This is a genomic window from Castellaniella defragrans 65Phen (assembly GCF_000612685.1).
GTDB lineage: Bacteria > Pseudomonadota > Gammaproteobacteria > Burkholderiales > Burkholderiaceae_B > Castellaniella > Castellaniella defragrans.
Map to the genome: position 1 here is coordinate 228,613 of NZ_HG916765.1, position 113,583 is coordinate 342,195.

Annotated in this window: 97 protein-coding genes and 3 pseudogenes (2 of these 100 cut by a window edge); 48 read left to right on the forward strand and 52 right to left on the reverse strand. The window is 69.4% G+C overall.

Features of this window, described 5'->3' with window-relative positions; translation table 11 throughout:
- The 7 genes and pseudogenes from BN940_RS01040 to gcl form a co-directional block, all read right to left on the reverse strand.
- Nucleotides 1-244, reverse strand: partial view of a malate synthase G gene (locus tag BN940_RS01040; RefSeq protein ID WP_043679196.1) — the 5' end (the start) only. 1,931 nt of this gene lie to the left of the window's left edge; 244 of the gene's 2,175 nt are visible here — the first part of the coding sequence; it begins with the start codon at nucleotides 242-244; the stop codon falls past the left edge of the window.
- Between the two features lie 175 nt (nucleotides 245-419).
- On the reverse strand, nucleotides 420-1,844 hold the full coding sequence (pyk, locus tag BN940_RS01045) for a pyruvate kinase (protein ID WP_043679198.1): 1,425 nt from the start codon (nucleotides 1,842-1,844) through the stop codon (nucleotides 420-422).
- Nucleotides 1,841-2,272 (reverse strand): GlcG/HbpS family heme-binding protein, encoded by a 432-nt coding sequence (locus tag BN940_RS01050; protein ID WP_043679199.1) that lies wholly within the window; start codon nucleotides 2,270-2,272, stop codon nucleotides 1,841-1,843. Before BN940_RS01050 ends, pyk begins: the two co-directional genes overlap by 4 nt.
- A gap of 28 nt (nucleotides 2,273-2,300) precedes the next feature.
- Nucleotides 2,301-3,562: pseudogene (locus BN940_RS01055) on the reverse strand (glycerate kinase type-2 family protein).
- A 192-nt stretch (nucleotides 3,563-3,754) separates the two neighbouring features.
- The gene (gene glxR / locus BN940_RS01060; protein WP_043679201.1) at nucleotides 3,755-4,639 is read right to left on the reverse strand and encodes a 2-hydroxy-3-oxopropionate reductase; all 885 of its coding nucleotides are present in this window, start codon (nucleotides 4,637-4,639) and stop codon (nucleotides 3,755-3,757) included.
- A 90-nt stretch (nucleotides 4,640-4,729) separates the two neighbouring features.
- The gene (hyi, locus tag BN940_RS01065; RefSeq protein ID WP_043679204.1) at nucleotides 4,730-5,506 is read right to left on the reverse strand and encodes a hydroxypyruvate isomerase; all 777 of its coding nucleotides are present in this window, start codon (nucleotides 5,504-5,506) and stop codon (nucleotides 4,730-4,732) included.
- A gap of 62 nt (nucleotides 5,507-5,568) precedes the next feature.
- The gene (gcl, locus tag BN940_RS01070; RefSeq protein ID WP_043679207.1) at nucleotides 5,569-7,350 is read right to left on the reverse strand and encodes a glyoxylate carboligase; all 1,782 of its coding nucleotides are present in this window, start codon (nucleotides 7,348-7,350) and stop codon (nucleotides 5,569-5,571) included.
- A 234-nt stretch (nucleotides 7,351-7,584) separates the two neighbouring features.
- On the opposite strand from gcl, the gene BN940_RS01075 reads away from it, so the two are divergent.
- Genes BN940_RS01075 through BN940_RS01085 form a run of 3 tightly spaced genes read left to right on the forward strand, consistent with a single transcriptional unit; the run spans nucleotide 7,585 to nucleotide 10,393 of the window.
- Nucleotides 7,585-8,502, forward strand: coding sequence for a LysR family transcriptional regulator (locus BN940_RS01075; RefSeq protein WP_043679209.1), 918 nt, complete (start codon nucleotides 7,585-7,587; stop codon nucleotides 8,500-8,502).
- On the forward strand, nucleotides 8,499-9,419 hold the full coding sequence (locus BN940_RS01080; RefSeq protein ID WP_198408283.1) for a DMT family transporter: 921 nt from the start codon (nucleotides 8,499-8,501) through the stop codon (nucleotides 9,417-9,419). The genes BN940_RS01075 and BN940_RS01080 overlap by 4 nt, the downstream gene beginning before the upstream one ends.
- Before the next feature lie 11 nt (nucleotides 9,420-9,430).
- Entirely contained in the window at nucleotides 9,431-10,393 is a 963-nt protein-coding gene (locus BN940_RS01085) for a LysR substrate-binding domain-containing protein (RefSeq protein WP_052355504.1), read from the forward strand.
- Between the two features lie 15 nt (nucleotides 10,394-10,408).
- Here BN940_RS01085 and BN940_RS01090 read toward each other — a convergent pair whose 3' ends face one another.
- The gene (locus BN940_RS01090) at nucleotides 10,409-10,870 is read right to left on the reverse strand and encodes an Lrp/AsnC family transcriptional regulator (RefSeq protein WP_043679212.1); all 462 of its coding nucleotides are present in this window, start codon (nucleotides 10,868-10,870) and stop codon (nucleotides 10,409-10,411) included.
- 141 nt (nucleotides 10,871-11,011) lie between these two features.
- Here BN940_RS01090 and kynU point away from each other — a divergent pair.
- The 16 genes and pseudogenes from kynU to BN940_RS01170 all read left to right on the forward strand — a co-directional run bounded on the left by kynU (nucleotide 11,012) and on the right by BN940_RS01170 (nucleotide 27,511).
- Nucleotides 11,012-12,261 (forward strand): annotated as a pseudogene (gene kynU / locus BN940_RS01095) (kynureninase).
- Nucleotides 12,262-12,360: 99 nt separating this feature from the next.
- Complete coding sequence (locus BN940_RS01100) at nucleotides 12,361-13,770, forward strand: amino acid permease (RefSeq protein ID WP_043679215.1); 1,410 nt, start codon at nucleotides 12,361-12,363, stop codon at nucleotides 13,768-13,770.
- A gap of 139 nt (nucleotides 13,771-13,909) precedes the next feature.
- On the forward strand, nucleotides 13,910-14,953 hold the full coding sequence (locus BN940_RS01105; RefSeq protein WP_043679218.1) for a porin: 1,044 nt from the start codon (nucleotides 13,910-13,912) through the stop codon (nucleotides 14,951-14,953).
- Nucleotides 14,954-14,989: 36 nt separating this feature from the next.
- Nucleotides 14,990-16,768, forward strand: coding sequence for an LVIVD repeat-containing protein (locus BN940_RS01110; protein WP_052355505.1), 1,779 nt, complete (start codon nucleotides 14,990-14,992; stop codon nucleotides 16,766-16,768).
- 232 nt (nucleotides 16,769-17,000) lie between these two features.
- Entirely contained in the window at nucleotides 17,001-18,458 is a 1,458-nt protein-coding gene (locus BN940_RS01115) for a 2-hydroxymuconic semialdehyde dehydrogenase (protein WP_242404238.1), read from the forward strand.
- Nucleotides 18,459-18,513: 55 nt separating this feature from the next.
- Nucleotides 18,514-18,942 carry a RidA family protein gene (locus BN940_RS01120; protein ID WP_043679222.1) on the forward strand — a complete coding sequence of 143 codons (429 nt, stop codon included), beginning with the start codon at nucleotides 18,514-18,516 and terminating at the stop codon, nucleotides 18,940-18,942.
- Between the two features lie 63 nt (nucleotides 18,943-19,005).
- Nucleotides 19,006-19,581, forward strand: coding sequence for a 3-hydroxyanthranilate 3,4-dioxygenase (gene nbaC / locus BN940_RS01125; protein WP_043679225.1), 576 nt, complete (start codon nucleotides 19,006-19,008; stop codon nucleotides 19,579-19,581).
- A 36-nt stretch (nucleotides 19,582-19,617) separates the two neighbouring features.
- On the forward strand, nucleotides 19,618-20,610 hold the full coding sequence (locus BN940_RS01130) for an amidohydrolase family protein (protein ID WP_043679228.1): 993 nt from the start codon (nucleotides 19,618-19,620) through the stop codon (nucleotides 20,608-20,610).
- 63 nt (nucleotides 20,611-20,673) lie between these two features.
- Nucleotides 20,674-21,459, forward strand: coding sequence for a 2-oxopent-4-enoate hydratase (gene dmpE, locus BN940_RS01135; RefSeq protein ID WP_043679230.1), 786 nt, complete (start codon nucleotides 20,674-20,676; stop codon nucleotides 21,457-21,459).
- 127 nt (nucleotides 21,460-21,586) lie between these two features.
- Entirely contained in the window at nucleotides 21,587-22,390 is an 804-nt protein-coding gene (gene dmpH, locus BN940_RS01140; protein WP_043685413.1) for a 2-oxo-3-hexenedioate decarboxylase, read from the forward strand.
- 49 nt (nucleotides 22,391-22,439) lie between these two features.
- Nucleotides 22,440-23,609 (forward strand): ABC transporter substrate-binding protein, encoded by a 1,170-nt coding sequence (locus BN940_RS01145; RefSeq protein WP_043679233.1) that lies wholly within the window; start codon nucleotides 22,440-22,442, stop codon nucleotides 23,607-23,609.
- A 126-nt stretch (nucleotides 23,610-23,735) separates the two neighbouring features.
- Complete coding sequence (locus BN940_RS01150; RefSeq protein ID WP_043679235.1) at nucleotides 23,736-24,656, forward strand: branched-chain amino acid ABC transporter permease; 921 nt, start codon at nucleotides 23,736-23,738, stop codon at nucleotides 24,654-24,656.
- A gap of 7 nt (nucleotides 24,657-24,663) precedes the next feature.
- Entirely contained in the window at nucleotides 24,664-25,656 is a 993-nt protein-coding gene (locus BN940_RS01155; RefSeq protein WP_242404239.1) for a branched-chain amino acid ABC transporter permease, read from the forward strand.
- A gap of 1 nt (nucleotide 25,657) precedes the next feature.
- Complete coding sequence (locus tag BN940_RS01160; protein WP_043679237.1) at nucleotides 25,658-26,419, forward strand: ABC transporter ATP-binding protein; 762 nt, start codon at nucleotides 25,658-25,660, stop codon at nucleotides 26,417-26,419.
- Between the two features lie 61 nt (nucleotides 26,420-26,480).
- Complete coding sequence (locus BN940_RS01165; protein ID WP_043679240.1) at nucleotides 26,481-27,191, forward strand: ABC transporter ATP-binding protein; 711 nt, start codon at nucleotides 26,481-26,483, stop codon at nucleotides 27,189-27,191.
- 23 nt (nucleotides 27,192-27,214) lie between these two features.
- Entirely contained in the window at nucleotides 27,215-27,511 is a 297-nt protein-coding gene (locus BN940_RS01170; protein ID WP_043679243.1) for a hypothetical protein, read from the forward strand.
- Between the two features lie 103 nt (nucleotides 27,512-27,614).
- On the opposite strand, the gene BN940_RS01175 is transcribed toward BN940_RS01170, so the two are convergent.
- Nucleotides 27,615-28,127 carry an ureidoglycolate lyase gene (locus tag BN940_RS01175; protein ID WP_043679245.1) on the reverse strand — a complete coding sequence of 171 codons (513 nt, stop codon included), beginning with the start codon at nucleotides 28,125-28,127 and terminating at the stop codon, nucleotides 27,615-27,617.
- A 27-nt stretch (nucleotides 28,128-28,154) separates the two neighbouring features.
- The gene (gene uraD, locus BN940_RS01180) at nucleotides 28,155-28,661 is read right to left on the reverse strand and encodes a 2-oxo-4-hydroxy-4-carboxy-5-ureidoimidazoline decarboxylase (protein WP_242404240.1); all 507 of its coding nucleotides are present in this window, start codon (nucleotides 28,659-28,661) and stop codon (nucleotides 28,155-28,157) included.
- Nucleotides 28,662-28,814: 153 nt separating this feature from the next.
- On the opposite strand from uraD, the gene BN940_RS01185 reads away from it, so the two are divergent.
- Nucleotides 28,815-29,753, forward strand: a complete 939-nt coding sequence (locus tag BN940_RS01185; RefSeq protein WP_043685419.1) for a LysR substrate-binding domain-containing protein — start codon at nucleotides 28,815-28,817, stop codon at nucleotides 29,751-29,753.
- A gap of 80 nt (nucleotides 29,754-29,833) precedes the next feature.
- Here the strand turns inward: BN940_RS01185 and BN940_RS01190 are convergent, their stop codons facing one another.
- On the reverse strand, nucleotides 29,834-31,216 hold the full coding sequence (locus tag BN940_RS01190) for an NCS2 family permease (protein WP_043679251.1): 1,383 nt from the start codon (nucleotides 31,214-31,216) through the stop codon (nucleotides 29,834-29,836).
- 246 nt (nucleotides 31,217-31,462) lie between these two features.
- Nucleotides 31,463-32,380, reverse strand: coding sequence for a LysR family transcriptional regulator (locus BN940_RS01195; RefSeq protein WP_409360332.1), 918 nt, complete (start codon nucleotides 32,378-32,380; stop codon nucleotides 31,463-31,465).
- A gap of 159 nt (nucleotides 32,381-32,539) precedes the next feature.
- Between BN940_RS01195 and xdhA the strand changes: the two genes are divergently transcribed.
- The 6 genes from xdhA (at nucleotide 32,540) to BN940_RS01225 (ending at nucleotide 41,126) form a co-directional block, all read left to right on the forward strand.
- The gene (gene xdhA, locus BN940_RS01200; RefSeq protein ID WP_043679257.1) at nucleotides 32,540-34,024 is read left to right on the forward strand and encodes a xanthine dehydrogenase small subunit; all 1,485 of its coding nucleotides are present in this window, start codon (nucleotides 32,540-32,542) and stop codon (nucleotides 34,022-34,024) included.
- A gap of 22 nt (nucleotides 34,025-34,046) precedes the next feature.
- On the forward strand, nucleotides 34,047-36,410 hold the full coding sequence (xdhB, locus tag BN940_RS01205) for a xanthine dehydrogenase molybdopterin binding subunit (RefSeq protein ID WP_409360333.1): 2,364 nt from the start codon (nucleotides 34,047-34,049) through the stop codon (nucleotides 36,408-36,410).
- A 32-nt stretch (nucleotides 36,411-36,442) separates the two neighbouring features.
- On the forward strand, nucleotides 36,443-37,489 hold the full coding sequence (gene xdhC / locus BN940_RS01210) for a xanthine dehydrogenase accessory protein XdhC (RefSeq protein ID WP_043679262.1): 1,047 nt from the start codon (nucleotides 36,443-36,445) through the stop codon (nucleotides 37,487-37,489).
- A gap of 100 nt (nucleotides 37,490-37,589) precedes the next feature.
- On the forward strand, nucleotides 37,590-38,927 hold the full coding sequence (gene guaD / locus BN940_RS01215) for a guanine deaminase (RefSeq protein WP_052355507.1): 1,338 nt from the start codon (nucleotides 37,590-37,592) through the stop codon (nucleotides 38,925-38,927).
- 142 nt (nucleotides 38,928-39,069) lie between these two features.
- On the forward strand, nucleotides 39,070-40,566 hold the full coding sequence (locus BN940_RS01220; RefSeq protein ID WP_052355508.1) for an AMP nucleosidase: 1,497 nt from the start codon (nucleotides 39,070-39,072) through the stop codon (nucleotides 40,564-40,566).
- An 11-nt stretch (nucleotides 40,567-40,577) separates the two neighbouring features.
- The gene (locus BN940_RS01225; RefSeq protein WP_043679265.1) at nucleotides 40,578-41,126 is read left to right on the forward strand and encodes a YaeQ family protein; all 549 of its coding nucleotides are present in this window, start codon (nucleotides 40,578-40,580) and stop codon (nucleotides 41,124-41,126) included.
- 39 nt (nucleotides 41,127-41,165) lie between these two features.
- On the opposite strand, the gene BN940_RS01230 is transcribed toward BN940_RS01225, so the two are convergent.
- The 12 genes from BN940_RS01230 to BN940_RS01285 form a co-directional block, all read right to left on the reverse strand.
- Entirely contained in the window at nucleotides 41,166-42,029 is an 864-nt protein-coding gene (locus BN940_RS01230; RefSeq protein ID WP_043679268.1) for an aldo/keto reductase, read from the reverse strand.
- Nucleotides 42,030-42,125: 96 nt separating this feature from the next.
- Nucleotides 42,126-42,491, reverse strand: a complete 366-nt coding sequence (locus BN940_RS01235) for a cupin domain-containing protein (protein WP_043679271.1) — start codon at nucleotides 42,489-42,491, stop codon at nucleotides 42,126-42,128.
- Nucleotides 42,492-42,527: 36 nt separating this feature from the next.
- Nucleotides 42,528-43,787, reverse strand: a complete 1,260-nt coding sequence (locus BN940_RS01240) for an NAD(P)/FAD-dependent oxidoreductase (RefSeq protein ID WP_084330438.1) — start codon at nucleotides 43,785-43,787, stop codon at nucleotides 42,528-42,530.
- 84 nt (nucleotides 43,788-43,871) lie between these two features.
- Complete coding sequence (locus tag BN940_RS01245) at nucleotides 43,872-44,345, reverse strand: helix-turn-helix domain-containing protein (RefSeq protein ID WP_052355509.1); 474 nt, start codon at nucleotides 44,343-44,345, stop codon at nucleotides 43,872-43,874.
- Between the two features lie 53 nt (nucleotides 44,346-44,398).
- Nucleotides 44,399-44,983 (reverse strand): DUF3156 family protein, encoded by a 585-nt coding sequence (locus tag BN940_RS01250; protein WP_043679274.1) that lies wholly within the window; start codon nucleotides 44,981-44,983, stop codon nucleotides 44,399-44,401.
- Nucleotides 44,958-46,457, reverse strand: a complete 1,500-nt coding sequence (locus BN940_RS01255) for an APC family permease (protein ID WP_043679276.1) — start codon at nucleotides 46,455-46,457, stop codon at nucleotides 44,958-44,960. Before BN940_RS01255 ends, BN940_RS01250 begins: the two co-directional genes overlap by 26 nt.
- A 252-nt stretch (nucleotides 46,458-46,709) precedes the next feature.
- On the reverse strand, nucleotides 46,710-47,459 hold the full coding sequence (locus tag BN940_RS01260) for a TSUP family transporter (RefSeq protein ID WP_043679279.1): 750 nt from the start codon (nucleotides 47,457-47,459) through the stop codon (nucleotides 46,710-46,712).
- 21 nt (nucleotides 47,460-47,480) lie between these two features.
- The gene (locus BN940_RS01265; RefSeq protein WP_043679280.1) at nucleotides 47,481-48,278 is read right to left on the reverse strand and encodes an alpha/beta fold hydrolase; all 798 of its coding nucleotides are present in this window, start codon (nucleotides 48,276-48,278) and stop codon (nucleotides 47,481-47,483) included.
- A 99-nt stretch (nucleotides 48,279-48,377) separates the two neighbouring features.
- Nucleotides 48,378-49,403: a DctP family TRAP transporter solute-binding subunit gene (locus BN940_RS01270; protein ID WP_043679283.1), complete on the reverse strand. Its 1,026-nt coding sequence runs from the start codon at nucleotides 49,401-49,403 to the stop codon at nucleotides 48,378-48,380.
- Nucleotides 49,404-49,500: 97 nt separating this feature from the next.
- On the reverse strand, nucleotides 49,501-50,799 hold the full coding sequence (locus BN940_RS01275) for a TRAP transporter large permease (protein WP_043679285.1): 1,299 nt from the start codon (nucleotides 50,797-50,799) through the stop codon (nucleotides 49,501-49,503).
- Nucleotides 50,796-51,320 carry a TRAP transporter small permease gene (locus BN940_RS01280; protein WP_052355510.1) on the reverse strand — a complete coding sequence of 175 codons (525 nt, stop codon included), beginning with the start codon at nucleotides 51,318-51,320 and terminating at the stop codon, nucleotides 50,796-50,798. Before BN940_RS01280 ends, BN940_RS01275 begins: the two co-directional genes overlap by 4 nt.
- A 169-nt stretch (nucleotides 51,321-51,489) precedes the next feature.
- Nucleotides 51,490-51,960, reverse strand: coding sequence for an SET domain-containing protein (locus tag BN940_RS01285; protein ID WP_043679288.1), 471 nt, complete (start codon nucleotides 51,958-51,960; stop codon nucleotides 51,490-51,492).
- A gap of 217 nt (nucleotides 51,961-52,177) precedes the next feature.
- Between BN940_RS01285 and ilvB the strand changes: the two genes are divergently transcribed.
- Nucleotides 52,178-53,947, forward strand: coding sequence for a biosynthetic-type acetolactate synthase large subunit (gene ilvB, locus BN940_RS01290; RefSeq protein WP_052355511.1), 1,770 nt, complete (start codon nucleotides 52,178-52,180; stop codon nucleotides 53,945-53,947).
- 62 nt (nucleotides 53,948-54,009) lie between these two features.
- Here ilvB and BN940_RS01295 read toward each other — a convergent pair whose 3' ends face one another.
- The 3 genes from BN940_RS01295 to BN940_RS01305 all read right to left on the reverse strand — a co-directional run bounded on the left by BN940_RS01295 (nucleotide 54,010) and on the right by BN940_RS01305 (nucleotide 57,431).
- On the reverse strand, nucleotides 54,010-54,768 hold the full coding sequence (locus tag BN940_RS01295) for a glucose 1-dehydrogenase (RefSeq protein WP_043679291.1): 759 nt from the start codon (nucleotides 54,766-54,768) through the stop codon (nucleotides 54,010-54,012).
- 25 nt (nucleotides 54,769-54,793) lie between these two features.
- Complete coding sequence (locus BN940_RS01300) at nucleotides 54,794-56,257, reverse strand: aldehyde dehydrogenase family protein (RefSeq protein ID WP_043679294.1); 1,464 nt, start codon at nucleotides 56,255-56,257, stop codon at nucleotides 54,794-54,796.
- Between the two features lie 91 nt (nucleotides 56,258-56,348).
- Entirely contained in the window at nucleotides 56,349-57,431 is a 1,083-nt protein-coding gene (locus BN940_RS01305) for a tartrate dehydrogenase (RefSeq protein WP_043679297.1), read from the reverse strand.
- A 440-nt stretch (nucleotides 57,432-57,871) separates the two neighbouring features.
- Here BN940_RS01305 and BN940_RS01310 point away from each other — a divergent pair, with 440 nt between their 5' ends.
- The 3 genes from BN940_RS01310 to BN940_RS01320 are packed head-to-tail and all read left to right on the forward strand — an operon-like array spanning nucleotide 57,872 to nucleotide 60,583.
- On the forward strand, nucleotides 57,872-58,798 hold the full coding sequence (locus BN940_RS01310) for a TRAP transporter substrate-binding protein (RefSeq protein ID WP_052355512.1): 927 nt from the start codon (nucleotides 57,872-57,874) through the stop codon (nucleotides 58,796-58,798).
- Between the two features lie 3 nt (nucleotides 58,799-58,801).
- Nucleotides 58,802-59,290: a TRAP transporter small permease gene (locus tag BN940_RS01315; RefSeq protein ID WP_043679303.1), complete on the forward strand. Its 489-nt coding sequence runs from the start codon at nucleotides 58,802-58,804 to the stop codon at nucleotides 59,288-59,290.
- A gap of 15 nt (nucleotides 59,291-59,305) precedes the next feature.
- A complete protein-coding gene (locus tag BN940_RS01320) occupies nucleotides 59,306-60,583 on the forward strand; it encodes a TRAP transporter large permease (protein ID WP_043679306.1) in 1,278 nt (425 codons plus the stop codon).
- Nucleotides 60,584-60,642: 59 nt separating this feature from the next.
- Here BN940_RS01320 and BN940_RS01325 read toward each other — a convergent pair whose 3' ends face one another.
- Genes BN940_RS01325 through BN940_RS01340 form a run of 4 tightly spaced genes read right to left on the reverse strand, consistent with a single transcriptional unit; the run spans nucleotide 60,643 to nucleotide 64,065 of the window.
- On the reverse strand, nucleotides 60,643-61,671 hold the full coding sequence (locus BN940_RS01325) for a TRAP transporter substrate-binding protein (protein WP_043679309.1): 1,029 nt from the start codon (nucleotides 61,669-61,671) through the stop codon (nucleotides 60,643-60,645).
- 52 nt (nucleotides 61,672-61,723) lie between these two features.
- Nucleotides 61,724-63,004: a TRAP transporter large permease gene (locus BN940_RS01330; protein WP_043679312.1), complete on the reverse strand. Its 1,281-nt coding sequence runs from the start codon at nucleotides 63,002-63,004 to the stop codon at nucleotides 61,724-61,726.
- A 10-nt stretch (nucleotides 63,005-63,014) separates the two neighbouring features.
- Nucleotides 63,015-63,509 (reverse strand): TRAP transporter small permease, encoded by a 495-nt coding sequence (locus tag BN940_RS01335; protein WP_043679315.1) that lies wholly within the window; start codon nucleotides 63,507-63,509, stop codon nucleotides 63,015-63,017.
- Nucleotides 63,496-64,065, reverse strand: a complete 570-nt coding sequence (locus BN940_RS01340) for a gluconokinase (protein WP_242404242.1) — start codon at nucleotides 64,063-64,065, stop codon at nucleotides 63,496-63,498. Before BN940_RS01340 ends, BN940_RS01335 begins: the two co-directional genes overlap by 14 nt.
- Nucleotides 64,066-64,198: 133 nt before the next feature.
- Between BN940_RS01340 and gntR the strand changes: the two genes are divergently transcribed.
- The gene (gene gntR, locus BN940_RS01345) at nucleotides 64,199-65,263 is read left to right on the forward strand and encodes an HTH-type transcriptional regulator GntR (protein WP_043679318.1); all 1,065 of its coding nucleotides are present in this window, start codon (nucleotides 64,199-64,201) and stop codon (nucleotides 65,261-65,263) included.
- 62 nt (nucleotides 65,264-65,325) lie between these two features.
- Here the strand turns inward: gntR and BN940_RS01350 are convergent, their stop codons facing one another.
- On the reverse strand, nucleotides 65,326-68,046 hold the full coding sequence (locus BN940_RS01350; protein ID WP_043679321.1) for a DNA topoisomerase III: 2,721 nt from the start codon (nucleotides 68,044-68,046) through the stop codon (nucleotides 65,326-65,328).
- Nucleotides 68,047-68,474: 428 nt separating this feature from the next.
- Between BN940_RS01350 and BN940_RS01355 the strand changes: the two genes are divergently transcribed.
- From BN940_RS01355 to kce, 6 genes are read left to right on the forward strand one after another with little or no spacing between them, the layout of a single operon-like run.
- On the forward strand, nucleotides 68,475-69,719 hold the full coding sequence (locus BN940_RS01355) for a branched-chain amino acid ABC transporter substrate-binding protein (RefSeq protein WP_043679324.1): 1,245 nt from the start codon (nucleotides 68,475-68,477) through the stop codon (nucleotides 69,717-69,719).
- 25 nt (nucleotides 69,720-69,744) lie between these two features.
- A complete protein-coding gene (locus BN940_RS01360) occupies nucleotides 69,745-70,686 on the forward strand; it encodes a branched-chain amino acid ABC transporter permease (RefSeq protein ID WP_043679326.1) in 942 nt (313 codons plus the stop codon).
- Between the two features lie 4 nt (nucleotides 70,687-70,690).
- Nucleotides 70,691-71,986, forward strand: coding sequence for a branched-chain amino acid ABC transporter permease (locus BN940_RS01365; protein WP_052355513.1), 1,296 nt, complete (start codon nucleotides 70,691-70,693; stop codon nucleotides 71,984-71,986).
- Entirely contained in the window at nucleotides 71,983-72,738 is a 756-nt protein-coding gene (locus tag BN940_RS01370) for an ABC transporter ATP-binding protein (protein ID WP_043679329.1), read from the forward strand. The genes BN940_RS01365 and BN940_RS01370 overlap by 4 nt, the downstream gene beginning before the upstream one ends.
- Before the next feature lie 2 nt (nucleotides 72,739-72,740).
- On the forward strand, nucleotides 72,741-73,460 hold the full coding sequence (locus BN940_RS01375; protein WP_043685443.1) for an ABC transporter ATP-binding protein: 720 nt from the start codon (nucleotides 72,741-72,743) through the stop codon (nucleotides 73,458-73,460).
- 45 nt (nucleotides 73,461-73,505) lie between these two features.
- Entirely contained in the window at nucleotides 73,506-74,447 is a 942-nt protein-coding gene (gene kce, locus BN940_RS01380) for a 3,5-dioxohexanoate:acetyl-CoA acetone transferase (protein ID WP_043679332.1), read from the forward strand.
- Between the two features lie 132 nt (nucleotides 74,448-74,579).
- On the opposite strand, the gene BN940_RS01385 is transcribed toward kce, so the two are convergent.
- Nucleotides 74,580-75,371 (reverse strand): SDR family oxidoreductase, encoded by a 792-nt coding sequence (locus tag BN940_RS01385; RefSeq protein WP_043679335.1) that lies wholly within the window; start codon nucleotides 75,369-75,371, stop codon nucleotides 74,580-74,582.
- Nucleotide 75,372: 1 nt separating this feature from the next.
- On the reverse strand, nucleotides 75,373-76,113 hold the full coding sequence (fabG, locus tag BN940_RS01390; protein WP_043679338.1) for a 3-oxoacyl-ACP reductase FabG: 741 nt from the start codon (nucleotides 76,111-76,113) through the stop codon (nucleotides 75,373-75,375).
- Nucleotides 76,114-76,295: 182 nt separating this feature from the next.
- On the opposite strand from fabG, the gene BN940_RS01395 reads away from it, so the two are divergent.
- Nucleotides 76,296-77,336, forward strand: coding sequence for an AraC family transcriptional regulator (locus tag BN940_RS01395; RefSeq protein ID WP_043679341.1), 1,041 nt, complete (start codon nucleotides 76,296-76,298; stop codon nucleotides 77,334-77,336).
- Nucleotides 77,337-77,361: 25 nt separating this feature from the next.
- On the opposite strand, the gene BN940_RS01400 is transcribed toward BN940_RS01395, so the two are convergent.
- The 3 genes from BN940_RS01400 to BN940_RS01410 all read right to left on the reverse strand — a co-directional run bounded on the left by BN940_RS01400 (nucleotide 77,362) and on the right by BN940_RS01410 (nucleotide 79,971).
- Nucleotides 77,362-78,291: a 3-hydroxyacyl-CoA dehydrogenase family protein gene (locus BN940_RS01400; protein ID WP_148305014.1), complete on the reverse strand. Its 930-nt coding sequence runs from the start codon at nucleotides 78,289-78,291 to the stop codon at nucleotides 77,362-77,364.
- A gap of 130 nt (nucleotides 78,292-78,421) precedes the next feature.
- Nucleotides 78,422-79,423, reverse strand: a complete 1,002-nt coding sequence (gene gluQRS, locus BN940_RS01405; protein ID WP_084330440.1) for a tRNA glutamyl-Q(34) synthetase GluQRS — start codon at nucleotides 79,421-79,423, stop codon at nucleotides 78,422-78,424.
- 80 nt (nucleotides 79,424-79,503) lie between these two features.
- The gene (locus tag BN940_RS01410) at nucleotides 79,504-79,971 is read right to left on the reverse strand and encodes a Smg family protein (RefSeq protein WP_043679343.1); all 468 of its coding nucleotides are present in this window, start codon (nucleotides 79,969-79,971) and stop codon (nucleotides 79,504-79,506) included.
- Between the two features lie 298 nt (nucleotides 79,972-80,269).
- Here BN940_RS01410 and BN940_RS19585 point away from each other — a divergent pair, with 298 nt between their 5' ends.
- The 6 genes and pseudogenes from BN940_RS19585 to BN940_RS01435 all read left to right on the forward strand — a co-directional run bounded on the left by BN940_RS19585 (nucleotide 80,270) and on the right by BN940_RS01435 (nucleotide 86,929).
- The gene (locus BN940_RS19585; protein WP_242404243.1) at nucleotides 80,270-80,407 is read left to right on the forward strand and encodes a hypothetical protein; all 138 of its coding nucleotides are present in this window, start codon (nucleotides 80,270-80,272) and stop codon (nucleotides 80,405-80,407) included.
- A gap of 12 nt (nucleotides 80,408-80,419) precedes the next feature.
- Nucleotides 80,420-81,541: pseudogene (locus BN940_RS01415) on the forward strand (ABC transporter substrate-binding protein); the annotation flags it as partial.
- A gap of 117 nt (nucleotides 81,542-81,658) precedes the next feature.
- A complete protein-coding gene (locus BN940_RS01420) occupies nucleotides 81,659-82,636 on the forward strand; it encodes a carbohydrate ABC transporter permease (RefSeq protein WP_043679346.1) in 978 nt (325 codons plus the stop codon).
- Between the two features lie 3 nt (nucleotides 82,637-82,639).
- Entirely contained in the window at nucleotides 82,640-83,689 is a 1,050-nt protein-coding gene (locus BN940_RS01425) for a carbohydrate ABC transporter permease (RefSeq protein WP_043679349.1), read from the forward strand.
- A gap of 30 nt (nucleotides 83,690-83,719) precedes the next feature.
- Entirely contained in the window at nucleotides 83,720-84,766 is a 1,047-nt protein-coding gene (locus BN940_RS01430) for an ABC transporter ATP-binding protein (protein WP_043679352.1), read from the forward strand.
- Nucleotides 84,767-84,772: 6 nt separating this feature from the next.
- Nucleotides 84,773-86,929, forward strand: a complete 2,157-nt coding sequence (locus BN940_RS01435; protein ID WP_084330441.1) for a glycoside hydrolase family 31 protein — start codon at nucleotides 84,773-84,775, stop codon at nucleotides 86,927-86,929.
- Between the two features lie 41 nt (nucleotides 86,930-86,970).
- On the opposite strand, the gene BN940_RS01440 is transcribed toward BN940_RS01435, so the two are convergent.
- The 6 genes from BN940_RS01440 to BN940_RS01465 all read right to left on the reverse strand — a co-directional run bounded on the left by BN940_RS01440 (nucleotide 86,971) and on the right by BN940_RS01465 (nucleotide 95,461).
- On the reverse strand, nucleotides 86,971-88,989 hold the full coding sequence (locus BN940_RS01440) for an acetyl/propionyl/methylcrotonyl-CoA carboxylase subunit alpha (RefSeq protein ID WP_043679355.1): 2,019 nt from the start codon (nucleotides 88,987-88,989) through the stop codon (nucleotides 86,971-86,973).
- A 10-nt stretch (nucleotides 88,990-88,999) separates the two neighbouring features.
- The gene (locus tag BN940_RS01445; RefSeq protein ID WP_043679358.1) at nucleotides 89,000-90,601 is read right to left on the reverse strand and encodes a carboxyl transferase domain-containing protein; all 1,602 of its coding nucleotides are present in this window, start codon (nucleotides 90,599-90,601) and stop codon (nucleotides 89,000-89,002) included.
- Nucleotides 90,602-90,787: 186 nt separating this feature from the next.
- Nucleotides 90,788-91,969, reverse strand: coding sequence for an acetyl-CoA C-acyltransferase (locus BN940_RS01450; RefSeq protein ID WP_043679362.1), 1,182 nt, complete (start codon nucleotides 91,967-91,969; stop codon nucleotides 90,788-90,790).
- A gap of 22 nt (nucleotides 91,970-91,991) precedes the next feature.
- Entirely contained in the window at nucleotides 91,992-93,854 is a 1,863-nt protein-coding gene (gene aceK, locus BN940_RS01455) for a bifunctional isocitrate dehydrogenase kinase/phosphatase (RefSeq protein ID WP_043679364.1), read from the reverse strand.
- Between the two features lie 24 nt (nucleotides 93,855-93,878).
- Entirely contained in the window at nucleotides 93,879-95,057 is a 1,179-nt protein-coding gene (locus BN940_RS01460; protein WP_043679367.1) for an isovaleryl-CoA dehydrogenase, read from the reverse strand.
- Nucleotides 95,054-95,461: a MerR family transcriptional regulator gene (locus tag BN940_RS01465; protein WP_043679369.1), complete on the reverse strand. Its 408-nt coding sequence runs from the start codon at nucleotides 95,459-95,461 to the stop codon at nucleotides 95,054-95,056. Before BN940_RS01465 ends, BN940_RS01460 begins: the two co-directional genes overlap by 4 nt.
- Nucleotides 95,462-95,635: 174 nt before the next feature.
- Between BN940_RS01465 and BN940_RS01470 the strand changes: the two genes are divergently transcribed.
- Complete coding sequence (locus BN940_RS01470; RefSeq protein ID WP_043679372.1) at nucleotides 95,636-96,712, forward strand: MBL fold metallo-hydrolase; 1,077 nt, start codon at nucleotides 95,636-95,638, stop codon at nucleotides 96,710-96,712.
- Between the two features lie 4 nt (nucleotides 96,713-96,716).
- On the forward strand, nucleotides 96,717-97,934 hold the full coding sequence (locus BN940_RS01475) for a trans-sulfuration enzyme family protein (RefSeq protein ID WP_043679375.1): 1,218 nt from the start codon (nucleotides 96,717-96,719) through the stop codon (nucleotides 97,932-97,934).
- Between the two features lie 39 nt (nucleotides 97,935-97,973).
- Here the strand turns inward: BN940_RS01475 and BN940_RS01480 are convergent, their stop codons facing one another.
- From BN940_RS01480 to BN940_RS01505, 6 genes are all read right to left on the reverse strand, one after another.
- Nucleotides 97,974-99,569, reverse strand: coding sequence for an Eco57I restriction-modification methylase domain-containing protein (locus BN940_RS01480; protein ID WP_043679377.1), 1,596 nt, complete (start codon nucleotides 99,567-99,569; stop codon nucleotides 97,974-97,976).
- 2 nt (nucleotides 99,570-99,571) lie between these two features.
- Nucleotides 99,572-100,534 carry a XamI family restriction endonuclease gene (locus BN940_RS01485; RefSeq protein WP_043679379.1) on the reverse strand — a complete coding sequence of 321 codons (963 nt, stop codon included), beginning with the start codon at nucleotides 100,532-100,534 and terminating at the stop codon, nucleotides 99,572-99,574.
- 135 nt (nucleotides 100,535-100,669) lie between these two features.
- A complete protein-coding gene (locus tag BN940_RS01490) occupies nucleotides 100,670-101,296 on the reverse strand; it encodes a thiol:disulfide interchange protein DsbA/DsbL (RefSeq protein WP_043679381.1) in 627 nt (208 codons plus the stop codon).
- Between the two features lie 22 nt (nucleotides 101,297-101,318).
- Nucleotides 101,319-102,020: an SPOR domain-containing protein gene (locus BN940_RS01495; RefSeq protein ID WP_043679383.1), complete on the reverse strand. Its 702-nt coding sequence runs from the start codon at nucleotides 102,018-102,020 to the stop codon at nucleotides 101,319-101,321.
- A 4-nt stretch (nucleotides 102,021-102,024) separates the two neighbouring features.
- Nucleotides 102,025-103,707 (reverse strand): arginine--tRNA ligase, encoded by a 1,683-nt coding sequence (argS, locus tag BN940_RS01500; RefSeq protein ID WP_043679385.1) that lies wholly within the window; start codon nucleotides 103,705-103,707, stop codon nucleotides 102,025-102,027.
- Between the two features lie 57 nt (nucleotides 103,708-103,764).
- A complete protein-coding gene (locus BN940_RS01505) occupies nucleotides 103,765-107,826 on the reverse strand; it encodes a DUF6531 domain-containing protein (RefSeq protein ID WP_043679388.1) in 4,062 nt (1,353 codons plus the stop codon).
- A gap of 92 nt (nucleotides 107,827-107,918) precedes the next feature.
- Here BN940_RS01505 and BN940_RS01510 point away from each other — a divergent pair, with 92 nt between their 5' ends.
- Nucleotides 107,919-108,263 (forward strand): DUF1840 domain-containing protein, encoded by a 345-nt coding sequence (locus BN940_RS01510; protein ID WP_043679391.1) that lies wholly within the window; start codon nucleotides 107,919-107,921, stop codon nucleotides 108,261-108,263.
- A gap of 30 nt (nucleotides 108,264-108,293) precedes the next feature.
- Nucleotides 108,294-108,611: a hypothetical protein gene (locus BN940_RS01515; protein ID WP_043679394.1), complete on the forward strand. Its 318-nt coding sequence runs from the start codon at nucleotides 108,294-108,296 to the stop codon at nucleotides 108,609-108,611.
- Between the two features lie 235 nt (nucleotides 108,612-108,846).
- Here BN940_RS01515 and leuA read toward each other — a convergent pair whose 3' ends face one another.
- The 3 genes from leuA to BN940_RS01530 all read right to left on the reverse strand — a co-directional run.
- On the reverse strand, nucleotides 108,847-110,550 hold the full coding sequence (gene leuA / locus BN940_RS01520; protein ID WP_043679397.1) for a 2-isopropylmalate synthase: 1,704 nt from the start codon (nucleotides 110,548-110,550) through the stop codon (nucleotides 108,847-108,849).
- Between the two features lie 464 nt (nucleotides 110,551-111,014).
- A complete protein-coding gene (locus BN940_RS01525) occupies nucleotides 111,015-113,189 on the reverse strand; it encodes a TonB-dependent receptor plug domain-containing protein (RefSeq protein ID WP_043679400.1) in 2,175 nt (724 codons plus the stop codon).
- 354 nt (nucleotides 113,190-113,543) lie between these two features.
- On the reverse strand, nucleotides 113,544-113,583 hold the 3' end of the coding sequence (locus BN940_RS01530; RefSeq protein ID WP_043679403.1) for a hypothetical protein. The gene runs 503 nt beyond the window's last position; the window shows 40 of its 543 coding nt (coding positions 504-543); its start codon lies beyond the right edge, outside the window; its stop codon occupies nucleotides 113,544-113,546.

Here is a 113,583-nt window from a genome sequence, read left to right on the forward strand (position 1 = left end):
GGTAGGCGGCCGGGTCGGCGATGGGGCCGGGATGCCGGGCGTACCAGTCGTCCAGCGCGGCCTGGAGGCGGTCGCGTTCGGCCAGCAGGGCGCGGTTCCGCGGGGCGAGGTCATGGATGATCGCCGACAGGCCTTCCCAGAAGGCGGCCGGCTGTACACCCGTGCCCGGCAGGGCCTCCTGTTCGAGGAAGCGGTGCAGCGAGGCGGCGATCTGGAGTCCATGGCTGGAGATGCGATCGGTCATGATGGTCCTTGGATGAGCTGGAAGTCAATCTTGGATTATAGGCAGTCTTCTATAAGAGTTAAAGGGCGTCCGCAGGCCGGCGGCGGGCCGGCATGCGTACGCAAGTGCCTGTCGCGCAAAAGAAAACGCCCGCTTCCTGGGAAGCGGGCGGGCTATATGCCGGTCCGGATAGTGCTTATTTTTCCGGCACCTGGGCGATGTGCAGCAGGTTGGTGCTGCCGCTGCGCCCGAACGGCAGGCCGGCGATCACGATCAGCGTGTCGCCCGCCTCGGCCAGCCCGGCCTGGCGCGCGGCGGCGGTGGCCCGGTCGATCATTTCGGTCGATTCGCGCAGCTGCTCGGGGAAGTGGACCGGGCGCACGCCCCAGGCCAGGGCCAGGCGGCGGGCGGTTTCCGGCTGCGAGGTCAGGGCCAGGATCGGCGTGGAGGGGCGCTCGCGGCTGGCGCGCAGGGCGCTGAAGCCCGAGGCCGTGTAGGCCACCGTCGCGGCCGGCTCCAGCAGGCCCGCGACGCGGCGCAGGGCGCAGCAGATGGCGTCCGGGATGTTGGCTTCGGCCGGGCTGTGGCTGGCCTCCAGGCCGGCGCGCCAGGAAGGGTCGGACTCGACCTCGCGGATGATGTGCTCCATGATGGTGACCGCCTCGACCGGATACTGGCCGGAGGCCGATTCGGCCGACAGCATGACGGCGTCGGCGCCGCTGTAGACGGCGGTGGCGACGTCCGAGGCCTCGGCGCGGGTGGGCACGGGCGCGGTGATCATGGATTCCAGCATCTGGGTGGCCACCACGACGGGCTTGCCGGCGGCGCGCGCGCGGCGCACGATGCGCTGCTGCAGGATGGGCACGCGCTGCGGGGGCAGTTCCACGCCCAGGTCGCCGCGCGCCACCATGATGCCGTCGGCCTGCGCCACGATGGCGTCCAGGTGCTCGATGGCGGCGGGCTTTTCCAGCTTGGCCATGATCCAGGCGCGGTTGCCGATCAGGCCGCGCGCCTCGACGATGTCCTCCGGGCGCTGCACGAAGGACAGGGCGACCCAGTCCACGCCCAGCGACAGGCCGAATGCTAGGTCGGCGCGGTCCTTGGGCGTGAGCGGGGAGATGGGCAGGATGACGCCGGGCACGTTGACGCCCTTGCGGTCCGACAGCGGGCCGCCCACCATGACGGTGGTCTCGGCGAAGTCCGGACCATGGCGGTCCACGCGCAGTCGCAGCTTGCCGTCGTCCAGCAGCAGGTCGGTGCCGTCCTCCAGGGCGGCGAAGATTTCCGGGTGCGGCAGGTTGGCGCGCGCGGCGTCGCCCTCGGCGGGGTCCAGGTCCAGGCGGAAGGACTGGCCCGCTGCCAGGACGGCCTTGCCTCCGGCGATCCGACCCACGCGCAGCTTGGGTCCCTGCAGGTCCATCAGGATGCCGATGGGATGGCCCAGTTCCTGCTCGACCTGGCGGATGAGGCGGTGGCGTTCGGCGTGGTCCTCGTGCGATCCATGGCTGAAGTTCAGGCGGAACACGTTGGCGCCGGCCTGGGCCAGGGCGCGGATCTGCTCAAAGGTGGAGCTGGCCGGCCCCAGGGTGGCCAGGATGCGGGCGCGACGGTCGGCCTTCATGCCTGGGCTCCCGCGTAGAGGTGGTCGGCGCCGTCCAGGGCGGCGACGCCGGCGCGGGCCACCTGGGCGTCCTGCCCGGCCTGCACGCCGGACACGCCGACCGCGCCGATGACGCTGCCGTCGAAATAGATGGGTTCGCCGCCTTCCAGGGGCACGACCGGCATGGACAGGGCGGCGATGCGGCCCTGGTTGACCATGTCCTCGTAGACCTTGCTGGGCTTGCCGCTGAGGACGCAGGCGCGGGCCTTTTCCGGCGCGATCTGGGCGCTCATGAGGGGTGCGCCGTCCATGCGCTGCAGCCACAGGGCGTGGCCGCCGGCGTCGCACAGGGCGATGCTGACGTTCCAGCCGCTGCGGCGGGCCTCGGCTTCGGCGGCGGCCGCCATGCGGCGCGCGTCTTCCAGTGTCAGGACTCGGAGGGTCTTCATGTGTGTCTCCAGGGATGCGCGGCCCGGTTCAGAGGACCAGGATGGCGCGGAAATCGTTGACGTTGGTGAGCGTGGGACCGGTGATCAGGGAATCGCCCAGGCGCTCGAAAAAGCCGTGGCCGTCGTTGTCGTCCAGATGCGCGCGCGGCGGCATGCCGGCCGCCCAGGCGCGCGCCAGGGTGTCGGGGCCGATCAGGGCGCCGGCGATCTCCTCCTGGCCGTCCACGCCGTCGGTGTCGCCGGCCAGGGCGTGGACGCCTTCGGCGCCATCCAGGGTGATGGCCAGGGACAGCAGGCATTCGACGTTGCGCCCGCCGCGGCCCTGGCCGCGCACGGTGACGGTGGTCTCGCCGCCGGACAGCAGCACGCAGGGGGCGGGCGCCGGCTGGCCGTGCGCGCGCACCTGCAGGGCGATGCCGCCCAGCACCTTGCCGACGTCGCGGGCCTCGCCCTCGATGCGGTCGCCCAGCAGCAGCGGCGCGACACCGGCCTCGCGGGCCACGGCGGCGGCGGCTTCCAGGGCCATCTGGGGCGTGGCGATCAGGTGGGTCTCGACGCGCGCCAGGCGGGCGTCGCCGGGCTTGAGGGTCTCGCCCGCGCCCGATTCCAGCAGCCGGCGGGCGCCTTCGGGCAGCTCGATGCCGTAGCGGCGCACGATGTCCAGCGCGTCGGCGCAGGTGCTCGGGTCGGCCACGGTCGGGCCGGAGGCGATGTCGCAGGGCTGGTCGCCGGGGACGTCGGAGATCAGCAGGTTGACCACGCGCGCGGGCGCGCAGGCCGCCGCGAGCCGGCCGCCCTTGATGCCCGACAGGTGGCGGCGCACGCAGTTCATCTCGGAGATGGTGGCGCCGGATTTCAGCAGGGCGCGGTTGATGGCCTGCTTGTCGGCCAGGGTCACGCCGGCGCCCGGCACGGGCAGCAGCGAGGAGCCGCCGCCCGAGATCAGGCAGACCACCAGGTCGTCGGCCGTCAGGCCGGCCACCCGCTCGAACAGGCGCCGGGCGGCGGCCTCGCCGGCCTCGTCGGGCACCGGATGGGCGGCCTCGACGATCTCGATGCGCTCGCAGGGCACGGCGTAGCCGTAACGGGTGACGACGAGCCCCTCGACGGGGCCGGGCCAGTGCCGCTCGAAGGCCTGCGCCATGGCGGCCGAGGCCTTGCCGGCGCCGATGACGATCGTGCGCCCCCGGGCCGCTGCGGCAGGAAGGCGGGGATGCAGTGTTCGGGCTGGGCGGCGCGCACGGCCGCCTGGAACATGCGGGTGAGAAGCTCGCGGGGCGAGAGGTTCATGAGGCGTCCATCCCGAAGATGAGGATGAGTCCGGACACGGCGCAGTCCCTGCGGACCGCTTCGTGCCCGATGAATCCGGGCCGCTTGCAGGCGGCGAGGCGGATTGGCGAATCGCCCGGCGGACGGGCCCCTGCGCGAGGAGCGGGTCCGCCGGACGGGAGGCGCGGCTTCCGCTTTGGCGGCGGCTTCGGCTTACTGGCCGATTTCGTGGTTCGCCAGGATTTCCAGCGCGCGCACCATGCCGGAATGGTCCCAGCCGGCGCCGCCGTGGGCCACGCAGGCGTTGAACAGTTCCTGGGCCACGGCCGTGCTGGGCAGGGACATCCCCAGCTGGCGCGCGGTGGTCAGGGCCAGGTTCAGGTCCTTCTGGTGCAGGTTGATGCGGAAGCCCGGATCGAAGGTGCGCTTGACCATGCGCTCGCCGTGCACTTCCAGGATGCGCGAGCTGGCGAAGCCGCCCATCAGCGCCTGGCGCACCTTGGCCGGGTCGGCGCCGGCCTTGGAGGCCAGCACCAGGGCCTCGCCCACGGCCTCGATGGTCAGGGCGACGATGATCTGGTTGGCGACCTTGGTGGTCTGGCCGTCGCCGTTGCCGCCGACCAGGGTGATGTTCTTGCCCATCAGCTCGAAGATCGGCTTGCACTGGTCGAAGGCGGCCTGGCTGCCGCCGATCATGATGGTGAGGCTGGCAGCCTTGGCGCCGACTTCGCCGCCGGACACCGGCGCGTCCAGGTATTCGCAGCCCAGCGCGTTGATCTTCTTGGCGAATTCCTTGGTGGCGACGGGCGAGATCGAACTCATGTCGATGACGATCTTGCCCTTGCTCAGGCCGGCGGCCACGCCGTTCTCGCCGAACAGCACGGCTTCGACGTCGGGCGTGTCGGGCACCATGATGATGACGATGTCGGAGGCCTTGGCGACCTCGGTCGCGTTGGGCAGGGCCTTGGCGCCCGCGTCCAGCAGGCTTTGCGCGGTCTTGCCGTGGGTGAAGGTGGCCAGGGTGTGGCCGCCCTGGATGAGGTTGGCGGCCATGGGGGTGCCCATGATGCCCAGACCGATGAAACCGATGTTGGCCATGTGAGTTCTCCTTGTCGATGCGTGTCGTTTCGATGGGGTGCCGGAAGGGATGCCGGGGAACGGTGCTGGAAAAGGGTTCCGGGAGGGCGGTCAGGCCAGCGCCTGGATCCAGCCCAGGCCGTCCTCGGTGCGGCCGGCCGGCTTGTATTCGCAGCCGATCCAGCCGTCGTAGCCGACGGCGTCAATGTGGCGCAGCAGCCAGCGGTAGTTGATCTCGCCGGTGCCGGGCTCGTTGCGCCCGGGGTTGTCGGCGAGCTGGATGTGGCCGATGGACCCGAGGTGCCTGCTGATGGTGTTGCCCAGTTCGCCTTCCATGCGCTGCGCGTGGTAGATGTCGTACTGCACGCGCAGGTTGTCGGAGCCGACCTCGGCGATGATGGCCAGCGCCTGGTCGGTGCGCGACAGGAAGAAGCCCGGGATGTCGAAGGTGTTGATGGGCTCGATCACCAGGCGGATGCCGGCCTGCTTCAGTTCGGCGGCGGCGTGGCGCAGGTTCTCGACGAAGGTGCGGTGCGCCGCGGCGGCGTCCACGCCTTCGGGCACCTTGCCGGCCAGGCAGTTGAGCTGCGGGCAGCCCAGGGCCTGCGCGTATTCGATGGCGCGGACGACGCCCTGCCTGAATTCCTCGACGCGGCCGGGGTGGCAGGCGATGCCGCGCTCGCCCGCGTCCCAGTCGCCGGCGGGCAGGTTGTGCAGCACCTGGACCAGGCCGTTGGCCTGCAGGCGCCGGGCCAGTTCTTCCTTCGGCCAGGCGTAGGGAAACAGGTATTCGACGCCCTTGAAACCGGCCTTGGCGGCCGCTTCAAAGCGGTCGAGGAAGTCGATTTCCGTGAACAGCATCGACAGGTTGGCGGCGAATTTCGGCATGTATGGCTCCTTGAAATGCGTGCGGGCAGCCCTTCCGCCGGGGAGGGCTGCGGCGTCCTGCTTCAGTCCAGCAGGGTGATGGCGGTCGGGGCGTCCTCGCCGCGCTCGGCCAGTTCCTCGAATTCGTTGATCGCGTCGATGTCGTTGCCCATGGAGATGTTGGTGACGCGCTCCAGGATGAATTCGACCACGACGGGCACGCGGAATTCCTCGATCCAGGCGCGGGCCTGGGCGATGGCGGGCTGGATTTCCTCGACCTTCTTCACGCGGATGGCCTTGCAGCCCAGGCCTTCGGCGACCTTGACGTGGTCCACGCCGTAGCCGTCGGTTTCCGGCGCGTTGATGTTGTCGAAGGACAGCTGCACGCAGTAGTCCATGTCGAAGCCGCGCTGCGACTGGCGGATCAGCCCCAGGTAGGCATTATTGACCACAATGTGGATGTAGGGCAGCTTGAACTGCGCGCCCACGGCCAGTTCCTCGATCATGAACTGGAAGTCGTAGTCGCCGGACAGGGCCACGACCTCGTCGCCGGTATCGGCGGCCACCACGCCCAGCGTGGCGGGCACGGTCCAGCCCAGGGGGCCGGCCTGGCCGGCGTTGATCCAGCGGCGCGGGCCGTAGACGTGCAGCAGCTGGGCGGCGGCGATCTGCGACAGGCCGATGGTGGTGACGTAGCGCACGTTCCGGCCGAAGGCCTTGTTCATTTCCTCGTACACGCGCTGCGGCTTGAGCGGCGACTGGTCGAAGTGGGTCTTGCGCTGCATGGACTTCTCGCCCTTGCGCGCGCGGCACTCCGCGGCCCAGGCGCCGCGGTCGCGCAGCTGGCCGGCGGCCTTCAGGCGGCGGGCCTCCTCGATCATCAGGCGCAGGGCCGCGCCGGCGTCCGAGGCGATGCCGTAGTCGGGGCCGAAGACCTTGCCGATCTGGGTGGGATCGACGTCGATGTGCACGAAGGTGCGTCCCTGGGTGTAGACCGGCGTGGAGCCCGTGTGGCGGTTGGCCCAGCGGTTGCCGATGCCCATGACGAAGTCCGAGGCCAGCAGGCTGGCGTTGCCGTAGCGGTGCGCGGTCTGCAGGCCGGCCATGCCGGCCATCAGCGGGTGGTCGTCGGGGATCACGCCCCAGCCCATCAGGGTGGGGATGACGGGCACGCCGGTCAGCTCGGCGAATTCCTGCAGCAGGCCCTCGGCCTGGGCGCTGAAGATGCCGCCGCCGGCCACCAGCAGCGGGCGCTCGGCGGCGTTGAGCAGGGCCACGGCGCGGGCGGCCTGGGCCGGCGTGGCGGCGGGCTTGTAGACCGGCAGCGGCTCGTAGGTGTCGATGTCGAATTCGATTTCCGCCATCTGCACGTCGAAGGGCAGGTCCACCAGCACCGGGCCGGGGCGTCCGGAGCGCATCACGTGGAAGGCCTGCTGCAGGATGCGCGGCACCAGTTCCGGCTCGCGCGCCATCACGGCCCACTTGGTGACCGGCTTGGCGATGGTCTCGATGTCCACGGCCTGGAAACTTTCCTTGTGCAGCTGCGCGCGCGGCGCCTGGCCGGTGATGCAGAGGATGGGGATGGAGTCGCCGGAGGCCGAGTACAGGCCGGTGATCATGTCCGTGCCGGCGGGGCCGGAAGTGCCCAGGCAGACGCCGATGTTGCCGGGCTGCGCGCGGGTGTAGCCTTCGGCCATGTGCGAGGCGCCTTCCACGTGGCGGGCCAGCACGTGCTTGAAGCCGCCGTTCTTGCGCAGGGCGGAGTACAGCGGATTGATGGCGGCGCCGGGTACGCCGAACAGCGTGGTGACGCCTTCCTTCTGCAGGACCGCCGCGGCGGCGTCGACTGCTCTCATTCTGGCCATGATTTCTCCTGGATCGGTCGGATGGGTATTCGTTGACGGGACCAGATTAAAGAAATCGCCGGGGCGCAGGAATCCCAGTACGCCTCGCTTCTGTCGATACTATTTGTATGTGATGTTGCGGGCCTGGGGTAGAATCCCATGAACCCGGGACACGCCGGTTCCGTCCGGATTCTTCGTTGTCCGTCCTTGCCTTGCGGGGTTTTCCAGTCCGCGGGGAATCATCGGGAGGCCTTCATGAGCCGCTATACCGAGATACGCAGTTTTGTATTGATTGCCGAGCAGGGCAGCTTCGCCGCCGCGGCCCTGGTGGAAGGCGTGACCCCGGTCATCATGGGGCGGCGCCTGACGGCGCTGGAAAAGCGCCTGGGGGTGCAGCTGATGCACCGCTCCACGCGCGGCCTGGTGCTGACGGACCTGGGCGAGCGTTACCTGGAGCACTGCCAGCAGCTGATCCAGGATTTCGACGCCGCCGACGCCAGCATCATGTCGCGGGGCCGGTCGCTCGCCGGCCACCTGGTGGTGTCGGCGCCGGCCTCGTTCGGGCGCCTGCACGTGGCCCCGCACGCGCTGGCATTCCGCGCGCGCTACCCGGACCTGGCGCTGTCCTTCAACTTCACCGACAGCGTGGTGGACCTGGTGCGCGAGGGCTACGACATGGCCATCCGCATCGGCGAGGTCACCGACCCGAACTACGTGGCGGTGCGCCTGTATCCGAACCGCCGCGTGGTCTGCGGCACGCCCGCCTATTTCGAGTCGCACGGCGTGCCGCGCGTGCCCGAGGACCTGGCGCGGCACAACTGCCTCGCCTTCAACCTGCAGGGCGGGCAGCATCGCGGCTGGACCTTCGTGCGCGACGGCAAGCCCTTCGCCGTGCGGGTGCGCGGCGACCTGGCCTGCAACGACGGCGAGCTGCTGTACCACTGGGTGCGCCAGGGGCTGGGCATCGGCTGGCGCTCCACCTGGGAGATCCAGCGCGAACTCAAGCGCGGCGAGCTGGTGACGGTGCTCGACGAATTCGCCCTGCCCGCCTACGACATCCAGGCGGTCTATCCGCAGCAGCGCTACCTGCCGGCCAAGGTGCGCTATTTCATCGACGACCTGAGAAACCATTATCATGAACCCGGTTACTGGGAAGGACAGAGATCATCTTGACTGCGAATGCTGAACACGCGCCGGCGCGCGATCCCAAGGCCCGCCGCAACGAACGGCTCGCGCTGACGGCGCTGGCCGGCATGGCGCTGGTCTGGGGCTACAACTGGGTCGTCATGAAGCAGGTGCTGGCGTATGTCGGCCCCTTCGATTTTTCCGCGCTGCGCACCCTGTTCGGCGCCGTCGCGCTGCTGCTGGTGCTGGCGGCCCTGCGGCGGCCCATGCGCATCCGGGCCTGGCCGCGCGTGCTGCTGCTGGGCGTGCTGCAGACCGGCGTGTTTTCCGCCCTGATCCAGGTCGCGCTGCTGCAGGGCGGGGCGGGCAAGACCTCGATCCTGGTGTACACGATGCCGTTCTGGGTCATCCCGCTGGCCTGGGTGGCGTTCGGCGAGCGCATCCGCGGGCTGCAGTGGCTGGCCCTGGCGCTGGCGGCCGCGGGCCTGCTGCTGATCCTGGAGCCCTGGAGCCATCACGCCGGCATCGTCAGCGAGATGCTGGCCGTCGCCTCGGGCCTGTGCTGGGCGCTGGCGACGCTGGTGGCCAAATGGATCAAGCGCGACCACCCGATGGATGCTTTGCCGCTGACGGCGTGGCAGATGCTGTTCGGCGCCCTGGCGCTGTGCGTCGTCGCCTGGCTGGTGCCGGAGCGGCCGATCGCGCCGGCGCCCTATTTCTACGCGGCGCTGGCCTACAACGCGCTGCTGGCCACGGCCCTGGCCTGGTTCCTGTGGCTGTTCGCGCTGCAGCACCTGTCCGCCGGAATGGCGGGCCTGTCGTCGCTGGGCGTGCCGGTGGTCGGCGTGCTGTCCGGCTGGCTGGAACTGGGCGAGGTCCCTGGCGGGCTGGAGCTGTCGGGGATGATCCTGATCGGCGTGGCGCTGGCGGTGATCAGCCTGCGCCCGATGGGCGGGCGCGGATAGGCGCCGCGGCGATGCTGTCGGACCAGAGCCTGGCGCGCGTGCGCGACCTGAAATTCAAGCAGCTGCTGGTGTTCGAGCGGGTGGCCACCCTGGGGTCCATGCACAAGGCGGCCGAGGCCGTGCACATGACCCAGCCCAACGTCGTCAAGATCGTCAGGCAGCTGGAGGAATTGCTGCAGGTCACGCTGTTCGAGCGCCACAGCAAGGGCGTGCGGCTGACCGTGTTCGCCGAGCACCTGCTGGCGCGCATCCGGCCCATGCTGGGCGATGCGCGCGCCCTGAGCGAGGAGCTGGAGGCGCTGCGCAGCGGCGAGGGCGGCCAGGTGGCCGTCGGCACCCTGATCTCCGCCTCGGCCTGGCTGCTGCCCGAGAGCGCGGCCCTGATGAAGCGCCGCCATCCCAAGGCGGGCCTGCTGATCCAGGAAGCCACCAACGACATCCTCTTTCCCATGCTGCGCGTCGGCGAGCTGGACGTGATCGTCGGCCGCCTGCCGGAGAATCCGGGCGAGGGGGTGGAGATGCACGCGATCTACGACGACGAACTGATGATCGTGGCGCGCGCCAGCCATCCCCTGTCGCGGCAGCCGGCGTGCGCCCCCGAGGACCTGCTGGACTATCCGTGGATCGTGCCGTCGAATTCCTCGCCGGTGCGCAAGCAGGTGGACCGGTTCTTCCGCGGCCGCGACCTGCCGATCCCCCACAACCAGATCGTCTCGCTGTCGATGCTGACCAACCTCGGCATCCTGGCGCGGTCCGATGCGCTGGCCATGCTGCCCAGCGTGGCGGCCCGGCCGCTGATCCAGGTGGGGGTGCTGTTCGAGGTCCCGATCCACGTGCGCGTGCCGTTCGGCACCATCGGCTACAGCCTGCGGGCCGACCGCGAGCCGGTGCCGGCGGCGGCCCTGTTCATCGGCATCCTCAAGGAAGTCGGCGCGCGGGCGCAGGCCACGGGCGGGGTCCCGCCGGCGGGCTGAGGCCCCGGCGGGGGCTCAGAGCGGCACGCGCGCGCCCAGCGACTTCAGTTCGTCGAGCACGATCTGCGAGTAGATCTTGGTGACGCCCTTGAGCTTGTTCAGCCGGTTGACCACGAAGCGGGAGAACTCCTCGAAGTTGCGGGTGCGCACGTGCAGCACGTAGTTGGTCTCGCCGGTCACGATGTAGGCGCTGACCACTTCGGGCATCAGGCCGATCTCGCGCGTGAAATAGTTGTGCTGGGCCTCGCTGAGCTGGCCGATGTTCAGGTTGACCAGCGCCTGGATGTCGAAGCCCAGCTTCTTGGCGTTCAGGGTGGCGTGGTAGCCGTCGATGTAGCCGTTTTCTTCGAGCAGCTTGACGCGCCGGTGGCAGGCCGACGGCGAGAGGGCGACCATGTCGGCCAGTTCGAGATTGCTCAGGCGGCCGTCCCGCTGCAGGATGCCCAGAATCTTGATGTCCACCGGGTCCATTCTCATGATTGGTATACCTTTCGATCAATGACTCTAATAATCGAATGATATTCCGATATTTACACTCTGGATTGGAATATTAGAATAATTTCCCGCTGCCTCCTTGATAGACTGTTTTTCAGTGAAAACGCCGCACAGGAGGCATCGATGATCACACTGGAACAGTGCCTGGCCCGCGACCGGGCCGATGAGCTGGCCAGTCTCAGGCAGCAGTTCGATTTACCCGAGGGCACCCTCTATCTGGACGGCAATTCGCTGGGCGCCCTGCCGAAAGACGCCCCGGCGCGCGCCCAGGACGTCATCCGCCGGGAGTGGGGCGCCGACCTGATCAACAGCTGGAACAGGAACGACTGGTGGGCGCTGCCCACGCGCCTGGGCGACCGGCTCGCGCCGCTGATCGGCGCCGGGCCGGCGAGGCCATCGTCACAGACACCACCTCGCTGAACCTGTTCAAGGTCGTGGCCAACGCCGTGGACATCCAGCGGCGCGCCCATCCGGAGCGGAAGATCATCCTGGCCGAGCGGGATGCGTTTCCCACCGACCTGTACGTGATCCAGGGCCTGATCGGGCTCCTGGACCGCGGCTACACGCTGCGGCTGATCGACCGGCCCGAGGACCTGAACGCGGCCGTGACCGGGCAGACCGCCGTGGTGGTGCTGTCGCACGTCAACTACCGCACCGGCTACCTGTACGACATGCGGGCGGTCGATGAGCTGGTGCACGCGCGCGGCGCCCTGGCGGTCTGGGACCTGTGCCATTCGATCGGCGCCGTGCCCATCGACCTGAAGGGCGCGGACGCGGATTTCGCCATCGGCTGCACCTACAAGTACCTGAACGGCGGCCCCGGCGCGCCGGCCATGCTGTGGGCGCATCCCCGGCACCGGGCCGATTTCCGCCAGCCCCTGTCGGGCTGGTGGGGGCATGCGCGGCCGTTCGACATGGCGGTCGATTACGTGCCCGATCCGGGCATTCGCAGCTTCCTGTGCGGCACGCAGCCCATCGTGTCCATGAGCCTGGTGGCGTGCGGCGTGGACATCTTCCTGCAGACCGGCATGGAGAAGATCCGCCGCAAGTCCCTGGCGCTGACCGACCTGTTCATCGAGCTGGTGGAGCAGGAGTGCGCCGGCCAGGGCCTGGCGCTGGAGACGCCGCTGGATCACGCTCACCGCGGCAGCCACGTCAGCTTCCGCCATCCGCAGGGCTACGCCGTGGTGCAGGCGCTCATCGCGCGGGGCGTGATCGGCGACTACCGCGAGCCCGAGGTCATGCGCTTCGGGATCACCCCGCTGTACCTGCGCTTCGTCGATGTCTGGGAGGCCGTCCAGCACCTGAAGGCCGTGCTGGCGCGGCGCGAATGGGAGCGGGACGAGTTCCGCGAGCGCGGGCTGGTGACGTGACGGCGGCGCCCCCGGCCCGGCCGGGGCGCCGCGGCGGCGGCCCGCGCCGCACGCCATGAAGCACACATAAAAAAACAGAATGAAAATCAGGAGACGGAGATGGACGGATTCGACAAGATCCAGTCCCGCGAGGCGGGGCTGCACAAGAAATTGACCGCGCGGCAGATGAGCATGATCGCCATCGGCGGCGCGATCGGCACGGGACTGTTCCTGGGCAGCAAGTTCGCCATCGGCTTCGCCGGCCCGGGCGTGGTCGTGAGCTACGTCATCGGCGGCTTCATCGCGCTGCTGCTGATGGGCTGCCTGGCGGAAATGACGGTGGCGCATCCCACCTCGGGCTCGTTCGGCGCCTATGCCGAGCATTACGTCAGCCCGCTGGCCGGCTTCCTGGTGCGCTACTGCTACTGGTCCAGCATCGTGCTGGCCGTCGGCACGGAAGTCACCGCGGTGGCCGAATACATGAAGTTCTGGCTCCCGGACGTCGCCGCCTGGATCTGGATCGCCGGCTTCTCGGCGGCGCTGATCGGCGTCAACGCCTACAGCGTCAAGGCCTTCGGCTCGGTGGAATACTGGTTCTCCGCCACCAAGGTCTTCGCCATCGTGGCCTTCATCGTCCTGGCGATCGGCATGCTCGCCGGCGGGCGGGAGGCGGTGCCGGTGGCGCAGCACCTGACGGGCCAGGGCGGCTTCATGCCCAACGGCTGGGGCGGTGTCTGGACCGGCGTGATCATCTCGATCTTCAGCTATTTCAGCATCGAGATGATCGCCGTGGCGGCGGGCGAGGCCGAGCATCCCGAGCAGGCCGTGCGCCAGGCCTTCAAGGCGACCGTGGCGCGGCTGGTGATCTTCTACCTGCTGTCGCTGTCCCTGATCGTGATGCTGGTGCCCTGGAAGACCCTGGTGGCCGACGGCACGACCAGTCCCTTCGTCACGGTGATGCAGTCCGTGGGCATTCCCTACGCCGATAGCATCCTGAACTTCATCGTGATCGTCGCGGCCCTGTCGGCCATGAACAGCATGCTGTACATCTCGACCCGGATGCTGTTCAGCCTGTCGCGGGCCGGCGACGCGCCGGCGGCGCTGGGCCGGATCCGCGCCAACGGGGTGCCGCTCAATGCGCTGGCGGTGTCCGCCAGCGGCATCGCGGTGGCGGCCTGGGTGTACGTGTCCGACCCAGGCACGGCCTTCCCCATCATGATCGCGCTGTCCATGTTCGGCGTGCTGTTCACCTGGGGCATGATCTTCTTCACGCACCTGTTCTTCCGCCGCCGCATGGCCGGCCGGGGCGCATTCCTGCGCTTTCGCATGCCCGGCTACCCGGCCGGCACCCTGCTGGGCCTGACCGGCATCTCGGCCATCCTGCTGACCACCTGGTTCATCGACATCTTCCACGCCACGCTGGTGTTCGGCGTGCCTTTCCTGGCGCTGCTGGTGCTGGCGTACGGCTTGAGAAAGGCGCGCGGCAAGCCCGCCCCGGACCGCGAGGCCCGTTCCGGCGGCATCGGCTGATGCCCGAGCCGAACCGCTGATTCCCGGGGGCGCGCCCCCCGCCACCCGATCCACCGAAGCATGCCGCGGCGCCGGCAGGGGGCGCTGCGTGCCGCCCGCGCGCATGACGACAGAAGAATCAAATCACAGGAGACGCTTCATGATGAAGAAGACAGGGCTCGCGGCGGCATTGCTGCTCGCGGCGGGCGCGGTCCACGCCGAGTCCGGCCTCACGCTGTCGGGCATCCTCGACCTGAGCCTGCAGCATCTCAGGAACTCGGGCGACGACGAGTCCCGCACGGACCTGGCCAGCGGCGTGATGAGCAGCTCGCGCCTGGAGTTCAACGGCAGCGAGGACCTCGGGGGCGGCAACACGGCCTATTTCACGTTCCAGCCCCAGTTCGACGCCAGCACCGGCGAGCGCAAGGAGCAGATGCGGCTGTCCTACGTGGGCCTCAAGGGAGGCTGGGGCGACGTCACCCTGGGCCGCCAGGACACTCCGTCGTCCTTCGTGACGGGCTATGCCGATCCGAATTACGGCTCGGAATACAGCGTCATGAACAACATGCAGTTCTTCTATGCGCCCTACCGGGTGGACAACGCGATCCAGTACAACTCGCCGAGCTTCGGCGGATTGTCCGGCCGCGTGATGTACGCGTTCGGCGAAGGGGGCGGCACCCAGGCCGGGCATTTCATGGGCGTCGCGCTGGAATACTACAGCCACCCGCTGTACATCGGCCTGGCCAGCGAGCGGGCCCGCAACCGGGACATCGACAGCCCGTCGGACCTCAGAAGCACCCGGGACGACTACCTGTCGGTGGTCTACAGCTTCGACAATGGGGTGGAGCCGACCTTCATGTTCCACACCTACGACGGCTACTACACCTATCCGCCCTATGTCGGCTTCTCGGCCAGCGGCTGGGACGTGCAGTTCGGCGTGCGCTGGGACATCGACGGTCGCAATCGCGTGCATGCCAGCTTCGTGCACCGCCACGACGACGACAACGCGGCCGTCGGCACGGCCAACGGCGTGACGCTGGGCTATCTGCACGGCCTGTCCAAGCGGACCGACCTGTACATCAATTTCGCCTACATCGACAACGACGAGCGCGCCCGCGTTCCCTATCCCGTGAGCTGGAACGACACGCCCGACCCGGGCCAGAGTCCGATGGGCTTGGCCGTGGGCATGCGCCACAAATTCTGAACGATTCCCCCATCGACTCGAAGGAGACAAGACACCATGCATATCCGCACTCTGCCTGGAAAGGCTTTCAGGACGACGGCGCTGGCCGCCGTGATTTTCGCTGCGTCCGGCGCCACCGCGCTGGCGCAGGGCGACGCCGCCCGGCCCGCCGGCGAGGCCGTGCCGGGCACCCCTTCCGTCCAGGATCCCTGGCTCGCCCGGTGGCTGTCGGTGACGCCGGACCGCCGGCCGGCACCCCAGGTGCCGGGGAAGGATTACGGGATGGATCCGAACACGGGGGCGTTCGTCTTTCCCAAGGCGACGCCCGAGGCGCACGACGGCCAGCGCTTCCCGGGCGAACTGGACCACTGGGACCGGACGCTGCTCGCAAAGAATGTCGACGTGATCGCCTTCTATCCCGGCGTGGGCTCGCCCTTCCATGCCTGGAACAACGTGCTGGATTTCGAGGGCCGGCGCTACCTGTACATCCATGACCGCGATTACCTGCGCATCATGGACGTGACCGATCCGGCGCACGGCAAGGTGGTCTATTCAAAAGGGGCCGTCTGGGGGCCCAAGGGGCCGAGCGAGGACTGGGACGCGGCCGGCGTGAAGGACTACTGGGGGGGCATGACCATCGCCTGGAACAAGAAGCTGGGCAAGCCCATCCTGGTGGCTTCCTACGAGATCGGCCGCTACGGGCTGATGGAAGACAAGCTGAAAGAGCCGGAAAAAGTCGCCCGGCAGCGCAGCTACAACTCTCTGAAGGGCTTCAAGGTCTACGCGATGAACGGGCCGACGCCCGATGACTGGGAACTGCTGGCGACCCGCACCACCGACGTGGAGCGGCCCGACGCATCGGTCGGCCGGCAGCGGGGGTCCGGTTCGCTGGACGCGCCGGAATATTTCGGCGGCAAGTACATGATCCTGGCAGCGGCGCCCGACGACAGCTATGCGCTGACCGAGTATTCAAACTACCTGTATTCCCCTGGCTACCAGGTCTGGGACATGTCCGATCCCGCCCATCCGGAATTCGTGTCGCAGATCACGGTCCCGGGGCAGAAGGTGGACGACCCGGCCAGCGTGTTTGAATACCTGAAGAATCCGCGCGCGGGCAACCGGACGTCGTGGATGGGCGCGCGCATGCCGCTGTTCCTGCCCAAGCCCCTCGAACAGGGCGGCAAGATCGGGTTCGGCGCCATGGGGGGCCTGGGGCTGTGGTCGTTCGACCTGAGCGATCCCGCACATCCGAAGATCCTCGGCAATTTCAATACGCCGCCGTCCTTCTCGGGCACGGAGTTCGACAACGCGGACGTCAGCCAGTACGAGCGCACGGGATACGTGCTGACCAGCGGCTACCCGCTGAATACGGACTGCAACGAGCCCTACAAGGATATCTGGGTGGTCGATGCCCGGGATCCGGCCCGCATGAAGGTGGCGGCGACCCTGCCGCGTCCCGTTCCGCCGGAAAACGCGCCCTACACCAGCTTCTGCCAGCGGGGTGGATCGTTCGGGCCCAAGCGCTCCAATTCCATCGGGCAGCCGGGCGCGTGGCGGCAGAAGATCGTGCCCTATTCCTTCTACAACGCCGGGGTCCAGCTGTTCGACGTGAGCGATCCCGCCCACCCCAGGATCGCGGGATATTTCGTGCCGCCGCTGGCGGACGAGACCGAGCTGCCGAGCTACACCCTGAGCCAGGGGGTGTTCGCCCTGTACACCGAATACGACCGCAACATCATGTGGGCGTTCACGGACAACGGCGCCTATGCCCTGTCCTCGCCCCTGCTGGGCGAGCCGGTGATGGGCATGCCCGCCCGGCCCTGGCCCGCGCGCTGACACGGCCTGAAACCAACGGCCGGACGAGCGCCTTCGGGCGGCGTCCGGCCGTTTTCCTTGCAAGGCTCCGGAGTACCTGCCTGAGTTATTCCATTATGGAATCGCATCAAGCGCTTTATTGATTAGAAAATAATCCCGACGCCCCTTACAGTGTCTCCATACGAGAACACCGGGCCCCCACGCCAGCCCTTCACGCTCCATCACCACACGAACCACACCAGAGACAAGCATCGTGGCCGAACTCATCACGCACTACATCGGCGGCCGTTTCGTCGAAAGCGCCCGGCGGTTTCCCAACATCAGTCCGGTGGACGGCGCCGTCGTCGGCGAAGTCTGCGAGGCCGGCGCCGGGGAGGTGGACCTCGCGGTGCAGGCCGCCCGGGCGGCGCTGCAAGGCGAGTGGGGGCGGTGCGGGCCGGTCGAACGCTCCGACTGGCTGCGCAGGCTGGCCGACGGCATCGAGCGGCGTTTCGACGCATTCGTCGAGGCCGAGGTGCGCGACACGGGCCGCACCGTGCGCCAGGCGCGCACCCTGGACGTGCCGCGCGCCATCGCCAATTTCCGCTTCTTCGCCGACCTGGTCCGCCAGGCCCACACGGAATGCTTCGAGACCGTGACGGCCGACGGCGGCCGGGCGCTGAACTACGTCGTGCGCAAGCCCCTGGGCGTGGTGGTGGCGATCTCGCCCTGGAACCTGCCCGTCCTGCTGTTCAGCTGGAAGGTCGCGCCGGCCCTGGCGCTGGGCAACGCGGTGGTGGCCAAGCCCTCCGAGGAAACGCCGTCCTCCGCCTTCCTGCTGGCGCAGGTGGCGCACGACATCGGCTTTCCCGCGGGCGCCTTCAACGTGCTGCAGGGCTTCGGCGGCCAATCCGCCGGCCAGGCCATGATCAGCCATCCGGACATCGACGCCGTGACCTTCACCGGGGCCTCGGCCACCGGGGCGCACATCATGAAGACCGTGGCCGACGCGGTGAAGGACGTGTCCTTCGAGCTGGGCGGCAAGAACGCCGCCATCGTGTTCGAGGACGCGGACTTCGACGCCGCCGTGGACGGGGTCGTGAAGTCCTCCTTCACCAACTCCGGCCAGGTCTGCCTGTGCAGCGAGCGGGTGCTGGTGCAGCGGCCGATCTTCGACCGCTTCGTGGCGGCGCTCAAGGCGCGCACCGAGGCGCTGGTGCTGGGGCGTCCGGACGATCCGGCCGCCGACATCGGCCCCATGATCTCGCGGAAGCACCAGGCCAAGGTCCTGTCCTATTTCCAACTGGCGCGCGAGGAAGGCGCCACCGTGGTGACCGGAGGCGAGACGCCGGTGTTCGGCGATGCGCGCGACCAGGGGTTCTGGGTCCGGCCGACCGTCTGGACCGGCCTGCCCGACGACGCCCGCTGCCTGCGCGAGGAGATCTTCGGGCCGGTCTGCCACGTGGCGCCCTTCGACACGGAGGACGAGGCCGTCGCCCGCGCCAACGATTCCGACTACGGCCTGGCCACCGCGATCTGGACGCGCGACCTGTCGCGCGCGCACCGGGTGTCGCCGCGCATGCGCAGCGGCCTGGTCTGGGTCAACACCTGGTACCTGCGCGACCTGCGCACCCCCTTCGGCGGCGTGCGCCGCTCCGGCATCGGCCGCGAGGGCGGGCGCCATTCCCTGGATTTCTATTCCGAGATCACCAACATCTGCGTCAAGATCTGAGCCGTTCCGCACGCCGGACGGGACTCGCACGAAGGACCACAGGAGACCGCATCCCATGAACCCAGCATCCGCCAAGGTCGTCACCGGCAAGGCCACGCCGCGGGGGAAGTTCCCGCACGTCAGGCGCGCGGGCGACTTCCTGTTCGTCTCGGGGACCAGCTCGCGTCGCGCCGACAACACCCTGGCCGGCGTCGAGACCATCGATGCCATGGGGGCCGTGCGCATGGACATCCGGGCGCAGACCCGCGCCGTGATCGAGAACATCCGCGACATCCTGGCCAGCGTCGGCGCCGGCCTGGAGGACGTGGTGGAGATCAGCGCCTACCTGGTCGATATGGGGGACTTCGCCGGCTACAACGAGGTCTACGGGGAATATTTCGGCTTCGATGGCCCGGCGCGCACCACGGTCGCCGTCCATCAGCTGCCGCACCCGCACCTGCGCATCGAGATCAAGGCCATCGCCTACAGGCCGCCGGCCGCCTGACACCGGGCCGGACACGACGACCGGCGCCCCCGACAGGCGCCGGCGCACCACGAGGAGACAGACATGGATGCGAAGTACGGCTTGCCCAAGAACCTGATGCAATGGGTGGACGACCACCGCGACCGGCTCAAGCCGCCGGTGTGCAACGCGGCGATCTTTCCCGACGGCAACTACATCATCAACATGGTCGGCGGCGGCAACCAGCGCACCGATTTCCACGACAACCCGACCGAGGAAATCTTCTACCAGCTGCGCGGCGAGGCGTTCCTGATCGTCTGGGACCGCGGCCGCTTCGAGCGCATCGACCTGAAGGAAGGCGACATCTTCCTGCAGCCGCCGCACCTGATCCATTCGCCGCAGCGCCCCGACCCCAACGGCCTGTGCCTGCTGATCGAGCTGCCCCGTCCCCAGGGCAGGCACGACAGCCTGCAGTGGTATTGCGCCCATTGCGGCACCGAGGTCTGGAAGGCCTCCAAGCAGCTGGAAAGCCTGGTGGACGACCTGCCCAAGGTCTACGCCCAGTTCTACGCGCTGAAGGACGAGGAGCGCGTCTGCCCCGGCTGCGGCACCCAGCACCCGGGCAAGGACTATCGCATCTGGCACGAGCAGCTGCGGGATTCCAGCGTCCGGGATTTCTGAACGGGACACGGAACGAGACACACGAAGGCCACCGACATGATAGACATCCACGCGCACATCTTTCCGGAAATCTCGCGCGAGCAGGCCCGCGCGCTGGACCCCGTGCAGGCGCCCTGGCTGAAGATCACCGGCCGGGACGCGGGCATGATCATGAAGGGCGACAGCGAATTCCGCCCCGTCGAGCCGGTGCTGTGGGATCCGGAGCTGCGCGTGGCGGACATGGACCGCCTGGGCCTGGACGTGCAGGTCGTCAGCGCCACGCCGATCATGTTCGGCTACGCGCTGGACCCCGGCAAGGTGGCCGACTGGGCCGCCCGCATGAACGACCTGACCCTGGAATACTGCGCCGGCCATCCCGACCGCCTGAAGGCGCTGGCCCAGGTGCCCCTGCAGGACACCGAGCGGGCCTGCCGCGAGGCGTCCCGCGCCCAGGCGGCCGGCCACGTGGGCGTGCAGATCGGCAACCACGTCGGCGACCGCGACCTGGACGACGCGCAGCTGGTGGAATTCCTGCACCACTGCGCCGTGAGCGGCATCCCGGTGCTGGTCCATCCCTGGGACATGATGGGCGGCGGGCGGCGCATGCGCCAATGGATGCTGCCCTGGCTGGTGGCCATGCCGGCGGAAACGTCGCTGGGGATCCTGTCCCTGATCCTGTCGGGCGCCTTCGAGCGGCTGCCGCGCAGCCTGAAGCTGTGCTTCGCGCATGGCGGCGGCGCTTTCGCCTTCACCCTGGGCCGGGTCGACAACGCCTGGAAGTACCGCGACATCGTGCGCCAGGACTGCCCGAATCCGCCGTCTTCCTACTGCGACCGGTTCTCGGTGGATTCCGCCGTGTTCGATCCGCGCGCCCTGCGCCTGCTGGTGGACGTGATGGGCAGCGAGCGGGTGATGCTCGGCTCCGATTATCCCTATCCGCTGGGCGAACAGCGCATCGGCGCGCTGGTGGGCGAGACCGCCCTGCTGGACGACGATGAAAAGCGCCGCATCCTGGCCGGGAACGCCCGGGCCTTCTTCAACCTTGCCTGAATCCAACCTTGCCTGGATTCGATCCTGACCGAATTCAATGCTGACCGAACGGAGCCGTACGAGATGGAAACCGCGCTGATCGAAGAACTGGGCGACGAGCTCTACACCGCCTGGGCCGAGCGCCGGATGGTCGAGCCGCTGAGCGCCCGCCACCCGGGCATGAGCGTCGAGCAGGCCTACCGCGTGCAGCAGCGCATGGTGGGCCGGCGCCTGGCGGCCGGCGCGCGCGTGGTGGGCAAGAAGATCGGCGTGACCAGCCAGGCGGTGATGGACATGCTGGGGGTCTACCAGCCGGACTTCGGCTACCTGCTCAGCGACATGGCGGTCGCCCCGGGCGAGGCGATCTCGATGGCGGGGCTGATCCAGCCCAAGGCCGAGGGCGAGATCGCCTTTTTGCTGAAGAGGGACCTGTGCGGGCCTGGGGTGACGGTGAGCGAGGTGCTGGCGGCCACCGAGGCGGTGATGGTGTGCTTCGAGATCGTCGATTCGCGCATCCGGGACTGGAAGATCCGGATCCAGGACACGGTGGCCGACAACGCCTCGTGCGGGGTGTTCGTGCTGGGCGACCGGCTGGTCAGCCCGCGCGGTCTGGACCTGCGCACCTGCGGCATGGTGTTCGAGAAGAACGGCGAGCTGCTGGGCACGGGGGCGGGGGCGGCGGCGCTGGGCCATCCGGCCAACGCGGTGGCGTGGCTGGCCAATGCGCTGGGGGCGCTGGGGGTGGGGCTGGAGGCGGGCGAGATCGTCCTGTCCGGTGCGCTGGCGGCGATGACGCCGGTCGTTGCGGGCGACAGCCTGCAGGTCTCGATCGGGGGCATCGGCGCCTGCGGCGTGCGCTTCGTCGCCTGAGACTGAAGAAAGAAGGGCGGACGCGGGCAAGACGGGACCGGTGCAAGGAGAAAGGACGATGACAGAGATGAACCGAGGCGGGACGGACATGGGCGAAACGAACACGGGCGGGACGAACCCGGACGGGATGGACCTGGACGCGCCGAGCCTGGATGCGGCGACCATCGAGGCGCTGGCCGAGCGCCTGGAGGACTGCGAGCTGCAGGCGCGCGACACGCCCAAGATCACGCTGGATCATCCGCGGATGAACTGGGCCGACGCCTACGCGGTGCAGGAGGCGATCCGGCGGCGCAAGGTGGGGCGCGGGGCGCGGATCGTGGGGCTGAAGGCGGGGCTGACCTCGTTTGCGAAGATGCGCCAGATGGGGGTGGACAGCCCGATCTTCGGGTTTCTGACCGATGGGTTCGTGGTGCCCGACGGGGGGCGGTGCCGGCATGCGGAGCTGATCCACCCGAAGGTGGAGCCCGAGCTGGTGTTCGTGACCAAGGCGGCGCTGGCCGGCCCGGGCTGCACGATTGCCGAGGTGCTGGCGGCGACGGACTTCGTGCTGGCGGGCATCGAGGTGATCGACAGCCGCTACCGCGACTTCAAGTTCGACTTGAAGAGCGTGGTGGCGGACAACTGCTCGTCGAGCCGGTTCGTGGTGGGCGGAATCATGCGCGATGCGCGCGAGCTGGACCTGCGCACGACGGGGGTGGTGCTGGAGAAGAACGGCGAGGTGGTGGCGCTGGGGGCGGGGGCGGCGGTGCTGGGGCACCCGGCCAACGCGGTGGCGATGCTGGCCGATCACCTGGGGCGGCGCGGGCAGGCGATCCCGGCGGGCACGCTGATCCTGACGGGCGGGCTGACCGAGGCGGTGGCCGTGCAGCCGGGCGACCACGTGGCCCTGCATGCGCAAGGCATGGGTTGCACCTCGCTGACTTTCGTGTAAGATCGGTAATACTTTAAAACTAAACTATTAATCCTGCAGGAGACAAACCATGGCATTTCGCACAACCTTGCTGACGACCGCCCTGACTCTGTCGCTGGGGCTGACCGCCGGATCGGCGCAGGCCGAGGTCAAGATCGGCTTCCTGGCCACCTTGTCCGGCTCCGGGGCGGCCCTGGGCCAGGACATGGTCGACGGCTTCAACCTGGCGCTGGAGCAGAACGGCGGCAAGCTGGGCGGCCAGGACATCGTTTTCCTGAAGGAAGACGACCAGCTCAAGCCCGACGTGGGCGTCCAGGCGGTCCAGAAATTCATCGAGAAGGACAAGGTGGACCTGGTGGCCGGGGTGACGTTCTCCAACGTCATGATGGCGATCGCCAAGCCCATGGCCGACGCCGACGTGACCTTCGTCGGCTCCAACGCGGGCCCCGCGCCCCTGGCCGGCGGCCAGTGCAATCCGGGCTTCTTCTTCGCGTCCTGGCAGAACGACGGGCAGGCCGAGGTCATGGGCCAGTTCGCCACCGACCAGAAGTACAAGGACGTCTACATGATCACGCCCAACTACCAGTCGGGCCGCGATCAGGTGAAGGGCTTCACGCGCTTCTACAAGGGCCGCATTTCCGGCGAGGTCTACACCCAGCTGGGCCAGCAGGATTATTCGGCGGAGCTGCTGGCGCTGCAGGCCGCCAATCCGTCGGCCGTGTGGGTCTTCCTGCCGGGCGGCATGGGCGTGAACTTCGTCAAGCAGTACAAGCAGTTCGGCCTGATGGGCAAGATCCCGCTGCTGACGGTGTCCACCGTGGACGGCAGCACCCTGCCGGCCCTGGGCGATGCGGCCCTGGGCGCCTATGCCGGCACGTTCTGGGGGCCCGACTTCAAGAACCCCGTCAGCGAGGCCTTCGTCGCCGCCTTCGAGCAGAAGTACAAGCGCATCCCCTCGCAGTACGCCGCCCAGTCCTACGACTCGGCGCTGCTGATCGACAGCGCCCTGAAGAAGACCGGCGGCAGCGTCGCCGACAAGAAGGCGCTGCGCGATGCATTGCGTGCGGCGGACTACGCGTCCCTGCGCGGGCCCTACAAGTTCAACGTCAACGGCTTCCCCATCGAGGACTTCTACGCCTTCGAGGTGGCCAAGGACGCGCAGGGCCGCGTGTCCCTGAAGACCATCGGCAAGCCCCTGTCGAACCATCCGGACGCCTATGTCGAGAAGTGCAAGTATTGACCCCGGGCCCGAGCCCGGGCGCGCGCCCCGCCATCGTTTGCGGCGGGGCCGGGCGCCCGCCCGCCGGGCCCTGACATCGAGCCCTGACCGACGGGCGGCACGCGCCGCCCGTCACGGAGGACGGACATGAGTCCGCAGCTGTTGTTCATGCAGGCCCTGAACGGCCTGCAGTACGGGATCCTGCTGTTCCTGCTGGCCGCCGGCCTGACGCTGGTCTTCGGCATCATGAGCTTCATCAACCTGGCGCATGGCGCGCTCTACATGATGGGGGCCTATTTCGCGGCCGCCGCCTTTCGCCATACGGACTCCTTTGCGCTGGCCATCCTGGCGGGCCTGGGGGGCGCCATGGCGCTGGGGGTGGCGCTGGACCGCTGCGGCTTCTCGCGCCTGTATCCCCGCGAACACCTGGACCAGGTGCTGGCCACCTTCGGGCTGATGCTGTTCTGCAACGAGGCGGTGCGCATGATCTGGGGCTCGGCGCCGATCTTCATGAGCCTGCCCGAGGCGCTCGGCAATACCGTCATGGTGCTGGGCACGCCCTATCCGCTGTACCGCCTGCTGATCATCCTGGCGGGCCTGCTGGTGGCCCTGGGCCTGTACCTGCTGATCGAGCGCACCCGCGTCGGCATGCTGATCCGCGCCGGCGCCAGCAATCGCGCCATGGTCGCGGCGCTGGGCGTGAACATCGGCTGGCTCAATACCTTCATCTTCGCCCTGGGGGCCGGCCTGGCGGGCCTGGGCGGCGCCCTGGTGGGGCCGATCCTGTCGGTGCAGCCCGGCATGGGCGACTCGATCCTCATCATGACGCTGGTGGTCATCGTGATCGGCGGCATCGGCTCGATCCGCGGCGCCTTCCTGGGCGCGCTGGTGGTCGGCCTGGTCGATACCCTGGGGCGCACGATCATGCCGGCGCTGCTGCGCCAGTCCCTCGAACAGGAACTGGCCAGCACGCTGGGGGCGGCGATCTCGTCGCTGGCGGTCTACGTGCTGATGGTGATCGTGCTGGCCGTCAAGCCCGAAGGCCTGTTTCCCGTGAAGAAACGCTGAGTCCCGCATGAAAATGGAATCCTCGATCTCGAACCCGAATGCGCCCGCGGCGCGCGCCCCCGCCGGCGGGTCCTGGCCGGCCGTGCTGACCGGCCTGATCTTCGTGCTGTTCCTGCTGGTGCCGGTGTACGCCAGCGTCGCGGACAGCGCCTACGCGCTGCTGCAGTTCAGCCGCATCCTGGTGTTCGCCCTGGCGGCCGTGGGCCTGAACCTGGCGCTGGGCTACGGCGGGCTGGTGAGCTTCGGCCACGCCATGTACATCGGCATCGGCGCCTATTGCGTCGCCATCGCCTCCCACTACGGCGCCGACAGCGGCGTCCTGCACCTGCTGCTGGTCGTGGCGGTGACGGCCCTGGTGGCCGCGCCCGTGGGCCTGATCGCCCTGCGCACGCACGGCATCGCCTTCATCATGATCACGCTGGCCCTGGCGCAGATGTTCTATTTCCTGGCGGTGGGGCTGAAGCAGTACGGCGGCGACGAAGGCCTGCCGATCCGCCAGCTCAGCCGTTTCGGGACGCTGACCGGCAGCCACCTGGGCCTGTACCTGGCCCTGCTGGCCTGCCTGGCCGCCAGCCTGCTGCTGCTGCGCCGCGTGATCCGCTCGCGCTTCGGCCTGATCCTGCGGGCCTCCAGCATGGACGCCCGGCGGGTGCGGGCGGTGGGCACCGCGCCGCTGGGCTACCGCCTGCTGGCCTACGTGCTGTCGGCCGAACTGTGCGCCCTGGCGGGCTTCTTCCTGGCCAACCTGACCGCCTTCGCCTCGCCCGCCTACATGGCGTGGACGGCCTCCGGCGAGCTCATCATCATGGTGCTGCTGGGCGGCGCCGGCACCCTGGTGGGGCCGGTGGTGGGCGCGGCCGGCTTCCTGCTGCTGGAGGAAGGCCTGAAGGGCCTGACCGACCACTGGATGATCGTCATGGGCCCGGTGATCGTGCTCATCGTGCTGTTCCTGCGCAACGGGCTCTGGGGCATGTTCGCCTCGCCCGGGGAGGGCCGCTGACATGCAGCCTCTGCTTTCGATACGCGGCCTGGTCAAGCGCTACGGCGGCCTGCTGGTCACCGACCACGTGGACCTGGACATCCTGCCCGGCGAGATCCACGCCGTCATCGGCCCCAACGGGGCCGGCAAGACCACGCTGATCAGCCAGATCATGGGCGAGATTCCCAGCGACGCCGGCACCATCAGCCTGGGCGGCCGGTCCATCGACGCGCTGGGCATGGCGCAGCGCGTGCGCGCCGGGATCGGGCGGTCCTACCAGATCACCTCGGTGATCCAGCGGTTCACCGTGCTGGAGAACGTGGTGCTGGCGGTCCAGGGCTGCCGCGGCCACGGCTTCCATTTCTGGACGCCGGCGGTGGAAACCCCCGGGCTGGCGGACCGCGCGGACGAGCTCATCGACCTGATGGGGCTGTCGGCCCGGCGCGAAACGCTCGCCATGTCGCTGTCCTACGGCCAGCAGCGCCAGCTGGAGATCGCCATGGCGCTGGCGGCGGAGCCCAAGGTGCTGCTGCTGGACGAGCCCATGGCCGGCATGGGGCACGGCGACACCGGCTCGGACATGATGGTGGACCTGCTGCGGCGCCTGAAGAGCCGCTACGGCATCCTGCTGATCGAGCACGACATGGACGCGGTGTTCTCCCTGGCCGACCGCATCAGCGTGCTGTTCTACGGCAAGGTCATCTGCTGCGGCGACGCGGACGCCATCCGCAACAGCCCCGAAGTCCGCGAGGCCTACCTGGGCGACGAGGAGGTGCCGGCATGAGCGGGCGCATGCGGAGCGTGTGCGGGAAGGAGGCCATATGCATGAGCATGAAGGGGGCCCTATGAGTACCTTGTTGAAAGTCGAGGGCCTGGTGTCCGGCTACGGGCGCAGCCAGGTGCTGTACGGCATGCGCCTGCAGATCGACGCGGGACAGTGCGTGACGCTGCTGGGCCGCAACGGCATGGGCAAGACCACCACCATCAAGAGCATCATGGGCATGCACCCGGTCTGGCAGGGGCAGGTGCAGTTCAACGGCGCGAAGATCCAGAACCTGCCCAGCCACCGGGTGGCGCAGCGCGGCGTCGGCCTGGTGCCGGAAGGCCGCCAGATCTTTCCCAACCTGTCGGTCGAGGAAAACCTGGTCGCCACGGCCGCGGACCGCCGCCGCAAGCGCAATCCCTGGACGCTCCGGCGCATCTACGAACTGTTTCCGCGCCTGCGCGAACGCGCCGGCAATTTCGGCAACCAGCTCTCGGGCGGGGAGCAGCAGATGCTGGCCATCGGCCGGGCGCTGATGACCAATCCGGAACTGCTCATCCTGGACGAGGCGACCGAAGGCCTGTCGCCCCTGGTGCGCCAGGAGATCTGGGCGGCGCTGGCGGTGCTGCGCCGCGAGGGCATGGCGATCCTGGTGATCGACAAGAACCTGGCGCCGCTGCTGCGGCTGGCGGACCGCCATTACATCGTGGAAAAGGGCCAGATCGTCTGGGAAGGCGATTCGGACGCGCTCGGGGCCGATCCGCAGGCCCGCCAGAAATACCTGGGCGCCTGAACAGCGGAAGGGGGAACGTCATCATGATCACTTTCGTGCGCCGGGTGCGCATGCGCAACGGCCACTTCGACGAAGCCCTGCGCCTGCTGCGCCAGCGGGTGGACTACCTGTGGGACCAGCATGGCCTGAAGCTGGAATTGAAGATCCGCTTCGGCGGCCCGGTGGGCGAGGTGGCCCTGGTGTCCCATCACCGGGACGCGGCCGAGCTGGAGCACCTGCGCCAGAAGCTGATGTTCGACGCCGGCTCGAACCAGCTGCTGCGCGCGCTGTCCGAGGTCACGCTGGCGGGCGAGACGCGCGACGAGATCTGGATGGATTGAACGCCCATCGAACGCCCGGCCGCACCGGGCGCACCGAACGTGGGCCGGGCGCTGGCCGCCGGGCGCCACGGCGCCGCCGCGGGCGGGACGCGGAACGCCCGGATCAGTCCAGCGCGGGAATCACGCCGGGCGCTTCCATCTGGACGACGTCGCAGTTCTCGCCCGGGCCGGCGCGGTCGATGATCAGGAAATCGGAGACGGCGTCCAGCCCCAGCAGCGGGTGGTGCCAGACGCCGCGCGCGTAGTTCACGCCCTGGTCGCCCCGGCACAGGAACACGCGCAGGTCGGCCACCGTGGGCCTGGACGCGGGATCGGCGACCACGACGAGGTACGGCCGCCCGGACAGCGGGATGAAGGCCTGGCTGGCCTTGGGGTGGCGCTCCATCATGGTGACGGTGAAGGGCAGCGCGCGCGGCAGGCCGCGGAAGATCGAGACGATGGCGCGGCCGTCCTCGCCCGGATCGATGCGGGCCAGGTCGTGGTAGCGCTCGGTGTTGCCTTCGTTGATGGTGAAGTGCCGGACCGAGTCGTCCGCCTGGATCACGTCGCCGAAGGGCGCGAAGGCTGCGCGCGTCAGGGGTTCGATGGTCAGGGACGTCAGCGTGGTGGCGGTCATGGGAGACTCCGTGAAAATCCCCGCGCCTCAGGCGGCGAAGCGGGCGTCGAGGCGGAAGCGCGCGATCTGGCCGATCTGGTCCAGGCAGGTCTGGAATTCGGCGTCCCGTTCATTGTGCAGCCGCTGCTCGATGGCGTCCATGATCTGGTGGCGGCTGCGGCCCTTGACGGCGATCACGAAGGGAAAGCCGAACCGCGCGCGGTAGGCGGCGTTCAGCTCGCGCAGGCGCCGCAGTTCCTCCGGGCTGCACTGGTCCAGGCCGGCGCCGCGCTGCTCGCTGGTCGAGTCGCTGGTCAGGGTGCCGGCGGCGGCTTCCTTGCCGGCGAGCTCCGGGTGAGCCGTGATGAGCGCGAGCTGTTCGGCCGGGTCGGCCTCGCGCACCACGCGCATCATGGCCTGATGCAGGGCCTGCACGTCGGCGAAGGGCCGCGCGGCCCAGGCGCGCTCCGGAATCCAGGGAGAGTGTTCAAAGATCGTACCGAGTTCCCGGGAAAATTCGGCCTGGGCCAGGGAGGATAGTTCGTTCAGGGTCATGACGGAAAAGGATGAATGCATCGTGATGGAAAGTCTAAGGGGTATCGTGCGTCAAATGAAGGGCGCGACACGGTATAAGTGGTATATGCTGTGCCGCATTCCCGGGGGGCGGGCGGAAGCCGGACGGCCCCCGACCGAATGGAGATCCCCACGATGTCGACACGACGCGGTAGCGAAACGCTGGATACGTACCTGCTGAAGGTGTTCAGCATCCTCATGGCCGAGCGCAGCGTGTCGCGCACGGCGCTCAAGCTCAACCAGTCCCAGCCCGCCATCAGCGTGGCGCTGAAGAACCTGCGCCAGATCCTGCAGGATCCGCTGCTGGTGCGCGAGAAGGGCGGCATGGTGCCGACCGACCGCGCGCTGGCGATCCTGGAACACGCCCGCACGGCGCTGAACTCCATCGATGCGATGCTGGAGGCCGGCGAGGCCTTCGAGCCCGAGAGCAGCCGCCAGGTCTTTCGCATCGGCTCGCCCGACTACCTGGCGCCGGCCTTCGCCGCGTCGGTGGTGGCGCGCTTCCGCCGCGAGGCGCCGCATGCGCGGCTGGTGCTGCATTCCCTGGGGCCGGACTTCGACTTCGAGCATTCGCTGGCCGAAGGCGAGCTGGACGTGGTGATCGGCAACTGGCCCGAGCCGCCGGACCGCATGCACCTGTCGGTACTGCTGGAAGACGAGATCGTGTGCATGGTGGCGGCCGACCATCCGCTGGCGCGGCGCGGCATGACGCTGGAGGACTACCGGCGCGTGCCGCACGTGGTGCCGACCCCGTATTCCATTTCCCAGCGCGGCATGATCGACACGGTGCTGACGTCCCTGCGCATCCAGCGCGAGGAATGCGTCGAGGCGCAGTCCTTCATGCTGGCGCCCTACCTGCTGCCGGGCACGGACCTGGTGTTCACCACCACGCGGCATTTCGCCCGCTACTACACGGAACTGCTGCCGCTGGCGGTGCTGGAATCGCCGATCGAGTTTCCGCCGATGCGGTTCTATCAGTTGTGGCATGCGCGCAATCATCATGCGCCCTCCCATCAATGGCTGCGTCACCTGCTGGGGGATTGCGGAAAAGGCGTGCTGGCGCGGGACGGCTGAGGCGTCCCGCGCGCCGGATCCGCCGGCCCGCCCGCGGCCGCGTGGCGCGGACCGGGGCGCAAGGCCGGCGCGGCGGCGGATCAGATGGCCCAGCCGCCCAGGTAGAACACCGCCAGGGCGACGGCGATGGCCAGGGTGCCGACGTTCAGCCGGCGCCATTCGCCGGCGAACAGGCGGCCGATCACCAGGGTGCAGAAGCCCAGCATGATGCCGGTGACGATGTTGCAGGTCAGCACGATGAACACGGCGCAGACCATGCCGGCCATGGTGTCCACGGTGTCGTCCAGGTGCAGCTTGCGCACGCCGCCCAGCATCAGCAGGCCCACGTACATCAGGGCCGGCGCGGTGGCGTAGGACGGCACCAGCGCCGCCAGCGGCGACAGGAAGATCAGCGCCAGGAAGCCCAGGCCGACGATGGTGGCCGTCAGGCCGGTCTTGCCGCCGGCCGCGGTGCCGGCCGCCGACTCGATGTAGGCCGCCGCCGGGGCGCCGCCCAGGCCGGCCGACACGATGGAGCTCACCGAGTCCGCCGTCAGGGCGCGGCCGCCGTTGATGATCTGGCCGTTCTCGTCCAGCTGGCCGGCCTGGCCGGCCACGGCGCGGATGGTGCCGGTGGCGTCGAACACGGCCGTCATGACCAGGGCGAGGACGCTGGGGATGACCAGCGCGTTGAGCGCGCCGCCGATGTCCATGGCGCCGATCAGCGAGTGCTCGCCGCCGAAGGCGGGCAGGGCGAACAGGCCCTTGAAGGTCACGGCCGGGTCCCAGATCAGGCCGAAGGCCGACAGCGCCAGGATGACCAGCAGGATGCCGCCGGGCACGCGCCGGCGCTCCAGGCCGAAGATCGCCGCCAGGCCCACGACCGACAGCAGGGCCGGCATGGCGCCGATCGCGCCCAGGGACACCGGCAGGCCGGGGCCGGGGTTCTTCACCACCAGCCCGACTTCGTTGGCGGCGATCAGCAGCAGGAACAGGCCGATGCCGATGCCGGTGCCGTGCGCGATGCCGGCCGGCAGGTTGCGCAGGATCCAGCTGCGCACGCCGGTGGCGGAGATGCCGGTGAAGATCACGCCCATCAGGAAAATCGCGCCCAGCGCCACGGCGGGCGACAGGCCCTGGCCCAGGACCAGGTCGAAGGCCGTGAAGGCCGTCAGCGAGATCGCGCAGCCCACGGCGATCGGCAGGTTGGCCCACAGGCCCATCAGCAGCGAACCGAAAGCGCTGGTGAGACAGACGGCGATGAAGACCGAGGACGTGTCGAAGCCCGCCTTGCCCAGCATCGCCGGGACGACGAACACGGAATAGACCATCGCCAGGAAGGTCGTCAGCCCGGCCAGGGTTTCCTGGCGCACGCTGGTGCCGCGGGCCGACAGCTGGAAGCGCCGTTCGAGCCAGGGCGTGGCGGATGCGGGGGTTGCGGGGGCGCCAAGCCCCGCCGACAAGGCGTGTTCCTGCTCGCTCATGGGCAGTGTCTCCTGGAATGTGGGCGCCTTCTGGTGGGGCGGGCGCTCGAGGGGTCCGGGCCTGTTTGAGCGGGAATCGGCGCGATGGCGGCGATCGCCGGGGGACAGGCTCCGGGCCATTCTAGGGACGTGGTTTCCGGCTGTGTGCGCGCCGTCCTGATGACGACTATCAAGCGCGGATGATGTCTTCTGGGGAGTCTCAGGGTTTGTCCGGATACCGCGCGGGCGGCTCCGGGCGGCATCCGTTCAGGGGGATTCCAGGCTGGCCTGCAGCATGGCGGCGACCTTGGCGATGCACTGGCGCAGCCAGACGACTTCCGGGGCGCTGTGACAACGGCGGTGCCACAGCAGGTAGAAGCGCATGGGCGGGAAGGGCAGGGGCGCGGGCAGGATGGTGATGGGCAGGTAGCGCACGTAGTGCTGCGCGAACTGCCGGCCGGTGGTGAAGATCAGGTCGGTGCGCAGCAGCATGCCGGCCACCTGGCCGAAATACGGGATGGTCATCTGGATGTTGCGCTTCAGGCCCTGCGAGGCCAGATGGCCGTCGATGAAGCTCTGGCGCGCCGTCACGTGGGGAAAGGGCGCCAGGTGCGGCAGTTCCAGGTAGTGCTTCAGGGTGAGCTCGCGGTGGGCAGCCGGGTTCTGGCTGCCGATCATACAGACCACCTCGTCGTCGAACAGCCGCGCCATGTGCATCTGCGGCGGCGGTTCGAGCCAGTTGCCGATCACCACGTCCAGGCCGCCGTCCTCCAGGCCGCCCGCGTAGTCGTAATCGGCGTTGATCGGGTGTACGATGAATTTGGCGTGCGGCGCCTCGCGGCGCAGGATCTCGGCGATGTTCGGCAGGAACATCGCGTCCAGGTAGTCCGGCGCCCCCAGGTGGAATTCCCGCGTCGTGCGGGCCGGATCGAAGGCCCCCGGCGGCTGGGTGATGCGCTCGATGGCGTTCAGGGCCTCGTTGGCGTGCGCCAGCAGCTCCAGGCCGCGGGCGGTGGGCACCATGCCGGTCTTGCCGCGCACCAGGATCGGGTCGCCGGTGATGTCGCGCAGCCGGCGCAGCGAATTGCTCAGGGCAGGCTGAGACAGCCCCAGCTTGATGGCGGCGCGCGAGACGCTCTGCTCGGTCAGCAGGATCTGCAGGATGCGCAGCAGATGCGTGTCCATGGGTTCGCGGGTTCGTTGCATCGGCCTATTATTCACGGGCGTGCCGCGCCCGTCCACCGGATGCCGGCATGATGTTCTTCATCATCTGGAGCGAATGGCTGGGACGGTCGCGCGGTGATATCGTGATTCCAATACCTGTTCAACGAAAAGAGGGATGCGATGGAGACCGATGTCATTCGCTTTCACTATCGTGGCCAGACCCACGAAGTTTCCGGTCAGCCCACGACCCGCACCGTGCTGCAGTACCTGCGTGAAGACCTGGGCTGCATGGGCACCAAGGAAGGCTGCGCCGAAGGCGACTGCGGCGCCTGTACCGTCATGGTGGCCGAGCCCGACGGCCGGGGCGGCGTGGCCATGCGGGCGGTGAACGCCTGCATCCAGTTCCTGCCCACGCTCGACGGCAAGGCGCTGTACACGGTCGAGGACCTGCGCCAGGCCGACGGCGCGCTGCACCCGGTGCAGCAGGCCATGGTCGATTGCCACGGATCGCAGTGCGGCTTCTGCACCCCGGGCTTCGTCATGTCCCTGTGGGGCATGTACCTGGCGCACGGCCCGCACGATCCGGCGCCCACGCGCACCGAGATCGACGACGCGCTGTCGGGCAACCTGTGCCGCTGCACGGGCTACCAGCCCATCGTGCGCGCGGCCGGCGAAATGTTCAACTACCCGGCCGTGCCCTTCGACCGGGCGGCCCTGGCCGGCATCCTGGCCACGCTGCGGCGCGACGGCGTCTTCACCTACACGCACGACGGCCACACCTTCCATGCGCCGCGCACCCTGGACCAGCTCGCGCAGCTGCGCCTGGACCACCCGGACGCCCGCATCCTGGCCGGCAGCACCGACGTGGGCCTGTGGGTGACCAAGCAGTTCCGCGACCTGCCGCACCTGATCTACATCGGCCAGGTGGCCGAACTGCGCGACATCCATCTGGCAGGCGACGACCTGCTCATCGGCGCGGGCGCGCTGCTGAACGACGCCTTCGACGCGCTGGTCGAGCACATCCCCGAAATGGCCGAACTGCGCCAGCGCTTCGCGTCCTTCCCGATCCGCAACGCCGGCACGCTGGGCGGCAACGTGGCCAACGGCTCGCCGATCGGCGATTCCATGCCGGGCCTGATCGCCCTGGGTGCCCGCATCATCCTGCGCCGCGGCGAGCGCGTGCGCGAGATGCCGCTGGAAGACTACTACCTGGGCTACCAGAAGAACGCCGCCGAGCCCGGCGAATTCGTCCAGGGCCTGCGCGTGCCCGTGCGGGTGGAAGGCCGCCAGTTCCGCCACTACAAGCTGTCCAAGCGCTTCGACCAGGACATCTCGGCGGTGTGCGCGGCCTTCGCCGTGATCCTGGACGGATCCGGCGTGGCGAAGTCCGTGCGCACCGGCTTCGGCGGGGTGGCGGCCACGCCCAGCCGCGCGCGCGCCGTGGAGGCCGTCCTGCAGGGCCAGCCCTGGGACGAGACCCACGTGCGCGCCGCGATGGACGCCGTGGCGGAGGATTTCAAGCCCCTGACCGACATGCGCGCCAGCAGCGAATACCGCCTGCTCGCCTCGCGCAACCTGCTGTACCGCTTCTACCTGGAAACCGCCCCTGGGGCGCCGCTGGCGACGCATCAGGTCAGTACGGCCGCGCTGGCCGACATCGCTTGAGGAGGCCGTCATGAACATGCGCATCAATGTGCCGGTCGAACTGGACCGGCTGGCCGTCGCCAACGACCGCATTCCCCGTCCCGTCCAGGGCGAACCCGCCGCGGGCGCGTCCAGCCCGCACGAATCCGCCACGCTGCACGTCACCGGCGAAGCCGTCTACACCGACGACATTCCCGAACTGCGCGGCACCGTCTACGCCGCCCTGGGCCTGTCGGCCAAGGCGCACGCCCACGTGCGCGGCATGGACCTGGAGGCCGTGCGCCGCGCCCCGGGCGTCGTCGCCGTGCTCACCGCGCGCGACATCCCGGGCGAGAACAACTGCGGTCCGGTGATCCACGACGATCCCCTGCTGGCCGACGGCCTGGTGCAGTACGTCGGCCAGCCGCTGTTCATGGTGGTGGCGCGCTCGGTGGACGCCGCGCGCCGCGCCGCGCGCCTGGGCCGGATCGACTACGAGGAACTGCCCCACCTGCTCACGCCGGTGCAGGCGAAGGAAGCCGGCTCCCGCACCCTGCCCGACATGCGCCTGGTCCAGGGCGACGTGCAGGCCGCGCTGGACGCCGCGCCGCGCCGCCTGAAGGGCACCTTCGACTGCGGCGGCCAGGAGCAGTTCTACCTGGAAGGCCAGATCGCCTACGCGATCCCGCGCGAGAAGGACGGCATGCTGGTCTGGTGCTCCACCCAGCACCCGACGGAAATGCAGGCCGTGGTGGGCCATGCGCTGGGCTGGCACGCCCACCAGGTCCAGATCGAATGCCGCCGCATGGGCGGCGGCTTCGGCGGCAAGGAATCCCAGTCGGCGGTCTTCGCCTGCCTGGCCTCGGTCGCCGCGCACCGGCTGCAGCGCCCCGTGAAGCTGCGCGCGGACCGCGACGACGACATGATGATCACCGGCAAGCGCCACGGCTTCCACTACGAGTACGAAGTGGGCTACGACGACGAGGGCCGGATCCTGGGCATGCGCCTGGACATGACGCTGCATTCCGGCTTTTCCGCCGACCTGTCCGAGGCCGTCGCCAGCCGGGCCGTGTGCCACTTCGACAACGCCTACTACATCCCGGCGGCCGACGTGCGCGCCATGTGCGGCAAGACGAACACACAGTCGAACACGGCCTTCCGCGGCTTCGGCGGCCCGCAGGGCGCGCTGCTGACCGAAGTCGTGATCGAGCGCATCGCCCGCGAGCTGGGCCGCGACCCGCTGGACGTGCGCCAGACCAATTTCTACGGCATCGAGACGCGCAACACCACGCCCTACGGCCAGGTGGTCGAGGGCAACCTGATCGAGCCGCTGGTGGCCGAGCTGGTCGCCAGTTCCGACTACCGGGCGCGCCGCCAGGCGGTCAACGACTTCAACGCCTCCAGCCCCATCCTGAAAAAGGGCCTGGCGCTGACGCCGGTGAAGTTCGGCATCTCCTTCAACGTGCCGGCCTTCAACCAGGCGGGCGCGCTGGTGCACATCTACCGCGACGGCTCCGTGCTGGTGAACCACGGCGGCACGGAAATGGGCCAGGGCCTGAACACCAAGGTCGCCCAGGTCGTGGCCAACACCCTGGGGCTGGACCTGGACTGCGTGCGCGTCACGGCCACCGACACCTACAAGGTCGCCAACACCTCCGCCACGGCGGCTTCCACGGGCACCGACCTGAACGGCAAGGCCGCCGAGGACGCCGCGCTGCAGCTGCGCGCGCGCCTGGCCGACTTCGCCGCCCGCAAGTACGGCGGCAAGCCCGAGGACGTGGTCTTCGCCTGGCGCCAGGTCAACGTCAACGGCCGCAACATCCCGTTCGGCCAGCTGGCCGACGAGGCCTACTGGGACCGCGTGCAGCTGTGGTCCGACGGCTTCTACGCCACCCCGGGCATCGTCTGGGACAAGGCCACCATGCACGGCCGGCCGTTCTTCTACTTCGCCTTCGGCGCGGCGGTGTCGGAAGTGGTGGTGGACACGCTGACCGGCGAATGGAAGCTGCTGCGCGCCGACATCCTGCACGACGTCGGCGCGTCCATCAATCCGGCGATCGACCTGGGCCAGGTCGAGGGCGGCTACATCCAGGGTACGGGCTGGCTGACCACCGAGGAACTCTGGTGGCGCGAGGACGGCCGCCTGATGACGCACGCGCCGTCCACCTACAAGATCCCCGCCATCAGCGACTGCCCGCGCGACTTCCGCGTGCGCCTGTTCCGCGCGCAGAACCTGAAGGACACCGTGCACCGCTCCAAGGCGGTGGGCGAGCCCCCGCTGCTGCACGGCATCAGCACCTTCAACGCCCTGTGCGACGCGGTGGCGGCGGTGGGCGACGGGCGCACCTCGCCCGACCTGCGCGCGCCGGCCACGCCGGAAGCCATCCTGAAGGCGGCCGAAGGCCTGCGCAGGCGCCGCGCGGGCTAGGCCCGCGCCGCACATCGAGGAGTCGGGAAGCCATGAACGCCTGGATCGATCAGGCCCTGTGGTGCCTGGACCGGCGGCAGGCGGCGGTGCTCGTCACGGTCGCCTGGGTCCAGGGCTCGGCCCCGCGCGAGGCCGGGGCCAAGATGCTCGTGTCCGCCGGCCACCAGTGGTTCACCATCGGCGGCGGGCACCTGGAATGGAAGGCGGCCGAATTCGCCCGCGCGCGCCTGCGCGCGGATGACGGCCCCGACCGCTGGATCGAGGCCCTGCCCCTGGGGCCGGCGCTGGGCCAGTGCTGCGGCGGCATGGTGCACCTGCTGTTCGAGCGCCTGCGGGAATCCGACCGCGCCTGGCTGGAAGCCCTGCGCGCCGGCCTGCAGACGCCGGCCGGCCGCATCCGCGAAGTCGGCCTGGGCGGGGCGGGCGTGGCGCCCTGGGTGCGCGTGTCCGCACCGGACGAGGCGGAATCCGCCGCCATCGCCGCGGACGCCGCCGGCCCGGACGCCGACCGGCTGCTGCGCCCCGACCCCGTGCGGGGCTGCCTGACGCTGCGCGAGGCCGTGCGCCCCGATCCGCTGCACGTGGTGATCTTCGGCGCGGGCCACGTCGGCCAGGCCCTGGTGCATGTCCTGGGCACCCTGCCCTGCCGGGTGACCTGGGTGGACGCGCGCGACGATCTGTTCCCCGGCGCGGTGCCCGCCAACGTGTCCATCGAGGCGACCGACACGCCCGAGGCCGTGATCGACGAGGCCCCGCCCGGCAGCTGCTTTCTCATCATGACCCATGACCACGCGCTCGACCAGCGCCTGTGCGAACAGCTGCTGCGGCGCGACGACGTGGCGTATTTCGGCCTGATCGGCTCGCAGACCAAGCGGCGCAAGTTCGAGCACCGCTTCCGCGCGCGCGGCATTCCGCCGGAACGGGTCGCGCGCATCGTCTGTCCGATCGGCGAGCCCGGCATCGAGGGCAAGCAGCCCGCCGTGATCGCCGTCGCGGTCGCCGCCCAGCTGCTGCGCCTGCGCTCGGAGCGCGAGCGGCGGGCCGGCGCGCCGGCCCGGGCCGAGGCCCCCGCCCACTGAACCCCCCGGATCCCCCGAACCCCCCCATTGAAGAACGCCGGGCCGCCGGCCCCGCCGCGCAGGCGGACTGCGGCCCGCAGACCACGACCGAGGAGACCTCATGACGTCCACGACCCCGTCCGCGCCCGTCCGATCGACCGCGTCCGGCCCGCAGGCCTACCGCGCCCAGCTGCTGTATTTCCGCGATACCCCCAAGGCCGAGGACGAAGCCTGCGAGTGGATCCGCGACGGCCTGCTGGTCGTGCGCGACGGCCGCATCGAGCAGTGCGGCGACTACGACCGGCTGATCGGCGAACTGCCCCCCGGCACGCCGGTCAACGACTGGCGCGGCCGCCTGATCACGCCGGGCTTCATCGACACCCACATCCACTACCCGCAGACCGACATGATCGCCTCGCCGGCGCCGGGCCTGCTGCCGTGGCTGGAAACCTATACCTTCCCGACCGAGCGGCGCTTCGAGAATCCGGAATACGCCCGCGACGTGGCGCGCTTCTTCCTCGACGAGCTGCTGCGCTGCGGCACCACCACCGCGCTGGTGTACTGCACCGTGCATCCGGGCTCGGCCCAGGCCTTCTTCGAGGAAAGCCACGCGCGCGACCTGCGCATGGTGGCGGGCAAGGTCCTGATGGACCGCAACTGTCCCGAATACCTGCGCGACACGGCCGAATCCGGCGCCCGCGACAGCGAGGACCTGATCCGCCGCTGGCACGGCACGGGGCGCCAGCTGTACGCCCTGACGCCGCGCTTCGCGCCCACCTCCACGCCCGAGCAGCTCGGCCTGTGCGGCGAGCTGGCCAAACGCTACCAGGACGTGTTCATCCAGTCGCACGTGTCGGAGAACCGCGACGAGGTGAAGTGGGTCATGGGCCTGTTCCCCGGCTACCGCAGCTACCTGGACATCTACGACCGCTACGGCCTGCTGCGGCCCCGCTCGGTCTACGGCCACTGCGTCTGGCTGGACGACGACGACCGCCGGCGCATGCGCGACGCGGGCGCCGTCGCCGCCCACTGTCCCACGTCCAACCAGTTCCTGGGCAGCGGCCTGTTCGATTTCGCGGCGGCCAAGGACTTCGGCATGCCGGTGGCCCTGGCCACCGACGTGGGCGGCGGCTCGTCCTTCTCCATGCTGCTGACCATGAACGAGGCGCACAAGATCGCGCGCCTGTCGGGCCACTACCTGACGGCGCGGCGCATGTTCTGGCAGGCCACGCAGGGCGCCGCCAAGCACCTGGGCCTGACCGGCCGGATCGGCACGCTGGAGCCGGGCGCCGAGGCCGACTTCATCGTCCTGGACCCCAAGGCCACGCCGCTGCTGGAGCGCCGCAGCGCCCTGGCCGAATCGCTGGAGGAACTGCTGTTCGCCCTGGCGATGCTGGGCGACGACCGCGCCATCGCCGCCACCTACGCGGCGGGGCGGGAGGTGCACCGGCGGGGGTAAGAGGCAGTTCCCTGTCTTCCGTTCACCTCGCGGCCTGCAGGCCGCCCGGACCCGCCCGGCGCGGAACCGCCCGTGGGCATGATCCGGTGGCCAGGCTCATCCCGGCGGCAAAAGTTCACGCAGACCTGCCATAATCGGGCGCATGGAAAAATTCATCGACACCGCGCGCCCGACCCGGCTGCCGCCGCTGATCCCGTTCTCCAGCTACGAGGACGCCGACGCGGCGGTGGACCGGCTGCTGGAAATCTACCGGCGCAACACCGCCTTCATCCGCGACGCCTTCCGCGAATACTGCGTCAACGGCCTGGAGACCGGCCAGCGGGTGCGCGCCTGCTATCCGGCGATCCGCATCCGGGTGCATTCCTACCAGGAAATCGACAGCCGCCTGTCCTACGGCCACCTGGTCGAGCCGGGCGTCTACATGACCACGGTGACGCAGCCCGGCCTGTTTCACGACTACCTGCGCGAACAGGTGCGCCTGCTGCTGCGCAACCACGGCGTGCCGGTGGAGATCGGCGAGTCCGACCTGCCCATCCCCCTGCACTTCGCCTTCCCGGAAGGCGAGTACGTCGAGGGCGAGTACTCCGAGGTCCCGGGCCACACCCTGCGCGACCACTTCGACGTGCCCGACCTGGCGGTGACCGACGACGCCATCGTCAACGGCACCTGGCGCGGCCGCGCTAACCAGGCCCGCCCCCTGGCGCCCTTCACCGCGCCGCGCATCGACTATTCCCTGCACCGGCTGCAGCACTACACGGCCACGGCGCCGGTGCATTTCCAGGACTTCGTGCTGTTCACCAACTACCAGTTCTACGTCGACGGCTTCGTCCAGTGGGCGCGCGAGACGCTGGCCCGCGGCACGGGCGGCTACACGGAACTGGTCGAGCCCGGCAACCGCATCGTCACGCGCGAAAACCTGGACGAGCCCCGCACCGGGCCGGTGCCGCTGCCGCAGATGCCGTCCTACCACCTGAAGCGCCCGGGGCACACCGGCATCACCCTGATCAACATCGGCGTGGGGCCGTCCAACGCCAAGACCATCACCGACCACGTCGCCGTGCTGCGGCCGTCGGCCTGGCTGATGCTGGGCCATTGCGCGGGGCTGCGCACCACCCAGCGGCTGGGGGACTACGTGCTGGCCCACGGCTACGTGCGCCAGGACCACGTGCTGGACGACGACCTGCCCCTGTGGGTGCCGGTGCCGCCGCTGGCCGAGGTCCAGGTCGCCCTGGAGCAGGCCGTGGCCGACGTGTCCGGCCTGTCGGGCTGGGAACTGAAGAAGATCATGCGCACCGGCACGGTGGCCACCATCGACAACCGCAACTGGGAACTGCGCGACCAGCAGGAGCCGGTGCAGCGCCTGTCGCAGTCGCGCGCCATCGCCCTGGACATGGAATCGGCCACCATCGCGGCCAACGGCTTCCGCTTCCGCGTGCCCTACGGCACGCTGCTGTGCGTGTCGGACAAGCCGCTGCACGGCGAACTCAAGCTGCCGGGCATGGCCACCGCCTTCTACCGCACCCAGGTCAGCCAGCACCTGCACATCGGCATCCGGGCGCTGGAACACCTGCGCGAGATGCCCGGCGAGCGCCTGCACTCGCGTAAATTGCGCAGTTTCATCGAAACGGCGTTCAAGTAATCGAAGTCACCATGGCCCTGCGCTCCACCGTCTACAAAGCCGAACTCCACGTCGCGGACAACGACCGCGCCTACTACGGCAGCCATGCCGTCACCGTTGCGCGGCACCCGTCCGAGACCGACGAGCGCCTGATGGTGCGGCTGCTGGCCTACGCCCTGTGGGTCGAGGCCGACGAGCGGCTGGTCTTCACGCGGGGGCTGAGCGACACCGACGAGCCCGATCTCTGGAACCTGGACCTGACCGGCGCGGTGCGCCAGTGGATCGAGGTCGGCCTGCCCGACGAGCGCCGCGTGCTGAAGGCCTGCGGCCGGGCGGACCGGGTGACCGTGCTGGCCTACGGGCGCGGCGCGGACGTCTGGTGGTCCGGGGTGCGCGGCAAGCTGGAGCGCGCCGCCAACCTGCAGGTCCATGTGCTGGACACGGAGGCCACGCGCGCCCTGGCGGCGCTGGCCGAACGCAGCATGAGCCTGAGCGTGAACGTCACCGACCGCACGGCCTGGGTGTCGTGCGAGCGTGGCGACGCGAGCCTGGACGTGCGCTGCCTGCGCGAGGCGGAATGAGCCTCCGGCGGGGCGGGCCCGTCCGGCCGGCGCGCCGGATCAGGCGGCCGCCCGGTCCAGCGCGTCGAATTCCTGGTCGCTCAGGCTGACCTGGGCGGCCGCCACGTTCTGGGCCAGGTGGTCGGGATTGGCGGTTCCGGGTATGGGCAGCATCACCGGCGAGCGCTTCAGCAGCCAGGCCAGGGCGATGGCGCTGGTCGTGACGCCGTGGTGCCGGGCGATGTCTTCCAGCTTGGAGCCGGGCCGTGCCAGCTTGCCCGCATTCAGCGGATACCAGGGAATGAAGCCGATGCGGTGTTCGGTGCAGTAGTCCAGCACGGCCTCGCTTTTGCGCTCGCCCAGGTTGTACTGGTTCTGCACGGTGGCGACGGGAAAATACTGCTGGGCTTCCTGGATGTCGGCCGGCTGGACTTCGCTCAGGCCCACGTGGCGGATCAGGCCTTCACGGCGCATGTCGGCGATCGCCTGCAGCTGGGCCTGGCGCGATGCGCCGGGGTCCAGGCGGTGCAGCTGCCACAGGTCGATGCGCTCCAGCCCCAGCCGGCGCAGGCTCATCAGCACGCACTGGCGCAGGTAGCCGGGATCGCCCAGCGGCACCCATTTGTCGGGGCCGTGGCGCAGCAGCCCGCCCTTGGTGGCGATCAGCAGCCCCGCATAGGGATGCAGGGCTTCGCGGATCAGGTCCTCGCTGACGAACGGCCCGTAGCTGTCGGCCGTGTCGATGAAGTTCACCCCGAATTCGGGCAGGCGCCGCAGCGTGGCCAGGGCGGCGGCCGGGTCCGCCGGCGGTCCCCAGATGCCGGGGCCGGTGATGCGCATGGCCCCGTAGCCGAGCCGGTGGACGGGGATGTCGCCGCCGATCAGGAACGTGCCGGAGGCGGCCGCATTGGGTGTGGTGGACATGGGAACCGTCCTGTCATGAGTCGGTGGAAGGAATCATGATAGGACCGCATGCGCGGCGGCGCCAGTCAGGCGACCGCGCTCAGGCGACCGCGCCAGTCAGGCGACCGCGTGATAGTGCTTGACGAAGCTGTCGCTGAGGATTTCCCACAGCACCGGCGTGCCCTTGGTGACGAACCAGGAATCGCCGACGCCGAAATGGGTGGACTGGCCGGTGGACTCGTCCGTCAGGCGCACCGCGCCGGTGACGACGGTGGCCTGCTCGTTGAACGGATAGACCATGCGGAAGCGGCTTCGGGTGGTGCCGAAGAAGGCGGCGCTGACCGGGGAGTCGGGCGCGCCGTCGGTCATCCGGCCGAAGGCCCGCGGATCGCCTTCGAGGATTTCGGAGCCCAGGTCGGCCACGGTCCCCCAGGGGTCCAGCTGGTCGAGGGTGATGCCTTTGGGGATGGGGGTCAAGCTCATGGGAGGTTCCTGTGTGGAAAAAAACGGTGGGTGAAATCAGCGGCGGCCGTTCCAGTAGCCGGAGATCTGGTGCCAGGTCTTGCCGGCGGTCAGCAGCACGGGGCGGAAATGGTCCTTGCCCACGACCCGGATCCGGCGCACCGAGCGGATCAGCTCGTAGCGGTCCGAGCCTTCGTGCATGCCTTCGGCCAGGACCTTGCAGATGATGTGGCTGGGGGTGACGCCGAAGCCCGAATAGCCCTGCACGAAAAACGCGTTGGGGCGGCCCGGCAGGGTGCCGATCTGGGGGAACAGGTTCGGGCTGCAGGCCATCGGCCCGCCCCAGGCGAGGTCGATCTTCACGTCCGCGAGGTAGGGGAAGATCTTCAGCATCAGCCTGCGGTTCCAGGCCTTGAGGTCGAGCGGGATGTGCTCGACGAAGGGGGTGGCCGCGCCGAACAGCAGGCGGTTTTCGTTGGTCACGCGGTAGTAGTCGATGATGGGGCGGATGTCGCTGTAGGCGCCCCGGATCGGGCTGATGCGCCGGATCAGCTCCTCGGACAGGGGCTCGGTCATCAGCTGGAAGGCGTAGGTGTTGATGGTGGTCCGGTGCAGCTCGGGTTCGAGCCGGTTCAGGAAGCTGTCGCAGGCCCAGAGCAGCTTGGCGGCCCGGACGGAGCCCTTGCCGGTGCGCACGGTGATGCGGTCGCCGTAGCGCACTTCCAGGGCGGGGCTGTATTCAAAGATCTGCGCGCCGTGGCTCGCCAGCGCCCGGGCCTCGCCCAGCAGCAGGTTCAGCGAGTGGACGTGGCCGCCGCCCATGTGCAGCAGGCCGCAGTGGTAGGCGTCGGTGCCGATGATCTGGCGGACGTCGGCGCCTTCGAGATAGCGGATCTCGTGGCGCGAGCCCAGCGACTTGAATTCCTTCTCCCAGGCCCGCAGGGTCTTCGCCTGGCGGGCGTTGAAGCCCATGTAGCCGTAGCCGTGCTGGAAGTCGGCATCGATGTCGTATTTCCGGATCCGGTCCTTGATGATGTCGGCGCCCATGTCGCTGATCTCGAAGATCCGGCGCAGACCGTCCTCGCCGACGTCCTTGCGGATCTTTTCCAGGTCGTGGCCGATGCCGGCCATGATCTGCCCGCCGTTGCGGCCGGTGCCGCCGAAGCCCAGGTAGCGGCCTTCGAGCACGACGATGTGGGTGACGCCCTTCTCGGCCAGCTCCAGGGCGGTGATGACAGCGGGCGGTGGAAACGGCGCGGGGCCGGCGTGGCGCAGGCGCGCGGGCGCCGGTCGAAGGTCGTCGGGCGGTGGGGATATTAGGCGCCGGAAGCGGGGTGGCCGTCTTGCCTGATCGTGCGGCGGGCTTGTCCGGGATTGACAGGCCCCGCCGCCGCGGGCCGGCTACGCCAGCGCGCGCTGGCGGTATTCGCGGGGCGCGAGCGCGTAGTGCTTCTTGAAGGGGCGGCTGAAGTGGGCGGAATCCACGAACCCCCATTTGAAGGCGATGGTGGTGATGGAGTGCGATTTCAGCGCGGGATTGGACAGGTCCTGGGCGCAGCGCTGCAGCCTCCTGTGCTGGATGTAGCGGCAGACGCTGTCGTTCTCGGCCTCGAACAGCCGGTACAGGCGGCGCACCGAGATCTTCATGCGGCGGGCCAGCGCATCGGGGTCGAGCGAAGCCTGGCCCAGGGACTCGTCGATCAGCTGCCGGGCGTATTCCAGCAGGCTGTCGCCCGGCAGGGCCTCCGGGTTCGCCTCGGGCGCATCGTCCGGCGCCAGGGCCGCGGGCAGCAGCTGCAGCAGGGCGTCGCGCAGGGCGTCGGCCTCGGCCTCCGCCGCGCTGGTCAGCGTGCGGCGGCAGAGCTGGTTGACCATCAGGTACAGAGATCGCTGGCGTCCGGGTATCCGGGCTAATCCGGATCGGCGGCTCAGTGCCGCGCCAGGATGGCCTGCAGGCGCGCCAGGGCGGCCAGCAGGGCGTCGCGCTGCGCCGGGGCGAAGGCGATGTAGCGCCGGAAGGCCGGCATGCGGTTGACGACCTCGCTGCCGGCCATGTGCTCCAGGGTGGCGGTCCAGCCGGCGGCCTGGCGTTCGATGCGCAGGCGCTTGAAGTCCAGCGGCATCAGCGCCGCGCGCAGCGCGGGGTCCTCGCGCAGTTCGGCCAGCAGCGCCTCGGGCGGCGGCGCGCCGCGCCGGGCCGCGTAGCGCAGGCCGGTGCGGCGCCAGGCGCCGGTGTGGCGGACGTCGAGCCGGGCGGGCGCGGGGTGGCGGGCGGGCGCCCGGACGATGAATTCCGTCAGCACGAGATGCATCAGCAACTCGGACTGCGTGCGCTCCCGCACCTCGAACACCAGCGCCGCGCCGGGCCGGCCGAAGCGGGCGCCGCGCGCGTCCAGCGGTTCGCAGCGCCAGTCGTGGAAGTCCCGCCGCACGTGCTCCAGCGTGACTCCCGGCCGATAGCCGGCGGGGCCGCGCCGGTCCAGGGCCTCAGACAGCCTTCGCAGCCAGGACATGGGACGGGGCCGGCTGCGCCGCCGCGTAGGCGCGGAATTCCTTTTCGAGGACTTCCTCGACCGGCACGGGGCGGAAGGGGTGGACGCGCTGGACGGCCAGGGTCCAGAACAGGGCGTAGGCCGCCGTGCCGCCCAGCATGAGGGCGAAGGGCACGTATACGTCCGCGGGATCCATGCCCGGGGGCGTGATGAACCACATGCCCAGCAGCATGCCGGCGCTGGAGACGATCTGCGGCAGGGGGAAGAAGGGCGCGCGGTAGGCGCGCGGCAGGTCGGGGCGGCGGATGCGCAGGATCACGACCGACAGCGTGACCAGCAGGTAGGCGGTGGCCCAGGCGCAGACCGCGGCGAGCACCAGGTTGAGCAAGTGGTCGGCGTTGCCGCCCAGCCAGAGCGCGTGCAGGCAGGGGATCGCCATGGCGACGGCGATGCAGACCACCGGTGTCTTGAAGCGCGGGTGCAGATAGGCGAACAGGCGCGGCAGGGTGCCGTCGACGGCCATGCCGTACATGATGCGCGGGACGCCCGCCATCAGGGTGTTGATGGTGGCGGCGCCGGCGAACAGGAAGCCGATGCCCAGCCAGATGGGGCCGATGTCGCCCATGACCTGGCGCGCGAACTGCGGGATCGCCATCGGCGTGTCGAGCAGGTGAAGCCCGAGGGCCGGGTCCAGCAGCACGTTCTCGACCTGGCGCCGCATGGCCGCGCCGTAGATGAACATGCAGGCGGCCACGCCGAACAGGCCCAGGGCCATGGCGCGCGGCAGCACCCGGGCCGAGCGTTTCAGGTCGGGCGCCAGGGGCGTGACGAATTCGGCGCCGACGAACATGAACATGGCCATGCCCACCAGCGACAGGATGGTGAGCGGGTCGGTGCCGATTTCCGAGGCGCCGAACCAGCCGTCGAGCCGGACGGCCGGCGCGGCGAACAGGCCCAGCACGCCGAACACCATCAGCGTGGTCCACATGCCGAAGGTGAGCACGACTTCGGCCTTGCCGAAGACGCTGACCCCGAAGGCGTTCAGCACGCCGAAGACCAGCACGAAGGCGACCCCCAGCAGCCAGGAGCCGCCGGCCGATTCGGCCAGGGTGTTGAGATGCTCGAAATTGACCAGGGCCATGACGCCCGACAGGATGGTCTCGGCCGTGCCGGCGAAGACGTGCACGATCAGGTAGGCCGAAATGGTGCCGGTGATGGCGAAGAACCGCCCCATGCCGCAGGAAATGTAGTCGTACACGGAGCCGGTGGTCGGCAGGATGGCGGCGGCTTCGGCGAAGGTGGTGGATTGCGCCAGCATCATCACCAGGGCGATCACGATGGCGATGGCGAAGGCGCTGCCGCCCAGGCCGAAGCCCATGGTGGCGGTCAGGATCACGGGGCTGGCCATGATCAGGCCCACGGTGCTGGCCAGGGCCGTGGGAAACCCGATGACGCCCTGGTTCAGGTGGGCGTCGAGTCTTGCGTTGATTGACATGTGCGGACCTCGGCTGTTCGATGGGGCTTCGTCGCGAGCCCCTGCGTCTGCGGCCGGCGGGAAATGGCCGGGCGCTCTCCTTTGCCCTGCGCGCCCGGGATCCGGACGCGGGGATGGTCCACTATCTGCGCATTCCGGTGCGGCGTCTTGACCGGGCCTGCCATGCCGGTTGCCATTCCGGCCCGCGGCCGGGGCGCGGGCTCATTCCAGCGGCACGTTCATTCCAGCGGCACGTTCATTCCAGCAGTGCGCTCATTCCAGCAGCATCTTCACCGACACGATCACCGCCATGATCACCATCAGCACGCGGATCAGCTGGTGGCCGCGCGTGACGGCCAGGCGCGCGCCGATGGTGCCGCCGATCCACTGGCCCGCCAGCATGGGCAGGCCGAAGGCCCAGACGATGTGGCCGCTGGCGGCGAAGAACAGCACCGAGGCGAGGTTGCTGCACAGGTTCAGCAGCTTGGCGTGCGCCGTGGCCTTGACCAGGTTGAAGCCCAGCAGCGTGACGCAGGAGATCGCCAGGAAGGTGCCCGTGCCCGGGCCGAAGAAGCCGTCGTAGAAGCCGATCAGCGGCGCCAGGGTGGCCGCGTACAGGGCGGGCGTGAGGCGCTGGGCGCGGTCCTCGGCGCCGACGCGCGGCGACAGCAGGAAGTACAGGGCGAAGCCGATCAGCAGGAACGGGATCACCTGGCGCAGCACGCCGCCGTCGATGCGGGTCAGGGCGATCCCGCCCGCCAGCGCTCCCAGGAAGGTGGCCAGCATCATTCGGCGGCTGCGTTTCAGGTCGATCTGGCGCATGCGCAGGAAGTGCAGCGTGGCGGCGGCCGAGCCGGCGATGCCGCCGATCTTGTTGGTGGCGATGGCCGCGCCGGGCGGCAGGCCCGCGGCCAGCAGCGCCGGGATGGTGATCAGCCCGCCGCCGCCGGCGATGGCATCGACGATGCCGGCCAGCAGCGCGACGAAGAACAGCAGGACGGCGACGTCGAAGGTGATTTCCATGGGGTGCCGCGGCGGGCGCGTTCAGCCTCGCGGCGCGTCGATGAAGGCGGCGAGCAGGTTCAGGAACGCCTCGGGCTGCTCGAACGGCGCCAGGTGGCCGCTGTCCAGTTCGGCGTAGCGGGCGCCGGGGATGGCGTCGGCCAGGGCGCGCGCGTGCTCCTTGGGCACCATGGCGTCGTGCGCGCAGCCGATGACCAGGGTGGGCGCGGCGATGCGGGGCAGCAGCGGGCGGATGTCCAGGCGCGTGTCGAGCATGATCTGGCGGGTGATGCCTTCCCAGCGGTTGGACACGACGACCGCGTCGGCCCATTGCGCCAGCTGGGCCGCGTCCATGCGCCCGAGGAAGGCGGGGCTGAAGCCGGTGAGCAGGATCAGCCGCGCGAAATCGTGGGGATCGTGGCGGATGAGATTGAGCCAGAGTTCCGACTGCATGCGCATGCGCGGATCCTGGCCGGTGGAGAAGCCGGCGAGCAGGGTCAGGGAGCGGACGCGCCCCGGCTGCGTGGCGGCGATCTGCGCCGCCACGCAGGCGCCCAGCGAGAAGCCGGCCAGGTCGAAGGATTCGGCGCCCGCCGCGTCGGCCGCCCCGAGCACCTGGGCCGCCAGCAGGTCCAGGCTCAGTTCGCCGGCCGGATCGGTGGTCTCGCCCGAGCCGGAATAGTCGGGCCGGATGACGGTGCGGCGGGCAGCCAGGGGCGCCACCAGGTGGCCCCAGTTGCTGTCCAGCGTGCCTCCCGTGCCGGCGACCAGCACCAGCGCCGGGCCCTGGCCATCGACGGCGTAGGAAACGTGTGTATCGAGCACTTCGACGACGGGCATGGAGGACTCCTGCGGAAATGAGGGATGGGGACAAGCGAAGGATGGGGACAAGCAAAGCCCGGCGGACGGCGGCCCGCCGGGCGTGGGGCCGTGCGGGGCTCAGCGCTTGGCGATGTCCGCCTGCGCCTGCTGCACCAGGTCGGGGCCGATCTGCTTGGCCCATTTGTCGAACACCGGCTGGGTGGCCTTGGCGAAGGCGCCGATCTGCTCGGGCGAGAGCACGGTGACCTTGACGCCGTGGCCTTCGATTTCCTTCAGCAGGGAATCGTCGGTGCTGGTCACGCCCTTGCGGGCGATGACGATTTCCTGGCGGCCCGCCTCGACGGCGGCCTCGCGCACGATCTTCTGGTCTTCGGGCGACCAGGAATCCCAGACGTCCTTGTTCACCACGAAGATCAGCGGGTCGGCCACGTAGTTCCACAGGCTCAGGTATTTCTGGCCGACGTCGTAGAGCTTGGCCCCGGCGTAGATGGACAGCGGGTTTTCCTGGCCGTCGACGGCGCCGCTGGCGAGCGCGGGCTGGGCGTCGGCCCAGCTCATCTGCGTCGGGTTGGCGCCCAGGGCGGTGTAGATGTCGATGTACAGCGGCGAGCCGACCACGCGCAGTTTCATGCCCTTGACGTCCTCGGGGGTCTTGACCTCGCGTGCCGAATTGGACAGCTGGCGGTAGCCGTTCTCGCCCCAGGCGAGCGGCACCACGCCCTTCTTGGACAGGATGCCGAACAGCTCCTCGCCGACCTTGCCCTGGGTGAGGGCGTCGATGGCGGGGTAGTCGGGCATGAGGAAGGGCAGGGAGAAGAGGTTCAGTTCCTTGACCTGCGGCGACCAGTTGATGGTCGAGCCGATGGCCATGTCGATCACGCCCTGGCGGATGGCGGTGAATTCGCGCGTCTGGTCGCCCTGGACCAGGGAGGTGCCCGGGTAGACCTTGATGTTGATGCGGCCGTTGGTGCGCTCGCGCACCAGGTCGGACCAGATCACCGCCCCCTGGCCCCAGGGGAAGTTGGTGCCCACCACGATGGACAGCTTGTATTCGGACTTGTAGTCGGCGGCCTGGGCCGGCAGGGCGGCGGCCAGGGCCGTGAAGGCCAGCGCGGCGGCGCCGATGAGTCGTTTGAAGCGCATGTCAGTCTCCTCTTTGAAAAATCTCGTGCACGAACCCGCCGGGCGGGTCGCCCGCGGGCCGGGCCTCGCCGCCCGCCCGCGGGCGCCGGCATGGACGTCAGTATCCCAGATAATGCGGCAGCCAGAGCGCGATCTGCGGGAAGATCACGACCAGCACCAGGGTGCAGAGCATGCCGCCCACCAGCCACAGCACCCAGGGCACCGTGCTTTCCATCGGGATCCGGGCGATCTTGCTGGACACCATCAGGTTGACGGCCACCGGCGGGGTGAACTGGCCCACCGCCACCATCAGCGTCAGCACCACGCCCAGCCACACCAGGTCCCAGCCGAAGGCCATGGCGACCGGCTGGATCAGCGGCACGAAGATGAGGAAGATCGAGATTCCGTCGAGGAACATGCCGGCCACGATCAGCAGCAGGATGAGCAGCGTCAGCACGCTGTATTCCCCCAGGCCGGAGTGCACGATGGCGTGGGTGATCGGGTCGATGATCGACAGGGTGGACAGCGACCAGGCGAAGATCCCCGCCAGCGTGACGATCAGCATGATGACGGCGGACAGCTCGCCGGCCTCGCGCAGGATGGGGAACAGGTCGCGCACGCGGATGGTGCGGTGCACCAGCATGCCGATGAGCAGGCCGTAGAACACGGCCACCACGGCGGCCTCGGTGGGCGTGAAATAGCCCATGCGCATGCCGCCCAGGATGATGACGGGGGCGGCCAGGCCCGGGATGGCCTCGAACAGGCTGCGCCAGAAGGGCGGGCGGGGCTCGGCGCGGGCGGCCGCGCCCATCTTGTGGCGCCGCGCCAGCCAGACGGCCGGGATGATCAGCCCGATGCCCGCCAGGATGCCGGGGAACATGCCGGCGGCGAACAGGGCGGGCACCGAGGCCTGCGGCACCAGGACCGAATAGACGATCATGGCGATCGAGGGCGGGATCAGGATGTCGGTGGCCGCGCCCGCCGCCACCACGCTGGCCGAGTAGGCGCGGGGATAGCCGGCGCGGTTCATGGCGCCGATCATGATGGCGCCCACGGCGGCGGCGCAGGCCGGGCCGGAGCCGGAGATCCCGCCCAGGAACATGGCGACGGTGATGGCGACCACGGCCAGCATGCCGGGACCGTTGCCGGTGATGGACTGGGCCAGGCGCACCAGCTTGGCGGCGACGCCCGAGCGGTCGAAGATCGAGCCCACCAGCACGAACATGGGGATGGCGAGCAGGGGGTATTTGGCCAGGCCGGCGTAGAAGCTCTGCGACACCGCCATCAGGCCGAACCAGTGGGTGTCGGGATTGGCCAGGGCGATGGCCAGGGTGCCGGCCGCCCCCAGGGCGATGCCCACGGGCACGCCGATCACCATCAGCACGACGAAGAGCGCGAACAGCAGGGTGGGGATCATGCGCGCTCCCAGGCGCGCCGCAGGATGCCGGCCAGGCGCAGGGTGATGACCGCCGACAGCACGGGCAGCCACATGGAATACCACCAGGTGGGCACGCCGATGGCCGGGGAGGTGTCGCCCCAGTTGTATTCGTCCAGCGCCATGCGGCCCAGCAGGACCGTCAGGCCGGCGAAGAACAGCAGCGAGACGGCGCCCGCGGCCAGGGCGTAGCGCCGCTGCCGCGCGGGGCCGCCGCCGTCGGCCAGCAGTTCGATGCGGATGTGCAGCACGCGGACGAAGGCCGAGGAACTGGCGCTCAGGGTGAGCACGATCAGCAGGAAGATGGAGATTTCCTCGGTCCAGGCGAAGGATTCGGCGGTCAGGTAGCGCACGATCACGTTGGCCAGGGTGATGCAGGCCAGGGCGCCCAGGGTCAGCACGGTCAGCCAGTCCTCGAATCGCAGCGGGACGCGCAGGGGGGGATCGGGGGGCGGGACGTAGGCGGGCAGGTCGGCGGAATCGGCGGCGTGGTCGTCGGGCATGGAACGGACGGAGCGGTGTCGGGCCGGATGGCAACACTGAATCCTACTGCGAAACGGCGCGCTTGCCAGTTGGTATGAGTACGGACGCCGAGCCGTCCCCGCGGGCTGCCCGGTGCCGGACGAATCCGGACCGCTTGCAGGCGGCGAGGTGGGGGGTACGGACGCCGGTTCAGGAACCGTCCGGCAGCGCCAGCATCGTGCCCCGGCATTCGGGCGCGCCGCAGCGGCAGCGGTAGTGGCGCTTGAGCGTGCGGGTGAGCGGCTCGTCGATCACCAGGCCGTAGTCGTAGAGCAGTTCCGCGCCGGCCGGGATGTCGCGCAGCGCGTAGATCGCCACGCGGGTGCCGGCCTCGTTCTCGCGCGCCTCGCAGTTGGGCGCGCAGCCGTGGTTGATCCAGCGCGCGTCGTTGCCGCGCTGGCCGCCGTCGATCACCCGGCCGCTGCTGAGCGAGAAATAGAAGGTGTGGTAGGGGTCGTCAGGATCGACCGGCCAGCGGGCGTCGGCCTGCTCCGCCGTCAGGCGGCGCCCCGCGTATTCCAGGATGCGGGTGCCGGCGGGGATGTCGCGCGCGGCGAAGACGCCGGTGCCGTGCAGGGGCGAGACGCGCACGGCGTGCCAGATCGGGCGGGGGGTGGCCATGGGATGCGGGGGGAAGGAAGCGGACGGGAAAGGGACGGGAAGGGGACCTGAAGGAAGCGGACGCGAAAGAAGCGGGAGCGAAAAGGGATACACTGGCCCACATTATCCTTGGGATGCTCCACGCAAGTCCACTCGCCCCGGCGGCGATCCCGCCGGGGGCCGACGCGCGCGAGGGGCCGGCGCGGCATCCCGACCTTTCCCGTCCAGGTGAACGCCCGTGAATGCCCCTACCGCCGCCCATGCCGCCGCAACCGTCCCCGTCCTCGACCGCACCGGCGCCGAGGTCCTGCTGGATACCCTGATCGCCCTGGGCGTGGACACGGTGTTCGGCTATCCGGGCGGCGCGGTGCTGCCGCTGTACGACGCCCTGTACGCCGAGCCGCGCATCCGCCACATCCTGGTGCGCCACGAGCAGGCGGCCATGCACGCCGCCGAGGGCTACGCGCGCTCCACGGGCCGCCCCGGCGTGGTCTTCGTGACGTCGGGCCCGGGCATGGCGAACACCACCACCGGGCTGCTGGACGCGCTCTGCGACTCGATCCCCGTGCTGTGCGTCAGCGGCCAGGTGGCGACCGGCGCCATCGGCACCGACGCCTTCCAGGAATGCGACGCGGTCGGGATCTCGCGCCCGGTCACCAAATGGAACGCCCAGGTGCGCCGTTCGGAAGACATCGCCGACCTGGCGGCCAAGGCCCTGCGCCTGACGCGCGCCGGCCGGCCCGGCCCGGTGCTGCTGGACTTCCCCAAGGACCTGCAGATCGCGCGCGTGCCGCCGGAGCATGCCGTCGCGGCGCTGGAGCCCGAGGCCGCCGCCGCGCCGCTCGCGCCCGTGACCGAGGCCGCGCTCAAGCGCGCCGCCGCGCTGATCGCCCGCGCCCGCCGCCCGGTGTTCTACGGCGGGGGCGGCCTGATCAATTCGGGCATCGACGCCTGCCACGCCTTCCGCGGCCTGGTGCAGGAAACCGGGGCGCCCTGCACCCTGACGCTGATGGGCCTGGGCGCCTATCCCGCGGGCGACGCGCAGTTCCTGGGCATGCTCGGCATGCACGGCACGCTGCAGGCGAACCTGGCGATGCACCACGCGGACCTGATCGTCTGCGTGGGCGCGCGCTTCGACGACCGCATCACCGGCCGGCTGTCGGACTTCTGCCCGCACGCCGACAAGATTCACCTGGACATCGACCCGGCCTCGATCGACAAGGTCGTGCGCGCCGACGTGGCGCTGGTGGGCGACTGCTATCCGCTGCTGCGCGCCCTGCACAAGGAACTGGGCCAGTATCCGCTGGAGCCCGGCCGCCTGGACGAATGGTGGCAGCGCATCGCCGTCTGGCAGGCGCGCGACTGCCTGAAATTCCCGCCCTCGGCCGATACCATCCTGCCGCAGGATCTGATGCGGCGCATCGACCGGCTGCTGGCCGGGCGCGACGCCATCGTCTCCACCGACGTGGGCCAGCACCAGATGTGGGCGGCCCAGTACATCGGCATCGACCGGCCCAACCGCTGGCTGACCTCCGGCGGGGCGGGTACCATGGGCTACGGGCTGCCGGCCGCCATCGGCGCGCAGATCGCGCATCCGGACAAGCCGGTGGTCTGCGTCAGCGGCGACGCCTCCGTGCTGATGAACATCCAGGAACTGGCCACGGCCGCGCAGCACCGCGCCCCGGTCAAGCTGATCCTGTGCAACAACGGCCACATGGGCATGGTGCGCCAGTGGCAGGAACTGATCCACGAGGGCCGCTACAGCCACAGCTACAACGCCTCGATCCCGGATTTCGTGGCGCTGGCCGGGGCTTTCGGCTGGGGGGCGGCGCGCGTCGAGCACCCGCGCGACCTGGACGCGGCGCTGGCCGCCTGCATGGCGCACGACGGGCCGTACTTCCTGGACGTGGCGGTGGTGCCGCTGCAGAACTGCTTCCCCATGATGCCGGCCGGCTACGGGCACCAGCAGGTGATGCTGTCGGAAGATACCTGGTACGTGGAGGAATGATTCTGTCGGCGCCTTGCCTGACACGCCCATGCGTCCGGAATGGGCGGGGTTCCCGAGAAGCGTCAGACGCACCGCCCGCCGTCCACCTCCAGGCAGGCGCCGGTGATGAAGGACGCCTCGTCCGAGGCCAGGTACAGGCAGGCGTGGGCGACGTCCTCCGGGGTGGAAAACCGCCCCAGCGGGATGCCGGCGATGAACTTGGCGCGATTTTCCGGCGTGTCGGGCATGCCCATGAATTCCGTCAGCAGGCCGGTGGCGGCGACCACGGGATTGACGCAGTTGACGCGGATGCGGTCCGGGCCCAGCTCGGCCGCCATCGAGCGGCTGGTGGTCACCACGGCGCCCTTGGTGCCGTTGTACCAGGTCAGGCCGGGGCGCGGCCGGATGGCGGCCGTGGAGGCGATGTTCACGAACACGCCGCCGCCCTGGCGCCGGAAATGCGGCACGAAGGCCTGGGCGCTGAGGTAGATGCTCTTGACGTTGATGGCGTAGATGCGGTCGAATTCGGCCTCGGTGACTTCGAGCATGGGCCGGTTGCGGTGGGTCGCGCCGGCGTTGTTGACCACGATGTCCAGGCCGCCGAAATACTCCAGGGCCTGCGCCAGCAGCCCCTGCATGCTGGCGGCGTTGGCGACGTCCACGTGGGCGAAGGCGGCCCGGCCGCCGGCCGCGCGGATCTGCTCGACGGTCTCGCGGCCGTGCTCGTCGTGGATGTCGGCCACCACCACCCGGGCACCCTCTCGGGCGAAGACCGAGGCGATCCCCCGGCCGAATCCCGAGCCGGCTCCGGTGACGATGGCTATCTTGTCGCGCAGGCGCATGGCGTGTCTCCTCGATGAATGTGGACTAGTTCCGGGCATCCTGGCCGTAGCGGATCGCCACGGTCTTCAGCACGGTGAATCCCAGCAGCGCCTCGAAGCCTTTCTCGCGGCCGTGGCCGCTGGACTTGACCCCGCCGAAGGGCAGCTCGACGCCGCCGCCGGCGCCGTAGTTGTTGACGAAGACCTGGCCGCAGCGCAGGTGGCGGGCCATGCGCAGCTGCCGCGCCCCGTCGCGGGTCCAGACGCCGGCCACCAGGCCGTAGTCGGTGGCGTTGGCCAGCGCCAGGGCGTGCGCCTCGTCGCGGAAGGGCTGCGTGATGAGGACCGGGCCGAAGATTTCCTCGCGCGCCAGAGCGCTGTCGGCGGGCACGTCGCGGAACAGCACGGGCTCCTGGTAGTAGCCGTCCGGCGGCGCGTCGTCCAGGATGCGGCCGCGCGCGGCCTCGGCCAGGCCCTCGTCGCGGGCGGCGTCCAGCATGCGGCGCACGCGCTCGTACTGTTTCTGGTTGACCAGCGGCCCCAGGTCGGCGTCCGAGGCGGGCGGACCGGCGCGCAGCGCGCGGAAGCGTTCGGCGACGCGCGCCACGAAGGCGTCGTGGATGCTTTCGTGGACCAGCAGCCGGCTGCCCGCCGAGCAGGTCTGGCCGCTGTTCTGCACGATGGCGTTGACCACCACCGGCAGGGCGGCGTCCAGGTCGGCGTCCTCGAACACGATCTGCGGCGATTTGCCGCCCAGTTCGAGCACCACCGGGCAGTGATGCCGCGCGGCGGCCTCGGCCACCTGCCGGCCGGTGGCGGTGGAGCCGGTGAAGGAGATGTGCCGCACGCCGGGGTGGGCGCTCAGGGCCGCGCCGGCCTCGGCGCCGAGGCCGGTGACGACGTTCAGCGCGCCGGCCGGGAATCCCACGCGGGCGGCCATCTCGGCCAGGTACAGGGTGGACAGGCTGGCGTCCTCGGCGGGCTTGACCACGCAGGCGTTGCCGGCCGCCAGGGAGGCGCCCACGCTGCGGCCGAAGATCTGGACCGGGTAGTTCCAGGGAATGATGTGGCCGGTGACGCCGTGCGGCTCGCGCACCGTCAGCGCCAGCGTGCCGGCGTCGTAGGGCAGGGTGTCGCCATGCAGCTTGTCGCAGGCGCCGGCATAGTATTCGAGGTAGCGCGCCAGCGCGGCGACGTCGTTGCGCGCGGTGCCCAGCGTCTTGCCGGTGTCGCGCGCCTCCAGGCGGGCCAGCTCGCCGGCCTCGTCCAGCACGGCGCGGCTCCAGGCCGCCAGCAGCCGCCCGCGGTCGCGGGCGCAGGTCATCGCCCAGGGGCCCTCGAAGTGCTCGCCCATGGCCGCCTGGGCGGCCCGCACGGCCGCGTCCACGTCCTCGGCCGAGCCGCGCGCGATGCGGTCGAATTCCCGGCCGTCCGCCGGGTCGATGACGGACAGGGTGCGCTCGCCGGGCACGGGCCGGCGGGCGTTGGCGATGAAGTGGTGGGCGGGCATGGCGGAGTCCTGGCGAATGGCGGTGCGGTGCGAATGGGGCGGTCGATGCGGTCGGCGGGTCCTCGGCGGGCGGCGGCTGGTGGCGGTGCGCTCAGCGGGCGCGGGCGACGTGGTCGGCGATCGCGCGGCCCATGTCGGCGGTGCGCGCCGCGCCGCCCATGTCCGGCGTGCGCGGGCCTTCGGACAGCACGGTCTCGATGGCCCGCAGGACAGCGTCGGCCGCGTCCTGCCAGGCGGGCTCGCCCTGGCCGAGGTGTTCCAGCATCAGGGCCGCCGACCAGATCTGGCCGACCGGGTTGGCGATGCCCCGCCCGGCGATGTCCGGCGCGGAGCCGTGCACGGGCTCGAACAGGGAGGGGTAGCGGCGGTCCGGGTTCAGGTTGGCCGACGGGGCGATGCCGATCGTGCCGGTGCAGGCCGGCCCCAGGTCGGACAGGATGTCGCCGAACAGGTTCGAGGCCACGATCACGTCGAAGCGGTCCGGGTGCTGCACCAGGTGGGCGCAGAGGATGTCGATGTGGAACTTGTCCCAGGTGACCGTGGGGTATTCCCGGGCGATGGCCTTCAGACGCTCGTCCCAGTAGGGCATGGTGATGGAGATGCCGTTGGACTTGGTGGCCGCCGTCAGGTGCCGGCCGGGCCGGCGCGCGGCCAGCTCGAAGGCGAATCGCAGGACCCGGTCCACCCCGGTGCGGGTGAAGACGGATTCCTGGATCACGAATTCGCGCTCCGTGTCCGGGAACATGCGCCCGCCCAGGCTGGAGTATTCGCCCTCGGTGTTCTCGCGCACCACCAGGAAATCGATGTCGCCGGGGCGCCGGTTGGCCAGCGGGCTGGGCACGCCGGGCATCAGCCGGGCCGGGCGCAGGTTGACGTACTGGTCGAATTCGCGGCGGATGGTGATGATGGAATCCCAGATGGCGACGTGGTCCGGCACCCGGTCGGGCGCGCCCACGGCGCCGAACAGGATGGCGTCGTGCCCGCCGATGCGCTCCTTCCAGTCGGCCGGCATCATGCGGCCTTCGCGCAGGTAATGGTCGCAGCCCCAGCCGAAGGACTCGAAGTCCAGGTCCAGGCCGAAGCGCGCGGCGGCGGCTTCCAGGACCCGCAGGCCCTCGGGCATGACTTCCGTGCCGATGCCGTCGCCGGGGATCACTGCGATTTTTCGTGTCATGCGGGTGGCTCCTTGGGCGCGAACGGGCCCGGTCAGGCCGGGCGGGCCTTTTTCATGACTCTAGCGGGTTTTGGGGCGGCGCGATAGCGCCGGGCGGGCCCACGGGCCGCGCCGGCCGGCCGCGCGCCGCGCGCCCCTGTGATAACCCGAACCCGTGCGCGGTTTCCATTGCGACCCGCCCGGACTTCATGTTAGAACACCAAGGCTTCGATGCTTTGCGCGCGGCGCGGTTCCGGCGGATGCGGGCCGCGTCCCGGCCGCGGGCGCGGGCCGGATGGCACCAATAATCGGATTCGGGAGACGACACCATGTTCCAAGGGAAAATACCCCCCACGCTGCACCTTCGGCTTGCTGCCCCCCTGCGGGGGGCGTTTTTTACCTTGGGGCGGCCCGGCGGTAAAAAATTCGCACGATGGCTCGCGGCCGCGGCGCTGGCCGGCATGACGGCGTCCGCGCCGGCGCTGGCGCAGACCACGCTGAAGATGGCCTACGCCCTGTCCGAGAACTCGCACTACGGCGCGGGCGCCGCCGCCTTCGTCAAGACCCTGGAAGCCAGCACGCCGGACTTCAAGATCCAGCAGTTCCCGAACAGTGCGCTGGGCGGCGAGCGCGAGGTGATCGAGGGTCTGCAGCTGGGCACCATCGACCTGGCCATCGTCTCCACGGGCGCCACGCTGAATTTCGTGCCGCAGACCGGGGTGTTCGACATCCCCTTCCTGTTCCGCGACCTGGCCCATGCGCGCAAGGTCCTGGACGGCAAGATCGGCCAGGACATGCTGGCCGAATTCCCCAAGCGCGGCCTGGTGGCCCTGGCCTGGGGCGAGCAGGGCTTCCGCCACCTGACCAACAACGTCCGGCCGGTGAAGGAGCCCGCCGACATCAAGGGCCTGAAGATCCGCACCACGGAAAACCCCATCCACATCGCCGCCTTCCGCGAGCTGGGCGTGCTGGCCACCCCCATGGCCTGGCCCGAAGTCGCCACCGCCCTGCAGCAGGGCACCATCGACGGCCAGGAAAATCCGCTGTCGGTGATCGTGTCGGTGAAGATGTGGCAGCTGCAGAAATACCTGTCGCTGACGGCGCACGTCTACGGTCCGGCACTGATCCTGATGGCGCCTTCCGTGTACGATGGCCTGTCCGACGACGGCAAGGCCAAGTTCAAGGAAGCCGCCGCCGCCAGCGCCAAGGCCATGCGCGACTACGTCGACCAGGTCGAGAAGGATGGCGTGGAAACCCTGAAGTCCAACGGCATGCAGGTCAACGCGGTGGACCACGCCGCCTTCGTCAAGGCGGTCCAGCCGGTCTATCCGCAGTACTACAAGCAGTTCGGCCAGGAACTGGTCGATGCCATCCGCAACACCCAGTAGTCCATGAGTGTGCTCGGCCTGGCCGACCGGGGCCTGACCCGGCTGGTGTCCTGGGTCGCCCAGGGCCTGCTGTGGTCCGCCGTCGCGGCGGGCTTCTACCAGGTCCTGGCGCGCTTCGTCCTCGAATCGCCCTCGGCCTGGTCCGAAGCCTGGACGCGGGCCTCCATCATCTGGGCGGTGATGCTGGGGGTGGCCCTGGCCTTCCGCCAGGGCGCCATGCTGGGCGTGGACCTGCTGCACAACCTGCTCGCGCCGCGCCGGGCGCGGGTGCTGGAGCACGTCGTCCTGCTGATCGTCGTGGGCTTCCTGGGATTCCTGGTGTGGATCGGGGCCGACATGACCTGGCGCGTACGGTTCCAGACCACGCCCAGCCTGGGCGTCTCCATCTCGTGGATCTACCTGTCCATTCCCGTGGGCGCCACGCTGGCGCTGTTCGCCGCGCTGGCCTACTGGGCCGAAGGCCCGCGCCGCCTCCACATCGAAACCGTCTGACCGGGGCACCGCATCATGTCGCAGTTGATGGTCGTTTCCATGCTGCTGTTCTTCGGCCTGACCGTGCCGGTGGCCGTGTCCATCGGCCTGGCCACCATGGCCGGGGTCGGCTTCGACGGCCACATGACCTGGCTGGTGATCGCGCAGCAGCTCTACGCCGCCCTGGACAAGTACCCGCTGGTCGCCGTGCCCTTCTTCATCCTGGCCGGCAACCTGATGGAGGAAGGCGGCATCTCCGAGCGCATGGTCGAGTTTGCCAAAAGCGTGGTGGGCGGCGTGCAGGGCGGGCTCGCCTGCAGTTGTGTGCTGACCTGCATGATCTTCGCGGCGGTGGCCGGCTCCAGCGTGGCCACGACCTTCGCGGTGGGGGCCATCCTGATCCCCGCCATGGTCAAGCACGGCTATCCGGCGCCCTTCGCGGCCTCGCTGCAGGCCTCCGCGGCCGAACTGGGCGTCATCATCCCGCCGTCCATCCCGATGATCCTGTACGCCGTGTCCACCGACACCTCGGTGGGCGAGGTCTTCATCGCCGGCATCGGGCCGGGCCTGCTGATCGTCGTCGCGCTGATGGCCTACGTCTGGCTGTACGCGCGCCGCAACGGCCTGGGCAAGCACGACGGCGACGGCCGCCTGCCGGTCTGGACGGCCTTCAGGAAGGCCTGGTGGGCGCTGCTGATGCCGGTCATCATCCTGGGCGGAATCTACGGCGGGATATTCACCCCCACCGAGGCCTCGGCCGTGGCGGTGGTGTACGCCCTGTTCGTGGGGATCTTCATCTACCGCCGGCTGTCCTTCGCCACGCTGGGCCGTACCTTCCACCGCTCCGTGGTGTCCACCGCGATCATCATGTTCATCATCGCCAACGCGGGCGTGTTCGGCTTCCTGCTGAACCGTGCCGGGGTGCCGATGATGCTGGGCGAATGGCTCAGCCACCTGTTCGGCAGCGAGATCTCATTCCTGATGGGGGTGAATGTCGCCCTGTTCTTCATCGGCATGTTCATCGAGACGTCCGCGTCCATCGTGGTGCTGGCGCCCCTGCTGCTGCCCGTGGCGACGCAGTTCGGCGTCGATCCCGCGCACTTCGGGGTGATCATGGTGGTGAACCTGGCCCTGGGGATGGTGACGCCGCCCTTCGGCGTGAACCTGTTCGCCGCCTGCACGGTCGCCAAGGTGCCCATCGAGCGCCTGATCCGGCCGCTGCTGCCCTTCGTCGGCGTGGTGGTGCTCTGCCTGATGGTGATCACCTACTGGCCGGACCTGTCGCTGTATTTCCGCGACCTGGTGTATCGCTGAGCCGCTGGAGGGCGGCGTCCGGGGGGCGTGTGCCCCCCCGGGGGGAACGGCTGGCGGGCTCAGTTGCGCGCCAGGTCCGTACCTTGGCGAATCGCCTTCAGCTGGTTCTGCACCGCCTGCCAGACGGCGGGGCCGACGTTCTGCTTGATCTGCTCGTTGACGGGCTTGATCGTCTCGCGCATGCGCTCGATCTCCGCGGGCGCGACCTCGTTGATCTGCATGCCGTCGGCCTTCAGCTGCGCCAGGGCCTTGTCGGCTTCCGCCCGGGTGTCCTTGCGCTCGAAGTCGCGGCTGACGACGGCGGCCTTGAGCAGCACGTCGCGCTCGTCGGCGCTCAGGCCGTCCCACCACTTCTTGCTGGCCGTGACGATCCAGGGACTGTAGACGTGGTTGGTGATGCTCAGGTATTTCTGGACCTCGTAGAACTTGCTCGACAGGATGGTGTTGTAGGGATTTTCCTGGCCGTCCACCGTCTTCGTCTCCAGCGCGGTGAACAGTTCCGAGAAGGGCAGCGGAATGGCGTTGGCGCCCAGGCGCTGGAAGGTGTCCAGGAACACGGTGTTCTGCATGACGCGCAGCTTCAGGCCGCCGAAGTCCTCCACGCGGGTCACGGGCTTCTGGCTGTTGGTCAGGTTGCGGAAACCGTTCTCCCAGTAGACCAGGCCGACCAGCCCCTTGTCGCTCAGCTTTTCCATCAGCATCTGGCCCGCCCGGCCGTCGAGGATCTTGTCGGCCTCCTCGCCGGAATTGAACAGGAAGGGCGTGTCCCACATCGCCATTTCGGGGGTGATGCCCACCAGGGTGGCGGTGGAGCCCACCATCATTTCCTGGGCGCCGCCGATCAGCGCCTGCTGCATCTGGATGTCCGAGCCCAGCGCGGCCGCGCCGATGGCGCGGATCTTCATCTTGCCGCCCGACAGCTTGGCGACCTCGTCGGCGAACACCTGGACGGCGCGCCCCTGGTTGGAATCCTGGTTCAGGCCGTAGCCGAAGCGGATCAGGCGGGTCTGGATGTCGGCGGCCTGGGCCTGGGGGGCCATTGCGCCGGCCGCCAGGGTGGCGGCCAGGAACAGGGCTTTCAGTTTCATGGGGATTCTCCTTGGTGAAATGTCCGCCGGGTGGAGGCGGGTGTTGTATGCCTCAGCCCAGCCAGCGGACCGGGGCGGTGACGATCTGGGGAAAGGCCACCAGCAGGACCAGCAGCAGCGCATAGACCAGCAGGAAGGGCGCGACGCCCTTGACGACGGATTCCATCTTCACGCCGCCCACGCCGGCGGCGACGTTGAGCACGGTGCCCACGGGCGGCGTGATCAGGCCCAGGCAGCCCGTGAACACGAACATGAAGCCGAAATAGATCGGATCGATGTGCGCCTTCAGCGCCAGGGGCAGGCAGACGGGGGCGAAGATCAGAATGATGGGCGTCAGGTCCATGGACGTGCCCACCAGCAGCAGGAAGACCACCATGCAGGCCATGAACAGCGTGGGGTGCGCGAGGATGGGCTGGAACAGCTCGGCCAACTGGTTGGGCAGGTCGGCCAGGGTGATCATGTAGGCGGCCACGGTCGCGGCGCCGCACAGGAACATGACCACCGCCGTGGTGATGCTGGAGGCCACCAGCACGTCGTAGGTGGCTTGCCAGGAGAGCGCGCGGTAGATGAACTTCGACACCAGGAAGGCGTAGACGGCGGCCACCACCGCGGCCTCGGTGGGGGTGAAGACGCCGAAGCGGATGCCGCCCAGGATGATGACCGGCATGAAGATGGCCCAGGTGCTGTCGGCCACGACGCGGCGGCGTTCGGCCCGCGTGGCGCGCGGGGCCGTAGGCAGCTGGCGGCGGCGCGCGACCACGCGCCAGGCCAGCAGCAGCGCGCCGCCCATCAGGATGCCGGGGACCACGCCGCTGATGAACAGCTTGCTGATCGAGGTGTTGGTGGTCACGCCGTAGATGATGAAGGGCAGCGACGGCGGGATGATGGGACCGATGATGCCGCCCGAGGCCAGCAGGCCCGTGCTGTAGTCCATCGGGTAGTTCTGCTGGCGCATCATGGGCAGCAGGATGGTGGCCAGCGCGGCGGTGTCGGCGATGGCCGAACCGCTCATCGAAGCGAGCAGCACCGAGGCGAATACGGCGACGTAGCCCAGGCCGCCCGGGATGTGGCCGACGAAGGCGCGCGCCATGTCGATGATGCGCTGGCTCAGGCCGCCCACGTTCATCAGTTCGCCCGCCAGGATGAAGAAGGGCACCGCCAGCAGGGGAAAATTGTCGAAGCCGGCCTGCAGGTTCTGCGCCAGCAGCTGGGTGTTGAAGAAGTCCAGGTGCCACATCAGGGCCACGCCCGAGACCAGCAGGGAGACGGCGATGGGGATGCCGATCGCCATGGAGGCGAACAGGACGGCGAGGAAGATCAGGGTGGTGTCCATGCCGGAACTCCTAGGTTCGATTGCGGCGGCGGTCCAGGACGGCCTGCTTGAAGAGCAGGACTTCCATGGCGGCGGCCATGAACAGGGTGGCCGCCGCGGCGATCGCCAGGGGATAGCCGATGACGGGGCTGTAGCTGTGCAAGCCGGCGATCACCTGATCCCAGGCGCCCTTGACGACCATGCCCAGGACGACCGCGGCGACCAGGGTGGCCAGCGCGTCCATCGCGGCGCGCGTGCGCGGCCCCACCCGATCCACCAGCAGGTCGAAGCTCAGATGCCGCTTCTCGTGGGCGGTGACGACGGTGCCCATGCAGACCAGCCAGACGAACAGCAGGCGGGACAGTTCCTCGTAGATCACCAGGCCCGTGCCGAAGGCGTAGCGCAGCACGACGTTGCTGAACACGGCGACCACCATGAGGGCCAGGGTGATCGCCATGAAGGCTTCGGCGGCCTTGCGGATCAGGGGCTTGCGCGGCGCGCCGGCGGCGGTGTCAGGAGTGTGCATGGGGATTCCTTTGCAGCCATTCGGCGGCGCGTTCGAGGATTTCTTCCAGGGGGCGTTCGCTGTCCAGGTGCAGCAGGCCGGCCTCGTCGTGGGGCGGCTCCAGCGTGGCGAACTGGCTGTCGATCAGGGTGGCGGGAAAGAAATGGCGGTCGCCGCGGCCGGCGACGCGCCGGTGGGCCGCGTCGCGGCCGACTTCCAGCCAAATGAAGGCCAGGCCGGGCACGTGCGCGCGCAGCCGGCGGCGGTAGGCCCGCTTCAGGGCCGAGCAGCTGAGGACCACGCCGCCGGCGCCCTGGCGCGCCAGTTCCCGCCCCAGCGCTTCCAGCCAGGACGCCCGGTCCTCGTCGGTCAGCGGGACGCCGGCGCGCATCTTCGCGTGGTTGCCTTCGCTGTGGAAGGCATCGCCCTCGACGAAGGCCCAGCCCTGGCGCCGCGCCAGCATCTCGCCGACGGTGGATTTGCCGCTGCCGGAGACGCCCATCACGACCACCGCGCGGGGCGGGCAGGCGGGTGCGTCGGGCGTTCCGGCGGGAGAAGATAGCGCTATCTTTTGCATTGAAAAAAAAACCGCCCTTACGTACAATGATGCCCGGAACGTCGGGCCGGGCCTGTGCCGGCCGATCTTCCCGAGGCGGGTGAGACGCAAAGATAGCGCTATCTCAGCGTGGCCGACATTAGGGAATTCCTGTATGAAAGATTCTTCCTCCGACGGCGGGACCGGCCCCCGGCCGGCCGGGTCCCGGGGCCGCAGCCGGGCCACCGGCCGGGTCACGCTGGCGGACGTGGCGGCCCTGGCCGGCGTCAGCCCCATCACGGCGTCGCGCGTGGTGGCGGGCAAGACGACCGTGCGCCCGGAACTGGCCGAACGGGTGCGGGCCGCCGTGGAGCGGCTCGGCTACCGCCCCGACCCGTCGGCGCGCGCGCTCGCCTCGGCCAAGAGCAGCCACGTCGTGGTGCTGATCCCGCTGCTGTCCAACACCCTGTTCACCGAACTGCTGGAAGCCGTGCAGGACGTGATGTGGGAAGCCGGCTATCCGATCTTCGTCGGGATCACCCAGTACCGCCCCGAGCGCGAGGCCGCCCTGCTCGACAGCTACCTGTCGCACCGGCCGGCGGGCCTGATCCTGACCGGCTTCGACCGCAGCGAGGCCCAGCGCCGCCTGATCGAGGCCAGCCGCACGCCGTGCGTGCACGTGATGGAACTGAGCGGCGAGCCGGGCGTGCATTGCGTCGGCTTTTCCCAGACCGGGGCGGCGCAGGCCGTGGCCCGCCACCTGCTGGAGCGGGGGCGGCGGCGCATCGCCTTCGTCGGCGCCCAGCTGGACCCGCGCACGCTGGAGCGCGCCGAGGGCTTCCGCGGCGTCCTGCGGGCGGCGGGCTGCCACGATCCCCGGCTGGAGATCCTCGATCCCCGGCCCTCGTCGGCCGCCCTGGGGGCGGAGGCCTTCCGCCGCCTAGTGGAGACGCACCCGGACCTGGACGCGGTGTTCTTCTGCAACGACGACCTGGCCCACGGCGGGCTGCTGGAAGCGCTGCGCCTGGGCGTCCCGGTGCCCGGCCGGGTCAGCGTGGTGGGCTTCAACGATCTGCCGGGCAATGCGCAGATGCTGCCCGCGCTGACGAGCCTGCGCACGCCGCGCCGGGAAGTCGGCGACGCGGCGGCGCGGATGCTGCTGCGGCTGATGCGCGGCGAGCCGGTGGACGCGCCCGTCGTCGACCTGGGCTTCGAGCTGAAGGTCCGCGCCAGCAGCTAGCGCGGCCGGCGTCCCGCCCGCACTGCCCGCCGGGCCGGTGCCCGGCCGCCGGCGCGGGCCATTCAGAAGGCCGGGCCGTCGTCGTCGTGGGCGTCGGCCTGGGCGGCGCGGGGCGCGGCTTTCTTGGCGGCCGTCTTCGCCGCGGTCTTCTTCACGGCGGCTTTCTTGGCCGCCGTTTTCGCGGCCGTCTTCGCCGCGGGCTTGGCGGCGGCCTTGGACGCGGTCTTCGTCGCCGTTTTCGTGGCGGTCTTCGTCGCCGTTTTCGCCGCCGCCTGGGTCGCGGGCGCGGCCTTGGCGGCGGTCTTGCCGGCGGTCTTGGCGCCCGCCTTGGCCGGACGCGGCTCGAACTCGAAGCCGACCTTGCCGTCGGCCTGGCGCACCAGGAAGGCCTTGAACTTGCGGTTGGTGCGGCTGGACACGAAGCCGTCGAGCAGGTCGGTCTTGCCGGTGGCCAGCAGCTTGCTCATCTGCGCGGCGGGGATTTCCTGCTGCAGGATGACCTTGCCGCTGCGGAAGTCGCAGCGCTTGTCCGGCCCCACGGCGTGCTCGCAGACGTAGTTCATGCCGTACTCGAAGACGCAGCCGCCGCACTTCGGGCAGGCGCCCAGCGGGGTGTGGCCGGAGAAGTCCACGGGCTCGGCGTCCTCGTCCTCGCGCTGGCCGAAGTCGAATTCCAGCTTGTATTCGTCGGTGATGCGCAGCACCGCGGCGAAGGGCCGGCCCATCTTGCTGATGAAGCCGGTCAGCGGGCCCAGCGTGCGTTTTTCCAGCAGTTCCTCGACCTCGGCGATCTCGAAGGTGCGCCCGCCCGGGTGCTTGCCGATGGAGAAGTCGCAGGCCGTGCAGGCGTAGCGGCGGTAGTTTTCCTTCACCACGCCGCCGCATTTGGGGCAGGGAGTCCGCAGGGTGGCGTAGTCGCCGGGCACGGTGTCGCGCTCGTATTCCTTGGCGCGCTTGACGATCACCTGGGTCATCTGGGCGATCTCGCGCATGAAGGACTCGCGGTCGAGCTTGCGCTGTTCGATGAGCTTGAGCTGGTGCTCCCATTCGCCGGTGAGCTCCGGCGAGGTGAGTTCGTTCACCCCCAGGCCGGCGAGCAGCGTCATCAGCTGGCGGGCCTTGGCGCTGGGGATCAGGTCGCGGCCCTCGCGGCGCAGGTAGCCTTCGTTGAGCAGGCCTTCGATGATGGCCGCGCGCGTGGCCGGGGTGCCCAGGCCGCGCTCGGACATGGCCTCGCGCAGGGCCTCGTCGTCCACCAGCTTGCCGGCGCCTTCCATGGCCGACAGCAGCGTGGCTTCGTTGAAGCGGGCGGGGGGCTTGGTGACCAGGGCGCGCGCCTCGATGTCCTCGGTGCGCACGCGCTCACCGTCGGCCACGGGCACCAGCGAGGCGTCCTCGCCCTGCGTCTCGCGGCCGTAGATGGCGAGCCAGCCGGGGTGGACCAGCACCTTGCCCTCGGTCTTGAAATGGTGGCCGGAGACCTGGGTGATGCGGGTCGTGACGCGGAATTCGGCCGCCGGGAAGAACACCGCCAGGAAGCGGCGCGTCACCAGCTCGTAGATCTTGAATTCGGCGTCGCTCAGCTCGCGCGGCACCTGCAGGGTGGGGATGATGGCGAAGTGGTCGGAGATCTTCTTGTCGTCGAAGATGCGCCGGTTGGGCTTGACCCAGTCCTGCTTCACGACCTGGGCGGCGTAGGGCTTGACGGAGCGGGCCGCGCCCGATTCGCTGTCGGCCAGCACGCGCATGGTCTGCTGCACGGTGCCGACGTAGTCCTGCGGCAGGTAGCGGGAATCCGTACGCGGGTAGGTCAGGGCCTTGTGGCGCTCGTACAGCGACTGGGCCAGCGACAGCGTGGTCTTGGCGGAAAAGCCGAAGCGCGAGTTGGCCTCGCGCTGCAGGGTGGTCAGGTCGAACAGGGCCGGGGACATCTGCGTGCTGGGCTTGGATTCCTCGGTCACGCTGCCCGGCTGGTCGCGGCAGGCGGCCACGATGGTCTGGGCGGCGGATGCGGACCACAGGCGCGAATCGCGGGCCTCGGTATCCTGTTCGTTTTTCTTGAAAGCCGGGTCGAACCAGCGGCCCTCGTAGAGGCCGGCGGCGGCGACGAAGGTGGCGTGGACTTCCCAGTAGTCGCGCGACACGAAGCCGCGGATGCGGTCCTCGCGCTCCATCACGATCGCCAGGGTGGGGGTCTGGACGCGGCCCACCGGAGTCTTGAAGAAGCCGCCGTCCTTGCTGTTGAAGGCCGTCATGGCGCGGGTGCCGTTGATGCCCACCAGCCAGTCGGCCTCGGCGCGGGAGCGGGCGGCCGCCTCCAGCGGCTTCATGGTCGCGTCGTCGCGCAGGTTGGCGAAGGCATCGCGGATGGCGGCCTGGGTCATGGACCGCAGCCACAGGCGCTGGATGGGCTTCTTCACCCCGGAATACTGGACGATGTAGCGGAAGATCAGCTCGCCCTCGCGGCCCGCGTCGCAGGCGTTGATGACGGCGCCGACGTCCTTGCGCTTGAGCAGCCGGACCAGCAGCTTCAGCCGCTCGGCGGAGCGCTTGTCGGTCGGGCCCAGCTCGAACTGGGGCGGGATGACCGGCAGGTGGGTGAAACTCCATTTGCCGCGCACCGGGTCGTTGGGCGCCACCAGGCTGAGCAGGTGGCCGACGCTGGAGGACAGCACGTACTGCTCGCTTTCAAAGTAGTCGCCTTCCCGGGTGAAGCCGCCGAGCGCCCGGGAAATGTCCAGGGCGACCGAGGGCTTTTCAGCAATAATCAGAGTTTTGGTCATGAGGTTCCAGTGGCGGCCGTTTTGCGACCACGATAGCGCGGATCATACGAGGGGGCACCTTAGCATGCAAGCGGCGGGCCCGGCCGCGCCCCTCGTCCACCCCTCGTCCACCCCTCGTCCACCCTCCGTCCACTCTCCCATCCACACCCCGCCGCGCCGGTCCGGCGGCGCCGGATTCCTGTCCCGGCACCGGCCCGGACACGGTTTCGCCGATGCCGCGCGGGGCGGCGCCCCCAGGCGCTGGACGAAGCGCTGCAACGGGCGCGCCAAGGTCCTCCGGCATTAGGGTAAGCCATAGGCCTGCATGTCCGGCAAGGATACGGTGATGTCCTGAATGGACCTGTAATGGGTCGGAGGCGGTCTCTAACATGCCTTTCAGCCGGTGCGTACGGACGCGCCGGCCGATCGCTCTCATGGAGGAGACCCTCATGAAATCCCATTCTGTGCTGAAGATGGCGCTGCTGCCCGGCCTGCTGTTCGCGTCGGCGCTGGCGGCGGCCGCACCCGTCAAGATCGCCCTCGTGGAGACGCTGTCCGGCCCGCAGGCCTCGACGGGCCTGAGCTACCGCTCCGCCGTGCGCTACGCGGTGGACCGCATCAACGCCGAGGGCGGCTGGCACGGGCAGCCGCTGGAACTGCTGGAATACGACAACCAGGGCGGCCCGGCGGGCGCGGCCGACAAGCTGAAGGCAGCCATCTCCGACGGCGCGAAGATCGTCGTCCAGGGCGCCTCCTCCGCCATCGGCGGACAGATCACCGAGGACGTCCGCAAGTGGAACCTGCGCAACCGCGGGCGCGAGCTGATCTATCTGAACGTGGGCGCCGAGGCGCAGTCGCTCACCGGCGACAAGTGCCAGTTCTATCACTTCCGCGTCGCCGGCAACGCACCGATGCGGGTCGGGGCGCTGGTGGCCGGCATGAAGCAGGACGGAGCCCTGGGCGCCCGCGTCTATGCGATCGACCAGAACTATTCCTGGGGGCAGGACATGGAGCAGGCCATCGTGGACGCCGCGGCGGCCGGCGGCTATACCGTGGTCGAGAAAACCCTGCACGACGTCGGCAAGATCCAGGATTTTTCCCCCTACGTGAACAAGATCGCGGCCGCGCAGGCGGATACGGTGATGACGGGCAACTGGGGCAGCGACCTGCTGCTGCTCATGAAGGCCGCCAGGGCGGCCGGCCTCAAGGCGCGCTTCGGCACGGTCTACCTGGACCAGCCCGGCAACATCGCCAATGCGGGCGAGGTGGCGCTGGGCGGCTATGTCGCGCAGACCTTCAATGCCGAGGCGGCCGGCGCGGCGGGCGAGGCGTTCGTGCGGGACTACGAGGCCAGGACGGGCCATGCGCCGACCTTCATCGAGCCGCAGACGGTCTTCGGGATGCTGCTGGTGGGCCAGGCGCTGAAGCGCGTGCCGGCCGGCGACGGCACGCTGGACGTGCGCCAGCTGGCGCTGCAGATCGAGCAGGCCTCGGTCGAAACCCCCATGGGCACCCTCAGCATGCGGGCGCAGGATCACCAGGCCCTGCTGCCGCTGGCCGTGTCGGTCGTGTCGCGCGAGGCGCGCTACAAGGCGGACGGCACGGACCTGGGTTTCAAGCCGGTGAAGCGGTTCACCGCGCAGGAGGCCGCCGTGCCCGCCCAGGCCGCGTGCCGGATGCAGCGGCCCGACTGACCGCCGCCGCAACCAGGGGGACGTCATGGAACATCTCGCAACCCCGCTGCTGAATGGCGTCGTCTACGGCCTGCTCCTGTTCATGGTGTCGGCCGGACTGACGCTCATCTTCGGCATGATGGGCATCCTCAACTTCGCACACGCCTCGTTCTACATGCTGGGCGCCTATTTCGCCTATGCCTTGCAGGACCTGACCGGCTTCTGGCCGGCGATCGTCGTGTCGCCCCTGCTGGTCGCGGGCATCGGCATCCTGGTCGAGCGCCACATGCTGCGGCGCGTGCACCGGCACGGGCATGCCCACGAGCTGCTGATCACCTTCGGCCTGTCGTTCATCATCGTGGAGCTGATCAAGCTGTTCTTCGGCAACTATCCCGTGAACTACCGCGTGCCGGCGGCCCTGGATTTCGCGGCCTTCACGCTGGGCGGCCTGGACTATCCGGCCTACCGCCTCTTCATGGGCATCGTGGCCATCGGCATGTTCGCGGTGATCTACCTGCTGCTGTCGCGCACGCGGGTGGGGATCATCGTGCGCTCGGCCATCCACAGGCCGGAGATGGCCGAGGCGCTGGGCCACAACGTGCCGCGCGTCTTCATGGGCGTCTTCGGCGTGGGGGCCGCCATGGCCGGGCTGGCGGGCGCAGTGGCCGGCGCCTTCTACACCACCAGCCCGAACATGGCGCTGGAACTGGGCGTGCTGGTGTTCGTGGTGGTGGTGATCGGCGGCCTCGGCTCGCTGGAGGGCGCGATGCTGGCGTCGCTGCTCATCGGCGTGGTGACCTCGGTGGCGGTGGGCATCGACGCCACGCCCGCCGACCTGCTGGCCTGGGCGGGCCTCGGAGGGTTCGCCCAGGAGGCCGGCGGGCTGCTGGCCCTGAAAGTGTCCAGCCTGGCCGCGAGCCTGCCGTTCGCCCTGATGCTGCTGGTGCTTCTCGTGCGCCCGAGCGGGCTCATGGGCGAGAAGGAGTGAATGCATGGAAACGCACCTGAAAACCCGCGTGATTCTGCTCTGTGCCGGCGTGGCGGCGCTGGCCGCGGTGCCGCTGGCGCTGCCGGACGGCCTGGTGAACGCGGCGATCTCCATGCTGATCGCCGCGCTGTTCGCCTGCGCCTACAACCTGCTGTGCGGCCATGCCGGCATGCTGTCCTTCGGCCATTCCGCCTATTTCGGGGTGGGCGCCTTCGCCACCATCCACGCCATGAACGCGCTGGGGGGAACGGGGCTGCTGCCCACGCCGTGGATGCCGCTGATCGGGGCGGCGGGCGGCCTGCTGGCCGGCCTGGCGGCGGGCTGGTTCTCGACCCAGCGCACGGGGGCGTACTTCGCCATGATCACGCTGGCGATCGCCGAGCTGCTGCACGCCCTCGCGCCGCAGTTGCGGAGCGTCTTCGGCGGCGAGGCCGGCATCTCGTCGATGCGCATGCCGGCCTGGGGCCTCTCGTTCGGCTCGATCGCGGAGGTCTACTACCTGACGCTCGCCTGGGTCCTGGCGAGCCTGGCGCTGCTGTACCTGCTGACCCGCACGCCCCTCGGGCGCCTCGCCCTGGGGCTGCGCGAGAACGGCCATCGCCTGCGCTTCCTCGGCTACGACGTGCACCGCATCGGCGTGCTGATCTTCGCCCTGTCGGGCATGTTCTCCGGCATCGCCGGCGGCCTCCAGGTCCTGAGCAACGAATCGGCCAACTACGTCGTGTTCGACACCTCGCTGTCGGCCGCCGTCGTGCTGAACACCTACATCGGCGGCGTCCACGCGTTCCTGGGGCCGGCCCTGGGGGCGGCGCTGGTGACCTTCTTCGGCTACGCGGTCTCGGACCTGACGCAGTCCTGGCTGCTGTACCAGGGGGCGCTGTTCGTCCTCGTCATCATGTTCATGCCCACGGGGCTGGCGGGCCTGCTGGAACTGGCCGGCGGCTTTGCGAAGCGCTACGGCCTGCGGGCGGTGGCGCCCGCGGCGGGTCTCTACCTGCTGGCCGGCGCCGGCTGCGCCGCCGCCGCGGTGTTCCTCACGGAACTGCTGCAGCGGCTCTTCTCGCAGGACTATCGCAGCCTGGCCCGGGCGGCGGGCGCCTGGGAATGGCCCGCGATCGCCCTGTTCGGCCGGGAGTGGTCGCCCACGGGCGTGCTGACCTGGCTGGTGCCCGCGGCGCTCGCCGCGCTGGGCTGGCTCTGCTGGCGGGCGGCCTCGGCCGCCGCCGGCCGCCTGCGCGATGCGGCGCCCGCGCAGCGGGATCCGCTGGCCGGCGCCATGGCCGAACGGAGGCCGACATGAATCCTCCCGTCCTCGTCCTCGACGGCGTGCGCAAGTCCTTCGGCCCGGTGGAGATCATCCGCGGCGTCAGCCTGGAGGTGGGCGCGCACGAACGGCATGCGGTCATCGGCCCCAACGGGGCCGGCAAATCGACGCTGTTCCATCTCATTTCCGGCCAGCTGCGCCCGAGCGCGGGCGGAATCCGGCTGGCGGGCCGGTCCATCGCCGGACACAGTCCGCAGGCCGTCAACCGGCTCGGCCTGGCGCGGTCGTTCCAGATCACCAATCTCTTTCCGCAATTGACGGTCTTCGAGAACATCCGCCTGGCGGTGATGCGGTCGCACGGCCTGCAATACTGCTTCTGGCGTCTGATCGACCGCAACGGCCCCGTGCGGGAGCGCAGCGAGTCCCTGCTCGAAAGCGTCCGGCTGTCCCATCGGGCGGCCACAGCGGCGGGGGAGCTGTCCTACTCCGAGCAGCGCTCGCTGGAAATCGCCATGACGCTGGCGTCGGACCCCCGCATCATCCTGCTCGACGAGCCCATGGCGGGCATGTCGCGCGAGGAGACGAGCTACACCACGGCGCTCATCCGCGAGGTGACGGAGGGGCGCGCCCTGCTGATCGTGGAGCACGACATGGAGGTCGTGTTCGCGCTCAGCGACCGCATCAGCGTGCTGGTCTACGGCGAGGTGATCGCCAGCGGCACGCCGGAGGAGATCCGCGCGGATCCCCGGGTCAGGGAAGCCTATCTGGGCGAGGAGGCCACGACATGATCATGACGACGGAAACGCCGCTGCTGAGCGTCCGGGACCTGCATGCGCACTACGGCAAGAGCCACGTCCTGCGCGGCGTGAGCTTCGACGTGCGGCCGCGCGAGGTCGTCGGCCTGGTCGGACGCAACGGTTCGGGCCGGTCCACCACGCTGAAGGCCATCATGGGGCTGCTGCCGCCCTCGTCGGGCGAGGTCGCGCTCGGCGGCCGCGCCCTGGCCGGGCGGCGGCCCTACGAGATCGCGCGCGCCGGGATCGCCTACGTGCCGGAGGCGCGCGAAGTGTTCGCCAACCTGACGGTCGACGAGAACCTGCGCATGGGCGAGCAGCCCTGCCCCGAGGGCGTGCCCGCCTGGACCGTGGCGCAGATGTTCGACTATTTCCCCCGCCTGAAGGAACGGCGCGGCACTCTGGCGGGCAGCCTGTCCGGCGGCGAGCAGCAGATGCTGACGATCTGCCGGTCGCTGCTCGGGAACCCGCGGGTGCTGCTGATCGACGAGCCCACCGAGGGCCTGGCGCCGCAGATCGTCGCCGCGGTCAGCGACTGCATCCAGGACATCCACCGGCGGGGCGTGTCGGTCGTCCTGGTGGAGCAGAAGCTGACCATCGCGCTGCGCGTGTCCACGCGCATGTGCGTGATGGGCCATGGCCGGATCGTGCGCGAGGGCGCGCCGCAGGAGATCGCCGGAAATGACGAACTGCTCGCGCAATGGCTGGCGGTTTGAACCTTGCGGCCCCGCGGGGCCGCGCAGATGCATGGAAACGGAAACATGAAACGCAAGCATGACAAGGTCATCATCACCTGCGCCGTCACCGGCGGCATCCATACGCCGTCGATGTCGCCGCACCTGCCCCTGACGCCGGAACAGATCGAGGCGCAGGCCGTCGAGGCGGCCGAGGCGGGCGCCGCCATCCTGCACCTGCATGCGCGCGACCCGGCCGACGGCCGGCCCACGCCCGACCCGGCGGTCTTCGCGCGTTTCGTGCCGCGGATCAAGGCGGCCACCGACGCCGTCATCAACATCACGACGGGGGGCACGACGCGCATGAGCCTGGCCGAGCGCCTGGCGTATCCGCTGCAGGCCAGGCCCGAGATGTGCTCCCTGAACATGGGCTCGATGAATTTCTCCATCCATCCCGTCGCGCGCCGCATCGGCGAATGGAAGCACGACTGGGAAAAGCCCTACGTCGAGGGTATGGAAGATCAGATCTTCCGCAACTCGTTCAAGGACATCGCGCACATCCTGCGGACCCTGGGGCAGGCCCACGGCACGCGCTTCGAGTTCGAGTGCTACGACGTGGGGCATCTCTACAACCTGGCCCACTTCGTGGACGAGGGGCTGGTGCAGGCCCCGCTGTTCATCCAGTTCATCTTCGGCGTGCTGGGCGGCATCGGCGCGGATCCGGCCAACCTGGCGCACATGCGCGGCGTCGCCGACCATCTGTTCGGCCGGGAGAACTACCGCTTTTCCGTCCTGGGCGCGGGCCGGCACCAGATGGCCCTGGCCACGATGTCGGCGGTCATGGGCGGGAACGTCCGCGTGGGGCTGGAGGACAGCCTGTTCCTGTCGCGCGGCGAGCTGGCGCCCTCGAATGCGGAACAGGTGCGCAAGATCCGCCGCATCCTGGAGGAGCTGTCGCTGGAGATCGCCACGCCCCGCGAGGTGCGGGACATGCTGGGCCTGAAGGGGGCCGGCGCCGTGGGCTTCTAGTCCGGTTCCGGGCCGGCTTCCGGGGCCGGGCCGGACGGCGCACTGCGAGGTGGCGCGCGCCCAGGCCCCGGGCCCGCGGGCCCCCGGGCTTGCGGAGGCGGGTTTGCGGAAGCGGATGTCGGCCTGCCGGTATTACAGGTATTCGACGTTGCCGTCCACGCTGATGGCCTGGCCCGTGACGTTCGCGGCCGCCGGCGTGGACAGGAACAGCACCATCGCGGCGATGTCCTCGGCCGACACCATGCGGCGCAGGGAGATCCTGTCGAGATACTGCTGCCGCATGGCCGCCTCGTCCAGGCCCAGGGCCTGGGCGCGCGCCGCGATGACGCGGTCCATGCGCGGGCCGGCGACGACGCCGGGCAGGACGGCATTGACGCGGACGCCTTCGGGGCCGAGCTCCGCCGCCAGGGATTTCATCAGCCCCACGACGGCCCATTTCGTTGCGGCGTAGGGCGTGCGGAAGGGATAGCCCAGGCGGCCCGCCACGGAGGACATGGCGACGATGTGCGGACTGTGTGCGGATCGTTTCAGGTGAGGGACGGCATGGCGCAGGAAATAGAACTGGCTGTTCAGGTTGGTGCCGACCGTGCGCTCCCAGTCGGGGGTGGCCAGCGCGTCGATGCCGCCGGTGGGGCCGGCGATGCCGGCATTGTTCACCAGCACGTCCAGGCCGTCCATCGCCCGCACGGCTTCGTGCACCGCCTGCGCGGCGGCCTCTTCCCGGCCGACGTCGGCGACGGCGCCCAGGGCGGCGGGGTGGCGCCGGCGGAAGCCGTCCAGCGCCTGCGCATCGATGTCGCAGACGTACACGCGGGCGCCCGCTTCCAGGAAGCCTTCCGCGATGGCGGCGCCGATGCCGGCGGCGCCGCCGGTGACCAGGACCTTCAGCCCCGGGGGAACCCGCAATCGTTGGGTGATCGACATGTCAGATCCTCAGTCCGCCGGTGACCTCGATCACCGCGCCGTTGATGTAGCTGGCCTCGTCGCTGGCCAGGAAGGCGTAGAGATGGGCGACTTCTTCGGGCTGGCCGAGGCGGCGCAGCGGGACCTGCTCGCTCATGCGCGTCAGCACGCTGTCCGGCACGCTGTCGAGCATGGGCGTCTGGATGAAGCCGGGCGCCACGGCGTTCACCCGGATGCCCTTGGGGCCGAGTTCGCGGCACCAGGTCCGGGTGAAACCGATGACGCCGGATTTGGCGGCCACGTAGTTGGTCTGGCCGAAGTTGCCGTAGAGTCCGACCACGGAGCTGGCGTTCAGGATGACGCCGCTGCCCCGTTCGATCATGCCGGGGACGACGGCCTGGGCGGCATTGAAGACGCCTTTCAGGTTGACGTCGATCACGGCGTCGAATTGCGCCTCGGTCATTTTCTCGAAGCGGGCGTCGCGCGTGATGCCGGCGTTGTTCACCAGGATGTCGATCCGGCCGAACCGCGCCAGGATGGCGTCGACCGCTTGTCCCATGCTGGCTCGGTCGGTGACGTCGGCCGCCAGCCCGATGGCGGTCGCCCCGGCGCCGCGGCAGCCGTCGAGGGTGTGCCGCACGGCGTCCTCGTGGACGTCGCACGCGACGACGGCGGCGCCTTCCTGGGCGAACCTGAGTGCGGTTGCCGCGCCGATTCCGCGTGCGGCGCCGGTAATCAGTGCCACCTTGCCTTGTAGTTTCATGCTGATCCTCGTCTCCCGACCTGTGTGGAATGTGCCTGTATGGATGTGCCCGCATGGCCGTGCCTGCCCCGGCCTGCCGGCGCAGGCCGCGCGCGGCCCTCGGGAAAGAGTAATCGACTCCCGGATGGATGATAAGATCGATTCCGGACGCACGCATATCTTTATCGGAAACACCGTTCATCATGCGAAATCGCCCGCCCACCTATAACGAACGCATCTACGCGCCCTACAAGATCGCCGCCCTGGTGGAGGTGCTGGCCGAGCAGGGGATCCCGCCCGCGCGCAGCCTGCAGGGCACCGGGGTGGACGAGAACCGCATCTACGACGCCACGGCGCTCACGTCGATCCGGCAGTACGTGGAAGTCTGCGGCAATGCCCTGGCCCTGTCGGCCGACCCCGCCACGCCGTTCCTGACGGGTTCGCGGCTGCATCTCTCCGCCTATGGCATGTACGGCTATGCCCTCATGTCGTGCCTGCAGATGCGCGATTACTTCCTGCTGGGCGTGAAATACCACTCGCTGGCCACGCCGACCCTCACCATCGAGTGGGCGGAGCGGGACGGCCGGGCGGTCTGGACCTTCCCCGATGCGATCGTGTGCAACGAATCGCCGGACATCCGCCGCTTCCTGATCGAGCAGCAGTACACCCAGCACGTGACGCATCTGCAGGACGTGTTCGGCCGGCCCTGCTTTCCCGTCAAGGCGTATTTCTCGTACGCGGCGCCCGCCCATGCCGCGATCTACGAGCGCTTCCTGGGCTGCCCCTGCGAATTCGGCCATGCGCAATGCGAGCTGCACTACGATGCGGCCATCCTGGACCAGCGCCCCCTGCTGGCGCACCGGCTGACGGCGGCCGTGCTGCAGCAGACCTGCGAAGGCCTCATCAGCAACGCCAGGACCCTGGCGGGCATGGCGGGCGAGGTCTATCAGCGCCTGCTGCGCCGGCCCGGGGAGTTCCCCGGCATGGAGGCGATCGCGGCCCAGCTGGGCATGACCTCGCGCAACCTGCGGCGGCACCTGCGCGCGGAAGGCACCTCCTTTTCGGCGATCCTGGACGACGTGCGCTCCTCCCTGGCGGTGGAATACGTGCGCACCACCGAGATGAACGGCGACGACATCGCCTTGCTGCTGGGATTCTCCGAGCCTACCAACTTCCGCCGCGCCTTCAAGCGCTGGACGGGCAAGACGACGCGGGAATACCGGCAGGCCGCGGATCCGGACTAGCGCGGCCGCGCCCTCCGGCCCGGTCTCACGCCGGCCCGGCCTCCGGGTCCGCGGGCGGCGCCGACGCCCGCAGCGCGATCAGGTGCAGCGCCAGCCGCTCCCGCACCGCCTCGGCCTGCGCGGGCGTCCAGGCGCGCAGGCCCCGGCCGGTCCGCATGCCCAGGTGGCCCCGGCCGAGCAGCTCGCCAAGGAGCGGCGAGGGCTCCTTGCCGCCGTCCAGGTCGGGAAAGAGGATGCGGTGGACCTCGCGGGTCAGTTCGAGCCCCACGAGGTCCGCGTTCTCCATCGGCCCCAGCACGGGCAGCCGCATCCCGAAGCTCTGCTTGACGACCTGGTCGATGGTCTGCGCGTCGCACACCCCGCGCTGGACGAGGGCGATGGCCTCGCGCCACAGCGCGTGCTGCAGGCGGTTGCCGATGAACCCCGGCACGTCCTGCAGGACCTTGACCGGGGATTTCCCGGCCGCTCGCAGGAGCGCGAAGGTGTCCTCGAAGACGGCGTCGGACGTGTGATCGGTGTGCACGACTTCGACGAGCGGGACGAGATGCGGCGGGTTCCACCAGTGCGTGCCCACGAGGCGCGAGCGCGCCTGCGGATCGAGGTCCTGCCCGATGCGGGTGATCGGGATGACGGAGGTGTTGCTCGCCAGGATCGCGGACCGCGGGGCCGCGGCGGCGATGTCGGCGAAGAGCCGCTGCTTGAGCTCGATCCGCTCGGGCGCCGCCTCGATGACGATGCCGGCGCCGGCGACGGCCTCGTCCAGCGAGGCGCGCAGGCGCAGCCTGGCGAGGATCGCGCCGGGCTCCTCGCCCATCTGCTCCAGGTTGCGGGCGATGTGCCCGGGCGCCGCCCGCAGCACGTCTCCGTCCGCGTCGCCCAGGGCCGTCTCGTGGCCGGCCGCCGCGAACACCTGGGCGATGCCGCGCCCCATGAGGCCGGCGCCGATGACGGCCACCTGGATTTTCCGTTGCGCGCGTGTCTTCAATGCCGTGTCCCTCCGGTCCGCTTCCGGCCCAATTCCGGTCGTATGGTTGCGGGCCATGCTACGCGGACGGGCGGTGCGCGATAAGATCCCGGGAGGACATTTAGGGGTGCGGAGAGGACATCGCGCCGTGCGGGCCGCCAGCCCCGAAGCGCCGCGCCCATTGCGCGGTGGCCTCGGGCCAGAAGGCCTGCGGCGTGGCGGCGGGCAGCTCGGCGAATCCCAGGGACCGCCAGGCCGTCCGCAGGCAGTCCAGGGGGCGCGACACGTCCAGCGCGGGCGCGTGGTTCTGCTTGGACAGCTTGCGCCCCTGCGCATCCACGACCAGCGGCACGTGCAGCACGCGCGGCGGGGTCAGCCCCAGGGCGCGCGCCAGCTGCCGCTGGCGGGCCGTGGAATCCAGCAGGTCGGCGCCGCGCACCACGTCGGTGACGCCCTGCTCGCCGTCGTCCACCACCACGGCCAGCTGATAGGCCCACAGGCCGTCGGCGCGCCGGACGATGAAGTCCCCGACTTCGGCGGCCACGTCCTGGGACTGCGGGCCCAGCCAGCGGTCCACGAAGGTCTCCACGCCCGGTTCGACGAGAAAGCGCCAGCTGCGGATGGGGCGCTGCGCGGGGTGGGGTGGTGCGCCGGCCGGCAAAGCGGCGTTTGCGGCGGATGCCTGCGGTGTGTCCCGTGGCGCGCCGGCCGGCCGGCAGGTGCCGGGATAGGGGCCGGGCGGCAGCTCGCGCCGCACGCAGGCGCAGCCGTAGACGCGCCCGGCGGCCCGCAGCCGGGCGAACGCGCGCCCGTACAGGGGATGGCGCCGCGTCTGCCACACGGGCTCGCCGTCCCAGCGCAGGCCCAGGGCCTCCAGCTGCCGCAGGATGACGCGGTCGGCGCCGGGCACGGTGCGGGGCTCGTCGATGTCCTCGATGCGCAGCAGCCAGCGGCCGCGGTGCGCGCGGGCGTCCAGGTAGCTGGCCAGGGCCGCGACCAGCGAGCCGGCGTGCAGGGGGCCGCTGGGGCTGGGCGCGAAGCGGCCCACGTACGCGGGCCCGCCCGCCGCCGCGGCGGGCCGCGCCGCGTCCGGCGGGGCGGCGGATTCGTTCGGCTGGGTCATCGGGGGCGGGGGGGCCGGGAGCGGAAGGCCGGCGGCCGGTGGCGCGCGGCAGGGCGCCTGGGCCGTCCGGGACGGAGGGCTCAGTGGGACTGCCGGCCTTCGTCGTCGGTCAGCAGTTCCTCGAACACCAGGTGGTCCACCTCGGCCTCCTGGCTCCAGAGGACCATCAGCGCCAGGACCTTGATCTCGGCCAGGGACAGCGGCGAGTGGTCGGCCGCCTGGGCCGCCTCGATCAGGATCTCGCGCAGCACCGGGGACAGGCTGCCGGAATTTTCCAGGAAGCTGATGAAGCCGATGGCCTCGGTGCCCAGCGCGGCGTATTCCTCGTCGGTGTAGACGCGCGCGGCGTCGCGCTGGGCGTCGCGCATGACGGCCAGCGGCAGGCAGCGCTCGGTGGTGCTGGCCAGGTCGCGCAGCCAGTTCAGCGCGTCGTCGATGTCTTCGTGCTCGAACCCGGCGGCCGCCAGCTTGCTGGCCAGGACCTCGGCGCGCGGGCAGGCCTGCGGCGTGTAGTAGTTCTCGAAGAGATAAACCAGGATGTCGTACATGGCGGATGGCGAGGCGATATTCCCTGATAGTGTACTTGGCTTGGGGCGGATGGTGGCCAGCGGGAATTCACTATGCCATGGAATGACGCGTGTCTTGCCTATCGTCGTACCTTAGGGCGGATTCCAGGCGGCTCCATTCAGGGACGACTAAGGGATTTCGATAGTGGTCATACATCAGATGTCTATGATAAAACCCGTAATATTACAGAAACGAAAAAATTTTGATTCGTTTTTGTTTGTTTTTTGTGGATCTTCGTTCGATCCGGACATGCAAGCGACAGGGCTACAGGAGGCTCAGATGAAGCATTCCTTCAGGCATTCGATGGCGGCGGCATGCGTGCTGCTCGCGTCGGCAGGGGGGGCCATGGCTGCCGACGTACGCGTCATGTGCTATCAGGACGGCGTGGAGTGCGAGGTGACCGCCGATCTCGCATAGCGGTTCGAGGCGCAGAATCCGGGCATCCACGTCATCGTGGACACCGTGCCATTCCGGACGATCCTCGAACAGCTGCCCGTCCAGCTGGCGGCGGGGCGCGGGCCGGACATTGCGCGCGTCACGGATCTCAACGGCTTGTCCAAATACTATCTCGACATTTCCCCCTACCTGAAGGACCGGGAATACTGGGACAGGAACTTCGCCTCCACGGCGGCCTGGCTGCGCCCCTCGCCCGACGCCAAGGGCATTTATGGGTTCATGTCCCAGCTGACCCTGACCGCGCCCTTCGTCAACAAGACCCTGTTCGAGCAGGCCAATGTCGCCTTGCCGGGACCGAAGGCGACCTGGGACGACTGGGTCCGGGCGACCCGCCAGGTCGCCCAGGCGACGCGGGTGAAGGCCGCCATGGCCTGGGATCGTTCGGGGCATCGGTTCGCCGGTCCCGCGATCAGCTATGGCGCCGCCATCTTCGACTCGCGGGGCGAGCTGACGATCGACGAGGGCTACGCCACGACGGTCAGGAAGTTCGTCGGCTGGAACAAGGACGGCACGATGCTGCGCGACGTGTGGGTCGGCACGGGCGGATCGACGTATGCGGATTCCCTGGACGAGTTCATCAACGGCAATGTCGTGATGGTGCTGTCCGGCAGCTGGCAGATCGGCCGCCTGCAGCGCAGCATCGGCGATGCGTTCGACTGGGTCGCGGTTCCCAATCCCTGCGGCACGGCGGCGTGCAGCGGCATGCCGGGCGGCGCCGCGTGGGTGCCGCTGAAAGTCGGCCATGCGCACAAGGAAGCCGCCGCATTCCTGGACTTCCTGGCCTCCGAGCCGGCCTACGAGGAATTCACGAGCCGGACCAACAACATTCCGGCCCATGCGGGGCTGGTCGCCAAGGGCGTCTCCTATCCGGACGCCGACCGGGCGGCCGGCGATGCGCTGAAGGCGATCAGCGCCACCGCGCCGAGCGTGGCGCCCGCCGCCTATCGCCTGCAGGGCTACAAGTACAACCGGGCGATCATGCTGCCGACGGTGACTCGCGTGACCCAGGCGATCGTGGGCGAGCTGACGGTGGACGAGGCGATTGCGCGGATCCGGTCCGACATGCAGGATGCCTTGCGCCAGGCGCGGCAGTAGATCGGCGCGGCTGCCGGTGCCGAAGCCGCCGCCGGTGCCCGTGCCCGAGGCGTCCCGGGCTTCGCCGCGGCGCGGCCGGGAGGCTGCCGGTCCGGCCTTTTTTGCAGGATTTCTTCGATGAACGTCCTCTCGCCGTTTTTCAATCTGTTCGAGCCGGTCTTCGCCTGGTTCCAGCGCCGGCTGGGCTTGTCCCGCCTGGGCTGGCTTTTCGTGGGACCGAACCTGATCCTGTTCGGCATCTTCACCTTCGTGCCCATCGCGATCAACTTCGTGTACGCGACGACGGGCGGGGTCAAGCTCCTTCCCTTCGAGCGTCCGTTCACGGGCGCGGAGAACTTCCGGACGCTTTTCCAGTGCGGCGACTACCTGGACCTGTCCACCTGCAATCGGGACATCTTCTGGCGCGCGATCCTCAATACGCTGGAGTTCAGCCTGCTGCAGGTGTCGCTGATGCTGGTTTTTTCCGTCCTGACGGCGGTGGTGCTCAATCGCAAGATCCTGGGCAGGGGCTTCTGGCGCGGCGTGTTCTTCTATCCGGTCCTGCTGTCGCCGGTGGTCGTCGCGCTGCTCTGGAAATGGATGCTGCAAAGCCAGGGCGTCCTGAATGCGGGACTGGCGGCGGCGGGGCTGTCGCCGGTCAACTGGCTGTCCGACGCGGGCTGGGCCTTCTTCTGGACGATCTTCGTGTCGATCTGGGCCCACATGGGGTTCTATACCCTCATCCTGCTGGCGGGGCTGCAGGCCATCCCGCGCGATATCTACGAAGCGGCGGAAATGGACCATGCGAGCCCGTGGCGGACGCTGACGCGCATCACTTTGCCGCTGCTCATGCCCAATCTCGTCGTGGTGCTGGTGCTGGCCGCCATCCGCGCCGTCCAGATCTTCGACGAGGTCTTCGTCCTGACCGGCGGCGGCCCCGGTTCGGCCACGACCTTCATCGTGCAGTTCATCTATCAGACCGGGTTCGCCGAGCAGATCCACCTGTACGGGCTGGCCGCGGCCGCTTCGCTGGCGCTGGCCGCCTTCCTGGTGGTGCTGACCCTGCTGCAGCTGAGGCTGGGCCGCGCGAACGAGCGGGCGGGAAAGGAGGGCTAGGACATGGGTCTCTTCCGATTCCTGTCGAGAACGCGCGGGCGGGGCCGCCTGCACTGGACCGACGTGCTCAGCTACGCCTATCTGTTCATCGGCCTGCTGATGATGTTCGGGCCGGTGGTGTGGCTCGTGATGTCTTCGCTGAAGACCGAGGCGTCCATCGGGCAGTTTCCGCCCACATTTCTGCCGTATGCCCAGCGTGTCGTCCAGGTGCCCGGCCATGAAAAGCCCCTGCCCGTCTTCGACGTGAAACAGCCCGACGGCAGCGTGAAGACCCTGGCCCAGGTGCGCCGCGTGGGCCTCACCGCCACGATGGTGGATCCGGATGCGCCGGGCAAGACGCTGCGCGTCGGCATCGACGACCGCTCTCCCGTCAACCAGCTGTCGTTTGCCTGGTGCAATTACACGGACATATTCGGCAAATTCACGTTCGGCACCTATTTGTGGAACAGCGTCTTCATCACGGTCGTGGCCACCGTGCTGACCCTGCTGCTCAATTCCATGGCCGCGTTCGCGCTGTCGAAATACCGTTTCAAGGGAAGCAGGGCCGTCTTCCTGCTGATCATCGCCACTCTGATGGTGCCGCCCACGATCATCCTGGTTCCCGTCTTCCTGGTGATCGACCAGGTGGGGCTGCTGAACGATTTATGGGGGGTCATCCTGCCCGCGGTGGCCAGCCCCACGGGCGTGTTCCTGCTGCGGCAGTACATGCTGACCATCCCCGATGAACTGATCGAGGCCGCGCGCATGGACCATGCCAGCGAATGGCGCATCTACTGGCGCATCATGCTGCCTCTTTCGGCGCCGGCGCTGGCCGTGCTGGCCATCTTCTCCGTGATGTGGCGCTGGAACGACTTTCTTCTGCCCTTGATCGTGCTGTCGAAGAGCGACGTATTCACGCTGCAATTGGCGCTCAACTCCTTCCAGGGAGAGCTCAATACGCAGTGGCATTATCTGCTGGCCATGACCGTCATCACGCTCGTCCCCGTGACGGCGGCGTTCGCCTTCCTGCAGCGCTACATCGCGGCCGGCATCGCAAGCGCCGGCGTCAAGTGATCCGTCCGGCTTTTTTTCAGGAACCTGCGCGTGTCCACTCTTGAACTCCGATCCGTCCGGAAATCGTTCGATCAGACCACGGTGATCCCCGGTGTCGATCTCCAGGTCGACCATGGGGAATTCGTCGTCTTCGTCGGGCCGTCCGGTTGCGGAAAGTCCACCCTGCTGCGCCTGATCGCCGGCCTGGACGCCCCCAGCGGCGGCGAGATCCTGATCGACGGCGAGTCCGTCATCGACGTCGGCGCCGCGGACCGGGGCTGCGCGATGGTCTTCCAGTCCTATGCGCTGTATCCGCACATGACCGTATACGCCAACATGGCGTTCGGCCTGGAGAATGCCCGCGTTCCCCGGGCCGACATCCGGGAAAAGGTGCGGCAGGCCGCCGCCTTGCTGCGCCTGGACCAGCTGCTGGAGCGCAAGCCCACCCAGCTCTCGGGGGGACAGCGCCAGCGCGTGGCGATCGGCCGCGCGATCGTGCGCAATCCCAAGATATTCCTGTTCGACGAACCCCTGTCCAATCTGGATGCGGAGCTGCGGGTCTCCATGCGCGCCGAATTGCGCGATCTGCACCAACGCCTGCGGGCGACCATGATTTACGTCACGCATGATCAGGTCGAGGCGATGTCCATGGCCGACAAGATCGTCGTGCTGCGCGCCGGCCGCATCGAGCAGGTGGGCACGCCGCAGCAACTGTACGAGCGGCCCTGCAACACGTTCGTGGCGGGCTTCATCGGCAGCCCGCGCATGAATTTCCTGCCGGTCGGGAGCGCGCGGCAGGATCCCGTCCTGGCTTCCCGCGTCCCGCCGGGTGCGCGTCGGGTGGGCATACGCCCCGAGCACTGGGTGCCGGCCCCGGAGGGCGGCGGGCTTTCCATGACGGTGACGGGCCGCGAGTATCTGGGCGCGCAGTGGCTCGTCCGCGCGCGGCTGGGCGACGGCACGCTCGTCGAGGCGCTGATGGCCGGTGGAACCGGCCTGGAGCGGGAGCCGGTGATCCGCCTGAGCGCCGCGCCGGAGCACGTGCATGCGTTCGATGAAAACGACCAACGGATCGACCCACTGATCGAGAGGACCTGAAACCCTATGACCCCATTGAAGACAGCAGGCTGGCAGATGAGCCCGGGCGCGGCGGATGCCGACGCCCGGGCGATATTGGATGACGGAGGAGAGCTGCGGCTGGTGTTCCTCTCGCCCACCATGGCGCGTTTCAGCTGGCGGCCCGCGCAGGGCTTCCGGGAACCGCGCACGTGGGCGATCAGCCCCGTGCCGGGGCGGGATGTGCCCTGGGACGGACGCGAACGCGACAGCCTGGACGGATTCGAGAGGCCGGCACTCGCCTGCCATGAGCAGGCGCCGCTGCAGCTGTCCACGGGGCGCCTTGCCGTCCGCCTGCAGGGATCGGCGCATCGGCCCATCGGGCTGGAGTGGGTGGATCCGCGGACCGGCCGCCTGTACCAGTCGGACCGGGCAACGAGCGCGTACCTGGCGGAGACCCGCACCGGGTTGTTGCGCCACTGCGTGGCGCGGCACCCCGAAGAACGGTATTTCGGCCTGGGGGACAAGACGGGCCCGCTCGATCTGCACGGACGGCGGCTGCGCTGCATGGGCCAGGATTCATTGGGCTACGATGCCCGGACCGGCGATCCGCTGTACAAGCACTGGCCGTTCGTCCTGACGCGCACGGTCGATGGGCTCTGGACGGGGGTCTATTACGATACGCTTGCGGCCTGCACGTTCGATCTGGGCTGCGAGCACGACAACTATCACGGTTTTTTCCGCACGGTCGAGATCGACGACGGCGATCTCGATTACACCATCATGGTGGGCGAGACGCCCGCCGAGGTCGTGGCGCAGTTCGTTCGCCTGATCGGCGGCACGCACCTGCCGCCGCGCTGGTCGCTGGGCTATGCGCAGACGGCCATGGGCCTGCCCGATGCGCCCGATGCGCAGCAGCGCCTGGACGCCTTCATCGATCAGTGCGCCGAGCACCGGATCCCGATTTCAGCCTTTCATTACGGGTCCGGTTATTCGAGCCGTGGCAAGCGGCGGTACGTATTCACCTGGAATCGCAGCAAGTTCCCGGACCCGCGGGCGATCAACGCCAAATTCCACGCCGCGGGGATGCGTCTCGTGGCCAACCTGAAGCCGTGCCTGCTGGACGATCACCCCGCCTACGAGTCTCTGGCGCGGGAAGGCGCGTTCATTCTGCATCGGGGCAGCGGCGAACCCGTTCTGGAGCCCTTCTGGGATGGACAGGGTTCGCATCTGGACTTCACGCGCGACCAGGCCGTGGCCTGGTGGCAGCGGCAGTTGAAGGAACAGATCCTCGACCAGGGCATCGACGTCGGCTGGAACGACAACAACGAATACGCCATCCAGGCCGAGGACGCCTATTCGGCGGGCTGGGGGCGGCCGATTCCGATGCACCGCAGCCGTCCGCTGCACAGTCTGCTGATGACCCGGGCGACGTTCGACGCCCAGCGGGACCATGCGCGCGCCCAGGGCGACGATCAGCCCGTGTATACCGTGACGCGGGCGGGCCCTCCGGGCTTGCAGCGCTATGCCCAGACGTGGTCGGGCGACAATTCCACCAGCTGGAAGACCTTGAAGTGGAACATCCGGACGGGCCTGCAAATGAGCCTGTCGGGCATGTTCAACATCGGCCATGACGTGGGCGGGTTCTGCGGTCCCGTGCCGGACCCGGAACTGTTGCTGCGATGGGTGCAGGCCTGCAGCCTCAATCCGCGGATGGTGATGAATTCCTGGAAGACGAACGGCGTCACCAACCTGCCCTGGATGCACCCGGAAGTCGAGGATGCCGTGCGCGACGCCATCAATCTGCGCTATCGCCTGATGCCTTATCTTTGGCAGTGCGTCGAGCAGGCGTGCCGGGACGACGTGCCGATCATCCGGCCGACCTTCTTCAACTTTCCCGGTGACGACCGGTGCTTCGAGGATTCCGACGACTTCATGCTCGGCGACTGGCTGTTGATCGCCCCGGTCGTCGAGGAAGGACTGGTGCGGCGGCGCGTCTATCTGCCGGTGCTGCCGCAGGGCGGCCGCTGGTTCGCCCTGGATACCGGAGAAGCGTTTGAGTCGGGGCGGTGCCACGAGGTCGAGGCGCCCCTGGAGCGCCTGCCGATCTTCGCGCGCCAGGGGGCACGCATTCCCGTGTCATCCCCCCGGCCCGGGAAGCTCGCCGCCCACGACGATCCTGTCAGCGACGTGCTGACTTTCTAGCCCTGCGGACGCCGGGTCCGGAACCCGGCGTCCGCAGGGGCTCAATCCGCCCCGGCCTCCAGGTCGATCAGGGTCGCGCCTTCGGTCACCTGGTCGCCGACGGCGTAGAAGACCTCCCGCACCGTGCCGTCGTGCGGCGCTTCGATGGTGTGCTCCATCTTCATGGCCTCCATGACGATCAGCGGCGTGCCGCGCGTCACCACGTCGCCCGCCGCGACCGCGACCGACAGGATCTTGCCCGGCATGGGGGCGCTCAGGCCGCCGGCCGCGTCGTCGGCGGACGCGGCCGCCAGGGCGAGCGGGTCGCGCCATTCCAGCGTCTGGCGCCGGCCCTCGGCGAAGACGTCCAGGCGCGCGCCGTCGCGGTGGACGTCGCCGCGCGCCTCGGCCTCGCCCAGGCGGACGCGGACGCGGGCCGGGTGGCGTCCCTCGGCCTGCCAGTGGAAGTCCTGGGCGGGGCGGTCGTCCACCGCCAGGGTCCAGTCCCGGCCGTCGCGGCGCAGATGCACGGCGCGTTCGCCGCGCGCGTCCTTCACGACCAGGATGCGCTCGTAGCGTCCGCCCACGCGCCAGCCGTCGGCCTGGCTCCAGGGGCCGGCGTCCGCCGCCAGGGCGCCGGGGCGGGCGAGGCCGTCGTGGTGCAGCAGCGCGGCGGCGGCCAGGGCCAGCGCGCCGTCCTCGCAGTCCCGCGGCGCGGGGAACAGGCGCTCGTGCTCGCGTTCGATCAGCCCGGTGTCCAGGTCGGCGGCGGCGAAGGCCGGGTCGTCCATCAGGCGGCCCAGGAAGGCGATGTTGGTCTGCACGCCGGTGGCGCGCACCGCGCCCAGCGCGCGCAGCATCCGCTGGCGGGCCTGCTCGCGGTCCTGGCCGTGGACGATCAGCTTGGCGATCATCGGGTCGTAGTGCGGCGAGATCGTGTCGCCTTCCCGCACGCCGCCGTCCACGCGCACGGGGCCGGTCTGGAAGACCACGTGCGGCGGCCATTGCAGGGCGTCCAGGCGGCCGATGCTGGGCAGGAAGTCCTTGTCCGGATTCTCGGCGTAGATGCGCGCCTCGATGGCGTGGCCCTGGATGCGCAGCTGGTCCTGGCGCAGCGGCAGCGGCTGGCCGGCGGCCACGCGCAGTTGCCATTCCACCAGGTCCTGGCCGGTGATGGCCTCGGTGACCGGGTGCTCGACCTGCAGCCGGGTGTTCATTTCCATGAAGTAGAAGCGCCCGTCGGGCTCGGCGATGAATTCCACCGTGCCGGCGCCGACGTAGCCGACGGCCTGGGCGGCGGCCACGGCCGCGCGGCCCATGGCCTCGCGCCGCTCGGGCGTCATGCCGGGGGCGGGGGCTTCCTCGATGACCTTCTGGTGGCGCCGCTGCACCGAGCAGTCGCGCTCGAACAGGTGCACGCACTGGCCGTGCGTGTCGGCGAAGACCTGGATCTCGATGTGGCGCGGCTTGGTCAGGTAGCGCTCGATCAGGACCTGGGCGTTGCCGAAGCTGCTGGCCGCCTCGCGCTGGCAGGAGGCGAGGGCAGCCTGGAATTCGGCGTCGGCGTGGACGATGCGCATGCCCTTGCCGCCGCCGCCCGCGCTGGCCTTGATGAGCACGGGGTAGCCGATGGTGCGGGCCTGCTCCTGGAGGAAACCGGCTTCCTGGCGCTCGCCGTGGTAGCCGGGCACCAGGGGCACGTCGGCGCCGGACATCAGGGTCTTGGCGGCGGACTTGCTGCCCATGGCGGCGATCGCGTCCACCGGCGGGCCGACGAAGACCAGGCCGGCGTCGGCGCAGGCGCGGGCGAATTCGGCGTTTTCCGACAGGAAGCCGTAGCCCGGGTGGACGGCCTGGGCGCCGGTGCGGCGGGCGGCGTCCAGGATGGCGTCGGCGCGCAGGTAGCTGGCGGCGGGCTCCGGGCCGCCGATGCGCACGGCGCGGTCGCAGGCGTGGACGTGGCGCGCGTCGGCGTCGGCGTCGGAATAGACGGCGACGGTGCGGATGCCCATGCGGCGGGCGGTGGCGGCGATGCGGCAGGCGATCTCGCCGCGGTTGGCGATGAGGAGGGTGTCGAACACGGCGGTTTCCTTACATTCTGAACACGCCGAAGCGGGTGGCTTCGGCCGGGGCGTGACGGGCGGCGGCCAGGCCCAGGCCCAGCACCCGCCGCGTGTCGGACGGCGCGATGATGCCGTCGTCCCATAGCCGCGCGGTGGAATAGTAGGGATGGCCCTCGCGCTCGTACTGGGCGCGGATGGGCGCCTTGAAGGCGTCTTCCTCGTCGGCGGACCAGGCGCCGCCCTTGCGTTCGATGCTGTCGCGCCGCACGGTGGCCAGGACGCTGGCGGCCTGCTCGCCGCCCATGACCGAGATGCGCGCGTTGGGCCACAGGAACAGCAGGCGCGGGCCGAAGGCGCGGCCGCACATGCCGTAGTTGCCGGCGCCGAAGGAGCCGCCGATCAGCACCGTGAATTTCGGCACCGAGGCGGTGGACACGGCCGTGACCATCTTCGCGCCGTGGCGGGCGATGCCTTCGTTCTCGTATTTGCGGCCCACCATGAAGCCGCTGATGTTCTGCAGGAAGACCAGGGGGATATTGCGCTGGCAGCACAGTTCGATGAAGTGCGTGCCCTTCTGCGCGGCCTCGGAGAACAGGATGCCGTTGTTGGCGATGATGCCCACCGGCATGCCGTAGATGCGCGCGAAGCCCGTGACCAGGGTGGTGCCGAAGCGCGCCTTGAATTCCTCGAAGTCGGAGCCGTCCACGATGCGCGCGATGACCTCGCGCACGTCGTAGGGCTTGCGCGTGTCCTGGGGGATGATGCCGTCCAGCTCGGCCGGGTCGTACAGGGGCTCGGCCCAGGGGCCGGGCGCGGGCGGGGCCGGGCGGTTGAGCCGCGCCACCGCGTCGCGCGCCAGGCGCAGCGCGTGGGTGTCGTTCTCGGCCAGGTGGTCGGCCACGCCCGACAGGCGGGTGTGCACGTCGCCGCCGCCCAGGTCCTCGGCCGAGACTTCCTCGCCGGTGGCGGCCTTGACCAGGGGCGGGCCGCCCAGGAAGATCGTGCCCTGGTTGCGCACGATGATGGATTCGTCGCTCATGGCGGGCACGTAGGCGCCGCCGGCGGTGCAGGAGCCCATCACCACGGCCAGCTGGGCGATGCCCATGGACGACATGACGGCCTGGTTGTAGAAGATGCGGCCGAAGTGGTCGCGGTCGGGAAAGACCTCGTCCTGGTTGGGCAGGTTGGCGCCGCCCGAATCGACCAGGTAGATGCAGGGCAGGTGGTTCTGCTGGGCGATTTCCTGGGCGCGCAGGTGTTTTTTCACCGTGAGCGGGTAGTAGGTGCCGCCCTTGACCGTGGCGTCGTTGCAGACGATCACGCATTCGGTGCCGCCCACCCGGCCGATGCCGGTGATCAGGCCCGCGCCGGGCGAGGCGTTGTCGTAGACGTCGAGCGCCGCCAGCGGCGACAGTTCGAGAAAGGGGGTGCCGGGATCGAGCAGGCGCTCGACCCGCTCGCGCGGCAGCAGCTTGCCGCGCGCCAGGTGCCGGGCGCGGGCCGTTTCGCCGCCGCCCTGCGCCGTGCGGGCGATGCGCTCGCGCAGATCGTCGACCAGCGTCCGCATGACGCGGGCGTTGTCCTGGAATTCCTGGGATCGTGGGTTGATGCGGGACTCGATGACCGGCATGTCGGTTCCTGGAAGTAAAGAAAAATGGCCTGCATGCTGCACGGATTCATCAGACTGTGGGGGCCAGTTTCAAACTTGTGGCATCTCCCCACGTCGCGCCTTGCAAGGCGCTCCGATTCGTCGGGCACCGGGCAGTCCGCAGGGGCTGCCCGGTGTCCGGACTCATCCGCGGGTACTGCGTGGGATTTACAGCATTTCGACGGCCAGGGCCACGGCTTCGCCGCCGCCGATGCACAGCGAGGCGATGCCGCGCTTGCCGCCGGTCTTGCGCAGGGCGCCGATCAGCGTGGTCAGCAGGCGCGCGCCGGAGGCGCCGATGGGATGGCCCAGGGCGGTGGCGCCGCCGTGGATGTTGACCCGGTCGTGCGGGATCTTCAGGTCGGCCATGGCGGCCATGGTCACCACGGCGAAGGCTTCGTTGATCTCGTACAGATCGACGTCGCCGGCCTGCCAGCCGGCCTTGTCCAGCAGCTTCTGGATCGCGCCGACCGGGGCGGTGGTGAACCACTGCGGATCGTGCGAGAACTGGGTGTGGCCGACGATGCGCGCCAGGGGCGCGGCGCCGAGTTCCTTGGCCTTGGCGGCGCTCATCACCACCAGCGCCGAGGCGCCGTCGGAGATCGAGGACGCGTTGGCCGCCGTGATCGTGCCGTCCTTCTTGAAGGCGGGCTTGAGCGTCGGGATCTTTTCCGGCATGGCCTTGGCGGGGGCCTCGTCGGTGTCGATCACGGTGTCGCCCTTGCGGCCCTGGACCGTGACCGGCGCGATTTCCCACTTGAAGCTGCCGTCCTCGGTGGCCTGGCGCGCGCGGCGCAGCGATTCCAGGGAGAAGGCGTCCTGCTGCTCGCGCGTGAAGCTGTACTTGGAGGCGCAGTCCTCGGCGAACACGCCCATGGCGGTGCCGCGCTGGTAGGCGTCTTCCAGGCCGTCCAGGGCCATGTGGTCGTAGACCGTGGAATGGCCGTAGCGGTAGCCCTGGCGGCCCTTGAGCAGCAGATAGGGGGCGTTGCTCATGCTTTCCTGGCCGCCGGCCACCACCACCTCGGCCGAGCCGGCCTTGATGATGTCGTGGGCCAGCATCACGGCCTTCAGGCCCGAGCCGCAGACCTTGTGCAGGGTGCTGCACGCGACGCTTTTGGGCAGGCCCGCGCCCAGGGCGGCCTGGCGGGCGGGTGCCTGGCCCTGGCCGGCCTGCAGGACGTTGCCCATGATGACTTCCTGGACGGCGTCGCCGGCGATGCCCGCGCGCTCGACGGCGGCCTTGATCGCGATGGCGCCCAGTTCATGCGCGGCCAGGCCGGACAGGCTGCCCATCATGCCCCCCATGGGGGTGCGGGCGGCGGATACGATGACGATGGAATCGGACATGGTGAGGCTCCTTTCTCTTGCTCTAGAGGGTATCCGTTGAATCGCTCCGGGGCGGCCGCGAATGGCCGTCCGGCGGCTGCAGCCTGCGCGACTGGTCATAGGGGAAGATGTCCTCGATGCGACCCTGGGCGGCGCGCGCGCGGCAGTCCTGCCACCATTGTGCATCCAAAAGCGGCGCGTGGTATTTCAGGAAGGCGGCGCGCACCCGGGGGTCGCCCAGCAGGAACCGCTCGAACTCTTCCGGGAAGACGTCGTTGGCGCCCACGGGGTACCAGGGTTCGCCGGACATCTCGGCCTCCTCGTTGGGGGCGGGCGGGATGCGGCGGAACTGCATTTCGGTCATGCGCTGGATCTCGTCGTAGTCGTAGAAGACCACGCGGCCCAGGCGGGTGACGCCGAAGTTCTTGTACAGCATGTCGCCGGGGAAGATGTTGGCGGCGGCCAGCTCGCGGATGGCCTGGCCGTATTGCTGCACGGCGGCTTCCAGGGCGGCGTCGGAGGCGCTGGCGAGGAAGATGTTCAGCGGCGTCATGCGGCGTTCGATGTAGACGTGGCGCAGCACCACCAGGCCGTCGGTCTCCTCCAGCAGGCTGGGGACCTCGCGGCGCAGGCCTTCGAGCAGGCGCGGCGAGAAGCGGCTGCGCGGCAGGGCGACCTGGGAATATTCCCAGGTGTCGGCCATGCGCCCGACGCGGTCGTGCTTCTTCACCATCTGGTACTTGCGCCGCACCGTGGCCTCGTCCATGCCGTCCTTGGCGATGCGGTCGCGGATCAGCTTGAACACGTAGGGATAGGACGGCAGGGTGAACACCGTCATGACCATGCCCTGGATCCCCGGCGCGTAGTCGAAGGCGTCCCGCGAGTGCGACAGGTGGTGCAGGAAGTCGCGGTAGAACAGGGTCTTGCCCTGCTTCTGCAGGCCGATGGTGGTGTAGATCTCGGCCTTGGGCTTGCGCGGGAACAGCGAGGACAGGAAATCGACGTAGGCCGCCGAAGCCTCCATGTCCACCAGGAAATAGGCGCGCGTGAAGCTGAACAGCGTGCTCAGGTCGTCGCTGGTGTGCAGCAGGGCGTCGAACTGGATGTGGCCCGAGGGCGTGTGCAGCAGCGCCACGGCGAAGGGATGGATGGCGGTCTGGTTGATCAGGCGGCCGACGATGTAGGCGCCCTTGTTGCGGAAGAACAGGGTGTTGAGCACCTGGATCTGGCAGTCGGGCGCCAGCCGCTTGCCCAGGCCGCGCGGCAGGGTGCGGCGCAGGTGGCGCAGGCCCATGCGGGCCATGCGCCGCACGTCCGCCGGCAGGTCGTGATAGGGCGCGGCCAGGCCGAAGTCGGCCGCCATGCGGGTCAGGCTGGGCAGCAGGCCCTCGGTCAGCGGATAGTAGGCCCGGTAGGACGGGTGCTCGCCGTCGATGTAGTCGGTCGCCACCGCCGGGCGCACGAACAGGAAGTCGTTGTTGAAGTAGTTGCGGTGCAGGATGCGGCAGGACACCGAGTTGAAGAAGGTCTCGGCACATTCGGGCTGGCGGTGGCCGGCCAGCAGGGTGATGTAGCTGGTCTTGGCGGCCAGCCAGAATTCGATCTGCTCGCCGGTCAGGGCCGTGTCCGGCGCGGTGTGGGCGCGGGTGGTGCCGCGCAGCGCCTGGCCCAGGGCCGCCGCGCATTCCCGCACGCGGGTATCGTAGTATTCGATGCGCTCGCGCGAGAGCTGCTGGATGCCGTGCCAGTCGCCCGATTCAAACAGCGCCTTGGCGCGCTGCGCGCTGTAGCGGAACAGCGAATAGTGGCGGTCGAATCCGGCCAGGATCATGCGCGCCACGGCCTCCGGGGACTGGCCCCGGGGCGCGACGGGCTCGATGCGGCGGTGGTCGCCGGTGTCGTCCATGGCTGCGCGGCTCCTGGGTCGGGTTCAGGCGGTTTCGCCGAACAGCTCGCGGCCGATCAGCATGCGGCGGATCTCGCTGGTGCCGGCGCCGATCTCGTAGAGCTTGGCGTCGCGCCACAGGCGGCCGGTGGGGTAGTCGTTGATGTAGCCGTTGCCGCCCAGGATCTGGATGCCCTCGCCGGCCATCCAGGTGGCCTTCTCGGCGCAGTACAGGATGACGCCGGCGCAGTCCTTGCGCACCTGGCGCGCGTGGCCGGCGCCCAGCCTGTCGAGGTTCTTGCCGACCGTGTAGCAGAAGGCGCGGCAGGCCTGCAGGGTGGTGTAGAGGTCGGCCAGCTTGCCCTGGATGAGCTGGAATTCGCCGATCGGCTGGCCGAACTGCCTGCGTTCGTGCACGTAGGGCACGACCACGTCCATGACCGCCTGCATGATGCCCAGGGGGCCGGCCGCGAGCACGGCGCGCTCGTAGTCCAGGCCGCTCATCAGCACCTTGACGCCGCCGTCGACCTCGCCCAGCACGTTCTCGGCCGGGACCTCGCAGTCCTGGAACACCAGCTCGCCGGTGTGCGAGCCGCGCATGCCCAGCTTGTCGAGCTTCTGCGCCACCGAGAAGCCAGGGAAGGTCTTCTCGACGATGAAGGCGGTGATGCCGCGCTGGTGGGCCTCGGGCCTGGTCTTGGCGTAGACCACCAGGGTGTCGGCGTCCGGCCCGTTGGTGATCCACATCTTGGTGCCGTTGAGCACGTAGCGGTCGCCGCGCTTCTCGGCGCGCAGCCGCATGCCGACGACGTCCGAACCCGCGCCGGGTTCGCTCATGGCCAGCGCGCCGATCCGTTCGCCGGAGATCAGGCCGGGCAGGTATTTCTGCTTCTGCGCTTCGGTGCCGTTGCGGTGGATCTGGTTGACGCACAGATTGGAGTGCGCGCCATAGGACAGGGCGATGGACGCGCTGGCGCGCGAGATTTCCTCCATGGCGATCATGTGCGCCAGGTAGCCGAGGTTGGCGCCGCCGTAGGCCTCGGCCACGGTCACGCCCAGCAGGCCCAGGTCGCCGAACTTGCGCCACAGGTCCATGGGGAACTGGTCGTCGCGGTCGGCCGCGGCGGCGCGCGGGGCGATCTCGGCTTGGGCGAAGTCGCGCACCGCCTCGCGCAGCATGTCGAGGTCGGAGCCGAGGTCGAAGTTCAGGCCGGGCAGGTTCATGGGGTGGTCTCCTGGTGTCGTGGGTGGCGCGCCCGCAGCAGCGCTTCGCATTCGGCCTGCTGGCGGCGGATTTCTTTCAGGGTCTCGTCCAGGTCGCGCCGCTGCTGTTCGAGCTTGGCGCGGTGGCTGGCGAGGACTTCGGCGTACTGCCGCAGCTGCGCTTCGCTGTTGGCGCCGCCGCGGTCGTACAGGTCGATCAGGGTGACGATTTCGGCCAGCTGCAGCCCCAGCCGCCGCCCGCGCAGGGCGAGCTTGAGCCGCGTGCGGTCGCGCGGGGCATAGACCCGGTTGCGGCCTGCGCGCGCCGGGCTGACGATGCCCTGATCCTCATAGAAGCGGATCGTGCGCGGCGTGATGCCGAATTCGCGGGCAAGCTCGGAAATCGTCCAGGTGGCTTGGCTCATGGGGTGGGATGCGGCGATGGGTGGATCGGCCGGCGGTTCGGTCGGGGAGCGCGCGAAACGGCGGATCCAGTCAGCGCCCATTATGGATTACGTTTACGTTAACGTAAAGAGGAAATTCTGACATAATGATGCGAGAAAACCCGCAGAAAAACCCGAATCTACTGGAGACGCGGCATGAACCCGCTGGAAAACGAACTCGACTATCCCTGGGGCGACGCCCTGCCCGAATCCGGCCGCGCGCGCGAAGTGGCCGCCGGTGTGCGCTGGATCCGCATGCCGCTGCCCTTCGCCCTGGACCACATCAATCTGTGGCTGCTGCGCGACCGCATCGACGGCCGCGAGGGCTGGACGGTGGTCGATTGCGGCATCGACCGCGCCGAGGTCCGCGACTGCTGGGAAACCGTGTTCGAGCAGGCGCTGGACGGCCTGCCGGTGCTGCGCGTGATGGTCACCCACATGCATCCGGACCACGTCGGCCTGGCCCATTGGCTGTGCGAGCGCTGGCAGGCGCCGCTGTGGATGTCCATGACGGACTACGCGGTGGCCCGGCTGTGGTCGGGATCGTCGGTGGCGGATTCCTCGGTCGAGGGCAGCGGTCCGTCCGGCGTGGGCGCGGCGCGGCACTTCGCCCGCCACGGCTTGGCCGATCCGCAGGCGCTGGACACGATCCGCGCCCGCCACGACTATTACGTGCGCCTGGTGCCCGGCATGCCGTCGCGCTTCCACCGCCTGATGCACGGCCAGGAAGTGCCCATCGGCGGGCACGGCTGGCGCGTCATCGTCGGCTACGGCCATGCGCCCGAGCACGTCTCGCTGTGGTGTCCGGACCTGGGTGCGCTGATCTCGGGCGACATGGTGCTGCCGCGCATTTCCACCAACGTCAGCGTGTTCGACCTGGAGCCCGAGTCCGATCCCCTGCGCCTGTACCTGGATTCGCTCGCCGCCTACGAAGCGCTGCCCGCGGACACCCTGGTGCTGCCGTCCCACGGCCGGCCCTTCCGCGGCCTGCACCGGCGCATCGTCCAGCAGCGGGAGCACCACGCCGAGCGCCTGGCCGAGGTCCTGGCCGCCTGTGGCGAGCCGCGCACCGCCCACGATCTGCTGCCGGTGCTGTTCCACCGCAAGCTGGACCTGCACCAGCTGTCCTTCGCCATGGGCGAATCCATCGCCCACCTGCACGCCCTATACTTCCAGGGATCCCTGCGGCGCACCCTCGGCGAGGACGGGGTGTACCGTTTTCAAAAGATCTGAGTTCATGACATTCCACGATTCCGACCGCATCGACACGCTGCTGCAGCACATCGGCCAGGCTCCCCTGGATCCGGCCACCGGCTCGGGGCCGGTCGCGCTGCCCTCGTACCGCACCAGCACGGTGCGCTTCGCCTCCATGGACGTGCTGGACCGCGCCCAGGCGGCCAAGCAGCGCGGCGAGCGCGTGCCCACCTACGGCCGGGTCGGCCTGCAGACGCACGAGGCCCTGGAGACGCTGCTGTGCGGCCTGGAAGGCGGCGAGCGGGCGTTCCTGGCGCCTTCCGGCATGGCGGCCATCAGCATGGCGCTGATGGCGCTGCTGGGCCAGGGCGACCATGCCCTGGTCGTGGACTGCGTGTACGGGCCGGTGCGCTACCTGCACAAGACCGTCCTGTCGCGCATGGGCGTGGCCATGGATTTCGTGCGCGGCGACCTCGCCGGCCTGCAGGCCGCCCTGCGCCCCGAGACCCGGGTGCTGTACCTGGAATCGCCGGGCTCGCTGCTGATGGAAATGCTGGACCTGCCCGCCCTGGCCAACTGGGCCCACGAGCACGGCCTGGTCGTGGTGGCCGACAACACCTGGGGCTCGGGCTACATCTACCGGCCCCTGCAGCTCGGGGCCGACGTGTCGGTGATCGCCGCCACCAAGTACGTCGGCGGCCATTCCGACCTGATGCTGGGCGCGGCCGTGGCGCGCGACCCGGCGCTGATCGGCAAGCTGCACGAGACCCATTACGCCCTGGGCAGCACCGTCAGCGCCGACGACGCCTGGCTGGCGCTGCGCGGCGCGCGCACCCTGGGGGTGCGCCTGCGCGCCTGCGCCGAGCACGCGATGGAGGTCTGCCGCTGGCTGGACGCCCAGCCCCGGGTGTCGCGGATCTTCTTCCCCGCCTGGCCGGACGACGCCGGCCATGCGCTGTGGCGGCGCGACGCGACGGGGTCCAACGGCCTGCTGTCCGTGGCCGTCGATTTCGACGAGCGGCAGGTGCGCCGCCTGATCGACGGCCTGCGGCTGTTCGGGATCGGCTATTCCTGGGGCGGCTACGAAAGCCTGGTCACGCAGGTCGAGCCTTCCGCCCTGGCCGCCCACGGCTACTGGGCCTCGGTAGCCGACGCGCGCATGCGCAAGGGCACGGTGCTGCGCCTGCACATCGGCCTGGAAGACCCCGCCGACCTGATCGCCGACCTGGCGCAGGCGTTCGAGGCGGCTGGGCGCGGTTAGGCGTTTGCCAATTCGTTGGACGAAGTCTCGGCGTAGGTACTAGAGCGCTGCCGCCATTGCCTCGAACGCCAGTTGCTCTTCAGGGCGTTTCTTGTCGAGACCGATCAAGGCTGCAAGTTCGTCAGCCGGTACGGCGGCCAGTTCTCTGGGTTCAAGTTTATGCATTCCTCCGCCATACACGCGGCCGTTGTCTAGCAAAACGGTCCTATCGATGGCGTTGAGTGCATGCCATAGCGTGCGTAGCATGGCGGGATTGGCCCGGAGCTTGTCCATCAGCAGGGGCGACGGATAAAGCATGAGATAAACATTCGTCGCTGTTGCCTGGCTATGGTTCAGCAGGAAACGAAAGGGTTGACCGCCATGATCGCTGCGGCCGATGTAGGTACAGACTATGGGCGCCGCAGGGCGGCGTTCCTGAGCGTACCAGTAGCGCCGTGAACGGCACAGATAGCGTTGCGCGACCTGTGCGCGCCCAGTTTGAAGATACGCCCAGAGCGACGGATATCCGTGCTGGACTTCGTGTTCGGGCAAGGTGCAGTCAAGCAGAAACAGACGCTTTTCGAGCAATGGGATCCCGTGCTCGTCAGCCATGATTTCATCTTCCTTCACATATCGAGTGCTCGGTAGGATGGGGCGTAAAAACCGTGACGGAATATCAAGCGCGGTGGCGCGTTCTTCGTCCAGGATGAAGAAATTGTTGTCTCCCGTGGCGAGCCCTCTCTTGACGGAAAACAAGTCGCCGAGCCGGTAGCCTTTGTGTGTGGATTCGGCGCTCCGTTTGGGAAACCTGGACCACTTGCTTGCGTGTTCCAGTTCGCCCGCATTCACTTTCCTGACCAGTGCAGGCTGCTGCAGTGTGCCGCCGAAGGAAAATGTGATCTGGTGGTCTGCAAGCGGCTTCTGTTTCTTGAACCAGACGACGGCAGAGGATACCAGGGCATCATCGAATTGCACGTCGTTGGGGTCGAAACGATGGATATGCAGTAGCGTGACATCCCTCAGCAAGTATGCCTTGAGCGCCTTCCCGTAGTTCACGTCCATGAATTCGCTGGGGATGAGCCATCCGGCGATCCCGCCTTCGCTCATCCATGGGTGGGACAGCGCCAGGAAATAGCAATAAAGCCCCGATAGTCCAGAGAATTCGATGTTAGCGGCTTTCCGCGCGGTGTTTTGCAGGCGGCGTTTATCGGCGCCGCCGATGTGATGGTGCCGCACATAGGGGGGGTTGCAGATGAGCAGATTGGATTTTTCCTCATCGTGCGTCGGTGGCTCTTGCCGTGTGAAATCCGAGAGTGTGATGTCGAGAGGTGTTTCCCTCCAGAGATGCCGGGCAGGTTCTCCATAGTGAGGATCGATCTCGAAGCCGCGCGCCCAATTCACGGGGCGCCGACCATGGGTTGCCCGCAAGGCCGAATAGAATGAGCCTGTGCCGATCGCAGGGTCGAGAAAGCGAATAGCCTCATTTCTGGGCAGTAGACTCAGACCGTAGGCGAGTATTTCATGGGCAAGCCGGGTGGGTGTGGCGAATTGCCCAAATTTATTCCGTTCGGCTTGAGTTTTGTAGCTGTCAAGCTCTGCTTGAAGAGTCAGACGCCGTTCCTCCACGAGGGTGATGGTCTCGGCCTTGCTGGTCATGGTCATATCCCAAACAATGACAGGTCATCGATGCGGTGTTCCCAAGCCCAGTCGATGCCTTCTGCAGCTTCGTAGCCGAGATAGCCACTATCGAAATAGCCGCAAAGGAACAGGTTGAAGCGCACGTTGGGACCATAGGTATGGCGAAGCTGAGCCATCTTGACCGCTTCTTCCTTGCGGCGCTTGTTGGTGTTGGTGAAGTCGCCTGCGGATTTTGCCTCGAAAAACAGTGGTAGATCCCCGCGCTTTGCCGCTTTCGGCATGATGACGGCATCGATAGGAATATTGATGGATTGCACACCGTTCGTTTGCTTGATCGGCACATTCATTCGGAAGCTGAACGTGCCGGAAGGCATGGAATTGAACTTGATGCCATCACCGGGATGGAGCCGCCTGTAGCCACGCTGCTCCAGATAGGCCTGGATAACAGCGAGTTGCCTTTGCTCCTGTGCATTTCGGATGATCGGGTTTGTCACGGCGCCGCATAGTCTGTCGGCGATGATGGTCGCCGCCCGATGGATTTCGGCTTTGGTGGCCGATGCCGCGCGGTTGAGCCAGACGAAGATATCCGGGTCGGCCAGGCGTTCGATCACGGCGGCGATCTTTTCAAGCTCTTGATCCGCTTTGACGCTGGACATTCGCACAGGCAACCGCTGCTCTTTCTCCATGCATTTGACGAGATTCGGTGAGGCGCTGGATAAGCCGATGAGCCGATCCACGGCGAGCGGAGGACACATGGACATTCGGAGGGTTGGCAGGATCTCGGGGTGCTGGCGCAGCAGGGCCGGTTGAACGTCGGTTAGATAGTTGGTGGCGCGAAGTGCCTCTTTCACGCTCTGAGTGGTCCGGACGCGCGTGTCTCGAAAGGCGGCTGGTGCAAAGTTTATGAACCAGCGGTTGTACATGTCGACTGACGCTGCCACATCAGTCTTCCACAGGTGCGGCTTGTCGAGGTTGACGGGCATGTTCCGGATCGCCTGGGTTCGTTCTGAGCGCCCTCGAACAGGGCCTCGCATTAAACTCGATTGTACCGGCGAGCGAATTCCGGCTCCATGTGGAGCCGGACAAAATGATCAAGGTAGGATGGCCTTGCGCCTGTTTTACTGCTTCCCCGCCAGCAGCTGCTTGACCAGCTTGTCGGCCTCGTCGATGGCGCCCTGGTAGGTGCCGGTGTTCGAGGGCGAGGTCAGGTAGCGGCCGCCAATGGCGATGGTCGGCGTGCCGTCCACGTGGTAGGACTTGGTCAGCTCGTCGGCGCGGGAGACCTTGGTCTGCACGCCGAAGGAATTGAACGTGTCGGTGAAGGTCTGGCGGTCCAGCCCCTGCGAGGCGGCCCAGTCGATGATTTCCTTGGCCTGGGTCAGGTCCTTGCGCTGTTCGTGGATGGCCTTGAAGACCTGCGGATGCAGGTCCAGGCGGTCCAGGGCCTCCAGGGTGTAATAGAGCTTCTGCATGTCGCGCATGCTGGCGTTGAAGGCGACCGGCACGCTCTTGAAGGCCACGCCCTCGGGCAGGGTCTTGCGCCATTTCTCGATCAGGGGTTCGATGGCGTTGCAGTGCGGGCAGGTGTAGAAGAAGAATTCCAGGACTTCGATCTTGCCCGGGGTGTCCGAGGGCTGGACCGGATCGAGCGTATCGTAGGGCGCCGCCTGGGCGGGCGTCATGGCCAGCGCGGCCAGTCCCAGGACCAGGCCCGACACGAGGCGGGAAAACAGGGCGATCTTCATGGTGGGCTCCTTGGGGGGCGGTTCAGGGGCGGACGACGGTCGATTCGATCTTCTCGTCGCCCAGGCGGGCCCGGGCGCGGTTCATTTCGTCGATGCCCTTGAAGGGGCCGACGCGCACGCGGTTGATGGGGGCGCCGTTGGATTCGCCGGTTTCGACGCGCACCGGCAGGCCCAGCAGCACGACCCGGGCCAGCATGGCCTGGGCTTCCTTCTGCGAACGGAAGGCGCCGGTCTGCAGGTAGTAGGTGGTCTGCGTGCCGGGCGCCGGGCGGGCGGCGGGCGGCGGGGGAGGCGGCGGCGGAATGGGCTGGCTGGTCTGCGGCGGGGCCGGCGGATTCACCGGTGCCGCCGCCGGGGCGGGTTTGGCCGCGGGCTTGTCCAGCCCGGCGATGATCTGGCCGATGGCATCGGACAGCGGATTTTCCGGCGAGGCGCCGGGCTCCGGCGCCGGGGCCGGCGGATTGGTGCTGCTGCCGCCCTGGGCGGCCGAGCGCGTGCCCGCCGGGCCGTCCTTGCCGTACAGGGCGATGTTCGGGTCCGGGGCGTTCTTCACGTCCGGCAGCAGGGTGGTCGGGTCGTCGCGGCTGGCCTTGTCCTTGAAGGGCATGGGGGCCTTGGTGACGAACAGGGCGACGGCCACCGCGGCCGCCACCCCGAGCACCATGCCCAGGACCAGGCCGAACCAGGCGCTGCCCGACCGCGAGGATTTCTTGCGGGTGGCCATGGCGCTACATGCGCTCGGGGGCGCCGACCCCCAGCAGGCCCAGGCCGTTGGCGATCACCTGGGCGGTGGCGCGGGCCAGGCGCAGGCGGGCGGCACCCAGGGCGGGGTCGTCCACCAGGATGCGCTCGGCGTTGTACCAGGCGTGGAAATCGGCGGCGCAGTCGCGCAGCCAGAATGCCAGCTGGTGCGGCGCCAGTTCGCGGGCGGCCTGCGTCAGCACGCCGGGGTATTCGGCCAGGCGCTGCAGCAGCGTGATTTCGGTGGGGGCGGTCAGCAGGGATGGGTCCGCCGCCCGCGCCTGGCTGCCGGCGTCGTGCTGGCGCAGCAGCGAGTGGATGCGGGCGTGCGCGTACTGGATGTAGTAGACCGGGTTTTCCTCGCTGCGCGACAGGGCCAGGTCGATGTCGAAGACGAATTCGGAATCGGCGCGGCGCTGGGCCAGGAAGAAGCGCACGGCGTCGCGTCCCACCCAGTCGATCAGGTCGCGCAGCGTGACGTAGCTGCCAGCGCGCTTGGAGATCTTGACCTCGGCGCCGTCGCGCATGACGCGCACCATCTTGTGCAGCACGTAGGCCGGGTAGTCGGCCGGGATGCCCAGGCCCAGGCCTTGCAGGCCGGCGCGCACGCGGGCGATGGTGCCGTGGTGGTCGGTGCCCTGGATGTTGATGGCATGGTGGAAGCCGCGCTCCCATTTGGCGACGTGGTAGGCCACGTCCGGCACGAAATAGGTGTAGCCGCCCTCGGACTTGCGCATGACGCGGTCCTTGTCGTCGCCGGTGCCCAGTTCGGTCGTGCGCAGCCACAGCGCGCCGTCCCGTTCGTAGGTGTGGCCGGCGTCGATCAGGGCCTGGACGGTGCGCTCGACGCGGCCGCTGGTGTAGAGCGAGCTTTCCAGGTAGTAGTTGTCGAAGCGCAGGTCGAAGGCCTGCAGGTCCAGGTCCTGCTCGCGGCGCAGGTAGGCCACGGCGAAGCGGCGGATCGCGTCCAGGTCGTCGAGGTCGCCGGACGCCCGGATGGGGTCGCCGTCGCTGGCCTGGACGGTGGCGCCGGCCAGGTAGTCGCGCGCGATGTCCTGGATGTATTCGCCCCGGTAGCCGTCGGCGGGGAAGGCCGGGTCGTCGGGCTCGATGCCGCGCGCGCGCGCCTGCACGCTGATCGCCAGGTTGTGGATCTGGTTGCCGGCGTCGTTGTAGTAGAACTCGCGCGAGACCTGGGCGCCCTGGGTGGCGAACAGGCGGCAGATGGAGTCCCCCAGCGCCGCCTGGCGGGCGTGGCCGACGTGCAGCGGGCCGGTGGGGTTGGCGGAGACGAATTCCACCAGCACGCGCTCGTCGGTGGCGGGCCGGTGGCCGTAGCGTTCGCCCTGGGCCTGGATGGCGTCCAGGACGGCCTGGTGGGCGGCGGCCGACAGGCGGAAATTGATGAAACCCGGGCCGGCGACTTCCGCCGAGGCGATCAGGCCGGCCGCGTCCGGGTGGGCCAGGACGCCCGCCGCGACGGCCTGCGCCAGTTCGCGCGGGTTGCGCCGGGCCGCGCGGGCGGCCTGCATGGCGACGTTGCTGGCGACGTCGCCGTGGGCGGCGATTTTCGGGCGTTCGAGGGTGATGTCCAGAGTCTGGCCGGGGATCAGTGTGTCCAGGACGGAGCGCAGGATGGCGATGAGCCGGGTGTGTTGCTCGGGTAGCATGGTGTCCGTATCTGAGGGTATCCCGAAATGATAGCCCGATTTCAGGGGCGCCGTGCCTCAGGGCCGCCGCGCCGGGCCGGCCATCCCCGGCAGGCCCCGTTCCGCCTCCAGCCAGGCGCCGTAGGCCGCCATGTCCACGCTGCCGGCGACGGCGCCGGATTCGTCCGCCGCGGCGTCGGCGCGGCGGATGAAGGCCTCCACGATCCGCCGCTGCGCGTCGCCCAGGCGCGGGTCCGCGCCCTGGGGGCCGAGCGTGCGCGCGGCGGCGTCCTGCAGCGCCCGGTCGCCCGGCGGCAGGCCGCGCAGGGCGGGGCTGCGCTCGTCGTGCAGCAGCGGGCGCGTCACCGCGCGGTCGTCCGGCGCCAGTTCGGCGACGGGCACCAGGGCGGCCAGCGCCTGCCAGCGCATCCAGTTCAGGGCCACGTCCGACAGGTCGCCGCCGGGGACGGGCTGCAGCCGCTCGTCCAGCAGCAGGCCGCCGCCGATGTCGGCGTGGGCGCCGATGAAGGGCGCCTCGACCGTGTTGCCCGCGTCGCCGGCCGCCGAGACCAGGGGAAACAGGGCGCGCAGCTCGTGCAGCGCCACGGCGTGCGCCACCCAGTGCCAGGCGCCGGCGATGCCCAGGTCGAAGCCGGCGTTGGCCGCGCCCAGCAGCCCGAACTGCGCCACGGTGTCGAACAGGCCCAGGAAGCGCAGGTCGACGCACAGGCCGATGGTGCCGCGCAGCGGGTCGTCGTAGGAGAACCAGCCGTCGCGGGTGTGGCGCGCGATGCGGTTGGCGAAGTCGCGCGCCAGGGCCGCCCCGCGCGAATAGCCCAGGATGTCGATGGGCACCGGCGCGGCGGCGCCCCGCGCCCGGTCCAGGGCGTTGAGCAGGGACTGCCACTGGTTGCTCAGGATCTGGCGGCTGCCGGCGGCGACGACCGCGTCCCAGTCGGCGTAGTAGCCGTTCCCCGGCCCGGCGTGATAGTAGGCCGGGCCGTCCTCGTAGGCTTGGGCGAGCTTCCAGACGTTGCCCTGGTTGCGCGGCCCTTGCCGCGTGCCGTCGAAGGCCAGCAGGATCAGGCCCAGGGGATCGACGTGGCGCAGCGGCTGCTGGGCGGCGTAGCCCAGGGCTTGCAGGCCGGGCAGCGGCCCCAGGGGGTCGGGCTCCAGATAGTGGCCGCGCGCGGGCAGGAAGGTGCGAAAGACGTTGTCGTGCCAGCCCGTCGCCGGATCCTCGTCCTGGCCCGGCCGGCGCAGCGGCAGGTCCAGGTCGCCGCGCAGGCGGGTCGCGCGGCCCAGCGCGTCGTAGTCGGCGGCCCAGCGCACCGCGCGGTCCGCGTCGGTCGCCAGGACGGGGGCGCCCAGCAGGTCGGCGTGCAGGTAAACCAGGCGGGTGCGGCCGTCGGCTTCCGTTTGCAGCAGGCCGACGGGGACCTCGCCGGCATACAGGTAGCGCTGGGTGACGCCGAAGGCCGGGAGCCCTGCGGCGGCGCGGGCGGGGACCGGGGCTGCAGCGGAGGCCGCAGGCGTGGCGGCGGCCGTGGCGTCCGGCCCGGCGGCGGACTCCGTGCGGGCGGGCGTTCCGGGGGTCGGCCGGTGCCAGATCGCCGCCAGGCGGTTGTCCACGTAGTAGCGTTCGGTTTCCCGGCCGTCCTGGACGCGGCGGATCCGCTGGCCCCGGGCGTTGTAGGCGTAGCGCACCAGGACCCGCCCGTCCTCCAGGACCTCGGCCGGCCGGCCCTGGGCCTGCAGGCGCAGCGTGCGGCGGCCGACCGCGAGGGGCAGGCCGGCTTCGTTGCGGGCGATCGGGGGCGGGGCGGCATCCCCGTCTTCGGCGTCCGGCGGCGCGGCGGACCGGGACTCGGCGTCCCGGGGACCGGCGCCCTGGAGTCCGGTCGGCGTGCGGGCCGGATGCGCGGCATGCGGCGAACCGCCGGGCCGGCCGAGGCGGGCGGCCAGGCGCCCGATGAGGCGGCCGTCCTCGTCCCAGGCCAGCCAGGTCCGGGTCACGCCGTCCTGGAACCCGGCCAATCGGTCCTGCGCGTCGTGCGCCAGGACCCGATGCCGCCAGGGGGCGGCGGGCAGGGCGGGCGTTGGCTGGCGCGGTGCGGTTCCAAAGGGTGGACGCGCGGCGCCGTCCGGGACGGCGGGTTCGGACGCCGACAGCGTGCTCAGGCGCACGACCCGGCCGCGCGCGTCGTGGCGCCGCCGCTCGCCCCACAGGATGCGCGGCCCGTCGGACAGGACCAGGGTATCGGCCCGCCCGTCCGGCCCCGCGGCCGTCTGCAGCCACAGGCCGTTGCCGTAGCGGTAGCCGGCGCGGCCCGGGACGGAGTCGATGACGGTGCGGCGCGCGCCGTCGGCGGCTTCCCAGTCCAGGCGCATCAGGCGGCCCGCATCCGACCAGGCGTAGTGCAGCGCGCCGCCTTCCGGCAGGTCATGGCGCGTCAGCCGTCCGTGGGCGTCGTAGGCAAAGCGTTCCCGGTAGCCGAGCGCGCCCTGGGCGTGGGGCCGGTGGACGGCGCGGGCCGTGACCCGGCCGTGCGCGTCGTGCTGCAGGTATTCGGTCTCGTCGGGGTGGGTCAGGCGGATCGGCCGGTCGCCCCGCCAATGCAGGCCGATCTCCAGCGGCGGCCGGCCGGGCGCCGTGTGCAGCAGCCGCACGGGTCGGCCGATGGCGTCGCGGCGGACGTCCAGGCGCCCGCCGTCGGCCTCGCGCCTGCCGGTCAGGCGGCCGTGCGGATCGTAGGACAGCCGGGCCGTGCCGGTGAGCCGGCTGGACCAGCGCGCCAGCCGGCCGCCGGGGCCGTACTCCAGGCGCAGGCCGGGCCAGCCGCCCCGCGCCTGCATCAGCGCGCGGATCCGGCCGTCCGGCGCGCGGCGGATGCGCAGATCGCCAAGGGCGCTTGGCCGGCCCTGGGCGTCGTGGTCGATGCGCCGGGTGATCCCGGGGCAGGCGGGACAGGCCGACGAGCGCACCGCGCGCGGCACGATCCGGCCGCCGCGCAGGGCGTGCTCCACCTCGGCCCGCGCGCCTGCCGAGCGCACGCGGGTCGGACCGGCGTCGGGCGGGCCGTCCGGATAGTCCAGGTCCAGGCGGCCCGCCGTCGTGCCGGGGGCGCCCGGGATCGCCTGGACGACGCGGCCGCGCGCGTCGTAAGTCCAGCTGCGGGCGCGCCAGCGCCGGCCGTCTGCGGCTTCCAGCGTGACGCCGGTGAGGGCGGCGGGGTGGCCGGCCTGCCGCCCGGATTCATGGTGATAGCGGCGGCGCATGCCGTCGGGCCGCTGCACGGCGGTCAGCAGGACCGGCTCGGGGGCCGGGCCCTGCCCGGCCAGGGGCGCGTCGGCCGGCATCCCGCCGGCCGGGGCCGCGCTCGTAGGCATCGCCTCGTGTGCGCTCCGGGCGTATTCGTAGCGGAACACCCCCAGCGGCGTGGCCAGCGTCCGCAGGCGGGGGCGCGGTCCCGAGGCGTCGTAATCGAGCCGCAGTACGGCGGCGCCGCGCCGGATTTCCCGCGCCAGGCCGTCCAGCGGGCCGCCCGCGTGGCGGTCGATGACGATGTCCGGCCGTCCGGGGGCGGTGATCGCCCGCAGCCGGCCGTGCGCATCGAAGACCAGCCGGCCGCCGTCGGCGCCCAGCCAGGATAAGGGGACAGCCTCATGAACGGGCGCCAGGACCTGGCCGTCGGCGGGTCCGGCGCCCAGGCCCCGGGTGTCGAAGCGCACGCGGCGGCCGTCGGGCAGGTCCAGCCGCCAGCCGTCCGGGGCGGGCCGCAGGCGGATGTCGTATTCGCTGCTCCAGCCCCGGCCGAGCGGCCCGTCTTCCAGGGATCCCGAGCGGTACAGGCGGACGAAGGACGGGTGGCCGCCCGCGACCGGCTCGGGCAGGTCGGTCTCGCGCAGGAATTTCTCGCCGGTGGCCAGATGCACGGGATTGGCGATGCCCGGATCGGGCGCGGGCTCGGCGGCCGGCCCCCGGACGGAGCCCGCGCCGCAGGGCGCCTGGGCCTGCGGCGCGGGGCAGCTCAGGGCGTTTGCGGCGTGCGCGGGGGCTGGCGTGGACCAGGAGGCGAGCGCCAGCGGCACGCCGGCCAGCCAGGATGGCAAGCGGCGCCAGGCAAGGGTTTCGGGCATGGAAGACCTCCTGTCGGAGCGCTCATTGTGCGGCTTGGCAGGGGGTTGAAGATCGGTTAGTGTATGAATGTATCCATTGCGGGAAGTCCACCATGCTCATTTTGTTCCAATCGAAATCCGCGGCGGAAGTCCTGATGTTCGCCCAGCATGCTCGGCCCATCCTGGTGGCCGCCGGCAAGACCTTCGATGGTCCCGGACTGCCCGAGCGCGGGGTCATCACCCGGGCGCAGCTGGACACCGCCATCGCCGGCATCGAGGCGCTGGTGGCGGCCGATCCCGGCCACGACGACGCCTCCGGCGACCACGACGACACGGTCGAACATCCCATCGCCCAGCCGGTCGGCATGCGCCGCCGGGCCTGGCCGCTGCTGACCATGCTGCGCCTGGCCCGCGAAAAAGGCGAGGACGTCACCTGGGAGCCCGCGCCGGCCTGGTAAATTCACGCATTTCACATCCGGAGAAATCCCATGCAGGGCCATGTGATCGTGATTTTCGATGCCCACCGTTCCCTGGAACTGCCCGTCGACGCGCCGGTGGACCCCGACCGGGCGCACGCCGCCCGCGAATGGTTCGAGCAGACGTGGGAATCCCTGGGCTGCGAGCCCCTGCGCGTGAGCGGCAAGGTCCTGCTGCTGGACAAGATCCTGGGCGTGGCCGACAGCCTGGGCTACAGCCGCCTTTCGGCGCAGCCCGAACTGGCGCGGGAATTCGCCGCCCATGCCGTCCAGGCGCTGGAAAAGCCCCGGGTGACGGTGGACCTGCCGGGCCTGGCCATCGTGTATTGACCGGGCCGCGCGGCCGGCGCGGGCAGAACCCCCGGCCTCTTGCCGGAAGCCCGGGGCCTGGCGGTTTGGGGCCTGGGCGGCGCACAAACGGAAACCCCGTCCTGTGGGACGGGGCTGAACGAGGCGGGCGCTTGTGGTGCCAGGAATATCCCCGGGATGCGGGGGTGGCGCCGCCCGCGGGCGCTGGGATGCCGGATGACGGGCGCTCCGTGCGGAGCGCCCGGGCCGTTCTGGATCAGGCCGCGACCGAGGCGCGCGGACGCACGTCGCCGCCCGCCGCCGCGTGGCGGTTGACCGCGCTCAGGATCGCCAGGAAGGACGAGGTCACGATGTCCTCGTGGATGCCGACGCCGTAGCCGCTGACGTTGTCCTGGATGCGCATCTCGATGTAGGACGCCGCGCGGGTGTCGGTGCCGGTGCCGATGGCGTGTTCCTGGTAGTCCATCACGCGGGCCTCGATGCCCAGCGCGGCGATGAAGGCCGAGATCGCGCCGTCGCCCTGGCCCGACAGATGGCGGACCTGGCCGTCGATTTCCAGCTCGATCTCGATCATGAACTGCTTCTGGCCGGTGGTCTTGGGGCTGCCGGTGATGCGGTGCCGGATCAGCTTCATCGGCGTTTCGCGGTCCAGGTATTCGCTGGAGAAGATGTCGAACACGTCCTGCGGCGTGACTTCGCGGCCCGTTTCGTCGGTGACGCGCTGGATGGCGCGGCTGAATTCGATCTGCAGGCGGCGCGGCAGGACCAGGCCGTGCTCCTGTTCCAGGAGGAAGGACACGCCGCCCTTGCCCGACTGGCTGTTGACGCGGATGACCGCGTCGTAGCTGCGGCCCAGGTCGGCCGGGTCGATGGGCAGGTAGGGGACTTCCCAGACGGCGTCTTCCTGCTGCACCGAGAAGCCCTTCTTGATGGCGTCCTGGTGCGAGCCGGAGAAGGCCGTGAAGACCAAGTCGCCGGCGTAGGGGTGGCGCGGATGCACGGGCAGCTGGTTGCAGTATTCGACGCAGCGGCGGACTTCGTCGATGTCGGAGAAGTCCAGGCCCGGATGGATGCCCTGGGTGTAGAGGTTGAGCGCCAGGGTGACCAGATCGACGTTGCCGGTGCGCTCGCCGTTGCCGAACAGGCAGCCCTCGATGCGGTCGGCGCCGGCCATGACGGCGAATTCGGCGGCGGCCACGGCCGTGCCGCGGTCGTTGTGGGGGTGGACACTGAGGACGATCTTGTCGCGCTGGGCCAGATGGGTGTGCATCCATTCGATCTGGTCGGCGTACAGGTTCGGCGTGGTGGCCTCGATGGTGGCCGGCAGGTTCAGGATGATCTTGTCCTGGACGGTGGGCTGCCAGGTGTCGACCACGGCATTGCAGACTTCCAGCGCGAAATCGGGTTCGGTGGTGCTGAAGACTTCCGGCGAATATTCGTAGCGCCAGTGGGTTTCGGGGTGCCTGGCGACTTCGGTCTTGACGATCCGGGTGCCTTCGACGGCGATGGCGCGGACCTCGTCGCGGCTCATGCGGAAGACGATCTTGCGGAAGGCCGGCGCGCAGGCGTTGTACAGGTGGATGATGGCGTGCCTGGCGCCCGCGCAGGCTTCGACGGTGCGCTGGATCAGGTCTTCGCGGGCCTGGGTCAGGGCGATGATGGTGACGTCGTCGGGGATGCGCTTTTCATCGACCAGCTTGCGCACGAAGTCGAAATCGGTCTGGGACGCGGAGGGGAAGCCGACCTCGATTTCCTTGAAGCCGATCCTGATCAGCTGATCGAAGAAGCGCAGCTTGCGCTCGACGCTCATGGGCTCGATGAGCGCCTGATTGCCGTCGCGCAGGTCGGTGCTCATCCAGATCGGGGGGGCGGAGATGCGGCGGCTGGGCCAGGTGCGTTCGCTGAAGTCGCACGTGAACGGAGCGAACGGAACGTATTTGTCGGCGGGATTCTTGATCATGTCGGTACCTGTCTGGGCGGGTGCGTCCGGATCACGGGCGCGGAAATGCGAGGGTGTGGCGAAACAGGCTGCCGAACTGCCACGCGGCGCTAGGCCCGGCAACCGATCGCTAGCAGCAGTAGACCCGACAGGGAGAGGGAGGAGAACGACGGACGCGCGCGCCCGGCAGCGGAGAGCTGCGGGATGTCACGGAAGGAAGCGCGCGTGGAGTTCATGTATGGAAGTCAAACATATTTCCGGCTTCCTGGCAAGGGTTCCGTAGGGATCCGTGGGGATCCGCCCGGCCGGCGGGCGGGTTCCAGCCGCCGATGCGGCCTCGGCGCAACGGTACGCTCCGGCCCGCGGGCGCGCGGCGCCCTGCACGATCAGGCGGCTCGCGTGGATGCGAACCTGCCCCGGCCCGGCGGCGGTGTTCGCGGTCCGCCGTCCGGGCCGCGGAACGCGGGCGGCCCGGACCGGCGGGCTCAGAAGGTCGTGCGCAGGGTGACTTCCACGCTGCGGCCGGTGCCCGGCAGGACGTCGAACGCGGAGCGGTATTCCTTGTCCAGGAGGTTGTTGATCTGCACCCCCACCTGCACCTTGCGGTCCTTGCCGTGGGTGCCGCCGAACGCCAGGTTCAGCGTGCCCCAGCCCGGCAGGCGCTCGGTCGACAGGGCGCTGCCGCTCAGCGTGGTTTCCTTGACCGGCGTGGCGGCGCGCACGAACAGGTCGGCCCAGACCTCGGCGCCGTACAGCGTGGTGTCGTAGCGCACCCCCGCGCGGCCGGAGAAGGCCGGCACGCCGCTGTCCTTGGTCGAGTACGTGGGGTATTTCAGCTCCCGCTGCGTCCAGGCGCCGGTCACGTAGGGGGTGAGGTTGGTGCCGGGCAGCGCGTATTCGGCGACCAGCTCGATGCCGTGGGTGTCGGCGCGGTCGGCGTTGACGTAGGTGCGGTCGCTCGCGGCGTAGCCCGCCGGGCAGGTGCCCGCGGCGGCGCAGGAGGTCGTGCCGATGTAGTCCTTGGCCCGGGTGTAGAAGACGGCCGCGTCCAGCACCACGCCGGCGTTCTGGTAGCGCGCGCCCACCTCGTAGTTCTGCGAGGTCTCGGGCTTCAGGCCGGGGTTGGCGCGGGTCAGGGAGCCGCTGCCGGCCGTGGTGTCGGAGTACATCTGCGCCAGGGTCGGCATGGTGTAGCCCTCGGAATACAGGGCGCGCAGGGTGGTGTGCTCCAGGCCGCTCCAGGTCAGGCCCAGGGACTTGACCAGGCGGTTGGTGGTGCTGTCGTCCTGGCCCGCCAGGGCGGCATTGGTGGTGTCGTCCAGGTTCGAGCTCACGTGGTAGTAGCGCAGGCCCGCGGTCAGCTTGAAGTTCCGGGCGAAGGACCATTCGTCCTGGGCGAACACCGAGGCCGTCTGGATCGAGGCGCGGGTATGCGTCGGGCTGGTCGTGGTCCGCGTGCCCGGCATCGGCATGGGCGGCCGGGTGGTCGTGGTGGTGATGCTGTTCTTGCTGGTGTCCAGGTCGTCCATCAGGTACTGCAGGCCGGCGATGGTGTAGTGGTCGGGGTGCAAGGCCAGATCGACCTGCGCGGTGCCGCCGTAGTTCAGGTTGCGATCGTCCGAGGTGGCGGTGTTCTTGACGTTCATGAAGGAAGTCGGCTGCACCTCGACCCGGTTCTCGAACAGGCGGTCCACGGTCTGGCGGTAGGCGTCGACGTGGATCTTCCGCACCACGGGGCTCAGGTCCTTGGCGTCGTAGTACAGGCCGACCTTGCGCAGGTCGCGCTTGGGCAGGTCGATGCTGAAATCGCGGATCGAGCCCTGCACGTAGTCGGGGTCCGTCCAGCTGTCCGTGGCGAGGAGGTGCTGCTCGGCCTTCAGCGCCAGGTAGTGGTTGCGCTTCTGGCCGAAGGTGTAGCCCAGGTGCAGCGCCATGTCGCTGTCGCGGTAGCTGGAGCCGTCCAGGGTGCCGCTCCGGGTGTAGCGCCCTTCGGGCACCTGGCGGTCGTGGTGGCGGTCGGCGCTGCCCGACAGGCGGTAGTCGAAATCGCCCACGGTGCCGGAGACGGCGGCCCAGCCCTGCCAGCCGCGCGTGCCCGAGTAGTAGCTGCCGCCCGCTTCCAGCTGGATGGGCTTGGGCGCGCCGCGCTTGGTGATGATGTTGACCACGCCGCCGATGGCCTTGGCGCCGTACAGCACCGAGGCCGGCCCGCGGATGACCTCGATGCGCTCGACGTTGGCCGGATCCACCAGGATCGGCGTGCCGTAGTCGCTGTGGTCGGTGATTTCCTGGCCGTCGACCAGGATGGTCACGCGGTGCGAGGATTCGCCCCGGATGCGCAGGCGCTTCATGCCTGGCGCGGACGCGTCGACCACCTCGACGCCGGGCACGTCGCGCACCAGGTCGGCGATGCTTTCCGGCGCCTGGCGTTCGAGCTGCTCCTGGCCGACGACGGAGACCGAGGCGGGGTTGTTCCTGACGGAGGTTTCGGTGCGCGTGCCCGTCACGGTGATGGTGTCGAGCCAGGTGGCCTGCTGCGTGCCGCTCGACTGGGCGCAGGCCGCGCCGGCCAGCGGCAGGCTGAAGGCCAGCGCCAGTGCGCGCGCGCCGACGCGCAGCGCGGCGGATGCTTCTCCCCGGCCCATGATCGCATGGTTCATGTTGTGATTTCCCTGTGTGGATCAGTGACAGGACGGGCGGGACGCGATCATGGCTCGTGAGGAGAAAGCGGGAAACACCGGGCGGCGGCAAGGCGGCCCGGACACCCACACACTATAGAGAATGCGATTGCATTAATCAATGATTATGAGAATTATTATCATCATTATCTTGGGCGGGCTTGAGGATCCGCCTCGACACAACCCGATCCAGTTCGATCCGGCTCGGTCCGGAACGATCCGGCCTGAATGCGGCCTGATCCCGGACCTGCGGGCCGGCCGCCGGCCCGCGGCGTGCGGGACATGCGCGGTGTATGCGGGATGTGCGGGACCCGCCGCCCGCCGCAGGGGTGCGGCTCAGCGCCGCTGGCGGGCGTTTTCCAGGATGGCGAGCTGT

Coding starts and splice junctions, on each gene's coding strand:
- BN940_RS01310 (WP_052355512.1), top strand. CDS start 57,872: ATGACGGCGTCCGCGCCGGCGCTGGCGCAGACCACGCTGAAGATGGCC.
- fabG (WP_043679338.1), bottom strand. CDS start 76,113: ATGAAACTACAAGGCAAGGTGGCACTGATTACCGGCGCCGCACGCGGA.
- BN940_RS01385 (WP_043679335.1), bottom strand. CDS start 75,371: ATGTCGATCACCCAACGATTGCGGGTTCCCCCGGGGCTGAAGGTCCTG.
- BN940_RS01465 (WP_043679369.1), bottom strand. CDS start 95,461: ATGAGCCAAGCCACCTGGACGATTTCCGAGCTTGCCCGCGAATTCGGC.
- uraD (WP_242404240.1), bottom strand. CDS start 28,661: ATGACCCTGAACGAACTATCCTCCCTGGCCCAGGCCGAATTTTCCCGG.
- BN940_RS01160 (WP_043679237.1), top strand. CDS start 25,658: ATGCAGCCTCTGCTTTCGATACGCGGCCTGGTCAAGCGCTACGGCGGC.
- BN940_RS01315 (WP_043679303.1), top strand. CDS start 58,802: ATGAGTGTGCTCGGCCTGGCCGACCGGGGCCTGACCCGGCTGGTGTCC.
- BN940_RS01220 (WP_052355508.1), top strand. CDS start 39,070: ATGGAAAAATTCATCGACACCGCGCGCCCGACCCGGCTGCCGCCGCTG.
- BN940_RS01445 (WP_043679358.1), bottom strand. CDS start 90,601: ATGCCGGTCATCGAGTCCCGCATCAACCCACGATCCCAGGAATTCCAG.
- BN940_RS01230 (WP_043679268.1), bottom strand. CDS start 42,029: ATGTCCACCACACCCAATGCGGCCGCCTCCGGCACGTTCCTGATCGGC.
- BN940_RS19585 (WP_242404243.1), top strand. CDS start 80,270: ATGAAGCATTCCTTCAGGCATTCGATGGCGGCGGCATGCGTGCTGCTC.
- BN940_RS01350 (WP_043679321.1), bottom strand. CDS start 68,046: ATGACCAAAACTCTGATTATTGCTGAAAAGCCCTCGGTCGCCCTGGAC.
- BN940_RS01105 (WP_043679218.1), top strand. CDS start 13,910: ATGATGAAGAAGACAGGGCTCGCGGCGGCATTGCTGCTCGCGGCGGGC.
- BN940_RS01190 (WP_043679251.1), bottom strand. CDS start 31,216: ATGAGCGAGCAGGAACACGCCTTGTCGGCGGGGCTTGGCGCCCCCGCA.
- BN940_RS01450 (WP_043679362.1), bottom strand. CDS start 91,969: ATGTCCGATTCCATCGTCATCGTATCCGCCGCCCGCACCCCCATGGGG.
- BN940_RS01375 (WP_043685443.1), top strand. CDS start 72,741: ATGACGACGGAAACGCCGCTGCTGAGCGTCCGGGACCTGCATGCGCAC.
- BN940_RS01235 (WP_043679271.1), bottom strand. CDS start 42,491: ATGAGCTTGACCCCCATCCCCAAAGGCATCACCCTCGACCAGCTGGAC.
- BN940_RS01075 (WP_043679209.1), top strand. CDS start 7,585: ATGAGCCGCTATACCGAGATACGCAGTTTTGTATTGATTGCCGAGCAG.
- BN940_RS01280 (WP_052355510.1), bottom strand. CDS start 51,320: ATGCCCGACGACCACGCCGCCGATTCCGCCGACCTGCCCGCCTACGTC.
- guaD (WP_052355507.1), top strand. CDS start 37,590: ATGACGTCCACGACCCCGTCCGCGCCCGTCCGATCGACCGCGTCCGGC.
- BN940_RS01320 (WP_043679306.1), top strand. CDS start 59,306: ATGTCGCAGTTGATGGTCGTTTCCATGCTGCTGTTCTTCGGCCTGACC.
- BN940_RS01050 (WP_043679199.1), bottom strand. CDS start 2,272: ATGAAGACCCTCCGAGTCCTGACACTGGAAGACGCGCGCCGCATGGCG.
- gcl (WP_043679207.1), bottom strand. CDS start 7,350: ATGGCCAGAATGAGAGCAGTCGACGCCGCCGCGGCGGTCCTGCAGAAG.
- BN940_RS01265 (WP_043679280.1), bottom strand. CDS start 48,278: ATGCCCGTCGTCGAAGTGCTCGATACACACGTTTCCTACGCCGTCGAT.
- BN940_RS01480 (WP_043679377.1), bottom strand. CDS start 99,569: ATGACCAGCAAGGCCGAGACCATCACCCTCGTGGAGGAACGGCGTCTG.
- xdhC (WP_043679262.1), top strand. CDS start 36,443: ATGAACGCCTGGATCGATCAGGCCCTGTGGTGCCTGGACCGGCGGCAG.
- BN940_RS01475 (WP_043679375.1), top strand. CDS start 96,717: ATGACATTCCACGATTCCGACCGCATCGACACGCTGCTGCAGCACATC.
- BN940_RS01155 (WP_242404239.1), top strand. CDS start 24,664: ATGAAAATGGAATCCTCGATCTCGAACCCGAATGCGCCCGCGGCGCGC.
- BN940_RS01085 (WP_052355504.1), top strand. CDS start 9,431: ATGCTGTCGGACCAGAGCCTGGCGCGCGTGCGCGACCTGAAATTCAAG.
- BN940_RS01130 (WP_043679228.1), top strand. CDS start 19,618: ATGATAGACATCCACGCGCACATCTTTCCGGAAATCTCGCGCGAGCAG.
- BN940_RS01270 (WP_043679283.1), bottom strand. CDS start 49,403: ATGCGCTTCAAACGACTCATCGGCGCCGCCGCGCTGGCCTTCACGGCC.
- aceK (WP_043679364.1), bottom strand. CDS start 93,854: ATGGACGACACCGGCGACCACCGCCGCATCGAGCCCGTCGCGCCCCGG.
- BN940_RS01090 (WP_043679212.1), bottom strand. CDS start 10,870: ATGAGAATGGACCCGGTGGACATCAAGATTCTGGGCATCCTGCAGCGG.
- nbaC (WP_043679225.1), top strand. CDS start 19,006: ATGGATGCGAAGTACGGCTTGCCCAAGAACCTGATGCAATGGGTGGAC.
- gluQRS (WP_084330440.1), bottom strand. CDS start 79,423: ATGACCCAGCCGAACGAATCCGCCGCCCCGCCGGACGCGGCGCGGCCC.
- dmpE (WP_043679230.1), top strand. CDS start 20,674: ATGGAAACCGCGCTGATCGAAGAACTGGGCGACGAGCTCTACACCGCC.
- BN940_RS01335 (WP_043679315.1), bottom strand. CDS start 63,509: ATGCACACTCCTGACACCGCCGCCGGCGCGCCGCGCAAGCCCCTGATC.
- BN940_RS01365 (WP_052355513.1), top strand. CDS start 70,691: ATGGAAACGCACCTGAAAACCCGCGTGATTCTGCTCTGTGCCGGCGTG.
- BN940_RS01485 (WP_043679379.1), bottom strand. CDS start 100,534: ATGCCCGTCAACCTCGACAAGCCGCACCTGTGGAAGACTGATGTGGCA.
- kce (WP_043679332.1), top strand. CDS start 73,506: ATGAAACGCAAGCATGACAAGGTCATCATCACCTGCGCCGTCACCGGC.
- BN940_RS01325 (WP_043679309.1), bottom strand. CDS start 61,671: ATGAAACTGAAAGCCCTGTTCCTGGCCGCCACCCTGGCGGCCGGCGCA.
- BN940_RS01525 (WP_043679400.1), bottom strand. CDS start 113,189: ATGAACCATGCGATCATGGGCCGGGGAGAAGCATCCGCCGCGCTGCGC.
- leuA (WP_043679397.1), bottom strand. CDS start 110,550: ATGATCAAGAATCCCGCCGACAAATACGTTCCGTTCGCTCCGTTCACG.
- BN940_RS01495 (WP_043679383.1), bottom strand. CDS start 102,020: ATGGCCACCCGCAAGAAATCCTCGCGGTCGGGCAGCGCCTGGTTCGGC.
- BN940_RS01505 (WP_043679388.1), bottom strand. CDS start 107,826: ATGCCCGAAACCCTTGCCTGGCGCCGCTTGCCATCCTGGCTGGCCGGC.
- BN940_RS01100 (WP_043679215.1), top strand. CDS start 12,361: ATGGACGGATTCGACAAGATCCAGTCCCGCGAGGCGGGGCTGCACAAG.
- BN940_RS01330 (WP_043679312.1), bottom strand. CDS start 63,004: ATGGACACCACCCTGATCTTCCTCGCCGTCCTGTTCGCCTCCATGGCG.
- xdhA (WP_043679257.1), top strand. CDS start 32,540: ATGGAGACCGATGTCATTCGCTTTCACTATCGTGGCCAGACCCACGAA.
- BN940_RS01260 (WP_043679279.1), bottom strand. CDS start 47,459: ATGGAAATCACCTTCGACGTCGCCGTCCTGCTGTTCTTCGTCGCGCTG.
- BN940_RS01165 (WP_043679240.1), top strand. CDS start 26,481: ATGAGTACCTTGTTGAAAGTCGAGGGCCTGGTGTCCGGCTACGGGCGC.
- BN940_RS01340 (WP_242404242.1), bottom strand. CDS start 64,065: ATGCAAAAGATAGCGCTATCTTCTCCCGCCGGAACGCCCGACGCACCC.
- pyk (WP_043679198.1), bottom strand. CDS start 1,844: ATGAAGGCCGACCGTCGCGCCCGCATCCTGGCCACCCTGGGGCCGGCC.
- BN940_RS01490 (WP_043679381.1), bottom strand. CDS start 101,296: ATGAAGATCGCCCTGTTTTCCCGCCTCGTGTCGGGCCTGGTCCTGGGA.
- gntR (WP_043679318.1), top strand. CDS start 64,199: ATGAAAGATTCTTCCTCCGACGGCGGGACCGGCCCCCGGCCGGCCGGG.
- BN940_RS01175 (WP_043679245.1), bottom strand. CDS start 28,127: ATGACCGCCACCACGCTGACGTCCCTGACCATCGAACCCCTGACGCGC.
- BN940_RS01185 (WP_043685419.1), top strand. CDS start 28,815: ATGTCGACACGACGCGGTAGCGAAACGCTGGATACGTACCTGCTGAAG.
- BN940_RS01425 (WP_043679349.1), top strand. CDS start 82,640: ATGGGTCTCTTCCGATTCCTGTCGAGAACGCGCGGGCGGGGCCGCCTG.
- hyi (WP_043679204.1), bottom strand. CDS start 5,506: ATGCCGAAATTCGCCGCCAACCTGTCGATGCTGTTCACGGAAATCGAC.
- BN940_RS01285 (WP_043679288.1), bottom strand. CDS start 51,960: ATGGCCACCCCCCGCCCGATCTGGCACGCCGTGCGCGTCTCGCCCCTG.
- BN940_RS01355 (WP_043679324.1), top strand. CDS start 68,475: ATGAAATCCCATTCTGTGCTGAAGATGGCGCTGCTGCCCGGCCTGCTG.
- BN940_RS01470 (WP_043679372.1), top strand. CDS start 95,636: ATGAACCCGCTGGAAAACGAACTCGACTATCCCTGGGGCGACGCCCTG.
- BN940_RS01420 (WP_043679346.1), top strand. CDS start 81,659: ATGAACGTCCTCTCGCCGTTTTTCAATCTGTTCGAGCCGGTCTTCGCC.
- BN940_RS01110 (WP_052355505.1), top strand. CDS start 14,990: ATGCATATCCGCACTCTGCCTGGAAAGGCTTTCAGGACGACGGCGCTG.
- BN940_RS01515 (WP_043679394.1), top strand. CDS start 108,294: ATGCAGGGCCATGTGATCGTGATTTTCGATGCCCACCGTTCCCTGGAA.
- BN940_RS01410 (WP_043679343.1), bottom strand. CDS start 79,971: ATGTACGACATCCTGGTTTATCTCTTCGAGAACTACTACACGCCGCAG.
- BN940_RS01360 (WP_043679326.1), top strand. CDS start 69,745: ATGGAACATCTCGCAACCCCGCTGCTGAATGGCGTCGTCTACGGCCTG.
- BN940_RS01510 (WP_043679391.1), top strand. CDS start 107,919: ATGCTCATTTTGTTCCAATCGAAATCCGCGGCGGAAGTCCTGATGTTC.
- glxR (WP_043679201.1), bottom strand. CDS start 4,639: ATGGCCAACATCGGTTTCATCGGTCTGGGCATCATGGGCACCCCCATG.
- BN940_RS01435 (WP_084330441.1), top strand. CDS start 84,773: ATGACCCCATTGAAGACAGCAGGCTGGCAGATGAGCCCGGGCGCGGCG.
- BN940_RS01120 (WP_043679222.1), top strand. CDS start 18,514: ATGAACCCAGCATCCGCCAAGGTCGTCACCGGCAAGGCCACGCCGCGG.
- dmpH (WP_043685413.1), top strand. CDS start 21,587: ATGGACCTGGACGCGCCGAGCCTGGATGCGGCGACCATCGAGGCGCTG.
- BN940_RS01195 (WP_409360332.1), bottom strand. CDS start 32,380: ATGGACACGCATCTGCTGCGCATCCTGCAGATCCTGCTGACCGAGCAG.
- BN940_RS01370 (WP_043679329.1), top strand. CDS start 71,983: ATGAATCCTCCCGTCCTCGTCCTCGACGGCGTGCGCAAGTCCTTCGGC.
- BN940_RS01245 (WP_052355509.1), bottom strand. CDS start 44,345: ATGGTCAACCAGCTCTGCCGCCGCACGCTGACCAGCGCGGCGGAGGCC.
- BN940_RS01305 (WP_043679297.1), bottom strand. CDS start 57,431: ATGACACGAAAAATCGCAGTGATCCCCGGCGACGGCATCGGCACGGAA.
- BN940_RS01300 (WP_043679294.1), bottom strand. CDS start 56,257: ATGCCCGCCCACCACTTCATCGCCAACGCCCGCCGGCCCGTGCCCGGC.
- BN940_RS01225 (WP_043679265.1), top strand. CDS start 40,578: ATGGCCCTGCGCTCCACCGTCTACAAAGCCGAACTCCACGTCGCGGAC.
- BN940_RS01395 (WP_043679341.1), top strand. CDS start 76,296: ATGCGAAATCGCCCGCCCACCTATAACGAACGCATCTACGCGCCCTAC.
- BN940_RS01170 (WP_043679243.1), top strand. CDS start 27,215: ATGATCACTTTCGTGCGCCGGGTGCGCATGCGCAACGGCCACTTCGAC.
- BN940_RS01150 (WP_043679235.1), top strand. CDS start 23,736: ATGAGTCCGCAGCTGTTGTTCATGCAGGCCCTGAACGGCCTGCAGTAC.
- BN940_RS01145 (WP_043679233.1), top strand. CDS start 22,440: ATGGCATTTCGCACAACCTTGCTGACGACCGCCCTGACTCTGTCGCTG.
- argS (WP_043679385.1), bottom strand. CDS start 103,707: ATGCTACCCGAGCAACACACCCGGCTCATCGCCATCCTGCGCTCCGTC.
- BN940_RS01275 (WP_043679285.1), bottom strand. CDS start 50,799: ATGATCCCCACCCTGCTGTTCGCGCTCTTCGTCGTGCTGATGGTGATC.
- BN940_RS01460 (WP_043679367.1), bottom strand. CDS start 95,057: ATGAACCTGCCCGGCCTGAACTTCGACCTCGGCTCCGACCTCGACATG.
- BN940_RS01250 (WP_043679274.1), bottom strand. CDS start 44,983: ATGTCCTGGCTGCGAAGGCTGTCTGAGGCCCTGGACCGGCGCGGCCCC.
- BN940_RS01295 (WP_043679291.1), bottom strand. CDS start 54,768: ATGCGCCTGCGCGACAAGATAGCCATCGTCACCGGAGCCGGCTCGGGA.
- BN940_RS01255 (WP_043679276.1), bottom strand. CDS start 46,457: ATGTCAATCAACGCAAGACTCGACGCCCACCTGAACCAGGGCGTCATC.